Below are 110260 nucleotides of genomic sequence, written 5' to 3' on the forward strand. Positions count from 1 at the left end.
GCGCGAGCGAAGCCTGCCCCTCTCATCGTTTGCAAGCAAACGACTGCCGGGCGACGGATCGCTGTATTGCAGCTCTGACGGCGTGCGTGGTCGTGGCGCAGCCGTGACGAACTTGTCCCATAGTGCTGCCTTCCATTCCTGAGAAAGGATCGCACCATCAAACCGTGGGATCAAACACCTAGGGTCAGGGGCCGGCGCCGAGGGCCGGGCGGTCGCGGCCCGACGTGGGGCCCGACGTGGGGCCCGGCCGGCCCTAACGGTCCCGGCCACCCCATTGGCTGAGCTCCAGCGCGGCCATCAGCTCGGCGCTTTCGCCCATCTGTGCCGCGGTGCGGCCCAGGGCGTTGAGCAAATGGTCGCGGCTCTCGCCCGTCATCTCTCCGATCGGGCCGGAGAGGCTGATCGAGGCGATCCAGCGGGTGTCGTCGGCGCCCGACTGCCGGATCGGCACGGCAAGGCAACAGACGCCGCGGGCGCCCTCCTCGCTGTCGACCGCGAACTTGCGGGCGCGGATCCGGGCGATCTCTTCCATCAGGACGCCGACATCGGTGATCGTCTTGCCGGTGCGCCGCTCCAGCGGCGCGGCCTCGGCCAGGATCTCCCGCGCGGCCTCGGCCGGCAGCCCCGCCAGCAGCAGCTTGCCGAGCCCGGTGCAATGGACCGCGTCCCGGGTGCCGTTGGTCGAGCGGAAGCGCAACGAGCGCTTGGGCTCGGACACCAGCACATGCAGGACCGAACCGTTGTCCAGCACGCCGAGGTTGGCGGTCTGGTCGGTTTCCTCGACCAGGCGGTCGAGGAACGGGGTCGCGGCCTCGTGGATGTCGACGCCCCGACGATAGCTTTCGGCCAGCCCGACCACCCCGTGGCCGATCCGGTAGCGCGTGCCGCCATTGGTGGTGCGCACGAATTCGCGCCGCTCAAGCACCACCAGAAGCCGCAGCAGCGTGCTCTTGGGCAGGCCGGTCAGGGCGTGCAGCTCGGCCAGGCTCTCGCTGCCGGAAACCGACCCGGCCAGGCATACCAGGATCAGCAGACCCCGGTCCAAAGCACGGGAATGATACTGCGATCCGCCCTCTTCCGTCCCCATACCGTCCTCCTGTGTCAACGGCCTCCCGGCCCCTTGATGTGCAACGCCGTTTCATAATTGACAAGAGCGGCGCAATTCATTGTCGTAGAACGGCGTTCCACGTTCAAGAGATCGGAGCCCCGAATGCCAGACGCCGCCACCCCCGCCCATGACCTCGTGATCCGAGGCGCCCTCGTGATCGACGGCACCGGTGCGCCCCGCCGCGCCAGTGATGTCGGCGTCACCGCGGGGCGGATCTCGGCCCTTGCAGCCCCCGGCAGCCTTGCGGGACAGGAGGTGCTGTCCGGCGACGGGCTGATCCTCGCACCCGGCTTCATCGACGTGCACACCCATGACGACCTGGTGGCGATCGACCGGCCCGAGATGACGCCGAAGATCAGCCAGGGGGTGACCACGGTGATCGCGGGCAATTGCGGCATCTCGCTGGCGCCGCTGACCGCGACCGAGGTGCCCGCGCCGCTCAACCTGCTCGGGCCGGGCCCGCGCTTCTGCTACGACAGCGTCGCCGATTATGCCGAGGCGGTGGACGCGGCCCGGCCCGCCACCAATGTCTGCCTGCTGGTGGGCCACGGCTCCCTGCGGCTCGACGCCATGGCGGATCTTTCGCGCAAGGCCAGCGCGGCAGAGCTCGACCGGATGCGCAGGCGGCTCGACACCGCGCTGGCCGAAGGGGCGATCGGGCTCAGCACCGGGCTCTACTACAAGATCTCGGAAGCGGCGGATATCGACGAGATCGTGGCCCTCGCCGAACTCCTGCCGGCCCACGGCGGGGTCTACACCACCCACATGCGCGACGAACACGACCTGATCCTGGACAGCCTCGACGAGACCTTCACCACCGCCCGTCGCGCCAAGGTGCGGGTCATCGTCTCGCACCACAAATGCGCGGGGCCGCAGAACTGGGGCCGCAGCTCCGAAACGCTCGCGGTGATCGAGGCGGCCCGCAGCCGGCAGGAGGTCGGGCTCGACGTCTATCCCTATATCGCGGGCTCCACCGTGCTCGACCCGGTCTTTGTCGACGAACGCATCCGCATCACCGTCAGCTGGTCCACCCCGCACCCCGAGATGGCCGGCCGCGACCTGGCCGACATCGCCGCCGCGTGGGGCATCGGCCAGCGCGAGGCGGCCGAGCGGCTGCACCCGGCCGGCGGGATCTATTACAACATGTCCGAGGACGACGTCCGCCGGATCCTGGCCTATCCCCATTCCATGGTCGGCTCGGACGGGCTGCCGCAGGACGCCCATCCCCACCCCCGGCTCTGGGGCACGTTCCCGCGCGTCCTGGGGCGCTATTGCCGGGACCAGGGGCTCTTTGACCTGGAGACCGCCGTGCGCAAGATGACCGGCCTGGCCGCCGAGACCTTCGGCCTGCCCGACCGCGGCGTGATCCGCGAGGGCGCCGCGGCCGACCTGGTGCTGTTCAACCCCGAGACCGTCATCGACAAGGCCAGCTTCGACGCGCCGCTGCAACCGGCCGACGGCATCGTCTCGGTCGTGGTCAACGGGGTCGAGGCCTGGCGCAAGGGCGAGCCGACCGGCCGGCGCAGCGGCCGGTTACTCAGCCGCGCCCGGATGGCGGCCTGACCCAACCAACGGAGGCGCGCGACATGCAGCTTATCGACACCCACGTCCACCTGCTTCATCGGGGCAATCTGGGCTATTCCTGGACCGAGGGGATCCCCGCGCTCGCCGAGGGGGATTTCACCACCGCCGATTACTTTGCCCTCGCCGGCGACGCCGTCAGCGACGCCCTCTACATGGAGATGGCCGTGGACGGAGAGACCGGCTGGATGGACGAGGCGCGGCTGCTCTGCGCGATGATGCGGGACGGGACCGAGCGGCTGAGCGGGGTCGTCGCCTCCTGCCGGCCGGAGCGGGCGGAGGGCTTTGCCGCCTGGGTCGAGGACTGCACCGCCATGGGGGTCAACGGCTTTCGCCGGGTCCTGCATGAGGAGCCCGACGATCTGTCCACCACCGAGACCTACCGCGCCAATGTCCGCCGGATCGGCGCGGCCGGCCTGCCGTACGAGCTGTGCTACAACGACCGCCAGCTGGGGATCGCGCGGGACCTGGCGCTGGCCTGCCCGGACATGCCGCTGATCCTGAACCATTGCGGCGTGCCCCGGATCGCCGACGGCGCCTTCAACAGCTGGCGCAAGGACCTCGCGGCGCTGGCCGAGGTGCCCCACGTCCTGTGCAAGATGTCCGGCGTGACGGCCTATTGTGCCCCGGGCACCGATCATGCGGCGGCGATCGCCCCCTATATCGACACGGTGCTGGAGTGTTTCGGCCCCGCCCGGATGGTCTGGGGCAGCGACTGGCCCGTGGTCAACCTGGGCGCCGGCCTGCCGGACTGGATCGCGATCAGCCGGCAGATCCTCGGCCGGCTGTCGCCCGACGAGGCGCGCCTGATCGCCCGAGACACCGCGACCGAGGTCTACGGGCTGTCGCGCTAGGGCTGGCCCGCGCTGGGCGCAGGCGCCCGTTGACAGCGGGACGGACTTTCGCCGACCATAGGGTCTGGCGCCACAATCGCCCCGGTCCCGGGGCCTTGCCTGACCGGAGGCCGCGCGATGTCCTATGCCAAGGCCTCCGACCTGCTGCGGCTCGCCGACATGGCCGCCGCCCGGTTCGAGGGGATCTCGTTGCAGGACGTCACCCGCGAATTCGGCTGTGATCACCGCACCGCCCAACGGATGATGCGCAGCTTCGAGGCGGTCTTTCCCCTCGTCGACATTGCCGAGGATGCCGAGCGCCGCCGCCGCTGGCACCTGCCGCGCAGCGATGCGCGGTGGCTGCAGGCCCAAGGCATCCGCGACAGCGAGCTGGCCGCGCTGGAAATGGCCGCGAAACGGGCCGACAGGGACGGCGCCCCCGACGAGGCGCAGAGGCTGCGGGCGCTGAAGGACCGGCTGCTGGCCGCCATGGCCCCCAGCCACGCCCGCCGCACCGAGGCCGATGCCGAGGCGCTGCTCGAGGCGCAGGGTTTCGCCTCGCGCCCCGGGCCGCGGGTCGTGCCCGACCTCGGCCTGCTCGGCGTGCTGACAGAGGCGCTGCGGGCACCGTGGGAGGTGCGCCTGTCTTACCGAGGCGCCCGCGACGACCGCCCCAGAGAGCGCCTGCTCGAACCGCATGGCCTTCTGCTGGGCACCCGGCGCTACCTGGTGGCACGGCCGTCGCAGGGCGATGGCAGGATGCGCCGCTTCCGTCTGGACCGGATCGAGCGGGCCGCAATCGTCTCGCGCAGCTTCGCCCGCGACCCCGCTTTCGACCTCGCCGCCTTTGCCGCGCGGTCCTTCGGCTCGTTCCACGCAGAGGCCGAATTCGGGCCGGTGGAATGGCGGTTCACGCCCGCCGCAGCGACCACCGCGCGGCAGTTCCTGTTCCACCCCGGCCAGGAGATGATCGACGAACCGGACGGCGCGCTGACCGTGCGCTTCATGGCCTCGGGTCACATGGAGATGGCCTGGCACCTCTATCAATGGGGCGACCAGGTCGAGGTGATCTCTCCGCCGGAGCTGCGCGACGCCGTCGCCCGGCACCGGCGCGACGACTTTCCCGCCCTGCCTTGACGAGACAGGTGTCGGGGTAGACGTTGCCCCCTGTCCCAGACCTCGCGCTCCGTGCGGACAGGCCACAAGGCATGACACGTTTTGTCGCCCATATAGTGAATATTTGAGTCAACGGCCGCGCGGTCGCAGGACTCACTGTCAGGAGTAGCCAATGGGCTTTCGTTTCATCCACGCCTCGGATCTTCATATCGGCCGGAAGTTCGCGAACATCCCCGAGCCGCCCGACGGCAACATCCGCGGCCGCCTGATGGAGGCGCGGCACGGCGCCATCGACCGGCTGGCGGCGGCCGCGCGGGACGGCGGCGCCGCCCATATCCTGCTGGCCGGCGACACGTTCGACACCGCGACCCCCTCGCCCGGCGTGATCCGGCAGGCGCTCTCCGCGATGGGGGCCGCGTCAGAGGTGACCTGGTGGTTGCTGCCCGGCAATCACGACAACCTGCGCGACGCCGAGCCCCTGTGGGATGCGATCCACCGCGACGCGCCCGCCAACGTCATCGCCCTGACCGAGCCGCAGGTGCGCGAATTGGGGCCGGACGCGGTGCTGCTGCCCTGCCCCATTGCCTTCCGTTCGGGCGCCAGCGACCCGTCCGAGCCGATGGTCGCCATGCCCAGCGAACCGGGCGTGCTGCGCATCGGGCTCGCCCATGGCGGGGTCACCGATTTCACCGACAGCGGCGGCGCCATCGCCCCCGACCGGGACCGGAGCGCCCGGCTCGACTACCTCGCGCTGGGCGATTGGCACGGGCGGATGGCGGTGTCGGACCGGGTGCACTATTCCGGCAGCCCCGAGCAGGACCGGTTCAAGCACGGGCGCCGCGGCGTCTGCCTGGGCGTGAGCCTCGACGGTCCCGGCGCCCCGCCCCGGGTGGACGAGATCGAGACCGGCACCTTCCTGTGGACCGAGGTCGGCCTGCACCTGCATCCGCGGCAGGACGCCGCCGCGGCGCTCGACAAGGTGCTGCCCGCCGAGGGGCGGCGCGACGTGCTGCTGCGGGTCGCAGCCACCGGCTGGGCCGGGCTGCCCGACCATGCCGAGCTGCACGATGCGGCGCTTCGGCGGGGACCGGATTTTGCCCATTTCGAGCTGCTGACCCAGACGCTCGGCACCGAATACGAGACCGCTGACCTCGACCAGATCGACCGGGCCGGCGCGCTGCGGCTGGCCGCGGACGCGCTGGCGGACGAGGCCAGGTCCACCGCCCTGTCGCAGGCAGACCGTCAGGTGGCCGAGGACGCGCTCGCCCGACTCTATGCCTATGTGCGGGAGGGCGCGGCATGATGATCCGCTCGATCACATTGACCAACGTGCGCCGCTTTACCGACCCGGTGCGCGTGGACGGCATCGGCGACGGGCTGAACGTGCTGTGCGAGCCCAACGAATACGGCAAATCCACCCTGTTCGACGCGATCCAGGCGCTGTTCTTCAAGGCCCACGGGTCGCGGGACAAGGAGATCAACGGCCTGCGCCCCCACGCCGGCGGCGCCCCCGAGGTGACCGTCGAGGTAGAGACCGACGCCGGCCGCCACCGCGTCACCAAGCGCTGGCTGCAAAAGCCCGCGGCCACCGTGCACCGGGACGGCCGGCTGATCGCCCAGGCCGACGCGGCCGAGGCCTGGATTGCCGACCTGCTGGGCGGGGACGCGGGGGCGCCCTCGGGCCTGATCTGGGTGCGACAGGGCATGACCGACCTGACCGCGGGCACCGCGACGGAACAGAAGGCAGCCCTCGCGGCCCGGCGCGACCTGATGACCTCGGTCGGGGCGGAGGTCGATGCGATGACCGGGGGGCGGCGGATGGACACGGCGCTGGCCCGCTGCCGCGAGGAGCTGTCGGGCTATGCCACCAAGACCGGCCGGCCTTTCGCCAACGGCCCCTGGAAGGCCGCGCAGGACAAGGTCGCCGCCCTGGCCGAGCGCCGCGATGCGCTGGCCGCCACCGCCGAAGACCTGCACGAGGCGCTGGCCGCCCGCCACCGGGCCCGGCGCGAGCTGCGCGAGTGGGACGCGCCCGAGGCCGCGGAAGAGCGCGCGGCGCGGCTTCGCGCCGCTGCCGAGGCGCAGGCCGAGGCAGAGCGGCACGCGCAGCAGGTCGAGGCCGCCGCGCACCGGGTCGAGATGGCCCGCCTGACCGCCGACAGCGCCCGGGACCGGCTGTCCGGGTTCCGCGAAACCGGGGCCGAGCGGGCCGCCGCCGCGGGGCTCGTCGCCGAGGCCGAGGCCACGGCCGCCCGCACCGCCGCCACCGTCGAGAAACTGGGTGCGCTGCGCGACGCCGCCGACCGGACCCTGGCCCAGACGCAGGACGCGTTGAAGACGGCCGAGGCCCGGCAGGCCGCCGCCCGGCGCGCCGAGGCCGCCCGCGACGGCGCCGACCGGCGGCGCGAACTGGCGGACCGCATCGCGAAGGCCGAAACCGTCCGCCGCGAGATGGAGACCGCCGCGGCGGATGCGCGCTCCGGCCCCGACGCACGCACCCTGCGGCGGATCGAGGAGCTGGCCGCCGCCCGGGCCACGGCCATCGCCACCCGCGACGCCACCGCGACACGCGTGATCGCGCAGTATGCCCAGGGCCGCGCCGGCACCATCCGCGACGGCGACACCGCCCTGCCCGAGGGCCAGCCCGTGCCGGTCCCCCGTGCGCTGCGCCTGACCATCGACGGCGTCGGCACGCTCGACCTGCATCCGGGCGAGGCGGGGGACGACAGCTCTGTCGCTGCGGCGGCGGAGGCCATGCAAGCGGCGCTCGACGCCATCGGGGCCGAGGATCTGGGCGCGGCCCGCCGGCAGGGCGCCGCCCGCACCGAGGCCGAGCGCCGGCTTGGCGAGGCGAGGGCCGTGCTGCAGAGCCTTGCGCCGGAGGGTCTCGACCCGCTGCGCCAGGCGCTGGCCCGGATCCCCGAGCCCGACGACGCCGAAGCGGACGCGCCCGACCCGCAAGAGGCCGAGGCCACGCTCGGCGCGGCGCGGGACGCCCAGGACCGGGCCCATATCGCCCGCCAGACCGCCGCGGACCGCCTGTCGGACGCACGGACCGAGGCCGCGGGCGCCGACGCCAACCTGCGCTCGCTGCGCGACCGGCTGGCCCGGGCCGAGGCGGCGCAGGCCAAGCTCGGCGAGAGCACCGAGGCGGAGCTTGCCGCGGAGGCCCGGACCACGGACGAGGCACTGACCGCCGCGCTGGCCGCCCATGCCGAGGCCGCCCGCGCCGCCCCCGACCTCGCCACCACCGCCGCCGCCCTGACCCGGGCGCAATCCGTCGACCGCCAGGCCCGGGACGAGATCGCCCGCCTGAAACCGCTGCTGGCGCGCCTCGACGAGCGCATCTCGCGCTCTGCCGGGGACGCGGTCGAGGAACGGCTGGCCGAAACCGGACAGGCTCTGGCGGCGGCCCAGGCGGAGCTTGCGCGGATCGACCACGAGGTGGCCGTGCTCACCCGGCTGGAGAAGGCGCTGGAGACCGCGCGCAACGAGGCGCGGGAGCGCTATTTCGCCCCGATCGCGCGCGAGCTGAAGCCGCTCCTGCATCTGCTCTGGCCCGAGGCCGACCTGACCTGGGGCGAGGAATCGCTGCTGCCGGATGCGCTGGTGCGCGACGGCCAGGAAGAGCCGATCGACATCCTGTCGGGCGGCACGCAGGAGCAGGTCGCACTGCTGGTCCGGCTGGCCTTCGCCCGGATGCTGGCCGCAGCGGGCCGGATCGCGCCGGTGATCCTGGACGACGCGCTGGTCTTCACCGACGACGACCGAATCGAGCGGATGTTCGACGCGCTCCACCGCCAGGCGGGGGATCTGCAGATCATCGTGCTGACCTGCCGCCAGCGCGCCTTCCGCGGGCTGGGCGGCACCGCGCTCAGCCTCGCGCCCGCCGGTGCCGCGCCCGTGACGGAGTAACGCCACGCACAGGCACAGACGCAGGCAGAGACGCAGACGCAGACGCAGACAAGCGGCGCCCGGTGCCTCGCGAAACACGCCAAAAAGAAAGGGCGGCCCGACAGGATCGGGCCGCCCTTTGGTTTCGGATCGGCTGGGGTTTCGGATCGGCTGGGACCCTAGTGCGTGGTTGTCGCACTAGGGGCTTCGGGGCCGGCCTTGAGCGCCGCTTCGGCCGCGGCGGCCTCTTCGGCGGCTTCGTCCCATTCGATCGGCTCGGGCGTGCGCACCAGCGCCTGCTCCAGCACTTCGGAGACGTGGGAGACAGGGATGATCGTCAGCCCCTCCTTCACGTTGTCGGGGATCTCGGGCAGATCCTTTTCGTTCTCCTTGGGGATCAGCACCGTCTTGATGCCGCCCCGCAGCGCCGCGAGCAGTTTCTCCTTCAGCCCGCCGATGGCCAGCGCGTTGCCCCGCAGCGTGACCTCGCCGGTCATCGCGATGTCGCGGCGGACGGGGATCTGCGTCAGCACCGACACGATCGAGGTGACCATGGCCAGACCGGCCGAGGGCCCGTCCTTGGGCGTCGCGCCTTCGGGGACGTGCACGTGGATGTCCCACTTGTCGAACTTCGGCGGCTTGACCCCGATCTGCGGCGCGATGGAGCGCACGTAGGACGAGGCCGCGTCGATGCTCTCCTTCATCACGTCGCCCAGCTTGCCCGTGGTCTTCATCCGGCCCTTGCCCGGCAGGCGCAGCGCCTCGATGTTCAGAAGCTCGCCCCCGACCGAGGTATAGGCCAGACCGGTGACGACGCCGACCTGATCCTCCAGCTCGGCCAGACCGTAGCGATAGCGCGACACGCCGAGGAAGTCGTCGAGATTGGCGGCCGACACCTCGATGACCTCGGCCTCTTTCTTGACGATCTTGGTCACGGCCTTCCGTGCCACCTTGGCGATCTCGCGCTCGAGATTCCGCACGCCCGCCTCGCGGGTGTAGGTGCGGATCATCTCGGTCAGCGCGTCGTCGGCGATGCTGAACTCCTTCTCCTTCAGGCCATGGTTCTTCATGACCTTCGGCAGCAGGTGCTGACGCGCGATCTCGCGCTTTTCGTCCTCGGTGTAACCCGCGAGCGAAATGATCTCCATCCGGTCCAGAAGCGGGCCCGGCATGTTGTAGGAGTTCGCCGTGGTCAGGAACATCACGTTCGACAGGTCATACTCGACCTCGAGGTAATGGTCGACGAAGGTGCCGTTCTGTTCGGGATCGAGCACCTCGAGCATGGCCGAGGCCGGGTCGCCACGGAAATCCTGGCCCATCTTGTCGATCTCGTCGAGCAGGATGAGCGGGTTCGTGGTCTTGGCCTTCTTCAGCGCCTGGATGATCTTGCCGGGCATGGAGCCGATGTAGGTCCGGCGGTGACCGCGGATCTCGCTCTCGTCACGCACGCCGCCGAGGCTGATGCGGATGAACTCGCGCCCCGTGGCCTTGGCGACCGACTTGCCCAGCGAGGTCTTGCCCACGCCCGGAGGGCCGACGAGGCACATGATCGGCCCCTTCAGCTTTTTCGAGCGCTGCTGCACCGCCAGATACTCGACGATCCGCTCCTTGACCTTCTCGAGGCCATAGTGATCGGCCTCAAGGATCGCCTCGGCGCGGCCGAGATCCTTCTTGACGCGGCTGCGCGTGCCCCACGGGATCGACAGCATCCAGTCGAGGTAGTTGCGCACGACCGTGGCCTCGGCGGACATCGGGCTCATGTTCTTGAGCTTCTTGACCTCGGCATCGGCCTTTTCGCGGGCCTCTTTCGAGAGCTTGGTCGCCTCGATCTTGTCCTCGAGCTCGGCGATCTCGTTGGCACCTTCTTCGCCATCGCCCAGCTCGCGCTGGATCGCCTTCATCTGCTCGTTGAGGTAATATTCGCGCTGGGTCCGCTCCATCTGCGATTTCACGCGGGTCTTGATCTTCTTCTCGACCTGCATGACGGACATCTCGCCCTGCATCAGGCCGAACACCTTCTCCAGCCGCTCGGCGACGGGGAGGGTTTCGAGCAAGTCCTGCTTCTGCGCCACCTCGATGCCGAGGTGCCCGGCCACGAGGTCGGCCAGCTTGGCGGGCTCGGTCGCCTCGCTGACGGCGGCCAGCGCCTCTTCGGGGATATTCTTCTTGACCTTGGCGTAGCGCTCGAAATCGGTCGCGACCGAGCGCACGAGGGCCGAGACGACCTCTTCGTCGCCCATGGTCTCGGTCAGATACTCGGCGGAGGCCTCGAAGAAATTCTCGTTTTCGTGGAACTGGGTGATGCGCACACGGGCGCGGCCCTCGACCAGCACCTTGACCGTGCCGTCGGGCAGTTTCAGCAGCTGCAGCACGTTGGCGAGAACGCCGTTGCGGTAGATCCCCGAGACGTCCGGGTCATCGACGCCGGGGTCGATCTGCGAGGACAGCAGGATCTGCTTGTCGTCCTGCATCACTTCCTCGAGAGCCCTGACGGATTTTTCGCGCCCGACGAACAGCGGCACGATCATGTGGGGGAAAACCACGATGTCGCGCAGCGGCAGGACGGGATAGGAGGGGCTGAGAGGCTCTTGCATGCTCTTGTCCTTATCATTTCGGCAGATCGGCCGGACCCCAATATCTCGGCGGTCGTGGGCCAATCCCTGACTGGATGGTGAAAATGGGGGCCTGTCCCCTGTGTTTCAACCTTGACGGGGTTTTGCCGACATTGCCCGCCCCGCGAGGGGGGAGCAAGGACGAAGTCCGGCGAATTGCCGTGGCCGGGCCCGGGCCCGCGGGGTGTGCCCCCGAAAAGGGCGGTGCGTCGGGGCGGCCCGGCCGCCGGGCCCCGGGCGGGGGCCGAAGGCGCCCATGGCCCCCCCGGCGGCGGGCTTCGGGAAATGGCCCCACCCCTGCCCATGCTCAGCCACAAAGTCGCGCTAGAGCTGTCACCCGACCCTCGAACGGGGCGCCCCCGTCGGCCCACATTGCGGAACCCGGCGCGGGACGGCCACCGGCAAACGACAAACGACAAACGACAACAGCAATCGCGGAGCAGGCGAAGCGCTATGACACGGAATCCACTTCTCGAGCGACTGCTCGGACAGATGCGGCGGCTCAATGTCCTTGCCGTCTGTGCGATCCTCGCCGCCTCGCAGGTGACCGAGACCCTGCCGGCGCTGCTGGCCGCGGGTCTCGGGGCGCTGTGCTTCGGTGCCCTGGTCCTGATCGCGATCCCGGCCTGGCGGCAGGCGCTGGAGGTCGCGGGCATCGGGGCCGTGCTCGCCTCGGTCGCCCCGCTGCCAATCGACATGCTGCCCGGTATCTGGCTGGGCCTGTCGGCGCTGTCCTACGTCCTGCTCTATGGGTCCTGGCACAACCGTCCCGCCCTGCGCCTGAACCTGGAGACGCGGCGCCGGATCTCGGTCCCCGGCTCGCCTGCCGCGGTCTGGCGCCGGGTGGTGCCCGGGGCCTCGCACCCGGCGGACCACTGGTCCGGCAAGCTGATCGATTTCGACGCGGACAAGGACGACCTGGACACGCTCTACCTGCGGTTCCGCACCGCGGACGGGCTGTTCGAGGAGGCCAGCATCGCATTCCTGGAAAAGACCAAGCCCCTGCGCTGCCGCTACCTGATCGAGCGGGCGAATGCCGCCGGCACCGACGAGGCCGAGGTTACGCTGACGATCTCGCAGAACCCCGATGACGGCGGCTGCACCGTCGAGACGGTGATGATCCAGCCCGAGCTGCCGCCCGGGATCGCGCTGGCCAGGTGGTTCGACGAGGTCGATGCCCAGGCCGACGGCACGGGAGCCCTGATCCACGCCCGCCGCAAGCTTTCGCTGCCCATGCTGTCGCGGCGCGGGTCGGCGCGGCAGGGCGATGGCGCGGCGACCGGCGACGCCGAGCCCGAGATCCTGCCCGATCCAGAGCTTGCCCAGGGCTGAGCGGCAGGCCGGCCAAGACTAGACCCGCTCGATGTCGCCCTCGGCGCGGGCCGCGTGAAAGGCGCTCTCGAAGGCGGCGAAGCGGCCCTCGGCGATGGCCTCGCGCATCCCCGCCATCAGCGCCTGGTAGTAATGCAGGTTGTGCCAGGTCAGCAGCATCCCCGAGATCATCTCGCCCGCGCGGAACACGTGGTGCAGGTAGGCTCGCGAATACCCCCGGCAGGTCGGACAGGTGCACGCGGCATCCAGCGGACGGGGATCGTCGGCGTGCCGCGCGTTCTTGAGGTTGACCTGCCCGCGCCGCGTCCACGCCTGCCCCGTGCGGCCCGAGCGCGAGGGCAGCACGCAGTCCATCATGTCGACCCCGCGCTTGACGGCCCCGACGATGTCGTCGGGCTTGCCGACGCCCATCAGATAGCGCGGCCTGTCCACCGGCAGCGACGCGGGGGCGTGGTCGAGACAGGCGAACATCGCCTCCTGCCCCTCGCCCACCGCCAGCCCGCCGATAGCGTAGCCGTCAAAGCCGATCTCGGTCAGCGCCTTGCCGCTCTCGGCGCGCAGATCCGGCTCCAGCCCGCCCTGCTGGATGCCGAAGAGCGCGTGCCCCGGCCGGTCGCCGAAGGCCTCGCGCGAGCGGGCGGCCCAGCGCATGGACAGGCGCATGCTCTCTTCGATCCTCTCGCGCGGCGCGGGCAGCGCGGGGCATTCGTCGAAGGCCATCACGATGTCCGAGCCCAGAAGCCGCTGGATCTCCATCGAGCGTTCGGGGGTCAGCTCATGTTTCGATCCGTCGACATGGCTGCGGAAGGTCACGCCCCGCTCGGTCAGCTTGCGCAGGTCGGCGAGGCTCATCACCTGGAAGCCGCCCGAATCCGTCAGGATCGGTTTGTGCCAGTTCATGAAGCGGTGCAGCCCGCCCAGCCGGTCGATCCGTTCGGCCGTGGGGCGCAGCATCAGGTGATAGGTGTTGCCCAGCAGGATGTCGGCCCCGGTCGCGGCCACGCTCTCGGGCAGCATCGCCTTGACCGTAGCGGCGGTGCCCACGGGCATGAAGGCAGGGGTCCGGATCTCTCCCCGCGCGGTGGAGATCACGCCGGTGCGGGCAGAGCCGTCGGTGGCCTGAAGATCGAAGGTGATGCGTGTCATGGGCGCGGATTACGCCGCGCCCCTCCGGTGCGCAAGCCGGCGCGGCGCAACCTTGCCCGGTGCGCAAGCCTGCCCGGCGCAGGCCCGCCCGCTGCAACCTCCCCGGCTCATAGCTCGTCCGCGACAAGCAGTTCCGGCGCAGGTCTGCCCGGTGCAAGCCCGCCTGATGCAAGCAGGTCCGGTTCAAGCCGAGCCGGTGCGCGCGCCAGGCGCAAGCGGCTCCGGACCAGTCCCCATGGCGCCATCAGGCAGGCTGCACGCCCCCGATGTCCGGAGCACCAGGCCCGATGCAACGTCATTGCCCTGCAATCCCGACGCCCCGGCGCCGGCGCCCTCAAAGGTCACCAGGCGCAAGGGCCACCGCATGCAAGGGACACAGCAGGCAACGCCCTGCGCAGATGGGGCCGGCAGGTGGGCCGGCCGGATCAGTCCGCGCCGCGGGCGGCCAGCCAGGCCTCCATCATCGCAATCTCGGCCTCTTGCCCGGCGATGATGCCCTCGGCGAGCGCACGGGTCTCGGGATCGGTGCCATGCTCCAGCAAGACCCGGGCCATGTCCACCGCGCCCCGATGATGCGGGATCATGCCACGGATGAAATCCTCGTCCGGGTCGCCGCTGAAGGGGATCGCCATGCCGGCATGCATCTCGGCATTGATCCGCTGCCACGCGGCGATCACCGGATCCTCGGAGAGCGGCGCATCCATGGCCCCGTGGTCCATGGCGTCATGATCCATCTCGGCATGATCCATATCGGAACGGTCCATATCGGAGTGATCCATCCCGGAGTGATCCATCTCGGAACGGTCCATATCGGAGTGATCGCCGGCCCCGGACGCGGCGGCGGTGCCGGTCTCGGCGATGCCGTCCAGGGGCAGCAGGCAAAGCAACAGCACCCCCGCGAGCTCAGATCTTTTCATTCCTGTTTCTCCAATTGCAAGACGCGCGGCGGCCGCGCAGGACCACCCGCATCGAGCCTATCACGGGCTCCGGGTACGCGACCCGCCCTTTCCTCGGCGACACGGCCTTGTTACCTCTGCGCCACGCAGCCGAGAGGACCTCCATGCCCGACGACATCCCCGCCGACCTGATCCGCCTTGGCTGGGAGGAATGGCTCGGCCTGCCGGACCTCGGCCTGCCCACGCTCAAGGCCAAGGTGGATACCGGGGCGCGGACCTCCGCACTCCATGCCTTCGACATCGAGACCTTCGGCACCGCCCGCGCCCCCAAGGTCCGCTTCGCGATCCATCCCCTGCCCGGCCGCGACGACCTGTCGATCACCTGCTCGGCCCCGATCGTGGACCGCCGCGAGGTCACCTCGTCGAACGGCGAGACCGAGCTGCGCTTCGTCATCGAGACCACGATCGATGTCGGCGAGGGCGAGAGCTGGCCGATCGAGATCACCCTGACCGACCGCGGCGACATGCGCAGCCGGATGCTTCTGGGCCGGCAGGCGCTGCGCGAGGATTGCGTGGTGGCCCCCTCCGAACGCTTTCTGCGGCCCGAGCGCAGCTATGACGTCTATTCCGCGCGCAAGATCAAGGCGACCCAGCCCAACCGGATCCTGCGGATCGCCGTGCTCAGCCGCGAGCCCAACAGCTATTCCACCAAGCGCATCGTCCACGAAGGCGAGACCCGGGGCCATGTGGTCGAGGTCATCGACACCACGCGCTGCTACATGGCGATCAACGCGCTGGCGCCCGAGATCCACTACGACGGCAAGCGCTTGCCCCGCTACGACGCGGTGATCCCGCGGATCGGCGCCTCGATCACCCCCTACGGCACCGCCGTGATCCGCCAGTTCGAGACGCTGGGCACCTATTGCGTCAACGGCTCGGCCGGGATCACCGCCAGCCGGGACAAGCTGCACGCGCACCAGGTGCTGGCGCGGCACCGGATCGGGATGCCGACCACGGCTTTCGCGTCGTCGCCCAAGGACACCGACAACCTGATCGGGCTGGTGGGCACCGCACCGCTGATCGTCAAGCTGCTCGAATCGACACAAGGCAAGGGCGTGGTGATGGCCGAGACCAAGAAGGCCGCGCAATCGGTGATCGACGCCTTCCGCGGCCTGCGCGCCAATTTCCTGGTGCAGGATTTCGTCAAGGAGGCCGCGGGCGAGGACATCCGCTGTTTCGTCATCGCCGGCAAGGTCGTGGCCGCGATGCGCCGCACATCGGCGGGCGACGATTTCCGCTCCAACCTGCATCGGGGCGGCCAGGCGCAATCGGTCAAGATCACCCGCGAGGAACGCACCGCCGCCGTCAAATCGGCCCGCGCCTTCGGGCTGAACCTGGCGGGCGTCGATCTTCTGCGCTCCAACGACGGGCCGAAGATCCTCGAGGTCAACTCGAGCCCCGGCTTCGAGGGCATTGAAAAGGCGTCGAAAAAGAACCTCGCCGCGGCGCTGTACGAAGAGATCGAGCGCCAGGTCAAGCCCGCCCCGCTGAAACCCAAGAGCAAGACCGCCAAGGCCGGCTGAGCCCGGGCCGGGCAGGCCTTGCCGGCAGGCTTGACTGGTGCGCATCAATTCGATATTTCGCGAAATATGGAAATGAATGATGCCGTCGACACCTTCGCCGCCCTGGGCCAGCCCCTGCGGCTCTCGGTCCTGCGCCGCCTGGTGCAGGCCGGCCCCCCCGGCCTGACCGCCGGCCAGATCGCCGAGGACCACGGCACCTTGGCCAACACCCTGTCGTCGCACCTGCGGGTGCTGTCCGCGGCGCGCCTGGTGACCGCCACCCGCGAGGGGCGGCACATCCGCTACCGCGCCGACATGGAGGGGCTGCGCACCATCATGTCCTTCCTGCTGGAGGATTGCTGCGGCGGCAGACCCGCGCTCTGCCGGCCGGTCATCGCCGAGATCGCCGATCTTGCCTGTTGAGGACCCGATGCGCCGCCCTGCCCCCCGCAATGTCCTGGTGCTCTGCACCGGCAATTCCGCCCGCTCGATCCTGGGCGAGGTCCTGTTCCGCGATGCGACGGCCGGGCGTTTTCGCGGCTATTCCGCCGGGTCGCAGCCCAAGGAGGCGCCGCACCCCGACGCGCTCCGCCTGCTGGCCGAGAAGGGGCACGACACCACGGGCCTTGCGTCGAAAAGCTGGGATGTCTTCGCAGCCCCCGACGCGCCGCGGATGGATATCGTGATCACGGTCTGCGATTCGGCGGCAAGCGAGACCTGCCCCTACTGGCCGGGCGCCCCGGTTCGCGCCCATTGGGGCCTGCCGGACCCGGCCGGCGTGACCGACCCCGCCGCCCGCGCCCGCGCCTTCGCCGAGACCTACAGGGCGCTCGCCGCCCGGATCGACCGGCTGATGGCCCTGCCCGAGGATCCGGGCGCGGCCGAGCTGCAGGCCGCGCTGTCGGCGCCGGGGACCGACGATTGCCTTTGATCTTGCACGACGGCTGGTGGCCGAGGCGATGGGAACCGGGCTGCTGGTCTGCACGGTGGTGGGGTCCGGCATCATGGCCGAATCCCTGACCGGGGACACTGCGCTCGCCCTGTTGGGCAACACCCTGCCCACCGGGGCGATCCTGGTGGTGCTGATCACGATCCTCGGCCCGGTGTCGGGGGCGCAGTTCAATCCCGCGGTGACCCTGGCGCTGGCCCTGCGGCGTGCGCTGCCCTGGCGCGAGGTCGCGCCCTATGTCTGCGCCCAGATCGGCGGCGGCCTGCTGGGCAGCGAGCTGGCCCACGGCATGTTCGACCTGTCGCTGGTCCAGGTCAGCACACATGTCCGCACCGGATCCGGCCAGTGGCTGGCCGAGCTTGTCGCCACCTTCGGCCTGATGGCGGCGATCCTGGGCGGGCTGCGGTTCCGGTCCGACGCGGTGCCGTGGCTGGTCGGGCTCTACATCACAGCCGCCTACTGGTTCACCGCCTCCACCAGCTTCGCCAACCCCGCGGTCGCGATCGCCCGTGCCGCCACCGACACCTTCTCGGGCATCCGCCCGGTCGACGTGCCGCCCTTCATCCTGGCGCAGCTGGCGGGCGCCGCGCTGGCCTCGGCGGTCATCGGCTGGCTGCTCTACCCAGCAGAGCGCAGCCCCGACCCACTGCGCTGGCGGCTGAGACGTCGAAACCGGCGCCCGGCCCGGCCCATGCGTCGCATCGCACCTGGCTGAATGAATGGGCCGCGGCAGCGGCGCCGCGAGATTGCGGCCACGTCGGCCCGAATGCCCCCGCGCCCCTTTACGATCCGGCCGATAAACCTTATGCTTTCGATCAACCAAAGGCACCGGAGCCTCCATGACCGAACAGGCACCGCCCCTCGAGGGCACCCCGCTCATCAAACCCTCCACGACCGATCACCCGCTTTACGACAGCGTGGTCGAGGCATGCCGCAGCGTCTATGACCCGGAAATCCCGGTCAATATCTACGACCTCGGCCTTGTCTACACGATCGAGATCGACGCCGAGGGCGCCGTGCGCATCGACATGACGCTGACGGCGCCCGGCTGCCCGGTCGCCGGAGAGATGCCCGGCTGGGTCGCCGGCGCGGTAGAACCCCTGCCCGGGGTCAAGCAGGTCGATGTCGAACTGACCTGGGATCCGCCTTGGGGCATGGACATGATGTCCGACGAAGCGCGGCTCGAACTGGGCTTCATGTAGCGCCCGCCCCCTCCGGACCCTGCAGTGGCCCGCGCCGCGGACCGGATTGCGTCCTGGCGTTCCGTGGTCGCAAGCCCCACCGACCGGCCACGCCTCTGCGGGAAAACCTGCCCAATTCGTCGAAGCTTCGTGATTTATCCGCCGGTCGGGCGCTGATCTGTGACCTGCGTCACAGTCTTCAGCGCCTCTGACCAGCCATGGTGGGACACCCTGTCGCGTATTGGTGTGGATCCCGGCCGTTTTGTACTTTTCGCCACTTTCGTCCGGGAAAATCCGGCCCCTAGCCTCAAAAGCAATATATTTCCCTTGCAATTCAAAAAGCAATTCTTTTTACTTGCTTTATGATTTGCAAAGGATCCGACCCGCAATGACAGCCGCGGCCCACGCCGTCCTGACCGGAGACCTCATCGCCTCGCGCACGGCCGGCACCGCTGCGGTCGAGGCCGCGATGGGCGCCCTTCAGTCCTGCGCACGGGATCTGGGCGACGAACTCGGCGCCGATCTGCGCTTCACCCGGTTCCGGGGCGACGGCTGGCAGCTTCACCTGACCGATACGTCCCGCGTGCTCGATGTGATGCTGGCGCTGGTGGCCGGTCTTCGGGTGGCGGAGACCGGGCTGGGCACGCGAATCGCCGCCGGGCTCGGGCCGGTCGAGACGCTGGGCACCGCGGATCTCTCGGATGCCACAGGCGAGGCGTTCTTCGTCTCGGGTGACCTGCTGGAACGGATCGGCGTCCGGCGGCGGCTGGCCATCGGCGGGGCCGGGATCGGGCCCTGGCAGGTGGCGGTGGTGGATCTGCTGGATCACATCGCCTTCGGCTGGTCCGCCGCCCAGGCCGAGGCGGTGGCCCTCGCCGCCACGCCCGCCCGTCCCACCCAGGACGAGATCTCGGGCCGGCTCGGCATCACCCGGCAGGCGGTGCAGGCCCGGCTCGCCGCCGCCGGAGAGGCGCATCTGCAGACCGCCCTGCGCAGCTTTCGCGCACATGACTATACCGCGCCCGGCCGCGGCGCCGAAGGCTGAGCGCCCATGGCGGAAACCTTCGTCGCCCTGCTTTTCGCCCATGTGCTCGCGGATTTCGTGCTGCAGACCGATGCCATGGTGCGCCGCAAGGCGGAACCGCTGATCCTGCTGGCCCATGCGGCCGTGGTTCTGGTCACGGCGCTGGCGGTTCTGGGCACGCTGACCGCCTGGCCGGTCTATGCGCTGGCGGCGGCCCACCTGGCCATCGACACGGTCAAGCTGCAGGTCGGCGACCGGCTGGGGCCCTATCTGCTCGACCAGGCGGCCCATGTGGCGAGCCTGGCGGCGGTGGCGCTGGTGGCGCCCGCGCTCTGGGCGGCCAGCGTCTGGGCCGGCGCGGCGCCCGACGCACTCGCCGCCGCCCTGCCCGCGATCCTGCTGCACCTGGCGGGCTTCATCGTCGCCGTGCGCGCGGGCGGCTTCACCGTGGGCAAGCTGCTGGAGCCGATGACCGCGCACTGGACCCGCGCCCGGATCCTCGGCGGCGGCTTTCCCCAGGCCGGCCTGCTGATCGGCCAGCTGGAGCGCGGGCTGACCTTCGCGCTGGTGCTGGCGGGCCAGCCCACGGCCGTGGCCTTCCTGATCGCCGCCAAATCCGTCCTGCGGTTCAACGCCACACGGGAAGACCGCAGGATCGCTGAATACGTCATAATCGGCACGCTCGCCTCGGTGGGCTGGGCCTTGTTCGCCGCCTATGCGACGCTCTGGCTGAACGCGCAGCTGTAGGAGACGGACGTGACGGAACGCGAAAAGATGATCGCCGGAGAGCTTTATCGGGCGGGCGATCCGGAACTGGTCGAGATGCGCAAGCGGGCGCAGGCGCTGACGCGGGCCTATAATGCCACCACCTACGGCGAGGATGCCGTGCGCCGCCCGCTGCTGGAGGCGCTGCTGGGCGCGGGCGGCCACGCCGCCGTGATCCGCCCGCCGTTCCACGTGGATTACGGCAGCAACATCCACCTGGGGCGCGGCGTCTTTCTCAACTTCGGCTGCGTGATCCTGGATGTCTGCCCGGTGCGGATCGGCGACCGGAGCGAGATCGGCCCCTATGTCCAGATCATCGCCGCCGACCATCCGCGCGATCCGCAGATCCGCCGCTCGGGCCTGGAGCTGGGCCGGCCGGTGACCCTGGGCGCCCATGTCTGGGTCGGCGCGGGCGCGATCGTGCTGCCCGGGGTCAGCATCGGCGACGACGCCATCATCGGCGCCGGGGCGGTTGTCACCCGCGACGTGGCGGCGGGCGTCACCGTGGCGGGAAACCCCGCCCGGCCCATCGGCCCTTGAGACGGACCGCCCCCCGCCTTATGTTGGGCGGTGAAAAGAGAGGTGCCATGTTCTCCATTCCCGGCAAGCAAGCCGTCACATTGTCCCCCAGCGCCGTCAGCCAGATCCGCCGGCTGATGGACAGCAAGGGCCACAAGGGTCTCAAGCTCGGCGTCAAGAAGGGCGGCTGTGCCGGCATGGAATACACGATGGATTATGCCGACGAGATCGACCCGCTCGACGAGGTGGTCGAGCAGGACGGTGCGCGGGTGATGATCGCGCCGATGGCGCAGATGTTCCTGTTCGGGACCGAGATCGACTACGAGGTGTCGCTGCTGGAGGCGGGGTTCAAGTTCCGCAATCCCAACGTCGCCGACGCCTGCGGCTGCGGGGAATCGATCAAGTTCAAGGACGTCGAGGAGCTCGCCGCCGAACGCGAGGGCTGAGCCTTCCACCGACCGACCGTGGGCCCTGCCCGGAGCCTCCGGACCGACGGGTGCGTTCGGCCGGGAGCGGGGCGGCGCGAGAGGTACCGTGCGCCTGCGCCTCGTTGAGAGGGGCCTCCGGCGGGAGTTTTCCTGCCAAGATGAAGACTTGCCAAGACGTCGATGTGATCCGGCGCCCGGGTTACGGGGGTGACGGGGCGACGTGCTGCGCCGGATCGGGGCTTGGACAATGGGGCCGGCGCCTGGGCGGCAGGTTTGGGGGCGTCTCCGGCCACGCGCGTCCGGGTCGGGATTTCAAGCCCTTCCACGTCCGTCGCGGTCTTGCTAAGCGGGTGAGGCTGTTCAAGGAGAGATCGACATGCGCCGCAAACTGGCTGCCGGAAACTGGAAGATGAACGGGGCGCTCTCGGCGATGGCCGAGGTGCAGGCCATTTGCGACGCCCATCCCGCGCCCGGGGTCGACCTGTTGCTGTGTCCCCCGGCCACGCTGATCTGGCCCATGGCCTCGATGCGGGGCAGCCATCCGATGGCCGTCGGGGCACAGGATTGCCACATGGCGGCCAAGGGGGCCCATACCGGCGACATCGCCGCGCCGATGTTGCGCGAGGCCGGGGCGACCCATGCCATCGTCGGCCATTCGGAGCGCCGCGCGGACCATGGCGAGACCAGTGCCACGGTCCGGGCCAAGGCCGAGGCCGCCCATGCGGCCGGCATGACGGCGGTGGTCTGCATCGGCGAGACCCTGGAGGATCGCGAGGCAGGCCGGACGCTCGACGTGGTCGGCACCCAGATCGCGGCTTCGGCGCCGGACGGGGCGACGGCCGCGAACACCGTCGTGGCCTACGAGCCGGTCTGGGCGATCGGCACCGGCAAGGTGCCGACCCTGCGGCAGATCGGCGAGGTCCACGCCTTTCTGCGGGCCAAGCTGGTGGCGCGGCTGGATGACGAGGGCACCGGCATCCGGCTGCTGTACGGTGGCTCGGTCAAGGCCTCGAACGCGGCCGAGATCTTTGCGGTGGACGACGTGGACGGCGCCCTTGTCGGCGGCGCGAGCCTGACCTGCGCCGATTTCTCGCCCATCATCAGCGCGTTGGAGCAGGCCTGACGAGAGGCCCGGGCCCGGCCGGCGGGCTGTGTCCAGCGCGGCCCGAGATCCGGGCTCGCGCGGGCCCGCCGCCGGCTCCGCGCAGACAGAAGCGCGGCATCGAGGCGCTTGCCTCCGGCGCCAACGGGCGGCACAAGTGCCTCCATGCTGCGCCTGTCCCAATCCCCGAACGATCCCGATTTCGTACAGAATCCCTACCCGTTCTACGACCGGGCCCGCGCCGGCGGCGACCTGTTCCTGTGGCAGGACTACGGGCTGGTCTGCGCGGTCTCGCACCGGGCGGTCACAGCACTTCTCAAGGACCGGCGCCTGGGGCGCGAGGCCCCGCCCGAGAGCGCCCCCGCGATCCCCGACCGGCTGCGCCCTTTCTACGACATCGAGGCCCATTCGATGCTGGAGCTGGAGCCGCCCCGCCATACCCGCCTGCGGTCGCTGGTGCTGCGGGCCTTCACCTCGCGCCGCATCGCCGGGATGGAGCCGCGGATCGAGGCGCTGTGCCACGGGCTGATCGACCGCTTCCCGGGCGGCCCGTTCGACCTGCTGGACGCCTATGCGCGGGTGGTGCCGGTGGTGGTGATCGCCCGGCTGCTGGGCGTGCCGGAGGCGCGGGCGGACGACTTGCTGGGCTGGTCCAACGCCATGGTCGCCATGTACCAGGCCCGCCGCACCCGCGCCGTGGAGGATGCCGCCGTCGCGGCCTCCATCGCCTTTCGCGCCTTCGCCGAAGAGACCATCGCGGCGCGGCGCGGTGCCCCGGGCGAGGATCTGCTGTCGGATCTGATCGCCGCCGAGGAGGCCGGAGAGAAGCTCTCGACCGATGAGCTGGTGACCACGGTGATCCTGCTTCTGAACGCGGGGCACGAGGCCACGGTCCACAGTCTCGGCAACGCGGTGAAGCTGCTGCTGGAGCGGGACGATCGCCGCGCGGATGCGGAGGTCGTCGAGGAATGCCTGCGGCTCGATCCGCCGCTGCATATCTTTCAGCGCTGGGTCTACGAGGAGGTCGAGATGTTCGGCCATACCTTCCGGCGCGGCGACCAGGTCAACTGTCTGCTGGCCGCCGGCAATCGCGACCCCGAGGCCTACCCCGAGCCGAACAGGTTCCGCCCCGGGCGCGGCGGGCCGTTGCTGACCTCGTTCGGCGGGGGGATCCATTTCTGCGTCGGGGCCCCGCTTGCGCGGCTGGAGATGCGCGTCGCGCTGCAGGTGCTGTTCGAGCGGGCGCCGGGGCTGCGCCTTGCCTCGCCGCCGCGCTATGCCGATGTCTATCACTTCCACGGGCTGGAAAAGCTGATGGTCGTGACCGGGGACTGACCTGCCCGCCGACGCGGTCAGGTCACCGTCACGGACAGATCGCGCAGCCCCGCGATCGAGAGGATCAGGGCGTCGCCGCGCGCGACCGGCCCCACGCCGGCCGGCGTGCCCGACAGGATCACATCGCCGGGGGCCAGCTCGAAATAGGCGGAAAGACAGGCGATCATCTCGGGGATCTTCCAGATCATCTGGTCGAGGTCGCCCTCCTGAACCGTCGCTCCGTTGAGCGTGAGCGCAATGCGCCCCTTGTCCATGGGGCCGGTCTGCGCGGCGGGCAAGAGCGGCCCCACCGGGGCGGACCGCTCGAATGCCTTGCCGATCTCCCACGGGCGGCCCATCCGCTTGGCCTCGGCCTGAAGGTCGCGGCGTGTCATGTCGAGGCAGGGCGCATAGCCCCAGACATGGTCCAGCGCCTCGGCGACGGCGATATCCGCGCCGCCCCTGCCCAGCGCCACGAGCAATTCGGCCTCGTGATGCACGTCGGCGCTTTGCGGCGGGTAGGGAAACTCTCCGCTCGCATCCAGGTTGTCGGGGTTCTTCTGAAAGAAGAACGGGGGCTCGCGGTCCGGGTCGTGGCCCATCTCGACGGCATGGGCGGCGTAGTTCCGCCCGATGCAATAGACCCGGCGCACCGGGAATTGCCCGCCGCCCGCCACCGGGATCGTTGGCACGGGCGGGGCCGTGATGACATGCTCCGACATCTCTTTGTGTCCTTCCCTCGTGATCCGGGCCGGAGGAGCGTGGCCGCGCGATGCGGCCGGACGGGCTCCGTTCCGGTGTTCCGGTTTTTCCGGTGTTTCGGACGGAGGAGTGCCCGGGATCGGCCGCCCGCGCAAGATACGGCGCCCGCAAGATGCGCCGAACATGGGGTGGCCCCTTGCACCGGCCGGCGATAGGCCGATGATACGAGGCGCGGACGGGCGGCGCCGAAGCGGCCCGCCCGTCGCAAGACGTTACAGCCCTGTGAAGACCCAGCCCCCTGAAGACCCACTTCCCTGAAGACCCAGCCCCAAGTCGACAACCGAAGAGAGACACCATGGCCGCCACCCTAGCCGCGTTGATTGCCCCCCATGACGCCGCCCTGCCCGCGATCGGCGCCCCGGGGCGCGACTGGCTGACCTATGGCGGCCTGCGCGAGCTGGCCGGCCGTGTGACCGCATCGCTGCGGGCCGCCGGGATCGGCGCCACCGACCGCGTCGCCATCGTGCTGCCGAACGGCCCCGAGATGGCGACGGCCTTCGTGACCCTGGCCCAGGCGGCGGTCACCGCCCCCCTGAACCCGGCCTACCGGCTGGAGGAATATCGGTTCTATCTGGACGATCTGAAGGCAAAGGCCCTTGTCGTCATGGCCGACGAGAGCGGCCCGGCGGTCGAGGCCGCGACCGCCTGCGGCATGAAGATCCTGCGGCTGTCCGTCGATCCGGCCCTGCCCGCGGGCATCTTTGCCCTGCACCCCGAGGGGGAGGCCGCCCCCGCGCCCGACGGCACCCCCGAAGCGGGCGACACCGCACTGATCCTGCACACCTCGGGCACCACCTCGCGGCCCAAGATCGTGCCGCTGCTGCAATCGAACCTTGCTGCCTCGGCGCTCAACATCCGCGCGGCCCTCGCGCTGAGCCGGGACGACCGCTGCCTGAACGTGATGCCGCTCTTCCACATCCACGGGCTGATCGCCGCCGTTTCGGCCTCGCTGGCGGCGGGGGCGTCTGTCTGGTGCGCGCCGGGGTTCGACGCCTTGCGCTTTTTCGGCTGGATGAAAGAGGCGCGGCCGTCGTGGTACACCGCCGTCCCGACGATGCACCAGGCGATCCTGTCGCGCGCGCCCCGCAACGCCGATGTCATCGCCGACACGCCGCTGCGGTTCCTGCGGTCGTCCTCGGCCTCGCTGCCCGCGCAGGTGATGCGGGCGCTGTCCGAGACCTTCGCCGCCCCGGTGATCGAGGCCTACGGCATGACCGAGGCGACCCACCAGATGACCTCCAACCCGCTGCCCCCGCGGTCCCAGATCCCCGGATCGGTCGGCATCACGGCAGGCCCCATGGTGCGCACCGCGCATGAGGCCGAGGACCGGCTGATCGAGGGCACCGGCGAGGTCGTGATCTCGGGGGCCAACGTCACACCCGGCTACGAGGGCAACCCGGACGCCAACGCCAAGAGCTTCTTTCTGGCCGAGGGGCACCGCTGGTTCCGCACCGGCGACCAGGGGGCGATTGATGCCGAGGGATATCTCCACCTCACCGGCCGCCTGAAAGAGATCATCAACCGCGGCGGCGAGAAGATCAGCCCGCTGGAGGTGGACGGCGTCCTGATGGATCATCCGGCCATCGCCCAGGTCGTGACCTTCGCGATGCCGCATCCCAAGCTGGGCGAGGAGGTCGCCGCGGCCGTCGTCCTGGCCGAGGGGCAGAGCGCGACGGACCGCGAGATCCGCGATTTCGCCGCCACCCGGCTGGCCGATTTCAAGGTGCCGCGCAAGGTCGTGCTGCTCGACGAGATCCCGAAGGGCGCCACCGGCAAGATGCAGCGGATCGGCCTGGCCGAAAAGCTGGGCCTGGGGCCGGGCGCCTGAGACCGCGAAAGGACGTATGGACATGAAGATCTGCATCTTCGGGGCGGGCGCCATCGGCGGCTACATGGGCGCGAAACTGGCGCAGGCGGGCGCGGACGTCAGCCTCGTGGCGCGCGGGCCGCATCTGGCGGCCATGCAGGCCGACGGGCTGACCCTGATCGAAGAGGGCGCCGACCCGGTGACGGTGACGGTCCGCGCCAGCAGCGATCCGGCCGATCTGGGCCCGCAGGACTACGTCGTTGTGACGCTCAAGGCCCATTCCGTGCCGCCGGTGGTGCCGCTGATGGCGCCCCTCATCGGCCCCGACACCACCATCGTCAGCGGCGTCAACGGCGTGCCCTGGTGGTATTTCCACAAGATCGGTGGCCCGCTGGAGGGCACGCGCCTGGCCAGCGTCGATCCGGGCGACGCGCAATGGGACGGCTTCGGCCCCGACCGCGTGCTGGGCTGCGTGGTCTATCCCGCCGCCGAAGTGCCCACGCCCGGCACAATCCGCCATATCGAGGGCAACCGCTTTTCGCTGGGCGAACCGGACGGCAGCAAATCCGACCGGGCGCTGGCGCTGTCGAAACTGCTGACGTCCGCGGGCCTCAAGGCGCCGGTGCGGCCCAAGCTGCGCGACGAGATCTGGGTGAAGCTCTGCGGGAACCTGTCGTTCAACCCGATCTCGGCCCTGACCGGCGCGACGCTGGACGTGCTCTGCACCGATGCCGACAGCCGCCCCGTGGCCCGCGCCATGATGAGCGAGGCGCAGACCATCGCCGAGATGCTGGGCGTGAAGTTTCCCATCGACGTGGACCGCCGGCTGGACGGCGGCGCGGCGGTGGGGGCGCACCGGACCTCGATGCTGCAGGACCTCGATGCCGGGCGCCCGATGGAGATCGACGCCCTCGTCGGCTCGGTGCAGGAACTGGGCCGGCTGACCGACACGCCCACGCCGACGATCGACGTGGTGCTGGCGCTGGTGCGGCTGCGGGGGCGGGTCGCCGGTCTCTATCCCTGACCGCGCCATCCCTGACCGCGCCGTTGCGGTGGACTTTCGCCCCTCCAGGCAATAGAGCGTCGGCAACCGAAAGCAAGGCTTGAGAAACATGTCTGACACGAACACCCCCGACATCGTATACACCAAGGTCGATGAGGCGCCCGAGCTGGCATCGGCCTCGTTACTGCCGATCATCCGCACCTTCGCGGCGGCCGCCGGTGTCACGGTCGGCACCCGCGACATCTCGCTGGCCGGCCGCATCATCGCCGCCTTCCCCGAACAGCTGACCGAGGCGCAGCGCCAGACCGATGACCTCGCGGTTCTGGGCGAGCTGGTGAAGTCGCCCGAGGCCAATGTCATCAAGCTGCCCAACATCTCTGCCTCGGTGCCGCAGCTTGTGGCCGCGCTGAAAGAGCTGCAATCCCAGGGCTTCGACCTGCCGGACTACCCCGAGAACCCGCAGACCGACGCCGAAAAGGCCACGCGCGCCCGGTTCGACGCGATCAAGGGCTCGGCCGTGAACCCGGTCCTGCGCGAGGGCAATTCCGACCGCCGCGCCGCCGTCGCGGTCAAGAACTACGCCATGGCCAATCCCCATTCGATGGGCAAATGGTCCCCCGACAGCAAGACCCATGTCTCGACCATGTCCGCCGGCGATTTCCGCTCGAACGAGCAATCCTCGACCCTGACCGCAGCGCAGGCGGGCGATGCCCGGATCGAGCTTGTGGGCCGGGACGGCAGCGTCACGGTCCTCAAGGACAGCGTCAATTATCCCGCCGGCACCGTCGTCGACACGACCTTCATGTCGGCCAGGGCGCTGTCGGCCTTCCTGGCCGAACAGGTCGCCGCCACCAAGGAGGCGGGGATCCTGTTCTCGATCCACCTCAAGGCCACGATGATGAAGGTCTCCGACCCGATCCTGTTCGGCCATGCGGTCACGGCCTTCGTGGGCCCGGTGTTCGAGAAATACGGCGACAAGCTCAAGGCCGCGGGCGCCAACCCCAACGCGGGCCTCGCCGATCTGCACGCCCGCGTCGCCGGGATGCCCGAGAAGGACGAGATCGAGGCCGAGATCGCCGCCGTCATGGCCGAGCGTCCGCCGCTCTACATGGTGAATTCCGACAAGGGCATCACCAACCTGCACGTGCCCTCGGACGTGATCATCGACGCCTCGCTGCCCGCGCTGATCCGCGCGGGCGGCAAGGGCTGGGGCCCGGACGGCACCGAAGCCGACGCCAATTGCGTGATCCCCGACAGCTCCTACGCGTCGGTCTATGACGCCGCGATCGAGGATTGCAAAGCCAACGGCGCCATTGACCCCGCGACCGTCGGCACGGTCCAGAACGTCGGCCTGATGGCGCAGAAGGCCGAGGAATACGGCTCTCACCCCACCACGTTCGAGGTCCCCCATGCGGGCATGGTCCGGGTGGTTCTGGCCAACGGCGACATCCTCAGCGAACACGAGGTGGAGGCCGGAGACATCTGGCGCGCCGCCTCCAGCCGCAAGGCTCCGATCGAGGATTGGGTGCAGCTGGCCATCGACCGCCAGGCCGCCGAGAATTGCCAGGCGATCTTCTGGCTGGACGAGACCCGCGCCCATGACGCGCAGCTGATCGCCCATGTCAAACCCCTGCTGGAGGCGGCCGGCGTCACCGACAGGTTCCGCATCCTGCCCCCGCGCGAGGCCACCCATGTGTCGTTCGAGACGATCCGCAAGGGCGAGACCTCGATCGCGGTGACCGGCAACGTGCTGCGCGACTATCTCACCGACCTCTTCCCGATCCTGGAGCTGGGGACCTCGGCGAAGATGCTGTCCATCGTCAAGCTGATGAACGGCGGCGGCATGTTCGAGACCGGCGCGGGCGGCTCCGCCCCCAAGCACGTCCAGCAATTGATGGAGGAAAACCACCTGCGCTGGGATTCGCTCGGCGAGTTCTGTGCCCTGGGCGAGAGCCTCAAGTATCTGGCGACGGTGAAGAACAACGCCAAGGCGAAGGTCCTGGGCGAGGCGGTGGAGCTTGCCACCCAGCAGGTCCTCGACAACGACAGGTCGCCGAGCCGCCGGGTGGGCCAGCCCGACAACCGCGACAGCCATTTCTACTTCGCGCTCTACTGGGCGCAGGCGCTGGCCACCCAGACCGAGGACACCGAGCTTTCCGCGCATTTTGCGCCGCTGGCCAAGGCCCTGACCGAGAACGAGGCGGCCATCGTCGCCGACCTCGCCGCGGCACAGGGATCGCCGGCCGACACCGGGGGCTATTACCACCCCGAGCCGGCCAAGGTCTCGTCGGTCATGCGGCCGTCCGAGACGCTGAACAAGATCATCGGCTGACGCGCCGATCCCCCGCCCCGGGCGTGGCCCGCCGCTAAAGCGGCAGCGCCCGGGTCGACTTGATCTCTTCCATCGACAGCAGGGCGGTGACGTTGAACACCCGCACCTCCGATATCAGCGCCTGGTAGAAGGCGTCATAGGCCCGCGCGTTCTGCACCCGGACCTTCAGGATATAGTCGATGTCGCCGGCCAGCCGGTGCGCCTCCTGCACCTCGGGCCGCGCCTGCAGGGCCGCGAGAAAGCGGTTTTGCCAGTCGGCCTCGTGCTCCGACGTGCGGATCAGCACGAAGAACGTGGCCTCGAACCCCAGAGCCTCGGCATTCAGCGCGACGGTGGTGGGCCCGATCACGTCCGCCTCGCGCAATTTGCGGATCCGATTCCAGACCGGCGTCTTCGAAGAGCCGACGGCGCGGGCGATATCGTCCAGCGACTGGGCCGCGTCGCGCTGCAGTTCCGAAAGAATCTTCCTGTCCATGGCGTCGATGCGAACGGGCATTCCGGGGCAACCTCTCTCTGCGAACATCTGTCCTCTCTTCGGAGTAGATCAGAACATGCGTTCTTATTGAAGCGTTACAATGGCCAAAAACCGGAATGATGTTCTATGTATGAGGGCAGAAACACGGAGTTGGCCATGCAGCACTTTCCGATCTTCCTGAACCTCGCCGGCCGGCGCGTCGTCCTGTCGGGCGGTGGCGAGACCGCCGTGGCCAAGCTGCGCCTGCTGCTCAAGACCGAAGCCCGTCTGACGGTGTTCGCCACGGAACCCTGCGACCAGGTCCGCGCCTGGGCCGATGCGGGCCGGATCACCCTGGTCGGCCGCGCCTTCGGGCCGGGCGACGCGCTCTGCGCCGCGCTGGCCTATGCCGCCAACGACGACGCAGGCCAGGACGCGCGGGTCGCCCGGCTCGCCCGGGCCGACGGGGCGCTGGTCAACATCGTCGACAATCTGGGCGACAGCCAGTTCATCACCCCCGCCATCGTCGACCGCGATCCGGTGACCGTGGCCATCGGCACCGAGGGCGCGGCCCCGGTCCTGGCCCGCGCGATCAAGCGCGACCTCGAAGAGCGCCTGCCGGCCACGCTCGGGCCGCTGGCGCGGATCGGCAAGGCCTTCCGCGGCGCGGTCGAGGCCCTACCCTTCGGCAAGCCGCGCCGCGATTTCTGGCAGGAGTATTACTTCGCCACCGGTCCACGCACGATCGAGGCCGGCGAGGACGCCGTTCCCCCCGCGCTGGGGGCGCTGCTGGCGCGGCACCTGGACACCCCCGAGGCCCGCGGCGTGGTTGATTTCGTCGGCGCCGGTCCAGGTGATCCGGACCTGCTGACGCTGAAGGCCCGCAAGGCGCTCGACAAGGCCGATGTGGTGATCCACGACCGGCTGGTCACCCCCGAGATCCTGGAATTGGCACGCCGCGAGGCGGTGCTGGTCGACGCCGGCAAGGAGGGGTTCGGCCGCGCCATGGCGCAGGACGAGATCAACCGCCTGATCGTCGCCCATGCCCGCGAGGGCGCCCACGTGGTGCGCCTGAAATCCGGCGACCCGACGGTCTTCGGCAGGCTCGACGAAGAGATCGAGGCGGTCGAGGCGGCGGGGCTCGACTGGGCCATCGTGCCGGGCATCACGGCCGCCTCAGCGGCGGTGGCGGGCATCGGCCAGAGCCTGACGAAGCGGGCGCGGAATTCCTCGGTGCGGGTGATGACCGGCCACGACATGAAGGGCTTTGCAGACCATGACTGGCGTGCGCTGGCCCGCGCGGGCGAGGTGGCGGCGATCTACATGGGCAAACGCTCCGCCCGGTTCGTGCAGGGCCGGCTGCTGATGCACGGCGCCGATCCGCTGACCCCGGTGAGCGTGGTCGAGAACGCCTCGCGCCCCGAGCAGCGGGTGCTGGCCACGACGCTGGCGCAGCTGGAGCCGACGCTGACGCAAGCCGGCCTCGACGGGCCCGCGATCATCCTGTTCGGCCTCGCGCCGCGCCGCGCCGCGGCGCTGGCCCGGAGCCTCGATACCCCGGACGTCACCAGCGAGGAGATCGCCCTATGAGCCGCCGTTTCACACCGAAGGTCGTCACCGGCAATGCCCTGATCGAGGGCGACGCCGTCTGGCTGACCGCAGACGACCGCTGGAGCACCGACATCGCCGAGGCCGAACTGATCGAGGACGAGGCCGAGGCCGACCTGCGGCTGCTGTTCGCCCAGGGCCAGGCCGACCGGGTGGTGGGGGCCTACCTCGCCGAGGCCCGCCGGGGACGGGACGGACCCGAACCGGTGCACTTCCGCGAGGCGTTCCGCACCCGCGGCCCGTCCAACTATGCCCACGGCAAACAATCCGAGCTGAGCGCCAACGGCTGATCCGGGCGCAACCAGAATATTCGCGAATATTCTGGGTCCCGAAGGAGAGAGACGATGTACACCTATTCCGAGTTCGACGACCGCTTCGTCCGCGAGCGGGTCGCGCAATTCCGCGGTCAGGTCGCCCGGCGGCTGGACGGCTCGCTCACCGAGGACGAGTTCAAGCCCCTCCGCCTGATGAACGGGCTCTACCTGCAACTGCATGCCTACATGCTGCGGGTGGCGATCCCCTATGGCACGCTCAACCCCGACCAGATGCGCCAGCTCGCCTGGATCGCCGAGCGCTGGGACAAGGGCTACGGCCATTTCACCACGCGCCAGAACATCCAGTTCAACTGGCCGAAACTGGCGGATGTGCCCGACATCCTCGACGCGCTGGCGGATGTCGAGATGCATGCGATCCAGACCTCGGGCAACACGATCCGCAACGTCACGGCGGACCATTTCGCTGGCGCGGCGGCGGACGAGATCGCCGATCCGCGCCCGGTGGCGGAGCTTCTGCGGCAATGGTCCACCGACCACCCGGAATTCCAGTTCCTGCCCAGGAAGTTCAAGATCGCCATCACCGGATCGCCCAATGACCGGGCCGTCACCCGCGCCCATGACATCGGCCTGCGGATGGTGACGCGCGACGGCGAGGCGGGCTTTGAGGTGATCGTGGGCGGTGGCCTCGGCCGCACGCCGATGATCGGCAAGGTCATTCGGGAGTTCCTGCCCCGCGCCGACCTGCTGCCCTATGTCGAGGCCATCGTCAGCGTCTGGAACCTGCTGGGCCGCCGCGACAACAAGTACAAGGCGCGGATCAAGATCACCGTGCACGAGCATGGCATCGACGAGATCCGCCGCCTGGTCGAAGAGCGCTTCGCCGAGATCCGGCCGGGTTTCGCCGGCGTAGACCAGGCCGTGCTGGCCGAGCTGGAAGCGGCCTTCGCCCCGCCCGCCCTGCGCAGCGCCCCGCAGGCGGCATATGACGCCGCGTATCGCACCGACCCGCTGTTCCGCTCCTGGGCCGATACCAACCTTGCGCCGCACAAGTCGCCGGACCATGCGATCGTGACAATCTCGCTCAAGGCCCATGGCGCCACGCCCGGCGACGCCTCGGCCGACCAGATGCGCGTTCTGGCCGATCTGGCCGAGACCTATGGCCATTCCGAGCTGCGCATCAGCCACGAGCAGAACGTCATCCTGCCCCATGTCCACAGGGCCGACCTTCCGGCCGTCCACGCGGCGCTGAAGGCGGCGGGCCTCGCCACCGCCAACATCGGCCTGGCCAGCGACATCATCGCCTGCCCCGGCATGGATTACTGCGCGCTGGCCACCGCCCGCTCGATCCCCATCGCGCAAGAGATCGCGACCCGCATCGACGCGCTGAAGATCGAGCACGAGGTCGGCCACCTCAAGATCAAGATCTCGGGCTGCATCAACGCCTGCGGACACCATCACGTGGGTCATATCGGCATCCTCGGGCTGGACCGGGCGGGGGTGGAAAACTACCAGATCACGCTGGGCGGCGACCATACCGAGACCGCGGCCGTGGGCGAACGCGCCGGCCCCGGCTTTCCCGCGGAAGAGATCGTGCCGGCCATCGAGCGCATTATCTTCGCCTATCTGGACCTTCGCGACCGCGACGACGAGACCTTCCTCGACGCCTACCGCAGGCTTGGCCCCGCGCCGTTCAAAGCGGCGCTTTACCCCGCCGAGAAGGAACGGGCCGATGCCGCGTGATCTGAGCCTGGAGGACCGCGTCGCCGCCCTGAACGACCGCTACCGGCACCACGGCGCCACGGCGGTCCTTCAGCGGGCGCTGAAGGATCCCGAGGTCGGGCGGATCGCCATGGTCAGCTCTTTCGGGGCGGAATCGGTGGCGCTGCTGCACCTGGTGTCGGTGATCGACAAGAGCACCCCGGTGCTGTTCATCGACACCGAGATGCTGTTCCCCGAAACCCTGACCTACCAGTCGGAGCTTTCGGCCAGGCTGAACCTGCGCAACATGCGGATCGTGCGGGCGCGGCCGGACCGGACGCTGGCGCTCGACCCCGACGGCCGCCTGCACACCCGCGACACCGACGCCTGCTGTGCCCTGCGCAAGACCGAGCCGCTGCAACGTGCGCTCGCGGGCTATGACAGCTGGATCACCGGGCGCAAACGCTACCAGGGCACGACCCGGACGGCGCTGGAATTCTTCGAGGTCGAAGAGGCCACGGGCCGGATCAAGGTCAACCCGCTGGCCCATTGGACCAGCGGCGACGTGCAGGATTACATCGCCGAGAACCGCCTGCCGAAGCATCCGCTGGTGGCGAGGGGCTATCCGTCGATCGGCTGTGCGCCCTGCACATCACCCGTGGCCGACGGAGAAGACCCCCGCGCAGGCCGCTGGCGGGACAGCGAAAAAGAGGAATGCGGCATCCATTTCGTGGATGGCAAGATCGTCCGCGGCAAGTCGGCCGCGTGAAGAAAGGATAAGAGCATGAGCGTGATCGTGACAGACACCGGTTTTGGCGCGGACGATTGGCAGGGCGCCATGGTGGATTGGGCCGACGAGACCGCCGAGGCCGGCCCCGGCGCGGCCCTCGACGTGCCCTCCGACGCGGCGCCCGCGGCGCTGGCCCGGCGGGCGCAGGCGGCGGGCATGGTGCGAATCGCCTTCCCGTCCTTCGCCGACGGGCGCGGCTTTACCCTTGCCGCGGCCCTGCGGCGGGCGGGCTTCACTGGCCGCCTGCGGGCGAAGGGCCACGTGATCGCCGACCAATACGCCATGGCCCGGCGTGCCGGGTTCGACGAGGTCGAGATCGACGACGCCCTCGCCGCCCGCCAGCCCGAGGATCAATGGCTGCGCCGCGCCGATTGGCAGGCCAACGACTATCAGGCCCGGTTGCGCGGCCCGCGCTGAACCGCCGCCTTCACCCCGGCAGACAGACCGTTTAAGGAGGGGATGGCCCCGCGCCGTCCCATAGACCAGATGACCGAGCAAACCCCCGTGACCCAGACCGCCGCCGCCAAAGTGCCCACCCTGCCCGACGCCCAGACCGTGACCGAGGTGAAGCATTACACCGACAGCTTGTTCTCGTTCCGCGTGACCCGGCCCGCCTCGCTGCGGTTCCGGTCGGGCGAGTTCGTGATGATCGGGCTGATGGGCGACCCGGACCCGGTGACGGGCCGGCAGAAGCCGCTGCTGAGGGCCTATTCCATCGCCTCGCCAAGCTGGGACGACGAGCTGGAGTTCTACTCGATCAAGGTCCAGAACGGCCCGCTGACCTCGAAGCTTCAGCACATCCAGCCGGGCGACACGGTGATCCTGCGCCCCAAGCCCGTGGGCACGCTGGTGCATGACGCGCTGCTGCCGGGCAAGCGGCTCTATTTCTTCGCCACGGGGACCGGGTTCGCGCCCTTCGCCTCGCTGCTGCGCGACCCCGAGACCTATGAGAGCTACGACGAGGTCATCATCACCCACACCTGCCGCGAGGTCGCCGAGCTGACCTATGGCCGGGACCTGATCGAGAGCATCCGGTCGGACGAGCTGATGGGCGAGCTGCTGGGCGAGGAGAACCTGGCCAAGCTGCGCTATTATCCCACGACGACCCGCGAGCAGAGCCCCAAGATGGGCCGGATCACCTCGCTGATCGAGACCGGAGAGCTGTTCGCCGACCTCGGTGTACCGCCACTCAGCCCCGAGACGGATCGGGCCATGGTCTGCGGATCGCTGGGGTTCAACACGGATCTCAAGGTCCTTCTGGAAAAGGCCGGCCTGCGCGAGGGCGCCAATTCCGAACCGGCCGAATTCGTGGTCGAAAAGGCCTTCGTCGGCTGATCTCCGGGTGGCCCGGCGCCAGTGCCCGTCCAGCCAAGGGGCGGCTGCGATCGCAGGCCGATCGGCCTCGCCGTCGAGGTCGAATCGGCACTCGAGACCGATCGGCGGCGCGTGATCTTCGGGAAAGAACAAAGGCTCGGGCCGGGATCCGGTTTCTGACAGGGCCCATGGCCCCGGACAGCGGGGCCGGCGGGGCGTCAACGCCCACGTCGATGAGGGCGGGCGGCAAGTCCGCCGCAAGCTGCGCAGATAGTCGATGGTGGCAAGCCGCGCAGGGCCGCGCCGGTCACGGGTGCCGCTGCTGGCGGGCCCCGTGGTCTTGACGAACCGGGAGATGACCCGGGACATGGGTCCGCCGCCCTGGCCCATGCCGGCAACGTCCGAAAGGCCACGGAACATCGGCGCACCGACGAGGCGGCCTGGCGGCAGGCCAAGCTCGATCCCGACCCCGATGGGCGCGTCGGCGGGCCTCTCGGGCGGCTGACAGATCAGCCGTCAGGCGTCGGGCTCTGGCGGGTCGCAGCGGGCGATGGTGGTGCTGACACCGTTGGGAACGGGCCGTTCCGGCCTGGCCGAGGCGGCGTCTTCGCCTGGGTCCAAGAGCGTGCGTTGTACCACGCTCCCGGCACCGCGCCCAGACAGCAAGGGCCGACGTTACCAGGACCGGCACTCCGACACCCGTGTGCCCATGGCAGCTGTGCCCATGGCAGCCCCGCTTGCGCCCTCCGGCGGGGCCTGCATTTCGCGGTGGGCCGGGGGATATGCGACGGCTGGTCGCTCCGGGCACGTTGGCCGGAAAGACAACGGGCCGCCCCCTGTCTGGGGACGGCCCGTTTCGTCATGTGGCGTCGGCGGGGGTCAGAGACCCATGGCCTCGCGCAGCCGGACCACCAGGGCTTCGATCGCCTCTGGGGCGTCGCCGATGTTGGAGACGGCGCTGGACAAGGCCTGCTTCTGCACGCCGGAGAGGTCGGACGCCGCGATCACCTCGGTCACCTTGTCGGCGTCGAAGCCGTCAACGGTGAAGAGCTCCTGGAACTCCTCGACGCTCATGTCGACGGAAGCGGCAAGCGATTGCGCGGCCTCGGTCACCTCCGCCTCTGCCGCGGGGGCAGCGTCTTCGGTGGCGGCCATCGCCTCGTCGGCAACCTCCCCGGTCGCGGCTGCCGCGTCTTCGGTAGCGTCCTCGGTCGCGGCTGCCGCGTCTTCGGTGGCGTCCTCGGTCGCGGCCATCGCGTCTTCGGTGGCCTCTGCGGCTTCGGTTGCCGTCTCATCGGCGGCGCCCTCGACGGCGTCCGCAGCATCGGATGCCATCTCTTCGGCGCCCTCGACAGCGTCCTCAGCCGTGGCCGTCGCGTCGTCCGCTGCCTCGGCGGTGGCCTCGGCCGCATCGGACGCCATCTCTTCGGCGCCGTCCACAGCCTCTTCGGCCGTGGCAGCCGCGTCATCCGCTGCCTCGGCGGTGGCCTCGGCCGCATCGGAGGCCATCTCTTCGGCACCGTCCACAGCCTCTTCGGCCGTGGCAGCCGCGCCGTCCACAGCCTCTTCGGCCGTGGCAGCCGCGTCGTCCGCTGCCTCGGCGGTGGCCTCGGCCGCATCGGATGCCATCTCTTCGGCGCCGGTCACAACATCGTCGGTCACCTCGGCGACCGCTTCGCCCGCGTCGCCTGCGGCCTCGGCGGTGTCGTCCGCGACGTCGGAGGCGACATCGGAAACGGCGTCGGCCGTGTCGTCGGCCGTCTCGCCAACGGCCTCTGCGCCGTCGTCGGCGGCGGCCAACGCGGCGGCCCCGGCGGCGGCGGCAACGGCGGCGGCGTTCGAGATCTGGTCGCCGGCCTCTTCGGCCGCGTCCGCCGCGCCCTCTGCGGCTGCATCCGCCCCGTCGGCGGCCTCGGCCATCGCCTCATCGACGGCGGCCCCCGCCTCTGCGCCGGCGTTCTCGACGGCCTCGGCCGCATCCTCGACGGCATTCGACGCCGTGTCAGCGGTCTCTTCCGCGGCCTCTTCGGCGCCCTCGGCAGCTGCCTCGGCATCCCCGGCGGCATCGGACGCCGCCTCTTCGGCGGTCCCCGTCATGTCGGCTATTACTTCTGCCGGCGTGCGCTCCCGGGCGAAATACTCGTAGCCGAAAAAGCCCAGTACCGCGACGACGACGATAATAATGATCGCTCTCATTGCCTTGTCCTCCAGACTGACAGGGGGTCCGAGCAGACGGGCCCTCTACATTCATGGCAGATGCACCGCCTCGAAGAAAGGCGCAAGGTCTGGCGTGCAGGATGCCGCCGAAAGCCGAAAGCGCCCCGAAATCCGGCTTTTGAGGTTGAATCGACTGGTTCGCGCCCCTAACCTCTGTCATCCATAACGCGAATAACCGAAAGGTACGCACCATAGCCCGCAGACCGCACAATGCGCCCCCAACGCGCGACACCGGACCCCGCGTCAACGACCGTATCCGGGCCCCAGAAATCCGCCTCATCGGGGCGGAAGGCGAAAATGTCGGAGTCGTCACCCCGTCCCGCGCCATGCAGATGGCCGAAGAGGCCGGTCTCGATCTGGTCGAGATTTCGCCGAACGCCTCGCCGCCCGTGTGCAAGATCATGGACTTCGGCAAGTTCAAGTACGAACAGCAGAAGCGCGAGAGCGAAGCCCGCAAGAAGCAGAAGACCATCGAGGTGAAAGAGGTGAAGTTCCGCCCCAACACCGATGTGCACGACTACGACGTCAAGATGCGCAACGTCTTCAAATTCCTGGAGAATGGCGACAAGGTGAAGGTCACGCTGCGGTTCCGCGGACGCGAGATGGCGCACCAGAACCTTGGCCGTGAGCTGCTTGAGCGGGTGGCCGACGACGTGTCCGAGATCGGCAAGGTCGAGAACATGCCGAAGATGGAAGGCCGCCAGATGGTGATGATGATCGGGCCCTCCCGCTAGGCCCGGGAACGACGCCAACGCGACCGGAGCCGAGACCCGGCCCAGACACAAGCCCCGGCATCGCCCGGGGCTTTTTCGTGTCCGGTGCTTGTGGGGGAAGCGTCGGCGCCCTTCCCCACCAGCCCCAAATGCTTACGACAGCGCATGGCCGAGGCGCACCGGGCGCCCGCGCCCGCTCGACCGGGTCGATTCGCCCAAAGCCGGGCGCCGGCCTCAGGCCGCAGCCACGGCCCGCCGCGTGATGACGCCCACCAGGTGGGCGCGGTAGGCCGGGCTGCCATGGGCGTCGTCGATCATGCCCTCTGCCGGCGCGGACAGCCCGGCGATCGCGTCGGGGGACCAGGTCTCGCTCAGCGCCTCCTCGGCCTCGCGCCAGCGATAGACGCCGCCCTCGGAGGCGCCGGTCACCGCCACCCGCGCGGCACCGTCGGCAAACCGTGCGGCAAAGACCCCCACCAGCGCGAAACGCGAGGCGGGCTGCGCGAATTTCACATCGGCCGAAGCCTCGGGCACGGGGAAGCGGACCTCGGCGATGATCTCTCCCTCTTCCAGCGCGGTGGTGAACATGCCCTGAAAATAGTCTTCGGCGGCGATCTCGCGCCGGTCGGTGAGGATCGTCGCGCCGGTGGCGAGCACCGCGGGAGGATAGCAGGCGGAGGGGTCGTTGTTGGCCAGCGACCCACCCAGGGTGCCGCGGTTGCGGACCGCCGCGTCGCCGATCTGGCCGGCAAGCGCCGCGAGCCCGGCAAAGGCCTCCGCCGCCTCGGCCGCGACGGTCGCATGGGTGGTGCCGCCACCGATGCAGAGCCGCCCGTCATCGGCGCGGCAGACGCCCTTCATCTCGGGGATCCGCGTCAGGCTTACCAGCCGCGAGGGCATCGCCAGCCGCGCCTTGAGCGAGGGAATCAGCGTCTGCCCGCCCGCCAGCGCCTGCGCGTCCTCTTCAGCGAGGGCCGCGACCGCGTCGGCGATGTTGGTCGGGGTGGCAATCTCGAACTCGTACATTCCGGTCTCTCCGTGTGCGCTGGCGCTATTCAGCCGCCAGGGCGCTGACGTCCTGGCCGCTGGCCGCGAGAATCGCCTTGATGATGTTGTGATAGCCGGTGCAGCGGCAGATGTTGCCCTCGAGGTAGTGCCGGATCTCGGCCTCGGTCGGTTTCGGCGTATCCTTGAGCAGCGCCGCCGCCGCCATCACCATGCCCGGTGTGCAGAAGCCGCATTGCAACCCGTGGTGATCGCGGAACGCCTGCTGGATCGTCGAGAGGGCGCCATCCGCCCCGGCCATGCCCTCGATCGTGCGCACGTCGGCGCCGTCCGCCTCGAAGGCGAACATCGAGCAGGCCTTCACCACAGCGCCGTCCACATGCACCAGGCATGCGCCGCATTGCGAGGTGTCGCAGCCCACATGGGTGCCAGTCAGCCCGAGGCCGCCGCGCAGGAAGTCGACCAGAAGGGTCCGCCCCTCGACCTCGGCCGAGGTCGATTTGCCGTTCACCATCAACGAGATCTGAGCCATTGCCATCCTGTCCTGATCTTGATCCGGACACAGTAAATCATGGCGCGGGCGGGTTTAGAAGCAGGTTTCGCCCAGGGCTCTTCACGGAAGGTGGCCGTGAGGGTCAGTGGTCGCGCGGGCGGGGGCGCGTGGGGATCTCCTTCAGCAGGCCGCCCACGCCCATCGCGGCGATCTCGGCCGGGCCGACGGGCACGCCGCAGACGATCCGCTCCAGCACCCAATCGGCGCCGTTGAGCGCGGGCGAGCGGGCGCAGCCCGGCAGGCCGATGACGGGCCGACCGCCGAGGCGCCCGACAAACAGCAGGTTGCCCGGGTCCACCGGCATCCCGAAATGCAGCACCTCACCCCCCGCCGCCCGCAGCGCTTCGGGCGCGGTGTCGTGCAGGTCCGAGGTGGCAGAGCCGGTGAGGATCAGGATCAGCTCCTCCTGCCGGGCGGCCAGCGCGGCCGAAAGCGCACCGGTCTCGTGAGGGACGGTCTGCGCCGCGCCAAGCGCCACGCCGAGGCGCTGCAGCCGCAGCCGGGTGGCCTCGGCCCCCTTGCCGCTGCGCGGGGCGGCGTCGGTCACGGTCTCGACCAGCGCGGCTGTCGCCAAGACCGGCGGGGCCAGGCCCAGCGCCCCCCGCCCGGCCGCGCAGGCCGCGGCAAGCGCCGCCTCGGGCACGGCGTAGGAGATGATCTTGATGGTGGCGATCATGGTCCCGGGGGCGCAGCGCTGCCATTCCGGCAGGGTCGCCACGGTGATCATCGGGTCGACCGCGTTGATCCGGCCGATCGCGGCGGCGTCGATTCGCGCCAGCCCCGGCCCCTCGGCCAGCACGTTGACCCGGCCGGTCGCGGCCGGGGTCAGGCGCAGGCCCGGCGCCGCCTCCGCCAGCGCCACGGCCAGGCGGGCGGCGGCGGCGTCTTCGGCGACGTCGCCCGGGTCCAGCCGCGCCACGGTCACCTCCGCCACGCCGGCCGCCCGCAGCGCGGTCAGATCCTCGGCCGACAGCACCCGTCCCTTCTTCAGCCGCCGCTCCCCCGCCCGCAGCCCGTGGGCCAGGATCGCGCCATCGGCCTCGGCGAGGGGAACGGCGCCGAACTTCATGCGCCGCGCCGCAGGGTCTGGGTGATCTGCGCCATGATCGAGACCGCGATCTCGGCCGGCGACCGCGCCCCGATGTCAAGCCCGACGGGCGCGTGAATGCGGCCGATCTCGGCCTCGGTGAAGCCGGCCCCGGTCAGCCGGTCCACGCGTTTCGCATGGGTCCGGGTGGAGCCGAGGCAGCCGAGGTAGAAGACGTCCGAGCGCAGGGCGGCGGTGATCGCGGGATCGTCCAGCTTGGGGTCGTGGGTCAGGGTCACGACGGCCGTGCGCGGATCGAGGCCATGGGCCGCGAGCGCCGCGTCGGGCCAGTCGTCGAGGATCGTCTCTGAGGGAAACCGCGGGGCGGAGCCGAAGGCGGGGCGCGGGTCGACCAGCACCGGGTCATAGCCGCAGGCCCGCGCCATGGGCAGCAGCGCCTGGGCGATGTGCACCGCCCCCACCACCACCATCCGCAGGGGCGGGTTGTGGATCGCGACGAAGGTCTCGCCATCGGGCTCCACCCCCGAGCGGTCGAGGCGGAACCGGTCGGGATGCGCCTCGGGCCCCTCCAGCCGGGGTTCACCGGTCGTGAGCCCGGTGACATAGGCCACGGGGCGGCGCGTGGCCCGCGCTTCGGCAAGCTCCGCCAGGATCGCCTCGGGCAGGACCGGGCCCACCGGCTCCACCAGGACCCGGATGCGGCCGCCGCAGGCCAGGCCCACGGCAAAGGCCTCGTCGTCAGAGACGCCGTAGTCGAGCAGACGCGGTTTGCCGTCGGCCACGGCGTCCAGCGCCTCGACCACCACGGCGCCCTCGACGCAGCCGCCCGAAACCGAGCCCTCCATCGCGCCGTCGCCGTCGATGACCAGCTGGCTGCCGACGGGCCGGGGCGCCGAGCCCCAGGTCTCGACCACCGTGGCCAGCGCGACCTTGCGGCCAGCGCGCCACCAGTCGAGCGCGAGGCGGGGGATGTCGTCCATCATCTGTGCATGCCTCCTGCCCGCGCAGTCTAGGCGCCGCGGTTTTGGGCGCAAGGGTGCGGTGACGGTTCGCCGGGCCGGTTCGCGGGACCGGTCAGTCCGCAGCGAGCATCCACGAACCGTCGGGCCAGAACGCATGGAAGGCGAAGGCGAACAGAACGTCATGGGCCACATCCGCGCCGGTGGCATCGCGCACCCGGACATTGCCCACGTCGCGCCCCTCGCCGATGATCGCGCTGTCGAGCGCCGAGGCCTGGCCCGCGGACCAGCTGAGGGTCACACCAGCCTCGGAGATCCGGCCCTCCTCGGCGAGGCGCGTCAGCGGCCAGGCCCGATCCGCGACCCGGACGACGCGGGCGAGCGGCGCGATGCCGTGGGGCGGGTTTTCGCCGGAATAGAGGAACGGGCGGTCGGCGCTGTCATAGCGGACGTAAGGATTGGCGCCGTAGTCGCGGGGATAGGACGTGGGCTCGCGCATCACGAGGCCCTCGGGGTTGCGGGTGGCGAAGACCTCCCAGCTTTCCATCCAGGACGGCAGGGTGTCGAGCTTTGTCCCGTTGAGCTCTCCGACAATGGCGCGGCCGATGGCCTGCTGCCACCAGCTTTCGGTCTCGCGGTCGAACATGATCATGTCCGAATTGCGCAACTTGCCCGAGACGCCGAAGGTCAGGACCCCGGCCGCAGTGCGCCGGTCGAAGGTGATGCCGGAATTGCACAGGGGGCAGAAGGTCACCGCAACGGGCTGGCCGCCGACCGTGTCGTTGACGATCTCGTGCCAGGTCAGGTAGCGGATCGGATAGGCCCGCGGCACCTCGCCCGCGATTTCCAGCGTGATGACCGGCTCTCGGGGGGACAGGGCGGTCTCGTCCGCGACCGGATGGAAGTCGGGGGCGTTCAGGGCTGGGATGCCGTCGCGAGGCGGGCCGCCGGACCGGATCTCGGCCCAGCTTTCGACGCTGGTGGTGTCGAAATCGGTGTTGGGCCATTCGGCCCGCCAGAAGCCGGGGTCGGCCTGGGCCGCGCTTGCGGCCAGAAGAAGAGCGAGGGCGAAACGGAACATGGGCAGACCTCCGGAGCAATCTTTGCCCGAGCCTGCCCGCCGTCGGGCCGTCTGGCCAGTGCGCTTGTGCCCTGTCGCGCGGTTGTGACCGCTCTCGCGTGGGGCCGGCGCGATTGTTGCTTGTGCGTGCCTCGGCTTGCTTGTGCCTCGGCTTGCTTGTGCCTCGGGCCGCGGACCGCTTTGGCATGCACGGGCCGGCACAGCCTTGCCTGGCCCGCGCGGGCCGGCGCACCCTTGCCAAGTGCACCGGCCCGGGCGCCCTACTCCCGGATGGTCGCGCTGACGATGCGGTCGGGGGTGCCGGTGACCGCACCGTTGCCGCCGTCGCCGCGCTTGATCGCGTCGACGACCTCCATTCCCTCGGTGACTTGGCCCACGACCGTGTATTGCCCATCGAGATGGGGGGCCGCGCCGAACATGAGGAAGAACTGCGAATTGGCCGAATCCGGGTCCGTCGAGCGGGCCATGCCGACCACCCCGCGCTGAAACGGGATCGAGGAGAACTCGGCCGGAAGGTCGGGCCGGTCGGAGCCGCCGCCGCCCGCGCGCCGCATGTCGCCGCCGACCCGGCCGTATTCCACGTCGCCGGTCTGGGCCATGAAGCCGTCGATCACCCGGTGAAACACCACGTCGTCATAGGCGCCTTCCCGCGCGAGCGTCTCGAGACGCTCGGCGTGTTGCGGCGCCGCCTCCTCGTTGAGGTCGACGACGATCTCGCCCTCGGCCTCGCCCGCCACGGTCAGCACCATATAGGGGCCGGGTGCGCCGCCCGCGGGGGCGGCCACGTCGCCGGTGATCGCGGGTGGTGTCACCTCCGCCACGCGGTCGGGCAGGAACACGTAGACCGCAAAGAGCGCCCCGATCAGGATCAACGCGCCAAGGATCAGCCTATTCGGCATCGGCAGCCACCTTGACCGAGATCATCTGGTCCGGTGAGGCCGGCGGCTCGCCCCGGGTGATGGCATCCACATGCTCCATCCCCGAGATCACGCGGCCGTAGACGGTGTATTGCCCGTTGAGGAAGTGGTTGTCGGAAAAGTTGATGAAGAACTGCGAGTTGGCGGAATCCGGGTTCTGCGACCGGGCCGCCCCCAGCGTGCCGCGATCATGGGGGATGCGGCTGAACTCGGCCTTCAGGTCGGGCTTGTCGGAGCTGCCCGTCCCGGCGCGACGGGGGTTGAAGTCCTTCTCCATGTTGGCGTGCTCGACATCGCCGGTCTGGGCCATGAAGCCGTCGATCACCCGGTGAAAGGCCACGTTGTCATAGGCGCCTTCGCGGGCGAGTTCCTTCATGCGCGCGGCGTGGCCGGGGGCGATGTCGGACAGAAGCTCGATGGCGACGGTGCCGCCTGTCAGCTCGATCAGGATGGTGTTCTCGGGGTCTTTGATGTCGGCCATGGGGTTCCTCGTGATTTTGCGCGGACCCTATTCGTCCGGCGCGGGCTCGACAAGGTCGGGCGGTTGACCGGGACCGAGGAAAGCCCGACACAGGGCGCAAAGCATGACAGGAGTGAGCCGATGAGCTGGAAAAGCCTCGATGACATGGACCTTGCCGGCAAGCGGGTGCTGCTGCGGGTGGACATCAACGTGCCCATGGACGGCGACCGGGTGACCGACGCCACCCGGATCGAGCGGATCGTGCCCAGCGTGACCGATATCCTCGCCAAGGGCGGGATGCCGATCCTGCTTGCGCATTTCGGCCGGCCCAAGGGCAAGCCCGTCCCCGAGATGTCGCTGTCGCGGCTGGTGCCCGCGCTGGAATCCGCATTCGGCAAGCCGGTGACCTTCGTGGAACGCCCCTCGCGCGAGCAGATCGACGCCCTGCCCCTCGACACGATCATGCTGGTGGAGAACACCCGCTTCACGTCGATGGAAGAGGCCAACGATCCGCAGATGGCGCAGTTCCTGGCCACCCTGGGCGATGTCTATTGCAACGACGCCTTCTCGGCCGCCCACCGCGCCCACGCGTCGACCGAAGGGGTGGCGCATCTGCTGCCGTCCTGCGCCGGCCGGCTGATGGCGGCGGAGCTCTCGGCGCTGGAGACCGCGCTGGAGAAGCCCGACCGCCCGGTGGTGGCCGTGGTCGGCGGGGCGAAGGTGTCGACCAAGCTCGACCTGCTAGGCAATCTGGTCTCGAAAGTCGACGTGCTGGTGATCGGCGGCGGCATGGCAAACACCTTCATGGCCGCACAGGGGATCGACGTGGGCAAGTCGCTCTGCGAGCACGACCTCGCCGACACCGCCCGCGAGATCCTCGGGAAGGCGACCAAAGCGGGCTGCGAGATCGTGCTGCCCGTGGACGTGGTGGTGGCGCGGGAGTTCAAGGCCGGGGCCGAGAGCCAGGTCGTGGCGGCCGAGGATTGCCCGTCCGACGCGATGATCCTCGACGCGGGGCCGATCTCGGTCGAGCGGATCGAGGTGGTGTTCGAGGAATCGCGCACCTTGGTCTGGAACGGCCCGCTTGGCGCCTTCGAGATCCCGCCTTTTGACGCGGCCACCGTCGCCGCCGCCCGCAAGGCCGGCGCCCTGACCCGGGCGGGCAAGCTGGTGTCCGTCGCCGGGGGCGGCGACACGGTCTCGGCGCTCAACCACGCGGGCGTGGGCGAGGACTTCTCCTATGTCTCGACCGCCGGCGGCGCCTTTCTCGAATGGCTGGAGGGCAAGACCCTGCCCGGCGTCAAGGCCTTGGGCGGCTGATCTCGGCGGGAGGGCGAAAACCACTGTTAGCGCAACCGGTTGGCGTTACCGCAATTGCGGGGCGCCGGCCGCTCGCCTAGTCTCTGCGCGAACGAAGCGGAAAACGGAGACGGCGATGAACGAGCAACAGGCAGCACAGGTCCGGGCGGGACAGGGGTTTATCGCGGCGCTGGACCAGTCGGGCGGCTCGACACCCAAGGCGCTGCGCCTCTACGGGATCGAGGAGGATGCCTACGGCTCCGACGCCGAGATGTTCGACCTGATGCACGCGATGCGGTCCCGGATCGTGCAATCGCCCGCCTTCACCGGCGACAAGATCGTGGGCGCGATCCTGTTCGAGATGACGATGGACCGGGAGATCGGCGGCAAGCCTTCCGCCGCCTATATGTGGGAGGACCGCCACGTGGTCCCTTTCCTCAAGGTGGACAAGGGCCTGGAAGACGCGGCCAACGGCGTGAAGCTGATGAAACCGATGCCCGGCCTCGACGAGGTCTGCGCCCGCGCCGTGGGGCATGGCGTCTTCGGGACCAAGATGCGCTCTGTCATCGACGCGGCCGACGCGACCGGGATCAAGGCCATCGTCGACCAGCAGTTCGAGGTGGGCAACCAGATCCTCGGCCACGGGCTGATGCCGATCCTGGAGCCGGAGGTGACGATCACGATCGCCGACAAGGCCGAGGCCGAGGCGATGCTGCAGGACGCGATCCTGGAACGGCTCGAAAGCCAGGACGGCGAGGTCATGCTGAAGCTGTCCCTGCCCAGCGTCGACAATTTCTACAAGCCGCTGATCGGGCATCCCAAGGTGATGAAGGTCGTGGCCCTCTCGGGCGGCTATGCCCGCGACGAGGCCAACGCGATCCTGGCGCGGAACGCGGGCATGATCGCGTCGTTCAGCCGGGCGCTGACCGAAGGGCTGTCGGCGCAGCAATCGGATGCCGAGTTCAACGCGATGCTGGGCGCGGCCGTCGACAGCATCTACGCGGCCTCCATCGCAGGCTAGGCCGATGCTGCGCGGCGTCCTGACCCTGCCCCTGGTGGCGCTGCTGGGCGGCTGCGGCGGCATGGGCGGGGCGCCGTCCGCCAGCACCGCCGCGCCGATGTCCGATCCCTACGGGACGGGCGGCCCGCCCGCCATCGGCCGGATCACCGACGCGGGCGGGCCCGGCTGGACCACCTACGACTTCTCGGTCGGTGCGGTGGACCCCTCGGCCCATGTGAGTCCGCGCGACGGGGTCCCCACGTTGACCCTGGTGGGCTTCCCGCCCGGAGAGCCATTCGCCGAAAGCGGCCGGTTGCAGATCACCGCACCGCTGGCGGCAGTCGCGCCCGGCCCGGCCTCGGGCACGGCGCGGATCTCTGGCGGGGAGGTCCCGTTGGAGGGGCCCGCGACGGTCACCATCGACGCGGTCAGCCCGCCCGCGCCCGACGAACTGCTGGGCCGGATCAGCGGCAGCTACTCGGCGCGGCTCTGCCCCGCGGGCGGCGCGGACGCGGGGTGCGAGAGCCACGCCGGCACCTTCTCGACCCGCGCGGCGCTGCCCTGACCCTTGCAGCGCTGCCCTCATGGGGCCCGCCCTGGCCGGATGCCCCCGGGCTGAGTCCTTCGCGCAACGCCCCGCGGCCAAGCGACGCTGCCCGTGCGGGCGTCGGTTTATCCCGGCCCCGTCCCGTGGCACTGTAGGAAGGTTCGCCCTCATCAAGAAGGGCGGCGATGAGGCGCAGATGACCCCAAACACCCGCATGCCCCTCGGGGCGATCCTTTATTTCCTGGGCGCGATCCTGCTCAGCTTCTATTTCGTCTTCGCCGCGGTGCAGGGCGATTACGGCGTGTTCCGCCGGGCCATCGTCAACGCCGAAGCGAAGGTTCTGGAACAGGACCTCGGGGAGCTTCGGGCCGAAGTTGCCCGGATGGAGAACCTGACGCGCAGGCTGTCGGACGATTACCTCGATCTGGATCTTCTGGACGAACAGGCCCGCGACGTGCTGGGCATGATCCGCGCCGACGAGGTCGTGATCCGCTGAACGCCCCGCGATCGCGCCGCCCGCCACCCAGCGCGGGCGTCCATCGCCCGCCACCCGGCGCGGGCGTCCATCGCCCGCCATGCAGAACGGACAGGGCGGATTTGCGTCCCCGACCCCACAGAGGGGAATTTCCCGCTCGCCTTGCGCCCCCCGCTCCGGTATGAAATAGTTTAAAGCTAAACTATTTGGCACCTGTCCCGGGAGGAGGTCTCATGGCGACGAGAAAGTCGGCTGCAAAGCCGAACGTTTCGGCCGAAGAGCTGATGAAGCATTACCGAGAAATGTTGTTGATCCGCCGCTTCGAAGAGAAAGCGGGCCAGCTCTACGGCATGGGTCTGATCGGCGGCTTCTGCCACCTCTACATTGGCCAGGAGGCCGTCGTCGTCGGGCTTGAGGCGGCGGCGGAAGAAGGCGACAAGCGCGTCACCTCCTACCGCGACCACGGCCACATGCTGGCCTGCGGGATGGACCCCAAGGGCGTGATGGCCGAGCTGACCGGCCGCGAGGGCGGCTATTCCCAGGGCAAGGGCGGCTCCATGCACATGTTCAGCAAGGAAAAGCACTTCTACGGCGGCCACGGCATCGTCGCCGCCCAGGTGCCGATCGGCGCGGGGCTCGCCTTCGCCGACAAGTACCTCGGAAACGACCGCGTGACCTTAGCCTATTTCGGCGAAGGCGCGGCGAACCAGGGCCAGGTCTACGAGACCTACAACATGGCCGAGCTCTGGGACCTGCCGGTGGTCTTCGTGATCGAGAACAACCAATACGCCATGGGCACCAGCGTGAAGCGCTCGACCAAGTCGCCCTCGCTCTGGGAACGGGGCGGGGCCTACGGCATCCCCGGCGAAGAGGTCGACGGGATGGACGTGCTGGCCGTCAAGGCCGCCGGTGAGAAGGCCGTCTCGCACTGCCGCGCCGGCAAGGGGCCCTATATCCTCGAAATCAAGACATACCGCTATCGCGGGCACTCCATGTCCGATCCGGCAAAATACCGCACCCGCGACGAGGTGCAGAAGATGCGCGACGAGCGGGACCCGATCGAGCATATCCGCACCATGCTGCTGAACGGCAAGCATGCCTCCGAAGAGGATCTCAAGGCGATCGACAAGGAGATCAAGGACGTCGTCAACGACTCCGCCGAGTTCGCCAAGGAAAGCCCCGAGCCGTCGCTCGACGAGCTCTGGACCGACATCTATGCCAAGGAAGTGCCGCAAGGGGAGGCGATCTGATGACCCGCCCCGTGCATTTCGAGATCCATGGCAGCGACCCCGCCGCGCTTGTCACCTTCTACGGCGCCCTCTTCGGCTGGCAGTTCGAGCGCTACAACGACGATCCCTACTGGATGGCCGCCACCGGCGCGGGCACCGGCATCGACGGCGCGATCATGGGCCGCCGCGGCCCCGCGCCGGCCGAGGATGGCCCCGTCATGGGCGCCACCATCGTGATGGAGGTCGACGACATCGACGCGGCGCTGGACAAGGGCGTGAGCCTTGGCGCCCGGCCCGCCGCCGACAAGATGGCCGTGCCCGGCATGGGCTGGGCCGCCTATCAGAAAGATCCGGACGGCAACGTCTACGGCATGTTCCAACCGGACGAGGGAGCGAAATAATGGCAACCGAAATTCTCATGCCCGCCCTGTCGCCCACGATGGAAGAGGGCACGCTGGCCAAGTGGCTCGTCAAGGAGGGCGATACCGTCTCTTCCGGCGACATCCTCGCCGAGATCGAGACCGACAAGGCCACGATGGAATTCGAGGCCGTGGACGATGGCACCATCGGCAAGATCCTGGTGCCCGAGGGCACCGAAGGGGTGAAGGTCAACGTGGCCATCGCCGTGCTGCTGGAAGAGGGCGAAAGCGCCGACGACATCGAAGACGCAGCGCCCCCCTCCGGTGTCGAGACCCCCGACGAGGCCCCCGCGAAGGCGCCCGCCGAGGCCAAGGCGCCCGAGCCCGAGGCCCCCGCCCCTGCCCCCAAGGCCGACACCTCTCCGGACTGGCCCGAGGGCACGGAGATGAAGACGATGACCGTGCGCGAGGCGCTGAACTCGGCCATCGCCGAGGAGATGGAGCGCGACGAGAACGTCTTCATCATGGGCGAGGAGGTCGCCGAGTATCAGGGCGCCTACAAGATCACCCAAGGGCTGCTGGACCGGTTCGGCGCAAAGCGGGTGATCGACACGCCGATCACCGAGCACGGTTTCGCCGGCATCGGCGTCGGCGCGGCCTTCGGCGGGCTGAAACCGATCGTCGAGTTCATGACCTTCAACTTCTCGATGCAGGCCATGGACCAGATCATCAACTCTGCGGCCAAGACGCTTTACATGTCCGGCGGGCAGATGGGGGCGCCGATGGTGTTCCGCGGGCCCAACGGCGCCGCGGCCCGCGTGGGCGCGCAGCACAGCCAGGATTACGCCGCGTGGTTCTCGTCCGTGCCAGGGCTCAAGGTCGTCATGCCCCATGCGGCCGCCGACTATAAGGGCCTGTTCAAGACCGCGGTGCGAGACCCCAACCCCGTGATCTTCCTGGAAAACGAGATCCTCTATGGCCGCTCGTTCGAGGTGCCGGTGCTGGACGATTTCACCATCCCCTTCGGCAAGGCCAAGATCGCGCGGGCCGGGGCGGATGTGACCATCGTCAGCTGGGGCATCGGCATGACCTACGCGCTGGAGGCCGCCGAGAAGCTGGCCGAGGACGGCGTCGACGCCGAGGTCATCGACATGCGCACCCTGCGCCCGATGGACTACGCCACGGTGATCGAGAGCGTCAAGAAGACCAACCGCTGCGTCACGGTCGAGGAGGCCTGGCCGGTGGCCTCGGTCTCCAACCACCTGGGCGCCTACATCATGCAGAACGCGTTCGACTATCTCGACGCGCCGGTGATCAACGTCTGCGGCAAGGATGTGCCGATGCCCTACGCGGCGAACCTGGAAAAGCTGGCGCTGGTGACCACCGACGAGGTGATCGCGGCGGTCAAGGCCGTGACCTACCGGAGCTGACAATGGAGGTTCTGGGCCGGGACAGCGCGCGCGAAGCCTACCGGGTGGCGACCAGCCCCCCGGACCGGCTTGTGGGGCTGATCCCGGAGGCCGTGATCGCCGAGGGGATGTCCCTTACCGGCGGGCGCGGCCACCAGACCGCCTATGACTGGATCGCGCGGCACGCCCGCGACATAGAGAAGACGCTCAAGGCCCTCCGGAACGGCCAGCGCGCTGCGCCCCCGTTCGACCGGATGGAGCTCGTGGAGGAGTAGAGAGATGCCCACCGAAATCCTGATGCCCGCGCTGTCTCCGACGATGGAGGAAGGGACGCTGGCCAAGTGGCTCGTGAAGGAAGGCGACACGGTCTCGTCCGGCGACCTTCTGGCCGAGATCGAGACCGACAAGGCCACGATGGAATTCGAGGCCGTGGACGAAGGCACGATCGGCAAGATCCTGGTGCCCGAGGGGACCGAAGGGGTGAAGGTCAACGCCGCCATCGCCGTCCTGCTGGAAGAGGGCGAAAGCGCCGACGATATCGGCAGCACCGACAGCGCCCCCCGACCGGCCGACCAGGGCAGCGGCGGCGCCCCCGCCCCCGACAGCAAGGGCAGCGAGGCGCCCGCGGCAGGCTATGGCGACCGGGGACCGACCGACACGGCCGCCGCGGCCCCGCCGGCCCCCTCCGGTGCCGACGGCGGGCGGATCTTCGCCTCGCCGCTCGCGCGGCGGATTGCCAAGGACAAGGGGCTCGACCTCAGCCAGATCAAGGGCTCCGGGCCCAAGGGGCGGATCGTCAAGGCCGATGTCGAGAACGCCCAGCCGGGCGCCGCGAAACCCGCCACCGCCGCAGCCGAGGCTCCTAGGGCCGCGGCACCGGCCGGCGAGAAGCCCGCGATGCCGGCGGGCCTGTCCACCGACGCCGTCATCAAGATGTACGAGGGCCGCGACTTCGAAGAGGTGAAGCTCGACGGGATGCGCCGTACCATCGCCGCCCGCCTGACCGAGGCCAAGCAGACGATCCCGCATTTCTACCTGCGCCGCTCGATCCGGCTCGACGCACTGATGAAGTTCCGCAGCCAGTTGAACAAGCAGCTGGAGGCCAAGGGCGTGAAGCTGTCGGTCAACGACTTCATCATCAAGGCCTGTGCGCTGGCCCTGCAGGAGGTGCCCGACGCCAACGCCGTCTGGGCCGGCGACCGGATGCTGAAGCTCAAGCCGTCGGACGTGGCCGTGGCCGTGGCTATCGACGGCGGGCTGTTCACGCCCGTGCTGAAAGATGCGCATATGAAATCGCTCTCGGCGCTGTCGGCCGAGATGAAGGACCTGGCCACCCGCGCCCGGGACCGCAAGCTTGCGCCGCATGAATACCAGGGCGGCAGCTTTGCGATCTCGAACCTCGGGATGTTCGGGATCGAGAATTTCGACGCGGTGATCAACCCGCCGCACGGGTCGATCCTGGCGGTCGGCGCGGGCGTCAAGACGCCGGTCGTGGGCGAGGACGGAGAGCTGACCGTCGCGACGGTGATGTCGACGACCCTGTCGGTCGATCACCGGGTCATCGACGGCGCGCTCGGGGCGCAGTTCCTGGACGCGATCAAGCGCAACATGGAAAGCCCGATGATGATGCTGGCCTGACGGCCGGCCCCGCCCGCGGCAAAGCCAAGCGCGAACACCCGGCGCGGCCCTCCAGAAAGGGCCGCGCCGGGTGCCCCTCAGCCCATGATCAGAAGGCCAACGGCGATCAGCGTCGCGAGAAACAGCGTCTCGGACACAAGCATCGCCATGGCGGCGGGGCCGACCTCGACCACTTCCTTGAGCGACGTCTTCATCCCGACCGCCCCGATCGCCATCAACAGCAGCACGCGCGAGGTGTCCCCGGCCAGATCCGACACCGCAACCGGCACGATGCCCGTGGAGTTGAGCGCCGCAAGCACCACGAAGGCCACGACGAAGCCCGGCAGAAGCGGCGGCCGCCCCTGCCCTTCGACCGCCTGCCCGCGCACCACCGCCGCGATCACCAGCACCACGGGCGCCAGCATCGCGACCCGGATCAGCTTGACCAGGGTGGCGGTCTCGCCCGCGTCCTCCGAGATCGAGAAGCCCGCGCCGACGACCTGGGCCACATCGTGGATCGTCGCCCCGATGTAGATGCCCGAAGTGTGGTCGTCGAAATGCAGCGTGGCCGCGATGACCGGGTAGAGGATCATCGCCACGGTCGACAGCAGCGTGACCCCGACGACGGTGAAAGCCAGGCGCTGCTGGCTGCGCTCGTCCTGCGGCAGGATCGCCGCGATGGCCATGGCCGCCGAGGCGCCGCAGATCGCCACCGCCCCCGCCGAGAGCGTGGCGAAGCGGTAGCCGAAGCCGAATATCCGCGCGACGAGGAAGCCAAAGCCGATGGTGGCGATCACCGCCCCCACCACCAGCGAGAGCGTGGCCGGCCCCAGCGCCAGCACCATGTCGGTGGTGATCCGCAGCCCCAGCAGCGCGACCCCCAGCCGCAACAACCCCTTCGCGGCGAAGGCGATGCCCGGCCCGGGGCGGGCCTCCTCCGCCAGGAAATTCAGCGCGATCCCGAAGAGCAGCGCCAGAAGCATCGCCGGCGCCCCGTAATGCTCCGACACGAACTGCGCGGCGAGCCCGATGAGGGCCGCGACGGCGATCCCCGGCCAAAGCTGCTCGGCCCGGGTTCTCAGATTTGCCAAATCCGGTGTGGCCATGCGTCCTCCAATCGTCGATGGACGCAAATGGCCCCGGTCTTGGCCGGGATGCAAGGGGGCGGGGCCTGATCGGGCGTCCTGTCGAGCACGGCGGCCAGCGCAGCCGGGCCGACCGCAAGAGCCGGACGGTGGGCGATGCGCCAAACCCCGTCGGGCCCGCGTATCCGGTCGGCGCCCTTGCGGCCGGCCTGACCGGGGACGTCAGGCCCCAGTGGCGGTTTTCAGGATCTGGTCCATCGAGATCGACGGCTGGGCGCAGCCCGCCTCACCCACGATCCGGGCCGGAACGCCGGCCACGGTCTTGCAGGCGGGCACTTCGGACAGAACGACAGAGCCCGCGGCGATGCGGCTGCAATTGCCCACATGGATGTTGCCGAGGACCTTCGCGCCCGCGCCGATCAGCACGCCGTTGCCGATCTTTGGATGGCGGTCGTCGTCTTCCTTGCCGGTCCCGCCCAGCGTGACCGAGTGCAGCATCGAGACATTGTCGCCGACCACCGCCGTCTCGCCGATGACTATGGAATGGGCATGGTCGATCATGATGCCCCGGCCGATCACCGCATTGGGGTGGATGTCGACGCCAAAGATCTCGGACACCCGCATCTGGATGAAATAGGCCAGATCGACGCGGCCCTCCTGCCAGAGCCAATGGCCCAGCCGATAGGCCTGAACCGCCTGAAATCCCTTGAAATACAACAGCGGCTGCATGAAGCGATGGCAGGCCGGATCACGTTCGTAGACCGCAACGAGGTCGGCGCGGGCGGCGGCGGCCAGATCGGGCTGGGCGTCGAAGGCCTCGTCCGCGATCTCGCGCAGGATCTGCTCGGACATCTCGGCACTCGAGAGCTTCATCGCCAGACGATAGGCCAGCGCGGATTCGAAATCGGCGTGGTGCAGGATCGTCGCATGGATCAGGCCGCCCATCAGCGGCTCTGCCGCGACGGCCTTTTCCGCCTCTTCGGTGATGCGCTGCCAGACCGGGTCGAGCCGGGCGATATCGAGCTTGGGTTTTGCCATCACGAATGCTCCTTCGGCCTCTGGTTACTTCACATAGGCGTCCGGAGGGAAGAAAAAAGCTGAGGCTGCAATATTCGGGACTCGCCCCGGGGCCCGGCTCAGGGCACGTTCATCACCCGGCAGACCTCCAGAAACACCGCCAGCGCCGAGCGATATCGCCCGTCGCAGGTGTCGGGAAGATCCGCGCGGGCGAACCCCATGGCCGAGGCCAGGATGGTGCCGGTGCCGAATTCGTGATGGATCCGGCCGGACTGGCGCCGGAAGGCGTCGGCGATGCGGGCGCGGGCGACCAGCCGCCAGGCGGTGCTGCGCCGCTGGTCGGCCGGAACCGCCAGCAGCACGCGCACCGCCATGTCGAGATCGCTCGGCATCATCGGACGCACGGCTCAGACCTCGACCTGCCAGCTTCGCCCGGGACCCGGCCCGAACCGGTCCGAGATCTGCGCGATCTCGGCGGTGAAGCTCGTTCCCGTCCCGTCCGCGGCCCGCTGGGCTGCGGTATAGGTCAGCTCCGGGGCGCTGGTGATGATTTCGCGCCGCAGGGTGCCGCCCTCGCGGATCCGGACGCGGTAACGCTCCTGCGCCTCGCCCAGCGGCACCTCGAACCCCTCCCAGCCGTCACCGTCGATCCGGGTCCGGCGGATCCAGCCCATCGCCACATCGCCGGCGGTCGTCCGGGCCGAGAAATGGCACACCGGGTAGGGCCGCAGCCCGTTGCCGGCAAACGCATGCGTTGCTGCCCGAAAGCTGGGGTGATCCGGGGTGCGATCGGACGGGCCGAAGCGGAAGTGGCGCAGGGTGCCGCGGGTGTTCGCCGTCAGCGGGACTTGCGGCACGCGGCCGTTGATCACCACGAACCGCGACCCCGCGGGCCAGCTTGGCGGCATGACACCGTCGCTGCCCGCCTGTCCGCGCAGGCGCAGGCGCAGAGCGTATTGGCCGGGACCCACAAGCTCTGCCTCGGCGAACTGGAAGACCTCCCAGCCGTCCGGACTGCCGTCGCCGATGGCGGCAAGGTTCGCGCCGGCCAGCAGCGCCTCTTCGGTGACCGAGGCCAGCGCCCCCTGCACCATGCTCACCCGCAGCGCCGGGCCCCGGTCCCAGCGTCCGGCGGGGGCCGCCTCCAGCACGGTCTCGGTGATCCCGACCGAGGCCGGGGTGTCGCGGACCATGGCCAGCGCGTAATTGCTGTCGGTCGCCGACTGGTAAAGCGCGACCGGCCCCGGCCAGGGGTCGGAGACCGGCGCGAAGCGGGGCGCGTGGGGCAGCTCGTCCCCGCTGAGCAGCGGCAGGTCGAGGAACAACGCCTCCACCGGCACCGGCGCCCGCGCCGGGATCACCGTGAGCGGGTCGCTGCCGGTATCGCGCGGCGCGTAGGCAGACCTGTCGATGCGGGTGGCCTCCACCTGGCGCTGAAGCCCGGTTTCCACCCGGTCGATCCGGTAGATGCCAAGCCCCTCGCCATCGTCGAGCTGCACCACGTCGCCGGCGCCGATCTCGGGCCTCGAGGGCGGCAGGGCGAAGCTGGCGCTGTCGCGCGAGACACGGGCCTCCGCCAGCCAGCGTTCGACGATATCCTGCGCCTCGCCACGATAGAGCGACAGCGGCATCTCGTTGCGGGTGGCGCCCCGGCTGCCGTCATGGGGATGGACCACCTCGACCGAGCCGGCCTCGTAGCGCCCGCCGGCGGCGACAAAGCCCAGCCGGACGCGGCCCGCGATCTCGGCCTCGGCGGCGCGGGTGCGGCGGGCGTCCTCGTCCTGGTCGTCGGACAGGGCCAGCCCGTCGGGCGGGACCACACCGTCGAGCCGCGCCGTGCGGGTGCGGAAGATCACCTGCCCGTCCCGCTCGATCGCGTCGAAGCCGTAGGCCAGCATCAGGGGCTGGAGCGCGGAGCGGATCGTCGTCACGCTGTCAAGCGTATAGCCGCGCACGAGGCCGTAGAGCTCGGATGTGTCGACCGCGCGCAGGCCGGCCTCGGCGCAAAGCTCCTCGACCACATCATCGAGCGGCCGCGACGCGGTGCGCCCGGTGATCCAGTGGCCCTTGGTCCAGTTGTCGCCGTCCGACCAGATGTCGGCCCGCGCCGGAAAGGCCGGGAACGGCCGCGCGTCCCAGGACCAGACATGGGCCTTGTCCATGTCCAGCATCCGCTTGCCTGTGAGGACGGACACCGGGTTGTGCGCGGGATCCGACCAATGGGCGATGAAGGCCCGCAGGTATTGCATCTGCATGTATTCGTCGCGCCAGCCCCGCGAGTAATAGGGCAGGAAGCTTTCCGACGACTTGGGGTCGAGGAACTTGTTGGGCTGGTTGGTGCCCTTGTCGATCGCGGCACAGCCGAACTCGGTGAACCAGATCGGCTTCAGGCCCGGCTCCCAGGCGGTCGGGGCGGCGGCGCGCTGGCCGTTCACCCGGTTGTGGTGGTAGTTCGACCACCAGCCGCGGATATCCTTGTAGCGCCAGAGGAATTCCTCGCCGTAGAAATCCTCGATCGGGGTGCGAATCTGGGCGTCGCGATCCTCGTCGGAGGCATAATACCAGTCATAGCCCTCGCCGCCCTCGACCTGGCTGCGCAGGTAGTCGAGGTTGTAGATCGAGCCCCAGTGGGCATCGGCATGGTCGTCGCCATCGCGCCAGTCCGACAGCGGCATGTAGTTGTCGATGCCGATGAAATCGATGTCGTCATCGGCCCAGAGCGGGTCGAGGTGGAAATGCTTGTCGGCCGTCCCCACCGGCTGGTGGCCGTGATATTCGGACCAGTCGGCGGCATAGCCGATCCTGGTCGCGGCCCCGAGGATCTGGCGCACGTCGCGGGCCAGCTGCACCAACGCGGCAACGGCCGGATAGCTGCCGCCTGCCCCGCGGATCTGCGTCAGCCCGCGCATCTCGGAGCCGATGCAGAAGGCATCGACCCCGCCCGCCGCCGCGCAAAGATGCGCGTAATGCAGGATGAACCGGCGGTAGGACCATTCGTTCGGCCCGGAATAGTCGACGCCCGTCGCCGTCTGGCTGAAATCCCCGGGCTGCGCGGTGCCGAAGAAGGCGGCGACCTCGGCCTCGGCGGCCGCGGTGCCATCGGGGCTGCCCGCGACACCGGGGGCGAGCGCGGTGGTGATCCGTCCGCGCCACGGCAGGTTCGCCTGGCCGGTCTGGCCGGTCCAGGGGTCGGTCAGGGTGTTGCCCGAGAGCTGGTCCATGAGGATGAACGGGTAGAACACCACGTCCTGGCCGCGCGCGCCCATGTCCGCGATGATCTGGATCACCGACTGGTCCGTCGGGGTGCCGCCATAGACCGGGCTGCCGTTGAGGTAGGGCACCCGCAGCGCGCTGTCGCGGTCGAGCCCGGTGACCTGCCAGGGCATGTCGCCGTCGGCGTCCTTGTGCTCCACCTTGGGGCGCAGGGTGCAGTCGCCCGCCCGCAGATCGTCGCCGAACCAGGACACGATCAGCGAGACCGAGCCGCAATTGGGAAGCTCCGCCTCCAGCGCGTCCAGGCCCGAGACCGCGTCCGCCACCCCGCTGTCGGTGTTGACGTTGGCCAGCTTGGTGCGGCCGTAGCCCGCCGTGGTGCTGACCGGCGTCGTCGCCAGCGCGTATTCGCCCGATCCCGGCATCAGCGCCACGCCGCGGATGGCGCGGGCCATGTCGGGCGGGGTCACGCCGTCGGCGCCCAGGTCGCCGGGCTCGGCCGGGCGCGAGACCTCGAACGAGAACGACGGCACGCGGTTGCCGAACTGGCCCAGCGGCAGGTCCTCGAACACCACGTAGGCGATGCCGCGATAGGCCGGCGCGTTGCCCGCGCCCTCGACCGCCTCGATCTTGGGGTCGGGCAGCTGCGCCTCGCCGCCTTTGTAGACGCGCATGTTCAGCTGGTGCACGGGCACTTCCTGGCCGTCGGCCCAGACCCGGCCGATGCGGGTGATCTGGCCTTCGCAGACCGCCACGGCCAGGCTCACGGAATAGCTGTATTCGGTCACCTCGTGCTGGCTCGGGCGGCCCTTGCCGCCGCCGGAGGTTTCCGAGGATTCCAGAAATTGCGAGGCCCAGATGACCTGCCCTCCGACCCGCGCCTGGCCATAGGCCCGGCCCACGGGCGCGCCTTCCGAGGCGCCGGTCAGGCGCAGCCGGTCGACCCGGCCGGTCTCGACCGGGTCGCTGCCCTGTCCCAGCAGCCGCTCGTCGATGACCCGGCCCAGGGTCGCGCCCGCGGCCCGCCCGATCACCGCCGAGGACAGCCCCAGAACGGAGCCCCCGACAGCGCCACCCATGGCCATTCCGGCCGCTCCGAGAACGATCGTCGCCATGTCACAGGCTCCCTTCGATGGTCGGGGTCCGGAAGGCGAACCGCGCCACGATGCGGCGCTGCCAGGGACCCGAAAGTGTGGTTTCGACGACGCCGTGGCCGTCATAGGCATGGATGAAGCGCGGCTGCGCCCCGGTCTCGGACGCGAGCCCGAGGTGCTTGGCGACGCCGCCGTCGCGCATCCGGAAGAGCAGGACATCGCCCGGCTCGGGCGCGCCAGATGGCCGGGCGTCCAGGTGGCGCAGGGCCGCCTTCCAGAGGGCCTCGTCGCCCTGGGGCTCGGACCAGTCCGGGGTATAGGCAGGCACCCGCTCGGGCTCGCGCCCGTGCAGCTCGCGCCAGATGCCCCGGATCAGGCCCAGGCAATCGCACCCCGCCCCCCGGCACGAGGCCTGGTGGCGGTAGGGCGTGCCCAGCCAGCTGCGGGCGATGGCGACCGGATCGGAGGTCACGGCCGCTTGCCGCCGGTGTTGCTGTCGCTGCTGCGGGGCACGGATGTCAGCCAGTCCTCGCCCGGGATATGGGGAAAGCCGCGGAAATTGATCAGGTTGGCGAACTTCGCCTTGCAGGTGGCGGCGCGCTTGTCGCAACCGGCCTCGATGCGGATCGTGTCGCCCACCTCGACCGGCGCGCGCAGCGCCTCCCACAGATAGACCGCGCGCTCGCCCTCGGGGCGCATCTGGTCCTCGCGGATCACCCCGGTGAGGCCCTCGGCCGCGCCGGAGGTCACGATGAGCCGGCCGCGCTCGAACCAGCGCGGCGCGGCGCCCGACGGGTCGACGAAGCGGAACCGGCGATTGTCGGTCACCACCGTCACCGCCACCTCTGCGCTGAAGCCCGGCTGGTCGAGATCGACCTTGCACGACCTGTCGCCCAGCACCGCGTCGCAGACCGGCTGATAGCTGCGGCCCACGGCGAGGTTCAGCGCCTCGGTCAGGCCCCGCAGCTCGGCATGGAACGCCCCGCCGCCGCGGGTGATGTCGCCCAGCTGCCCGCGAAACCGCAAGCTGCGCTGGGTCACGTCGCGCCAGTTCACCAGCCAGGCCCGGACCTCGGCGCCGTCATAGCGTCCGGCCTCGATATCGGCCTCGGTCACGGCGCTGTCGGACAGGATCCCCAGCGCCTCGGAATTGTCCACCGACAGGCCGGTCGATTGCACCAGAGCCCGGGCGGTCATGCCCGTGTCGGCGCGAAAGGTGGTCCCGTCGAAGGCCAGATCCCGGTCGTGGTCGGTAAAGCCCAGCCGCGTGCCATCGCGCCGGGTGATCCGCCAGCAGCGACAGACGTTGGTCAGGCCGGTCCTGAGGTGTGCGTTCAGAGCTTCGGTCATACCCGCACCTCGATCACCGGCACGTTGGGCGCATCGCCCGCCCGGAACGAGGCCACCGAGGTCTCGACCCGGTCGGTGTCGAACCGCACGGGCACGTCGAACTCGAACCCCGCCGTCACCTCGGTGCCGACATCGGGCGGATGGGTGAAGCTCAGCAGCCCGGTGGTGGTGTCGAGCGTGTAATCCGTGCCCTCGAACACCGGCACGCCGCTGACGGCGACCTTGACGAAGCCCGCCACCGGCTTGCTGATCGGCCGGTCATAGACCGCCCCGCCGGAACCGTAGCGCTTGACCAGCTGGAAGACCTTGCGCACCTCGTCGCCGATCCCCAGAAGCTGATCGGTGTCGGCATATTCCGCCGAGGGCTTGCAGGACTTGTAATCCCCCCAATCCTTCCAGCGGAACCCGTGGAGCTGGCCCCGGCGCGCCTCGAAGAAGGCCACCAGGTCCTCTAGATCATCGAGCGAACGCAGGCCGATCCCGGCGTCGTAGCGCCGGCGCGAATGGGCCCAGGGAGAGTTCCGTTCTTCGGCCCCGTTGGCCAGGGTCACGATCTCGGTGCGCCGTTCGGGCCCGCCGAGAGAGCCGAATGACAGCGCGGCCGGAAAGCGGGTTTCGTGAAAGGACATGGGATAGCCTCCGGGGATTAACGGTTGCGCTGGCCGCGGGCGATGGCCCGGCCAAGCTGAGCGGCGATCTGGCCGCGGCTTTTCTCGAAACCCCGCGCGTCGGGGGTCGAGATGTGCATGGTCACGTTGACCGGCGCCCCGCCGCCGCCCGCGCGGACGCCAAGCTTGCCGTCGGGGCCGCGCGACAGGGGCATGATCGCCTCCGGTCCCGCCTCGCCCATCAGGCCGGTGCCGCCGCGCATCGGAAAGGTGGTCGGGCCCGAAACGACGCCGCCGGTGGCGAAGGGCATGACCCGGCCCTGAGCAAAGCTGCCGCCCTTCTCGAACGGCATCATGCCGGACACCAGCGCGTTGACCCCGTTCGACAGCAACCCGCCCATGTGATCCGCCACCGGCGAGATCGCCGCCGAATAGGCGGTGTCGGCCATCGAGCGGGCCAGCGACGAGAACGTGTCCGACAGGGTCTTGCCGTCGAAGACCAGCCCCTCGAAGGCCCGCCGCAGCCCGCTGGAAAAGCCGCGCTCCACGTTGCCCAGGTCGCGCACGACGCTGCCCAGCGTGCCCTGGGTGCGCGACAGCTGATCGGTGAAGGCCGCCGTCAGCGCGCCGGTGCGGCCGAGCGTGTCGCCCAGGGCATCGACCTCGGCGTCCAGCTCTTCGAAATCGCGTTCGTCAGTCATCTCTGCGTCCTTTCGGGTCGTCGGGATATGCCGCGGCCAGCTCTTCGAGCCGGGCCCGGGCCATCGGGGCCGCACCGGTCTGGTCGGCCCCGAGCATCAGCAGAAGCTCCGCCGGGGTCAGCGCCCAGAATTCCGCCGGGCGCAGGCCAAGGCCGCGGATCCCCGCGCGCATCAGCGCGGGCCAGTCGAACCGCGGGCTCATGAGGGCAGGCTGAAGGACCGGGCCAGCAGGGTGGCCGCGGCGCGGGCCGCTTCCACCGGACCGCCCTCGATGTCGGCGGTCAGCAGTTCGTCGGCCGTCACACGCCACCCCCCGCCGCGCAGGCCCGCGACGATCAGCGCCATCACCTCGCGCGAGGAGAAGGCCCCGCGCTCGAACCGCTCCACGAGGCCGACGAGCGTGTCGGCCTCCAGCTGCGCCTCAAGCTCGGCCAGCGCCCCGAGGGTGAGCTTCATCACCCGCGGAGTGCCGTCGACCGTGACCGAGACCTCGCCTGCGAAGGGATTGGCCATCAGATGTCCGCCGTGAAGACCAGCGTGCCGGCCGAGGCCAGCGACAGCTCGAACGTGGCCTCGCCATCATAGGTGCCCGCGTATTCGATCGAGGTCACCAGGAACGGCCCCTCGACCACGCCGAAATCGGGGATCACCACCTGGAAATCCGGGGTCTCGCCGGCGAAGAAGATCTGGCGCACGCGCTCGTCCGTGGCCGCGTCCTTGAACACGCCGGAGCCCGAGATGCCTGCGGACTTCACACCCGCGCCGGCCAGAAGCTCGCGCCAGCCGCCGGATTCGAGGCTGGTGACGTCGATGGATTCGGCGTTGAAGTTCAGGCGGCTGGCGCGCAGGCCCGCCGCGGTTTCAAATTGACCGTCGCCGGTCATGTCGATCTTGACCAAAAGGTCCTTGCCGTTCTGGGCCGCCATGAGATGCGCCTCCTGAAGAGTTGTGAATTCAGTCGTCTTCGACCCGCGCGTGAAACACGAGGTCGATCTGCCGGATGTCGTTGCGCCCGGTTTTCGCCGCCCTGGCCCGGTGAAAGGCCAGCGAGACAAGCCGCCCGCGGGCGAGCGTGAGGTCAGCGCCCGACAGGGTGTCGGACACCGCGCCCGCCGCCGCCTTTGCCCGGGCAAAGCCCTGGGCGGTCGAGATCACCGAAACGGTGAAGGCGTGCCGCGCCCCCCGCCCGGTCACGTCGGAGCGGTCGCGGACCGTCTCGGGGCCGAGCACCACATAGAGGTCGGGCGCCTCGCCGGGCGGAACCGCGTCGTAGATCGCGTCGCCCGCAAGGGCTGCGAGGGCGACGTCAACGGTCAGCGCGGTGTAGACCGCGCCCTGCAGGGCGACGGAAACGCCATAGGTCATCGCACGAACTCCTCTTCGGCATGGCAGACGAGGTATTGCGCCCAGCGGTCGCTCTCGCCCACGGCGAGAATCCGGTAGAGCCGCGCCCCCTCGCGCAGCCGCTGGCCCGCCTTGGGACGCGAGGCCGCGCCATGGGGGGCCGCGCGCGTGGTGATCTTCAGGCGCAGCCGCGACATGGCCGCGCCGGGCCCCTTGGTCTCGGCCCCGGTGCGGGCGTCGATCTCGGCCCAGAGCTGACCGAGGGGCACCCAGGTGACGGCAAAGCCCCCCGCGCCGTCCGGGCTGCGGTCGGGCGCTTCAAGCACCAGCTTGCGGTTCAGGATCGGACGGACCATCAGCGGCCTCCTCCGAACAGGCGCACGGTGCGGTAGCGCTCGATCAGCGCGTTGACGCTGTAGGGCAGCGCGCCGCCCGAAAGACCCGCCTCGTGGCGGTAATCGTAGTAATGCGCGGCCAGCATCATCACCGCCTGCGCGAGATCCGCCGGCAGGTCCGACCATTCCGGCCCGAACCCGGCGATAAAGCGCATCTGCACGAAGCCGCCCGCAGGGATCGACGGCAGGCAGCCGTGCGTGGCCCGGATCCGCGGCCGCTGCATGTCGGGCGCCAACTGGATGTCGGCCAGATCGGCGCCGGTCTCCTGCCCGCCGCGATCCACGATCGCGAAGTCCTCCATCGCGCTCACCGGGGCGACAGGCAGGGTCTGGGCGGTCTGGTCGCGCCAGAACGTCACGCTCCAGGAAAACGACCGCTCGATCAGGATCTTGCCGGTGCGCGCCTCGATCGCGGCCATCGCGGCGCGAAGATAGCTTTCGAGCACCGCATCCTGCAGGTCGTCCTCGCCAAAGCCGGTGCCAAGGCGCAAATGGTCTTTGAATTCCGCGACCGGAAGTGCGCTCTGAGGCACCGTGGTCTCTTCGATCAGCATCATGAAAACACTCCGATTTCCGGTCGTCCTATCCATCCGGACCGGACGCGCCTCCCCTTGCCGCTCGGACGGATGAGAGCAGCTAGACGACAAGGGTGCAGGCGGCGCGCCCGGCCTGACACGGCCCCCCTGACAGGGGCCATGTCCCGTGACCCGGCCGTTAGGCCGAGAATTGCAGAAGCTTGATCGCGGCGAAGTCGCTCACGCCGCCGCCCACGCGCTTGGTCGCGTAGAACAGCACGTGCGGCTTGGCCGAGAACGGGTCACGCAGAACGCGCAGGTCGGGGCGCTCGGCGATGGTGTAGCCCGCGCCGAAGTCGCCGAAGGCGATGGGCGTGGTGCCGGTGCCGATGTCGGGCATGTCCTCGGCGATCAGCGTCGGATAGCCCAGCAGGCGCGCCGGCTCGGAGGACGAGAACCCGTCGGACCACAGGAAGCGGCCATCGGCGTCCTTGAGCTTGCGCACGGCCGCGGCGGTGCGCGAGTTCAGCACGAAGGTGCCGTTGCCGCGGTATTCGGCCGACAGAGCATAGACCAGGTCGATCAGCGCGTCGCCGGGCGAGATGGCGTCGAAATCACCGTCGGTGCCGGTCTTCACGATGCCGATGTTGCCCCAGCTCCAGGCGTTGTTCGCGACGGTCGGGTAATCCATGATCCCGCGCGGCTTCTCGGCGCCGTCGCCGTTGATGCAGGCGTCGGCCTCGGCCCGGGCGAACTTGGCGGCGATACGCTCGGCCAGCCACATGTCGACGTCGAAGGCGCTGTCGTCGAGCAGGCGCTGCGAGGCCTTCGGCATCGCGTTCAGCTCGAACAGCGGGATCGAGATGCGGTCGATCTGCGGCGAGCCGGTCTCGCTGACGGCCGCGGATTCGCTGCCCCAGCCCGCGCCGGCCTCGGCGTGGTCGATCAGAACGTCGAACGAGGTCGCGTTGACCTGGACCACGTTGGCGACGGCCCGCAGCGAGGCAGTCGAGGACAGGACGCTCGCGATCGTGTCGGAGGTCTGCGGGTCGACCAGGTAGCCGCCGTCGGAATTGACGGCTGTGGACAGGCCCTTGCCCTCGAGCTGGAGGCCACGCAGGGCGTCGTCGTCGCCCGAACGCAGGTAGGCCTCGAACGCCTTCTGGTGCGGGGCTTCGGTTTCGGCGGACGACGACAGGGCGGGACGCCCGGCCATCAGGGATTTGCGGTCAAGCTTGGTCATACGGTCTTCCTGCTGTTGAAGCTTTTGATGAATGTCGTCGGAAAAGGTCTTGAAATCGCTCATGAAGCCCGTCACGGCGGACTTCAGCTCCTCTGCCGGAGACAGACCTTCCCCGGCCCGAGCCTTGGTCTCGGTCTTGCTCATACTCGTGGTCCTTTCGGTCCTTGGCTCAGTTGTCGCCGGCACAGGTCCTGGCCAGCAGGCCGCGGGCGTCACCAAACGCCGCCGCCAGATCGCGCATCAGGGCTGTCTCGGGGTCGTCCCCCTTGGCATCCACACGCGCCTCGGGAAGCATCGGGAAGGTCACAAGCGACACTTCCCAAAGCTCCAGCTCTGACAAGAGCCTGCGGCCCTTGTCGTTTTTCTGCGCCTTCACCGTGCGATAGCCGATGGAGAGGCCGTCGATGGCCCCGGCGGAAATCAGTGCCGCGGCCTCGCGGCCCTTGGCGATGTCGGTCAGCAGGCGGCCCTTGACCCACAGGCCCCGGCCGTCCTCGCGGACCTCGTCCCAGACGCCGATCGGCTGGGAGGGGTCGTGCTGCCACAGCATCTTGACCCTTGCGCCCTTCGCGCTCAGCGATTTCAGCGAGTTGCCGTAGGCCCCCGCGATCACCGTGTCGCCGCCCTGGTCGGCGAGGCCGAAGAGCGAGGCGTAGCCCTCGATCACGTGCCCGTCCTTGACGCTGACCTCACCGCCGATACGGCAGAACTTATGTTCCAAATCCATGGCTTGTCTCTCTTTCTTCATGCGCCGAACAGGGCGCGAAGCCCCTCGATCACGAGGATGGCGCCGGCGGCATAGACGAGCAGCCAGATCTGGCGCTCCAACCGTTCGATCATGGTGTCGATCTTGGTCAGCCGCAGGTCGACCTGGGCGAACCAGAAATCGGTGACAGGCGCGGGGCCACGACGGGTTTCCAGCTTGACGACTTCAGGTTTCATCACCGGTCTCCATCGCGGGCAGCCCCAGCAGCCGGCGCTTTTCGCCCGCCGTCAGGAACGTGGCCTCGCCGACCCGCCGCCATTGCGCATCGCGCTCCGCCGAGAGGGCGGCGATCTGGTCGAGATCGGGCGACAAGGTAATGGCATCATTGGTGAAATCCGACAGCCAGTCAGAGATCGCCCCGGTCACGCGGGTCGTCAGCGGCAGCACCGTCAGCCGGTAGAAGGCGCGGTTGGCCTCCTGGTAATTGGCGTAGGTCGCGTCTCCGGGGATGCCCAGCATCATCGGCGGGATGCCGAAGGCGGTGGCGATCTCGCGGGCGGCGGCTTCCTTGGTCTTCTGGAACTCCATGTCCGAGGGCGAGAAGCCCATCGGTTTCCAGTCCAGCCCGCCCTCCAGCAACATCGGCCGGCCCGCGTTGCGCGCCCCCTGGTGCTGGGTCTCCATCTCGGTCAACAGGCGGTCGTATTGATCCGCCGACAGCTGCGACTGGCCGTCAACCCCGCGGTAGACGATCGCGCCGGAGGGGCGGGCCGCGTTGTCCAGCAGGGCCTTCGACCAGCTCGACGCCGAATTGTGCACGTCGATCGCTGTGGCGGCGGCCTGCATCGGCGAAAAGCCGTAGTGGTCGTCCTGCGGGTGGAAGCTCTTGATATGGCAGACGGGCGACGGCCCTTCGCCCACGTGGAACCGGTGCTTGCGGCCCGACACGTTGTATTCATAGCCCACCGGCCAGCCATCGGCGCCGGGGATCAGCGACATCCGGTCCGAGCGCAGCACGTGCAGCTCCACCGGCAGCTCGCCGTCGCCCACGGCCTCGAGATAGCCGTTGCCGGTCAGCAGGATCTGGCCGAAGAGCGCCTCGAACAGCTCCGCCCGGCCCTGCGCGCCGTTCGGGCGCTGGATCAGCGACAGGATCGGGTGGCTGTCATAGCGGGCGGTGCGGTCCTGGCACACGACCGGGACGGCGGCGGCGGCTTCGGCGATCATCTTGACCGCGCGAAAGCCGACCGGGTTGCCCGAGAACCCGGTCTTTGTCAGCGACACCACGTCCCGCGGGCTCCAGGCCACGCGGCCGCTGGTGTGCATCGCAATGACCGGCCCGGTGGCCGAGGCCTTTGTCTCGGCGGGGGCCGGGCCTTGGGCCTCGGCCGTCCGTTTCAGGAAGTCGAACATTCACATCTCCTCGGGCCGCAGATTTTGTCGCGTCTCGGAGGGCAGTTTCCTATTTGGGAGTTAAGATGCCCCCGCAGCATCGCGCGGTGGGTGTTGCATGGGCTGCGGGCGGCCGGCGGGGCGTGTGCGGCGCGGGCCCGCCGCCAGAACCGAAAACGGCCCCGGAGTGTCTCCGGGGCCGTCCTCTTCACAGAAAGCGCATCTTGGGCGCGCGGTAAGTTCGCGCCGGGTCGATCATCAGATCGGTCAGCGCCCAGACCAACGCATCCACCCTGTCGGGGGAGCCCTGCCCCTGGTAGCCGGTCATCGACATCAGGCCCATCTGGTCCTCCAGCTTGCCCAGGTCGCCCACATGCGCCACCCGCCCCTGTTCATAGAGCGCGGCCACCGGCTCTGCCCGCGCCACCTTCCCGCGCGAGGCGGTGCGGCGGCTGAAGGGCGCCAGCGGGTCGATCTGGCGGATGACGTTCTCCACCAGGTCGCCGCCCTGGTTGACCTCGGCCACGATCCGGTCGGCGCCGTGCCGTTCGCAGGCGGCGACGGCGGCCCGCGCCCAATCGGCGGGCGAGCTTGCCTTGAGGCTCGCATCCTCAAGCACCCAGGCCCGCCAATCCTCCGGCCCGCCCCGGGTCACCGCGCCCACCACGACGATGCCGCATTCGTCCGACCCGGTGTTCGAGGTCACGGAAGGGTCGACCGCCACGACGATCCGGTCGAAGGCCTCGGGCGCCGTATCCCGGCAGCCCTCGAGCATCTCCAGCGGCCAGAGGGCCCCCTCCACCTCCGTCAGAAAGAGCCCGTCGAGCTCTTGCCGGCCGAGGCCGGAGCCCGCGTATTTCGCCCGCACCTCCGTCAGAAAGGACGCGGCGAGGTTGGCGGCGTTGGCCTCGGTCGGGGCGTGGGTCATGACCGTGCTGTCGCGCTCCAGCAGCTCCTTCAGGGTCGAACAGGACCGCGGGGTGGTGGTGACGCAGACCTTTGGGTCGTCCCCCAGGCGCAGGGCGAATTGCAGCATGTCCCAGGCCTTGTCCGCCTTCTTCCACTTGGCCAGCTCATCCACCCAGGCCGCGTCGAACTGCGGCCCGCGCAGCGCCTCGGGATCGAAGGCCGAGAACAGCCGCGCCTCCGCCCCGTTGGGCCAGCGCAGGAGGTTGCGGCCCGCGATCCAGTCGGGTCGGCGGTCGGGCGGGCAGCAGGCGAGGATGCCGCTGTCGCCCATCACCATGACTTCGCGCGCCTGATCAATGGTCTCTCCCACCAGTGCCACGCGCCGGGCGCGGCCCTTGTCCTCGGGCCGGGCTCCTTCGACCTGTGCGCGGACCCATTCGGAGCCCGCCCGGGTCTTGCCCGCGCCCCGGCCGCCCAGGATGACCCAGGACCGCCAGTCGCCCGGGGGCGGGAGTTGATGGTCCAACGCCCAGAACTCGAACAACCAAGGCAGGGCGCAGATCTCGGTCTCTGGCAGGCCCTCAAGCAGGGTCGCCAGCGTCGCGGGTGGCATGGATGCGAGCAAGTCTGCGGGCGATCTCTTCACGGGCGGCGTCGAGGTCGAGGGCACCTGCTGCGAGGGTGCCGGCGTGTTTTGCATGCCAATCAAGGTATTTCCTTTCAATATCGTCAGCCCGGCGCAAGGCGGTTTCCAGCTCTGCGGCCTTCAATGGCATTTCCTTAACGGCGCGCACGTCTCCGTCGATCGCGCGCTCCAGGAGATCTGTCAGGGTGTTTACAAGGCTGCTCAGGATCAGCCGGCTGCGCCGGATGAGGGCCTGAAACTCCCTTGTCTGGTCGAGAATATCCGTTTCAAAATCAGTCATGAATGCCCCAAGTCTCTGAAATAGATGGACCATCCGAAAAAAGCGGGCACAAAAAAATCGGCCTCGGGACGATGTCCCGGGCCGATTGCCCACTTTTCCTAGCGTAGGGAAGTGATACAGGTTCACGGGCGATCTGTCAAGCAAAAACGCAACCGAAGGTTGTTAACCTTCGTTACGCTCCCGCTGACAGGTCGTTTACCATTCGGATATTCTTGAGGAACTACTGGGTTTGCTGCTGCGCTTCGATCTCGCGCCAGCGGGCCACGTTGCGGTTGTGCTCGTCGAGGGTGACCGCAAAGGCGTGACCGCCGGTGCCATCGGCCACGAAGAACACGTAGTCGGTCGAATCGGGGTTGAGCGTGGCGCGGATACTTGCCCGGCCCGGATTGGCGATCGGGGTGGGCGGCAGACCGTCGATCACATAGGTGTTCCACGCCGTCTCGCGCCGCAGCTCGTCCTGCGTCAGCCCGCGGCCCAGGACCCGGCGGCCCTCGGTCACGCCGTAGATCACCGTCGGGTCGGTCTGCAGCCGCATCCCCTGCTCCAGCCGGTTGATGAACACGCTGGCCACCTGCCCTCGCTCTTCGGGCAGCGCGGTTTCCTTTTCGACAATCGAGGCCATGACAAGCGCCTCGTAAGGCGTCTCGTAGGGCAGTCCCTCGGCCCGCGCGGCCCATTCCTCGGCCAGCACGCTCTCTTGCCGGCTGCGCATCTCGCCCAGCACGTCCGCCACGGTATCTCCGGGCCGGAAGGCATAGCTGTCGGGCGCGAGATAGCCTTCCTCCGGGATCTCTTCCACGTCCTGCTCAAGCGTGTCGAGCCCGTTCAGCGCCTGCACGATCTGCCACGAGGTCACGCCCTCGGCCAGAGACACCCGGTAGCGGGTGTCGGGCTGCTGCTTGACCTCGACATAGGGGGCGGGCGGCTCCTCGCTGGTTGGATCGAAACGCACCAGCTCGACATAGGCGCCGGTTGCGGGGTCAAGCTCGCGCACCTCGACCCGCTGGGTGTTCACGCCGACACGGTAGACGATCTCGGTGCCGCAGGTGCTGGCGGCGCTGACCGTCACCAGGTCGAGGATCTCGGCCATCGAGGCGCCCTCGTCCACAAGGTAGCTGCCGGCCTTCAGGTCGTCGGCCTTGTCGGAATACTGCGCCCCCGCGCGGAACAGCGTGGGCGAGGTGACGGCGCCCTGGGTGCCCAGCGTCTCGCTCACTTCCCAAAGGTTGGTGCCCGGGTCGACCTGCAGGCAGATCGCCGCGGTCAGCGGTCCGGGCGCCGTGAACCGGCCCTGCCCCCACAGGATCACGCCCGCAGCAAGAAAGGTTGCCACGATCAGGAACGTCATGGCGTTGCTGGCGATGCTCCGCCACATGGGCTCAGACCTTTCCGAAGATCACGCTGGCATTGGTGCCGCCGAACCCGAAGGAATTGGACAGGGCGTGGTCGATCCTGCGCTCGCGCTTGGCGTTGGGGGCAAGGTCCACCGGGCTCTCCACCGCGGGGTTGTCCAGGTTGATGGTCGGCGGCGCGACCTGGTCGCGGATCGCGAGGATCGAGAAGATCGCCTCGATCGCGCCCGCGGCCCCCAGCAGGTGCCCGGTCATCGACTTGGTCGACGACATCGTCACCTTGTCCGCCGCATCCCCCATCAGCCGCTCGACCGCGCCAAGCTCGATCGTGTCGGCCATGGTCGAGGTGCCATGGGCATTGATGTAGTCGATGTCCGCCGGCACCAGCCCCGCATCCTCCAGCGCCATCCGCATGGACCGTTCGCCCCCCTCGCCATCCTCGGACGGCGCGGTGATGTGATAGGCGTCGCCCGAAAGGCCGTAGCCCTTGACCTCGGCATAGATCTTCGCGCCGCGGGCCTTGGCGTGCTCGTATTCCTCCAGCACGACCATGCCCGCGCCTTCGCCCATGACAAAGCCGTCGCGGTCGGCGTCATAGGGCCGGCTGGCGGCTTTCGGGTCGTCCGGCCGCTTGGTCGACAGCGCCTTGCAGGCGTTGAACCCAGCGATCCCGATCTCGCAGATCGTGGCCTCGGCCCCGCCCGCGACCATCACATCCGCCCGGCCCGCCTTGATCAGCTGTGCGGCGTCGCCGATGGCATGGGCGCCGGTGGAACAGGCGGTGACGACCGCATGGTTCGGCCCCTTGAAGCCGTAGCGGATGGCGATCTGCCCCGAGATCAGGTTGATCAGCGCCCCCGGCACGAAGAACGGCGAGACCCTGCGCGGCCCCTTTTCCTTCATCATCACGGCGGTGTTGGCGATGGAATTCAGCCCGCCGATACCCGATCCGGCCAGCACGCCGGTGCGCTCCAGGCTGCGGGCATCGGTCGGCGCCCAGCCGGAATCCGTCACCGCCTGCACGGCCGCGGCCATGGCGAAGACGATGAACTGATCGACCTTGCGCTGTTCCTTCGGCTCCATGTAGCGGTCGGCGTTGAACGTCCCGTCCGTCCCGTCGCCCAGCGGCACCTCGCAGGCGTAGGTCGTGGCGAAGCCCTCCGGATCGAAACGGGTGATGCGGCCGGCACCGGACTGGCCGGCGAGAATGCGGCGCCAGGTTTCCTCGACGCCATCGGCAAGCGGGGTCACGAGCCCCAGCCCTGTCACAACAACTCGCCGCATGATCCACCCCCATCCGTTGTGTGTGGTTTTCGCCGACCTGATAGCGCCTGTGCCCAAGCAGGGGCAAGAGCAACCGCGCCGAAGCCGCAAGCGGCGATTTACCTCCGCTTAACCCGAGCGCGCCATAGTGTGCAAACCCTCAGCGGTATCGGACGGTGACATGCTTCAAAGAATCGGGCTCTGTCATCTCGTCATCACCTTGTTGTGGGCAACCAGTGTTGGCGCAGATACATGCGAGCTGCGCGATCGGGTGCTGCGTCCCGCCGCAGCGCATAGCGCCGTGCTCAGCCTTGTGCAGAATGGGGAACCCCACAAGAACGGCGGCGCCCTCGCCTGGCTCCTGCGTGAACGCGCCGCCGCGATACAGCTGGATTTCGCCGAGGCTGTCTCGGGCACTGCCCTCGAACCGGATGAACAGCGGCTCAAAAGCTTCCTGCGATCGACCTTCGAGCTCGAGCGCGTCGACCTCAGCGAGTCGACGATCATGCGGCGGCAATACCTGGTCCGGACGGGCGGGGACGACGGCGCGAGCTACATCCGCGGCCTGATGGAAGGGTTCGATTGCACGACGGGGACCTACGAAGAGGATCACCCAGGCGGCGCGGGGTCCGATGCCGCCGCGGCCTCCGCGACGGCGGCCGTCGATTCCGTTCATGCGCTCGGCATCGCCCTGCTGGTGCTGGCACTGCTGTGGATAATGCAATGGCTGTCCGGCAGAGGTGAGGCGTTGCACCGGCGCTACCTTACCTCAATCCCCGCCTCGCTCCGTGTGAGGGAGACGGTCGTGCCCACCCAGATCAACAACATCAGCCGAATGGGCGCCCAGGTATCCGTGCCGCGCGATATCGAGCTGGTGGTCGACGGCACGGTCGAGCTCTTGACCGGCGACAGCACGATCCGCTCCCGCGTCGCCTGGTGCAATTCGCACAACGCCGGCCTCGCCTTTGCTCAAAGGGTGCCGGAAAACCTCTTCCGGACGCTGACGGGACATACCATGTCCCAGCGCCCGGTGCAGACCCACAGGCCGCGGCGCAACGTCCCGAGCCGCCAGAGCTGAGGGTCGCGCCTGCGGCGGACGACACGGACCAGATACATCCCGCAAAAATCACGGTGGCCCGAATAAGCCGCCGAATAGACCGGAGCCGGAAAAAAGAAGCGGCGCCCGAATTGGGCGCCGCTCCTCCAACCGGAAATAAACCGGGAATTCCGCGATCCTACTGAGCTTCGGAGATGAATTTCACCGCATCGCCGAAGGTCTGGATCGTCTCGGCGGCATCATCGGGAATCTCGATGCCGAATTCCTCTTCGAACGCCATGACAAGCTCGACGGTGTCCAGGGAATCCGCGCCGAGGTCGTCGATAAAGGAAGCGTTTTCGGTAACCTTGTCCTCTTCCACGCCCAGGTGCTCTACAACGATCTTGCGCACTCGGTCAGCGACGTCGCTCATGTCCAGTCCTCACATCTTCGGGCCTTGGCCCATCTTGGCATATCTGCCCGAAAGCGGGCATCGATTGTCGCCCATCTCCGGGCGCCGAATACCGGGGCGACCTGCGCTCCCCGGCTCGATTGCGCCGCCTATAGCAGAGATTCCCGCCTAGGCAAACGCTTTCAACTCCCTGCAGGACAGGGGTTTCAGACCATGGCCATCCCACCGTTCACGTGCAGGACGGTCCCGGTCACATAAGCAGCCTCGGGCGAGGAAAGATAGAGCACGGCCGCCGCGATCTCGTCCGGCGTGCCCATCCGGCCCATGGGAATCTGCGCCAGCGTGCCGGTTTTCTGATCGTCGGTCAGCTTGCCCGTCATCGCCGTCTCGATAAAGCCCGGCGCCACGCAGTTCACGGTGATACCGCGGGTCGCCACCTCATAGGCGATGGCCTTCGACATGCCGACCATACCGGCCTTGGCGGCGGCATAATTCGCCTGTCCCGGGTTGCCCACTGCTCCCACGATCGAGGAAATGTTGACGATCCGGCCCCAACGCGCCTTCATCATCCCCCGGACAGAGCCCTTGCAGAGCCGCATGGTCGAGGTGAGGTTCACGTCCAGCACGCTGGCCCAATCCTCCTCGGACATGCGCATGAAGAGCTGGTCGCGGGTGATCCCGGCGTTGTTGACCAGGATGTCGAGCGCCCCCATCGCCTCGGCGGCCCGCCTGGGCAGGGCGTCGACGGCGGCGTGGTCGCTCAGGTCGCAGGGCAGCACATGGGCCCGCTCGCCGAGCTCCTCGGCCAGCGCCTCGAGCGGCGCGACCCGGGTGCCCGACAGGCCGACCGTCGCGCCCGCGCTGTGCAGGGTGCGCGCGATGGCGCTGCCCAGCCCACCGGAGGCGCCCGTCACCAGCGCGGATTTTCCTGTCAGATCGAACATCGGCCACTCCTGTCGTATCGCATTTCCGCCTGCTATCCCAAGCCGGCGCCCGGGCGCAATGGCCGCGCCATGGCGCAGCGGGGCTCAGACCAGCAGGCTCTCGGCCGCCGATTTCACCTCGTCCGGCTGGCCCAGCGTGCGCGTGGCCAACCCCCGGTCGATCCGCCGCGCCATGCCCGACAGCGCCTTGCCGGCCCCGATCTCCCACAGGTCGGTCACGCCCTGGCCGGCCATCCAGGCCACGCTTTCGCGCCAGCGGACCGCCCCGGTGATCTGACGCACGAGAAGCTCGCGAATCATGGCCGGTTCGGACTGGGCCTCGGCCGTCACGTTCGCCACCACCGGCACGACCGGCACCTTGATATCGACCCCGCCCAGTGCCTCTGCCATGACCTCGGCGGCCGGCTGCATGAGGGCCGAGTGGAACGGCGCCGACACCGGCAGCATCACCGCCCGCTTGGCGCCGTGCGCCTTGGCGATCTCCAGCGCCCGTTCCACCGCCGCGATGTGGCCCGAGACGACAACCTGGCCCGGATCGTTGTCGTTGGCGGCCTGGCAGACCTCGCCCTGCGCCGCCTCTTCGGCCACCGCCGTGGCGGTCTCGAAATCCAGGCCGAGCAGCGCCGCCATGCCGCCCTGCCCCACGGGCACCGCGTCCTGCATCGCCCGGCCGCGGATGCGCAAAAGCCGGGCCGCATCGGCCAGGGACAACGCACCGGCGGCACAAAGTGCCGAATATTCGCCAAGCGAATGGCCCGCGACAAAGGCCGCGGCCTCGGGCTGCACGCCCTCGACCGCCAGCGCCGCCATCACCGCCATCGAGGTCGCCATCAGTGCGGGCTGGGCATTGACCGTCAACGTCAGCGCGTCCTGATCCCCCTCCCATATCAGGGTGGAGAGGTTCTCCCCCAGCGCCGCATCGACTTCATCGAACACGGCCTGCGCCGCGGGATAGGCCTCGGCCAGGGCCTTGCCCATCCCGATTGACTGGGCGCCCTGGCCCGGAAAGACGAATGCGCGCATGGTTCCCCCGACTGGTGATCTTTCTCACCGATTACCCCGCGGCGCGGTCGATCACAACATTCCCGGCGGGATCGCTCGCCCTACGCAGCGCCCCGGGGCGCCAGACGGGTGGTCAGATCCCCGCCGATCCGGTCGCGCAGGCGCTCCAGCTCGGCGACCGGGCCCACGGCCGCCGGGATCGTGCGGGCGCTGTTGCCATAGCGAAGCAGAAGCCGCGCAGCGCCCCGCCCGGAGGTAGCGCGGTCCAGGTGGACCCCGCCGATCTCGTGGAACCCGTAGCGCCCCGCAAGCCGCGGCCGTCCGCCACGGCTGCGCCGGACCTCGCGGATCTCGGACAGTTTCAGGTCCACCTGAAGCTCGCAGACGCTCCCGCGGGTGGTCAGCCAGAACAGGATGCAGGCAAAGCCGCCGATCAGCCCGGCTGCCCCGGCCCGCCCCGCCACCGGGTCGATCGCCAAGGCCTCGGCGGGCAACAGCCAGACCGCCGCCGCGAAAAGCGCGGCGCCCAGCCCGCCCAACCAGCTGACGGTCTGCGCGGCCAGCGCCACATGGGCCGTCCAGCCGTCGCAGCGCACGACGTAGCCCCAGTAGGTTTCGTCCAGATCCACCCGCGCGGACGGCCGCGCCCCGCGGCGCGGCCGCGCCGCGGGGGCGGCGGATCCGCCGAAGGAAAAGGTCTTTATCATGGGCCCGGATCCCGTTCTGCTGACGTGGTCAAAGAGGAATTAACCTTAACCTGCCCCGCGAACCGGGCAGAATGCGGGCAATTGCGGGGAAATGCCCGGGCGAGCTTGCCCCGCGCCGCCCGATCTGTATAAAGTGCCATCCTTCCGCGGACGATTTTGACCCGCGCAGCCTCTCGTGGACAGGGAGCGGAAGGTCCAGACCCTGTCCTATGAAATGCGCTTGAACAGAAACGGAGTGCACATGCCCTTCTACGAGCATGTCTTTATCGCGCGTCAGGATCTTTCCAACGCGCAGGCCGAGGGCCTTGTCGAACATTTCTCCCAGGTGCTGACCGACAACGACGGCAAGGTCGTCGACAGCGAATACTGGGGCGTCAAGACGATGGCCTACAAGATCAACAAGAACCGCAAGGGCCATTACGCTTTCCTGCGGACCGATGCGCCGGCCTCCGCCGTGCAGGAGATGGAGCGCCTGATGCGCCTCCACGACGACGTCATGCGGGTCATGACGATCAAGGTGGACGCCCACGAGGAAGGCCCCTCCGTGCAGATGCAAAAGCGTGACGAGCGGCCCGACCGCCGCCGCGACCGCAACTGAACCGGATCAGGAAAGGATACCAAGACATGGCCGCAAAACCATTTTTCCGCCGTCGCAAGTCCGATCCGTTCGAGGGCGACAACGCCCCCGCGATCGACTACAAGGACACCCGCACGCTGCAGCGCTACATCTCCGAGCGCGGCAAGATCGTGCCGTCCCGCATCACCGCAGTGGGTTCCAAGAACCAGCGCAAGCTCGCCAAGGCGATCAAGCGCGCCCGGTTCCTCGCCCTTCTGCCCTATGCCGTGAAGTAAGGAGCAACTCCCATGGACGTTATCCTTCTCGAACGTGTGGCCAAGCTCGGCCAGATGGGCGAAGTCGTCTCCGTCAAGGAGGGCTATGCCCGCAATTTCCTCCTGCCCCAGGGCAAGGCCCTGCGCGCCAACGAGTCCAACAAGGCGCGGTTCGAAGCCGAAAAAGCCCAGCTCGAGGCGCAGAATCTCGAAACCCGGGCCGAGGCGGTCAAGATGGCCGATACCCTCGACGGCCAGACCTTCGTCGTGATTCGCTCCGCCTCCGACGGCGGCGCGCTCTACGGCTCGGTCTCGACCCGTGACGCCGCCGATGCCGCAGGCGAGGCCGGCTTCACGATCGACCGCAAGCAGGTCGCGCTCACCGCGCCGATCAAGTACCTCGGCCTGCACGACGTGACCGTGAACCTCCACCCCGAGGTCACCGCCACGATCGCGCTCAACGTGGCCCGCTCGACAGAAGAGGCGGAGCTTCAGGCACAGGGCAAGTCGATCCAGGACCTCGCCGCCGAGGAAGAAGCCGCCGCGGAATTCGAAATCCAGGAGCTCTTCGACGACATCGGCTCCGCCGGTTTCGACGACGACGAGGACCCGCGCGGCCCCGCCACCGACGACTCGGCCGAGCCGATCACCGACGGCGAATCCTGACCGCGCAACGCGCAACGGACCACGAGGTCACGACACGGGCCGCCCTTCGCCGGGCGGCCCGTTTTCATGTGCAGCCTCGCCCGACGGCCCCTCATGCACGCCGCGCCATCCCCTTCATCTTGGCCGAAAAACTCCGGGGAGCGCGAGGGGCTGGCCCCTCGCTCCGCCCCGGCCACAGGTGCGTGCGCCGGACAAGGCGGCGCCAGCCCCGAACTCTTTGCTTTGCCGCGCGGCCCGAAGGCTGCAATCTGTCCCACATGGAGGTGGCGTAACGACGCCCCCGGACCCAGCCAAAAGGTGACGCCATGCCCCTGACCCTCTCCCGCCGCGGCTTTCTCGCCGGATCCGCCGGCTTCATCGCGCTCCATCCCTTCTCGGCCGCCGCCCAGGCCGGCCAGGCGCACCTGCGCCTGATGGAAACCACCGACATCCACGTCCATGTCTGGCCCTACGATTACTACGCCGACCGCCCGGTCGACACGCTCGGCCTCTCGCGGACCGCCTCGATCATCGACGCGGTCCGCGCCGAAAGCACCAATTCCCTGCTGCTCGACAACGGCGACTTCCTGCAGGGCAACCCGATGGGCGACTACATCGCCTACGAGCGCGGTATGGCCGAGGGCGACATCCACCCGGTGATCACCGCCCTCAACACCCTGGGCTTTGATGCCGGCACGCTGGGCAACCACGAATTCAACTACGGCCTCGACTTCCTGATGAAATCCCTGGCTGGCGCCGGCTTCCCCATGGTCTGCGCCAATGTCGCCAAATCCCTCGGCGCCACCCCGCGCGAGGACGACACCCTGCTGCCGCCCTACGTCATTCTCGACCGCGAGATCACCGACGGCGCGGGCGAGACCGCGCCGATCCGGATCGGGATCATCGGCTTCGTGCCGCCGCAGATCATGAACTGGGACCGCAAGCATCTCGAGGGCAACGTCCAGGCCCGCGACATCGTCGCCACCGCCGCGGCCTATGTGCCGCAAATGAAGGAAGAGGGCTGCGACATCATCATCGCGCTGTCGCATTCCGGCATCGGCGCGGCCGACGCCAGCGACGGCATGGAGAATGCGAGCGTGCCACTGGCCGCGGTCGAGGGCATCGACGCGATCTTTACCGGCCACTCGCATCTGGTCTTCCCCTCTTCCACCTATGCCGATTTCCCCGGGGTCGATGCCGAGGCCGGCACGATCATGGGCAAGCCCGGCGTGATGGGCGGGTTCTGGGGCAGCCACTTGGGCCTGATCGACCTGATGCTGGAGCGGGACGGCGCCGGCTGGCGCATCGCCTCGCACATGTCCGAGGCCCGGCCGATCTCGCGCCGCGAGGAGGACCGCTCGATCACCGCGCTGGTCGAGGATTACCAGCCCGTGCTCGACGCCACGCAAGAGGATCACGACGCCACGCTCGCCTATGTCCGCCGCGCCGTGGGCCAGACCGACGCGCCGCTGCATTCCTACTTCGCGCTGGTGGCCGACGATCCGTCGGTCCAGATCGTCTCGAACGCCCAGACCTGGTATATCGAGCAGATGATGGTCGGCACCGAGTACGAGGGCCTGCCGATCCTCTCGGCCGCCGCCCCCTTCAAGGCCGGCGGACGCGGCGGGCCGGAATATTACACGGACGTCCCCGTGGGCGCCGTGGCGATCAAGAACGTGGCCGACCTCTATCTCTATCCCAACACCGTCCGCGCGGTGTCGGTGACAGGCGCCCAGGTGCGCGAATGGCTCGAACGCTCGGCCGGCATGTTCAACCGGGTCGAGGAAGGGGCGGTCGACGCGCCGCTGCTGAACCCCGACTTCCCGTCCTACAATTTCGACGTGATCGACGGGGTGACATACCAGATCGACCTGACCCAGGCATCGCGCTACAACAACGACGGAGAGGTCGTGGCCCCGGAAGCCCACCGCATCACCGACCTGCGCCATGACGGCGCACCGATCGACGACGACGCGGAATTCATCGTGGCCACAAACAATTACCGGGCCTCGGGAGGCGGCCATTTCCCCGGCACCGGCGACACGATCATCTTCGAGGGGCCCGACACCAACCGCGACGTCATCGTGCGCTATATTGTCGATCAGGGCACAGTAAGCCCCCGCGCCGATGCCAATTGGTCGTTCCGATCCATGAACGGCACCACGGTCCTGTTCGAGACCGGCCCCGCCGGCGCCCAATATGCCAAGGACATCGAGGGCATGACGATAGAGCCTGCGGGCAACACCGACGCGGGCTTCGCGATTTTCCGGATCACGCTCTAGCGCCGTTCCCTCGGGGGGCGTCCACGCGGGCGGCCCCTTGTCGGCCGGCGAGCGTCGCGGCGACGCCAGAGCCCAGCCGGACCCGAACCAAACCGGCGCCACGCGGGCGAATCCGCCAGGATGACGACCGCCCGGACCCTTGCCTGCCTGCTCACAAAGGACCCATGCCATGCATCCCACCGAAAAGGTCGTCCGCCAGTTTCACGAATCCTGGGACATGCGCGATCCCGACCGCGGGGCGGAAGTGATCGCCGACGATTGCGCCTTCGAGGATATCGCCCGCGGCGAGAAGCTTCCGGGCAAGGACGCCTACAAGGCCGATTATCATCGCTGGCGCGAGGCCTTCCCGGACGGGCTGTGCAAGGTCGAGAATGTCATCGTCAGCCTCGACGGCGAATGGGCCACGGTCGAATTCCGCAATTCCGGCACCCATACCGGGGTTCTGAGATCCAGCCTCGGAGACTTCCCCCCGACCGGCAAGAAGGCCGAAGTCCGCTATTGTTCGGTGATGCGTGTCAGGGACGGCATGGTCGTCGAAGGCCGGGATTACTACGACAGCGCCACGATCGCGCGACAGTTGGGATTGGTCGACTGACCGACCGGGCCACCGCGCCTTTCCGCGCAAGTGGCGATGTCGGTCCGACAGCATAGCCAAGGTTGAACAGAAGGCCGCGCGGCCCGCTGCGAGGGCTTCCCGGGATCGCCCTCCGGATCAGGCTATCCCCAAGTCGGTGCGCCACGCAAAAAAAGGAGCCGTCCTCGCAGACGGCCCCATGTCATTCGAAACCTTTGTCGACGACGGCGCTCAGCGGGCGAAAGTCTCCATCCGCAGCTGCGCGTTGCAATACTGGCCGTCGAAAGTGCCGATCCATATATCCATCCGACCGTTGGACGGCCGGCTCAGGCTGATCCGGGGGTCTAGGTTGCCGTTGTCATCGTCGTCGAAATACCAGTTCGCCGAGCCGGTGTTGATCAACAGCGCCGCATCGCACTCGCTGACCACCGAGACGACCAGCCGGACGCTGCCCATGTTGGACAGGAAAAAGCTGAAGTCGGGCTGCGTGGTGAAATAGCTCTGACCATAGGACAGGCGGTCGGAGCCGAGGTTGTTGTAGATATGCGGACATCCGCCAAGGTTGTTCTGGCCGCCGGCAGTAACATTGAAGAAGCGCGGCGAGCGAAGCTGACCGCCTGTTGTCTGGTACTGTTCGACGCCGCCCGTCGAATATGTCGGGCATGCCATGGCAGCCCCCGCGCTCAGGCCAACCATGGCGGCGATGACTGCTAGGATCCGTTTCATTCTCTCACCTGTCGTTCTCAATAATGTGCGACGACGATAGCGGACAACCGCCGAGCAGCGTTAGCAAAAAATCGCGCTACGCCGGTCTGCGGTTCCTGTTTTTGCGTTCATGTGTCCAGAACTGGCCGGCCGTGCGCGTCTCCGCCGCCCGCGCGGAGCATCCTGCCCGCGCAGAGAACGCCCGCGCCCCGGTCCGAGCCCCTTGTCGTATCTGTTGAAGTTCGCGACCGTGTCGGTCGCGGTCACCACACGGGCTTTTGTCCGCTTGGGGCCTGATTTTCCGCAGGTGCCAGGCGCACCCATCACATCGATTGAAGATGCAGTTTCCGCGCTCGGGGAGACGCAAGAAAACTTGGAGAACCAAATCGAAGACACGCGTCGCTCCTATGCCGCGAAGCGCACCACTTTGAAAAAGTTGGAGCAACAAGTCGCAGATCACGATGAAAAGCTCTCTACTGCAGAGCTCGGCGTGTATGAGCCGCATTTCGATTTCGAATATTCTGACGAGTAAAAACAAGAGATCAAGCGCATCCGGGACTGTCAAAAGGCGATGGTGTCGGCCAAGACATCGACCCTCTGTCCGACTGACTGGCAAGTGGATGGAAGCCGCGCCAAGGGCCAAACCATGATTAACCGGCAGACTCGGCTAAGCCTGCGTGCTTTCAACAATGAATGCGAAGCGGCCATCGAAAACGCACGTTGGAACAACGGGAACGCAATGGAAATGCGTATCCACAACGCAGCCAAGCAAATCGACAAAGCCAATGACTCCATGAGCCTGCGTCTCAGCGAGCAATATGTCAGCCTCAAATTGGACGAATTGCATGCGACCCACGAATACCGCGAGCGCCTCAAGATCGAGAAGCATGAGCGCACAGAACTTGTGCGGACGGAACGTGAAGAGAAGAAGCTGTTGGCGGAAGCTGACGCCGCAGAGCGCGAAGAAGAACGGTATCAGAAGCTCTTGAGCAAGGCGCGGTCTGAGGCGGGTGTTGATGACGACCGCATCGCAGAGCTTGAAGCGGCCTTGGCAGAGGCGCACGCCACCAGCGAACGCGCTCGAGCAATGGCTGAGATGACCAAATCCGGCTACGTCTATGTCATCTCCAAGATCGGCTCTTTTGGCGAGGATGTCGTCAAGATCGGTTTGATCACGGCGGCTTGAGCCAGACGACCGCGCAAAGGAACTTGGTGACGCAAGCGTCCCGTTCGGCTTCGACACCCACGCTATGGTCTACTCGGACGAAGCCCCAGCCTTAGAAAGTGCCCTTCACAAAGAATTCTCGAACCGCCGCGTGAACGCATCCAACATGCGCAAAGAGTTCTTCCGCGTTGGCTTGGATGAGGTCGAAGAAGCCGTAAGAAGGCTTGCGCCTTCTGCAAGCTTTTTCTCAGACCGAGAGGCACAGGAGCGGCACGAAACACTCGCGCGCCGCAATGAGGCGTTGAAGGATGGGTCAAGACCATCTGACGAATTGCCAGAAGCCATTTAGCCCCGGGAAAGCCGCTGTTGGCTCAAGCGCAGAGAAAGTCGACTTGATCCGCCTAGCCGACATCCGACATCCCACACAACGAAACTGCCCCCGCAGGTTTCTGCGAGGGCATTGGCCAGTCGGTCTGGCGTGTCACTTGGGATCAGACGTGGTTTTTCAACACATCCGCTGGGAGGCTGGGACCCGGTCGCGCCCCCCTCGATCCTACCGACACTTGGCGCCGATCACTCGTCTTCGAGCTTCTCGACCGCGCTCTGCAACTCTTCCTTCGAGACCGTCGTTTCGGTGACATCGGCCTTTTCAAAGATCATGTCCACGACCTTGTCCTCGAACAGAGGCGCCTGGATCTGCTGACGCATCTGGGCGTTCTGCTGCACGAATTCGAAGAACTGACGCTCCTGCCCCGGGTATTGCCGGGCCTGGTTCATGACCGCCTGGGTCATCTCGGCGTCGGTCACCTGGACCTCGGCGCGCTGGCCGACCTCGGCCAGGAAAAGGCCCAGCTTCACCCGCCGCTCGGCGAGCGCCTTGTGCTCGTCCGTGGTCTCGATCTCGGGGTGGTCGTGGCCCTGCACGTCCGGGTTGTCCTCGTGCCACAGCTGGTGGGCGATCTGGCCCGCCTCGGCATCCACCAGGCTGGGGGGCAGTTCGAACGAGACCTTCTCGTCCAGAATGTCCAGCAGCTTGCGCTTGGCCACGGCCCGCGCGGCCCCCTGGTATTCCTGCACCAGTCGTTCGCGGATCTGGCCCTTGAGCGCCCCGAGATCCTCGGCCCCGTATTGCTTGGCAAGCTCGTCGTCGACCTCGGCCGCCACAGGGCCCTTGACCTCCTTGACGGTGATGTCGAACACCACGGCCTGTCCGGCCAGGGCCTCGGCCTGGTAATCCTCGGGGAAGGTGATGTCGATCGCCTTCTCCTCGCCCACCTTGACGCCCACAAGCTGCTCCTCGAAGCCCGGGATGAACGAGCCGGAGCCCAGCGTCAGCGGATAATCCTCGGCCGCGCCGCCCTCGAAGGGCTCGCCGTCCTTCTTGCCGACGAAGTCGATGACAACCTGGTCGCCATCCTCGGCCGCGCCGTCCTTGGCCTCGAACCGCTGGGCGGACTTGGCGAGGTTTTCAAGCGCCTCGTCCACCGAGGCCTCGTCGGGCTCGACCGTCATCCGCTCCAGCGTCAGCTCGGTGAAGTCGAACTCGGGGATATCGGGAAGGGCCTCGTAGGTCACGTCGACCACGACGTCGTCGCCCTCTTTCCACTCCTCGTTGGTCATCTTCATCTCGGGCTGCATCGCCGGGCGGTGGCCGGTCTCATCGAGATGGCTGGTCAGCGCACCGTCCACGCTTTCTTGCATGGCCTCGCCCATCAGGCGCGGGCCGAATTGCTTGCGCAGCAGCGCCATGGGCACCTTGCCCTTGCGAAAGCCCTTCATTTCCACTTCGGGCTGGGCTTCCTTGAGCTTCTCCAGCACCTTCGCATCAAGCTCACCCGCCGTGACGGTGATCTGGTAGCCGCGCTTGAGGCCTTCGTTCAGGGTTTCGGTGACGTTCATCGTGATCCTCGCATGGAAGAAGAATGGGGCCGCAGCCGGGGAACAGCCCCCGCGGATTTCGAGGTCTTCTAGAGGGGGCGCCAATGGGCTTCAACCCCCATCGTCGCCCTTGCATCCTTGCGCCGAAAGCTGCGATGCCGCGTCTCGGGGCGGCGCGTCGTGGTGCGGGTGAAGGGACTCGAACCCCCACGCCTCGCGGCGCCAGAACCTAAATCTGGTGCGTCTACCAGTTCCGCCACACCCGCACACACACCCGTTTCGCGCGCCCGCACGTCACGTTCAAGGGCAATTCGGCGCGGCAAGTTGCATAAAATGCATGACGTAAACACTCTCTTTATCTATCCTGTCCCCAATCAGAGGCAGACATACCAGAGCGGGAATACGCCATGGACAGCAGGGTCAAGCCCGACGCGGAGCGCGTCGGCGGGAACAATCGCATGGGCAGCGGGGGCCGGACGGCCGGCAGGACGGGGCTCTGCGCCGGCACGGACGTGCTGACGCTGGAGGGGTCGATGCCGGTCGACCATCTCGCCCCCGGCGACCGGATCATCACCCGCGACACCGGCATGGCCGTGCTGCGAGAGCTGCGCTGCCTGCGCACCCGATACATCCCGGTGACCTTCCGCGCGGGCTCTCTGGGCCATACCCGCCCCGATCGCGACACGACCCTGCCCGACGGCACGCTGGTCCATGTCCGCGACTGGCGGGCCCGTGCCCTCTTCGGCGCCCCGACGGCCACGGTGCCGGCCGCCCGGCTGGTGGATGGAGAGTTCGTGTCAAGCGGGGCCCCGATCACCGGGCGGCTCTACCAGTTGGTCTTCGACACCGCCCATATCCTCTATGCCGACGGCCTGGAGATCGCGGCCGGCATCGACCCGGACCAGCCCGGCTAGGCGCCGAAACCGAGGACGCGCCCCCAAGGGACGGTGGGCGGGGCGATGCGCGGCACGCGCGAGCGTCGTCCTCCGACCCTAAAGCCCCAGATCCCGGAACACCGCCGGCAAGATCTCCGGCAGGTCCTCGGCGATCAGCCCCGGGCCAAAGCGCCGCGCGGCCTCCACGTGCAGCCATGCGGCGGCCTCGGCGGCCACCTGCGGCGCCGAGGCCCCGGGGGCCAGCAGCCCTGCGATCATCCCCGACAGCACGTCGCCGGCTCCGGCCGTCCCGAGCCACGGCGCCGACCGGCCATAGGCCGCCACATGCACCGCCGCCCGACCTTCCGGGCTTGCGATCACCGTATCCACGCCTTTCAACAAGACGACCGCCCCGGCCCGTGCCGCCGCGGCCAGCGCCGCGTCCACCCGAGAGGTCTGCCGGTCACGCCGTGCCAGATCCGGAAAGAGCCGCGCGAATTCGCCGTCATGGGGCGTCAGCACACAGCCCGGATGCAACTGCGCGAAAAGCTCCTCCGGCGCCTCGGCAAAGCTCGTCAGCGCATCCGCATCCAGCACCGTTCCCCGCCGGGCCGCCAGCGCCACGCCCACCATCTCGCGGGTCCGCGCCCCCACCCCCGCGCCGGGCCCGAGCACCAGGCCCGAGATCCGCGGATCGGACAACAGCGCCTCCAGCGCCGCCGCATCGCGCAGGGGCCGCAGCATGACCGCGTCGAGCCGCGCCGCATTCTCCTGCAGCGCCGCCGGGGGGCAGCCGATCGTCACCAGCCCCGCCCCGATCCGCAGCGCCGTCCGCGCGGCCAGCCGCGCCGCCCCGCCCCGGCCGACACCGCCCGAGACCACGAGCACATGGCCCCGCCGGTACTTGTGATCCCCCGCCCCCGGCCGCAAAAGCTGCCCCGGCCACAGATCGCCCGACAGGTCCGCGGCGCAAGACCGCGCTCCGACCAGCCGAACGCGTCCCGACGCCGGAGGCTCCACCGGCGAGGGCGCCTCCGACGGCTCCAGCCCGATATCGACCACGCGCAGCCGCTGGCACAGGCCGGGCCCGGCCTCCAGGTAGTGCCCGCGCTTGGGCGCATGAAAAGTCACCGTCAGATCCGCCGACAGGATCCCGATGGCAGAGTGGGACCGGGCCTCCGCATCCTCCGGCGCATCATCGCCAGAGGGGGGCAGGTCCACCCGGCCCGTGTCGCAATTCAGCCCCGAGGGGCAATCGATCGCAAGCACGCGGCACCGTTCGCCGGGCTGCCCGGCCGCCCGGTCGCGGACGGCCCGCATGGCCGTGATCGCCTCCCAGGGCAGCGGGCGGGTCAGCCCGGTGCCGAACAGCGCATCGACCAGCAGGCCGGGCCGCGGCCCCGCCCCGGCCTCGTCCAGCCCAGCCACCGGGCCGGTCCAAAGCGCCCGCATCTTGGCCGCATCCCCGCCCAGCCGCGCGGGATCGCCCAGCGCCAGCACCTCGACAGCCCAGCCCCGATCCGCCAGCCGCCGCGCGACGACATAGCCGTCGCCGCCGTTGTTGCCCGGCCCGCACAGGACCACCGCCCGCCAGCGTCCGGCCACCAGATCCGGCCATTCCTCCAGCATCGCCGCGACCGCCCCGCGCCCGGCCCGCTCCATCAGCTGCAGGCCCGTGGCGGCCCCCGACCGCATCGCCTCGGCCTCGGCCGCCCGCATCTGCGCCACGCTCAGCAGTTCCGTCATCGCCCTCGCCTCCGTCGATTCATCTTCGCCTATTTTCGCGCCGTTTTGACCATTTTATTTGCGCACCCCGCCGAAACCCCCGGCGCGGCACAGCCTCTGCGGCGCACTCGATTGTGGGTCATTCCGAGTCATGGTCTCTCCCGATCCTGATGAAGAACAAAGGGAGAGCCGGGCCTATGAAGAAAATCGAGGCAATCATAAAGCCGTTCAAGCTCGACGAGGTCAAGGAAGCCCTTCAAGAGGTCGGCGTGCAGGGATTGTCCGTGGTCGAGGTCAAGGGCTTCGGTCGCCAGAAGGGCCATACCGAGCTCTATCGCGGCGCCGAATACGTCGTCGACTTCCTACCCAAGATCAAGATCGAAGTGGTCCTGACCGACGACCTCGCCGACGCGGCGATCGACGCCATCGTCACCGCCGCCAAGACCGACAAGATCGGCGACGGCAAGATCTTCGTCTCGGACATCTCCCAGGCGATCCGCATCCGGACCGGCGAGACCGGCGAAGACGCCCTCTGAACAACCACGTCAAAAGACTATCTGATAGAAGGGGAAACCACTCAGATGAGCAATGCTGATGTTCTCAAGCTGATCAAGGACGAAGAGGTCGAGTACGTCGACATTCGTTTCACCGACCCGCGCGGCAAGCTGCAGCACGTGACGGTCATGGCCGACCAGGTCGACGAGGAGTTCCTCGAGGAAGGCTTCATGTTCGACGGCTCCTCCATCGCCGGCTGGAAGTCGATCGAGGAATCCGACATGAAACTGATGCCCGACCCGGGCAGCGTCTATGTCGACCCGTTCTATGCCGAAAAGACCGTCTGCCTGCACTGCACCGTGGTCGAGCCCGACACCGGCGAGAGCTATGACCGCGACCCCCGAGGCACCGCAGAGCGGGCCGAGGCCTACCTCAAGGCCAGCGGCATCGGCGACACCTCGTACTGGGGCCCCGAGGCGGAGTTCTTCCTGTTCGACGACGTCCGCTATTCGGTCGGGATCAACAAGGTCTCCTACCAGGTCGACGCGATCGACGCGTCGTGGAACACCGACACCGAATACGAGGTCGGCAACACCGGCCACCGTCCCGGCGTCAAGGGCGGCTACTTCCCCGTGAACCCGGTCGACGACGCGCAGGACATCCGCTCCGAGATGCTGTCGACCATGAAGAAGATCGGCATGAAGGTGGACAAGCACCACCATGAGGTCGCCTCCTGCCAGCACGAGCTTGGCCTGATCTTCGGCTCGCTGACCCACCAGGCCGACGAGATCCAGAAGTACAAGTACGTGATCCACAACGTGGCCCAGGCCTACGGCAAGTCGGCGACCTTCATGCCCAAGCCGATCTCGGGCGACAACGGCACCGGCATGCACGTCAACATGTCGATCTTCAAGGACGGCAAGCCGCTGTTTGCCGGCGACAAATACGCCGACCTGTCGGACGAGGCGCTGTGGTTCATCGGCGGCATCCTCAAGCATGCCAAGTCGCTGAATGCCTTCACCAACCCCTCGACCAACTCCTACAAGCGTCTGATCCCGGGCTTTGAGGCCCCCGTTCTGCGCGCCTATTCCGCGCGCAACCGCTCCGGCTGCGTCCGGATCCCGTGGGCCGAGAACCCCAAGGCAAAGCGCGTCGAAGCGCGTTTCCCCGATCCGGCGGCGAACCCCTACCTCGCCTTCTCCGCCCTGCTGATGGCCGGGATCGACGGCATCAAGAACAAGATCGACCCCGGCGCCGCGTCGGACAAGGATCTCTACGACCTGCCCCCCGAAGAGCTGGCCGGGATCCCCACGGTCTGCGCCTCGCTGCGCGAAGCGCTCGACGAGCTGGCCGCCGATCACGAGTACCTGCTCGCCGGCGACGTCTTCACCAAGAACCAGATCGAGGGTTACATGGATCTGAAGTGGGAAGAGGTCTATGCCTACGAGCACACGCCGCACCCGATCGAGTTCAAGATGTACTACAGCTGCTGATCAGGTCTGCATTCCCGATCACGGATGGGCGCCCTGCGGGGCGCCCATTTTCGTTTCCGGCGTTTCGGGCCGGGGGCCGGGCGGCGATACGCCCGAATTCGGCCCGGGCTGCTCCGCAAAGCTGCCGCAAACCCTGCGCATCCTCGGCGGAATACGCCCCATGACCCGGACCGACAGATGCGCAGCTATCACCCGCTCGACGAACGCCATCCCCGCAACCGCCGTCCGCGCGTCGCCGCAACGGTTCCTCTGGCATCCGCCACGCGGGACAAACGCGCGTGGAAACACTCCGCCCGGGATCAGACCGCCCACATCGTCGATACCGCCGCCGAGGCCAGCGCCACCAAGGCGGCCGGGCGCGCGGCCGAACGGGCGGTCTGGCAGAAGGCCGGCCTCTGGGGTCGGATCGGGCCGCTCGGCACGATCAACGGCCTCCGCGCCTGGAGCGCCGGCCGAAAGGGGCGCGGGGTCTCCGGGCTCGGCCGTCTCGCGACCATCCTGGGCGCGATCCTCCTCTATCTGGCGCTCGGCCCTTCGTTCCTGAGCCTTGAGCTCGCGCCGAACTTCACCGGCGGCGGCGCACTCGATGCGTCGATGAACACGGTCGACTAGGGGCCCGCCTCAGGCCTTGGCGACCGTGGTATGGATCGCGAACAGCATGGCCCCGGTGCCCGGAAGGCGCAGGACCGTCTGACGCTCGGACCGCAGATAGCACGGGGCGCCTGAAATCTTCTCTTTCGCCTCGTCCTCGCGCAGCGGCAGGAACAGGTCGGGGCGGTTGTAGCCGTGCAAATTGGCACGCCATATCGGCCGCCCTGGCCGCACTGCATCAAAAAACCGCTGAACGCGCCGTCCGACATCCGCGTCATAGGGAGGCACCGGCCGGTGGATGCGGCTGAGCGGCCGGCCCAGTTTCTGGGCCAGGGTCCAGCCCGCCGGAAAACACAATGACGCTGCTACCAGCACATGCTCGTCGCCGCGTTTTTCAAGCAGGCACAGATCCTCCGCCAGCACGTCGTTCAGGCTCTCCAGAACCCGGGCGGGATCAAGAACCGCCACCTTGCCCGACGGCCCCTCCACACGGTCGCCCTTCACGCCAAAACCGTCGTGGTCGCACAGCGCCTGCCGGACAACCTCGAACAGGTCCTCAAGGTTGGGCCGAGTGCCGGGCAGCGCGTCGAGAACCAGCCGGCCCTTTTCCGACAGAAGCCGCGCCCTCTCGGCCAGCTGGGCGCCGTGGGCGGCATCGACGGTGATCCAGGACCCCTCGACCGGCTGCATCCTGGGCAGGGGGGCGGCGGCCGCGCGGCGCAGCGGCTCGGGGATGGCAGGCTGAAGGACCGGTTCGCTCATATCGCTCATGCTCCGAGACTGCCAAAGCCGCGGCCGATTGGACATCCCGAACCGCAAGGACCGCCCCTCGCCCGCACACCCGGGGGACCGGACTGACACAATTGTCACCATGCCGCGCGGCCGGCTCGGCGGGGCTTTCATCCGGCCCTGCCCCGCCCCCACATAAGACTGATCGCAGCGCCGAGGATATCCACAGATGCCCACCGACCGATTCACCTTTCCCGGCCATGACGGCGACGCCCTCGCAGCGCAGCTCGACCTGCCCGACGGGCCGCATCTGGCGACGGCGCTTTTTGCCCATTGTTTCACCTGCGGCAAGGACATCCCCGCGGCGCGACGGATCTCGGCGCGGCTGGCGGCCATGGGGATCGCGGTCCTGCGCTTCGACTTCACCGGGCTCGGCCATTCCGAAGGCGAGTTCGAGAACACGTCGTTCAGCTCCAACGTGGGCGACCTCAAGGCCGCCTGCGCCGCACTTGGCGAGCGGGGCATGGCGCCCAGCCTGCTGATCGGCCATTCCCTGGGCGGCGCCGCCGTTCTGCGCGCCGCGTCCGAGATGGCGGGCATCAAGGGAGTCGTGACGATCGGCGCCCCCTTCGATCCCTCGCATGTCACCCAGCATTTCGACGACGCGATCCCGAAGATCCTCAACGACGGGGTGGCCGAGGTCTCTCTCGCGGGCCGCCCCTTCCTGATCGGGCGCACCTTTGTCGAGGACATCGCCAAGGGAGCGCTCGCCCCCGCCATCGCCAACCTGAATGCCGCCCTGCTGGTCATGCACGCGCCGCTGGACGATACCGTCTCCATCGCCAATGCGGCCGAGATCTTCGGCGCTGCGAAACACCCCAAGAGCTTTGTGACCCTCGACGATGCCGATCACCTGATCAGCCGGTCCGAGGATGCCGAATACGCCGCGGGCATCACCGCCGCCTGGGCCACCCGCTACCTGGATCTCGCCAGCCCCGCCCCGCCGCCCGGCGTGCCCGAGGGCGTGCTGCGCGTGCGCGAGGCCGATCCCGCGGGCTTTCTCCAGGACATCCAGTCGGGGGCCCATCACCTGCTGGCGGATGAGCCCGAGTGCTATGGCGGCACCAACAAGGGGCTCAGCCCTTATGGCCTGATCAGCGCCGGCCTCGGGGCCTGCACCTCGATGACGATCCGGATGTATGCCCGCCGCAAGGGCTGGCCGCTGGAGACGGTGTCGGTCGATGTGCGGCACAACAAGGTCCACGCCCAGGATGCCGATCCGCCGGCCGACCGGGTCGACCATTTCGTGCGCGACATCCGCCTGACCGGCGCGTTGAGTGCGGATCAGCGCGAGCGCCTTCTGCAGATCGCCGACAAATGCCCGGTCCATCGCAGCCTGGAGCACGGCGCGACGATCGAGACCCGCCTGACCGAGTGACCGGCCCGCGCACGGACGCGAAAAAGGCGCGAGGTTTCCCCCGCGCCTTTCCTTCCATTCGCGTTGCGGCCGGGATCAGGTCCGGGCGTTGCCCAGAAGCTTCCAGAGCCCCGGGATCACCAGCGCCGCCAGCACCAGCTTCAACGCATCGCCCAGCAGGAAGTTGGTCATGCCCCATTGCAGCACGAAGTCCGCGCCGCGCTCTGCCAGGAACAGGTAGGCCATCCAGGGCAGGCCGAAGGCATAGATCACCGCGTTGCCGATCAGCAGAGCGCCGACCATGCCGGTGACGCTCCGGTCCCAGCCCCGGCGCGCAAGCACGCCCATCACGCCCGCCGCGACCGCGAACCCGACCAGGTAGCCGCCCGTGGCCCCCATCATGTAGGTCAGCCCGGCGCCCTCACCGGTGAAGACCTGAAAACCGAGCGCACCCAGCGCGAGATAGACGGCAATCGTCGCAAAGCCGAGGCCCGCACCATAGGTCGCCCCGATCGTCAGCACCGCGAAGGTCTGCATCGTGATCGGCACCGGCCACATGGGCACCCGGATATTCGCCGCAACCACCATCGCGGCCACGCCGAGGGCCACCAGAATCACCTGCTTGGCCACGCGGCCCATGCCCTCGCCGGGGCCGATGGCCTCGCTCAGGACCTTGTCTGTCATCGTCAGAGCCATGTCGCGCTCCCTTGTCATGAAACCTGTCTTCCGTTCTGACGCATGGTCCGGGATCAGACAAGGCCCGAGAGCGCTAGCGGCGGCGGTAACGGGTGCGGCTGAGATAGTCCTTGGCCGGGCCCTTGACGCGCCAGGCCGCCTCCCATGCGCTCGGCAGATCGAAGCGATAGGTGACATCGTAGCGGTCGGGCGGGCAATCGTGCCGGCTCTTGGCGCGTCCGGCCTGCACGAGGTCGAACCGGTGGAAGAAGCGGCCGTCGGCATAAAAGACGTCGATCGCCGGCCCGAAAGCCCGCCAGAGATAGCGCCGCGAGGCCGTGAGCCCGCCCCACTTCGCCTCGGTCCAGCGCCCCGATTCCTCGAGCGCGAGCCCCTCGGCGTCGCGGCGAAAGGTCGCCTCCCCCTCGAAGGCCAGCCGGGACCGGTCGCGGAAATCCTGCACCTGGCGCGACAGCGCCCACCGCCCCTCGAATTGCATCAAGCCGTCCATCCCGTCCCGTTACCCCGGCGCGGGTGATGGCGCAAACGGACAGCGATCCGGTTCCGGACGCATGTCCGGCCGTCTTGTGGCCCGCCCCGCCCAAGGCTAGGACATCGGCGACCCGACCAGAGAGGCCCAGCCATGATCCCCCGCTATTCCCGTCCCGAGATGACCGAGATCTGGGAGCCCGCGACGAAGTTCCGCATCTGGTTCGAGATCGAGGCCCATGCCTGCGACGCCATGGCCGAGCTTGGCGTGATCCCCAAGGAAAACGCGGCCGCCGTCTGGAAGGCGCAGGACGTCAGCTTCGATGTCGACCGCATCGACGCCATCGAGGCCGTGACCAAGCATGACGTCATCGCCTTCCTGACCCATCTCGCCGAGATCGTCGGCGCGAACGAAGCGCGTTTTGTCCATCAGGGCATGACCTCGTCGGATGTTCTGGACACCACGCTGAACATCCAGCTCTGCCGCGCCGCCGACATCCTGCTTGCGGACATGGACCGGTTGCTGGCCGCGCTGAAGGCTCGGGCGCTGGAGCACAAGGACACGGTGCGAATCGGCCGCTCCCATGGGATCCATGCGGAACCGACCACCATGGGCCTCACGTTCGCGCGGTTCTACGCCGAGATGGACCGCAACCGGAATCGCCTGGAAAAGGCCCGCTGGGAGGTCGCGACCGGCGCGATCTCGGGCGCGGTCGGCACCTTCGCCAATATCGACCCGGCCGTGGAAGAGCATGTCTGCGCCCAGCTCGGCCTGCGGCCGGAGCCGATCTCGACCCAGGTCATCCCCCGCGACCGGCACGCGATGTTCTTCGCCACGCTGGGTGTCGTCGCCTCCTCGATCGAGAACATCGCCACCGAGATCCGCCACATGCAGCGCACCGAGGTGCTGGAGGCCGAGGAGTTCTTCTCGGCCGGGCAAAAGGGCTCTTCGGCGATGCCGCACAAGCGCAACCCGGTGCTGACCGAGAACCTCACAGGTCTTGCGCGGCTCGTGCGGTCGGCGGTGGTGCCGGCGCTCGAGAACGTGGCCCTCTGGCACGAGCGCGACATCTCGCACAGTTCGGTGGAGCGCGGGATCGGCCCGGATGCCACCATCCATCTGGATTTCGCCCTGACCCGTCTGGCCGGCGTCGTCGAAAAGCTGGTGATCTACCCCGAGACCATGCTCGCCAACATGAACAAGTTCCGCGGGCTGGTGATGTCGCAGCGCGTGCTTCTGGCGCTGACCCAGGCCGGTGTCAGCCGCGAGGACTCCTACCGGCTGGTGCAGCGCAACGCGATGAAGGTCTGGGAAGAGGGCAAGGATTTCCGCACCGAGCTTCTGGCCGATGCCGAGGTTCGCGCCGCCCTGTCGGAGGACGAGATCAACGAGAAGTTCGATCTGGGCTACCACACCAAGCATGTGGATACGATCTTTGCGCGGGTCTTTGGTCAGCCGGCCTGAGGCGGGCTGAAGCGATGAAGGGCCGTCGGGCAGCTTGACGGCCCTTCCGATGTTTGCATCCGGTCCTCAGGTCGAGGCGGCGTGAAGCAGACGGGGCTGCATCTGGCGCACCGGACCGGCGGCCTGCGGCACCACATTCGGGGCAACCCGGCGATCGAGGCGCACGGCGGGGATCTTCATCACGGCGTATTTGTGACCGTCGTCGGCGTTGACATAGGGCCTGGACATCAGGCTCGCGTCGAAGCCGAGCGATTTCAGCGCCCGCAGCAGCCAGAGGTTGGACAGCGACATCAATTCGGTCGCGCCCTGCTCTTCGGCCACGTCGACCAGGCCACGACAGATCAGGTCGAGGCAGTCGATCCTGGCCTTCATACCCCTCATATCCGGTGAGATGACAAGCCGGGTGCATTCCCACATGCTTTTCGAGACGATCTGGCCGTTCAGCAAGTCGGCGGGAATTCCCGAGATCTGGCCAGCCTGGGCGTCGCGCAGCATGTATGTGGTCTCTCCCCACCGTGCCGTGGTGGGCAGCGCCCGAGCCCCGGCGAGGACCTGGCCCTCGTCACCGATCACGAGCGAGTAGCGTGCCTTCGGGTTGTCATACTGGTCCATCTCGACCTGGTCGTCGTGGGGAATCGCCCACCCCAGGCTGTCGACGAAGAAGCGCTTCCGCAGCGCGAGGTACTCATAGTAGGCGTTCCCGTATTCGTGGAGGTCGCGCAGTCCAAATGTAACGTAATGCATCGTGTTCCCTTCGACGCCCGAGGGCGCCGTCCCATCTCTTTTCAGTTTCTGCTTTCGGAACAATTGCCCCAGCAACGCGACAATTGTTGTGCTCAAACTCGCCTGAAACCCCTAATGAAGCGTTAACCGTTAAGACGTTGTGAAGGTTTTTCTGTGTCACTGAAGGGATGGGCGCGAAAAAAGTGATTCTCCGTGGCCCCGAAAGGGCACGGTCGGCAGGTCGGAACGGGGCGGAATGGCCGCGGCGGCGGCGGTGGTCAGATCAGGCCGTAATCGGCGGCGAGCGCCGCCGCATGGGCGCCGGTCTGGGCGCCGAGTTTTTTCTTGGCGTTCTTCAGGCGCTGCTTCACCGCCCCTTCAGAAACGCCGAGCTCATGGGCGATCTGCTTGAGGCGGAGGCCGTCCTTGACCATGCGGAGCGCCTCGATCTCGGCGTTGGTGATGTTGCGCGGCGGTGCCTTCTCATGGTGACGTCGGGTCACGTAGGCGGTCAGCAGGCGGATCTCCGGCTCGGTGAACTCCCGGTCGGCACGCGCGAAGCTGCCGAAAGAGCGCTGACCCTCTGGATTGTTGTCGAAGACGCTGACCGCGAGGCCGAACCGCAGGCCGAAGGTTCGGGCCTGGGCGAGGACGCGATTGTGATCCTCCAGGTCGATATCCGACCAGCGCACCGCGCCGACGTTGGCATAGATCCAGCGGATCACGGGATCGCTCAACATGAACCTTTGCGTGGTATAATGTTCCACCCAGTCCGGCGGCAGATTGTTGATTTCTTCCATGGGGAAAGCAAAGCCGAGACGGAGCGCCAGGTAATGGCCCACCGGAGCGACGACCTTAACGTCATCAATGCCGATCTGTTTGCTCACATCCATCTCTTTTGGCAAGTTTCAGACTGTTTTTACTTTTCTGCCACTGGGACGCGGAAGTATGATTGGCTGGGGGCGCTGCCGTAAGATATGGCAATATTGCCATCTCTGGCAACACCATAGGAGTTTCTGACTTGCCCAGTGAGTTGTCTATCATGATCGAGCAGGATCTTGCGCGTCTCGAGTCCGTCAGCCCGTCGGGTTTTGCACTGGCGTTCCATATTCGCTTCACCACGCCTGCCTTTCTGTTCCAGACCTACGACCGGGCCTGGCTGGATATCTACTCCCAGGAAGGCCTGGTCATGAGCGATCCGATCGTGGGATTCGGCTTCTCTCATGACGGCACCGGCTGGGTCCGATGGTCGGATCTTGCGGACAGCGATCCGGCCGGAGTCCTTGCCCGCAGTGCCGAGTACGGTTTGCGCTTTGGCGTGGCCGTTGTCATCGACGATGGCGGCAGTCGGTCCGTGGCCGGACATGCCCGACACGATCGGGAATATACTGACGACGAAATTGGGCAAATTGTTGAAATTGTCACGCGGTTGCACAGAAATACGCAAAGCGACCAGGATCTGTCCAGTGACGCGCTCGCCGAACTGAAGCGGATGTCCGTGATTCTGACCCATCCGGACCGCAAATCCGATTGACGTTGGGTCACCCTGCGCTACCCTCTTCGCATTCATATGGAGGAAATGACCATGAAGACCGCACTGACCGTCCTCATTCTCACGCTCCTGCCCGGCCTGGCGGCCGCGCAATGCTTCGGCGATCATTCGCAACAGGCGATGAGCTGCGCCGACGGCATGCAATACGACGCCGAGGCCGGAACCTGCACGCCAATCGTCACCGGCTGAAGGGAAACGCCCTGCATCTAACGGTTTCTTCACGCCTTTCCGTCTAACTGCACCGGCAGCTTGGTCGAAGGTGGCGATGCCGATGCAGTTGGTTGAAGGGACAGGGGCGACTCCTCCGTCCGCGTCAGACATACGGCGGCGCAAGGCCGCCATAATCGTTCAGATCGCGTTGTCCAAAGGGCAACGTCTGCCTCTCGAACGACTCCCCGAATCATCCCAGATCGCGCTGACCCGCGAGATTTCGCGCCTGCGCATGGTTGATCGCGAAACACTGGAGCAGGTGGCCGAGGAATTCTCGGGCCTCCTGTCCCAGGTCGCGTTGTCCGCGCCCCCGAACATGGATGCGGTGCTGGAAATGCTGGACGGCCACATCAGCCCGACCGCCGCCGCCGTCCTGCGCGAGGAGAATGCCCGCCTCTCGGGCGCCGACCCCTGGCCCCGCGTTCTCGTGCTCTCGGCCGAGGAACTGCGCCCGATCATGGAGACGGAAAGCACCGAGGTCTGCGCAGTGGTGCTATCGAAGCTTCCCGTGTCCAAGGCCGCCAAACTCCTGGGCCTGTTGCCGGGCGAGCGGGCGCGGCGGATCACCTACGCGGTCTCCCGGACCCAGTCGGTGACGCCGGCGGCTGTGCACCGGATCGGGTCGGCGCTGGCCGAAACCTATGGCCGGGCCGCTCCGACCGCTTTTCCCGAAAAGGCCGGGCGGCGCCTGGGCGAGATCCTCAATTCCAGCCAGGCCGCGACCCGGGACGAGGTCCTCGAATCGCTCGAGCAGGAGGATCCGCAATTTGCCGAGGAGGTCCGCAAGGCGATCTTCACCTTCGCCGACCTGCCCAACCGGATCCACAAGGAAGACGTGGCCAAGATCATCCGGGTGGTGGACGGGGTCGATCTGACTGCGGCGCTTTCCTCGGCCATGGCCGCCGGCGGGGATGAGCAGCTCGCCGCCGATTATGTCCTGGACCACATCTCCCAGCGGATGGCGTCCCAGCTCCGCGACGAGATCGAAGAGCGCGGCCGGGTCAAGAACTCCGTGGCCGAGGCCGCCAAGAGCCGCATGATCGCCGCCATCCGGGAGGCCGCGGACAGCGGGGAATTCTCACTCCTGTCCGACGACGACGAGGAGGACTGACACCGCGGCCCACGGCGGGTGCGCGGGGGTCGGCAATCCTTGCCGGTGCCGTGGACATGGGCCAGGCCGGTCCGCCAGGAACGCCGCAGGCGGAGCGGCGGCACAGGCACCGCAGGCAAGGCCCCGGCGTCCGGGCGGTTCGCGGGGGCTCAAGCACCAGGCCGGGCGCGATGCCGGAATCGCGCCTCGACACCCGTTGGACATGGCACGACGCCCTTCTCAAGGGCCCGCTTCTCGGCACCGGCACACCACCCAGCGAAGACGGTGCGATCCGCCTTGGACGACGTGCGAGGCCCCGCCGGTTGGGCCCTGCTCGGCGCTCCTTTCGATCAAGAAGCGCCAACCGGCCAGTGCCGGCCCGCGTCTTGCGACTGAACGGCGCCAACCGGGCAGATGGAACGGCCGCGACCGCAGCAGGTGCGCCAGCGCTCCCGAGGCCATCGGCAGCTCCCCGGCTCCGCATGACAACGCGAAACGGCGCTCGGCACCGGACAGAGGCGCTCACGATTCCGACCGTTTGCCCCCGTCGGCGGATCGTACGGGCCAGCCGAAACCCCAACAGGCCTGCACACCTTCGGACCCGGGAACGCGGGCCGGGACCGGCGCCCTCCGCTCTCTGGTCAAGTCGCGGGGGCTTGGCTATGCCGGTGCCATGATGCCGCCCCGCCCTTCCCTGCCGAAACGCCTGCTGGACAGACTGCGCTACATGGCCTTCCGCGCCTTGCTGGCGGGGCTCTCCGTGCTGCCGTTTTCCCCGCGTGTGCGGGCGTTTGGCTGGCTCACGGTGCATGTGATCGCGCCGCTGGCCGGGTATCGCCGGCGGGTCCGGCGCAATCTCTCCATGGTCTGGCCGGACATGGGCGGGGCCGAACGGCAGGCGCTCACCAGCCGGACGCTCGACAATTTCGGCCGAACGGTGATGGAGAACTTCTGCCACGCGGATCTTGGCCGTCACCTTCAGGGCACCGCGCTCGAGGGCGACGGCCTCGCCACGCTCGAGAAGGCAAGGCGCGACAAGCGCCCGGTGCTCTTCGTCTCGGCGCATTTCGGCAATCACGAGGTGCCCCGCCATCTGCTCGCCGCACAGGGCGACCGGATCGGCGGCATCTACCGGCCGTTCACGAATCCGCATTTCGACGACCATTACCGGCGGACGCTGGCCTCGGTCGGGGGCACGGTCTTTGTCCAGGGGCGCGAGGGCACGGTCGGCTTCGCCCGGTATCTGCAGGGCGGCGGCTGGGGGATCCTGTTCTACGACCTGCACCAGCCCCGCGGCGATGTCCTTGATTTCATGGGCCTGCCCGCCCGCACCGCGACCTCCGCGGCGAAGCTCGCGCTGAAATACGACGCCGCGCTGGTGCCCTGGTTCGGGATCCGCCAGCCCGACGGGCTCCGCTTCCGCGCGATCATCGAGGCGCCGATCCCGCCGGACGACCCGGTGACCATGACCCGCGTCCTGCACGCGCGGCTGGAGGCGCGAATCGCTGATCATCCCGAGCAATGGATGTGGGTGCACCGCCGCTGGAAGAGCCATGAAAAGGCGTTGCGGACGGGCGTGCCGTTGCTGCGCGACTAGTCCAGCGCGGCGGCGGCCAGGATCGCGCCGTGGCCCTCGCGCTGGACGATCACCGCCAGCGGCTGGTCGCCGCGCGGCACGGTCAGCGAGAAGGTCCCCTGCCCGTCCCATTCGCCGACGACCTCCCAGGAGGTGACCACGTTGGCATAGACCAGCGTCCGCCCGGCATTCTCGCCCCGGTCGATCTCGACCGTACGCTCGGGCAGGTAGCGGACCAGCTGCACGATGCAATCGGCCCAGTCGCCTTCACCCTCGGCGGTGATCTCGACCTCGTCGCCGGTTGCCCGCAGACCCAGCGACACGCTGCGGGCCACCTCGGAATGGGCGCGGAGCAGATCGGCCACCTGCATCGGCCGGGTGCCCACGACCGGATCGACGCCACCGATGATCATCTGGGGGGTATAGACCATGCGCTCGCCCGCCGCGCGGGCATAGGCCTTCTGCCGCTCGGTGAAGGCGGGGCTCGCAAAGATGTCGGCCCAGCCGATGTAATCCCAGTAATCCACGTGCAGGGCCAGGGCGATCACGTCGTCGCGCTGCGCCAGGTCGCGCAGCATCGCATCCGCCGGCGGGCACGAGGAGCAGCCCTGCGACGTGAACAATTCCACGACCACCTTCGGCGTGTCGGCCAGCGCAGCACCGGCCCCCAGAGCAAGGCTCAGAACGGCCGCAGAAAGCGCATGTCGCATGACATCCTCGTTTGTTGCTTGCCAATCGATCTATCTCACTGCCGCGACGCCCGCCAATCAAGGATGCGGGAGAAGATGTGACAGCGGCGCAATTATCACGCATTGTGCCACGGACGGCGCGGCCAATCGCCGCTTTGTGCACAAAGGTATACAATTGCCCCTTGCGCCCCCATCACGGCTTTGGCAAAGGGGCTGCAACGGTTCCGAAACAGGTCAGTCGGAGGTTCTCCATGCCCATTACAGTCGGTCACGACAGCGCCAAGACGCGCAAGATGCTCACCGCGGGTGGCGCGTCCATCGCCTATTATTCCATCCCCGCCGCACAGGATGCGGGCCTTGGGGATTTCTCCCGCCTGCCCGCCGCGCTCAAGGTGGTGCTCGAGAACATGCTGCGGTTCGAGGATGACAAGACCGTCACGCTCGACGACATCCGCGCCTTTGCCGCCTGGGCCGCCAACGGCGGCAAGACCAACCGCGAGATCGCCTACCGCCCCGCCCGTGTGCTGATGCAGGATTTCACCGGTGTTCCGGCCGTGGTCGACCTTGCCGCCATGCGCGACGGCATCGTGGCGCTCGGCGGTGACGCGCAGCAGATCAACCCGCTCAACCCCGTCGACCTGGTCATCGACCACTCGGTGATGATCGACGAGTTCGGCAACCCGCGCGCCTTCCAGATGAACGTCGACCGCGAGTACGAGCGCAACATCGAGCGCTACACCTTCCTCAAGTGGGGCCAGAGCGCGTTCAACAACTTCCGCGTCGTGCCCCCCGGCACCGGCATCTGCCACCAGGTGAATCTGGAATACCTCGCCCAGACCGTCTGGACCGACACCGACCAGCACGGCGAGGAGGTGGCCTATCCCGACACGCTGGTGGGCACCGATTCGCACACCACCATGGTTAACGGCCTGGCCGTCCTTGGCTGGGGTGTCGGCGGGATCGAGGCCGAGGCCGCGATGCTGGGACAGCCCGTCTCAATGCTGATCCCCGAGGTCGTGGGCTTCAAGCTGACCGGCCGGATGGTCGAGGGCACGACCGCCACCGACCTCGTTTTGAAGGTCGTCGAGATGCTGCGCAAACATGGCGTCGTCGGCAAGTTCGTCGAGTTCTACGGCGACGGCCTCGACCATCTGCCGCTCGCGGACCGCGCCACCATCGGCAACATGGCGCCCGAATACGGTGCCACCTGCGGCTTCTTCCCGATCGATGGCGAAACCCTGAAATACCTGGAACTGACGGGCCGCGACAAGGACCGCATCGCCCTGGTCGAGGCCTATGCCAAAGAGAACGGCATGTGGCGCGGGCCGGATTACGACCCGGTCTATACCGCCACGCTGGAGCTGGACATGGGCACCGTCGTGCCCGCCATTTCCGGCCCCAAGCGCCCGCAGGACCACACGCCGCTGGATCTTGCCGCCGCGCGTTTCATGGACGTGGTCAGCGAATACCGCGGCGAGGACGACAGCAGCGCCGCCCGGGAGATGACCGCCGAAGGCCCCGCCGTGGACGCGCTGCCGGCCGATCCGCGCAAGTCGGGCAAGGTCGAGGGCGCAGATTACGAGATCCGCGACGGGTCGGTCGTGATCGCCTCGATCACCTCCTGCACCAACACGTCGAACCCCTACGTGATGATCGGCGCGGGCCTGGTGGCGCGCAAGGCGCGGGCCCTCGGCCTGACGCGCAAGCCCTGGGTCAAGACCTCGCTGGCGCCCGGCTCTCAGGTCGTGTCCGCCTATCTCGAGGCCGCCGAGCTGCAGGAGGATCTGGACGCGATCGGCTTCAACCTGGTGGGCTACGGCTGCACCACCTGCATCGGCAATTCCGGCCCGATCGCGCCGGAGCTGTCCAAGACGATCGCCGACAACGACCTGATGGTGACCTCGGTGCTGTCGGGCAACCGCAACTTCGAGGGGCGCATCCATGCCGATGTGCGCGCGAACTACCTCGCCTCGCCGCCGCTGGTGGTGATCTATGCCCTGGCCGGCGACATGAACATCAATGTCGCCACCGACCCCATCGCCCAGACCCCGGACGGCACCGACGTCTATCTGCACGACCTCTGGCCCACCCAGAAAGAGGTCGCCGACCTGGTGGAACAGACCGTCACCCGCGCCGCCTTCACCGAGAAATACGCCGACGTCTTCAAGGGCGACGACAAATGGCAGGAGGTGGAGACCACGGACAGCGAGACCTACGACTGGCCGCCGTCCTCCACCTATGTCCAGAACCCGCCCTACTTTCAGGGCATGGGCAAGGACCCGGGCACGATCTCCAACATCGACGGCGCCCGCGTGCTCGCGATCCTGGGCGATATGGTCACCACCGACCACATCTCGCCCGCAGGGGCCTTCAAGGACAGCACACCGGCGGGCAAGTATCTCATCGACCGCCAGGTGCCGGTGCGCGAGTTCAACTCCTACGGCTCCCGCCGCGGCAACCACGAGGTGATGATGCGCGGCACCTTCGCCAACATCCGCATCCGCAACGAGATGCTGGAGGGGGTCGAGGGCGGCTATACGCTCGGGCCCGACGGCAACCAGACCTCGATCTTCGAGGCGGCGATGGCCTTCCAGGCCGAGGGAACCCCGCTGGTGATCTTCGGCGGCGAGCAATACGGCGCGGGCTCGTCCCGTGACTGGGCCGCGAAGGGCACCAACCTGCTGGGGGTGAAGGCTGTGATCGCCGAGAGCTTCGAGCGGATCCACCGCTCCAACCTGGTGGGGATGGGCGTGATCCCGTTCGAGTTCATGGGGGAGGACACCCGCAAGACGCTGGGCCTGAAGGGCGACGAGACCGTGTCGATCTCGGGGCTGGACGACGTGACCCCGCAGGCCGAAGTGCCCGCGACGATCACCTACGCGGACGGCACGAGCAAGACGATCACGCTGAAATGCCGGATCGATACCGCCATCGAGGTGGAATACATCGAGCACGGCGGCGTTCTGCACTACGTGCTGCGCAACCTCGCCAAGGCGGCCTGACCGCGATGGCGGAGGCCTTTGACGGCCCCGCCGCCCCCGGTCGAGAGCTGCGCCTCCGGCGGGAGTTTTTCGGCCAAGATGAATGAGAAAGGCGCCCCTCCGGTGATGGTGGGGCGCCTTTTGCGTTGTTCCTCGTGTTGCCTTTACTCCGGGTCGGGCAGCGCCGGCAGGGTCCGCAGGAAGAGGATAATCGCGTCGATATCGTCCTCGGTTGCGTTGGCGTAATAGGGATAGGGCATCGGCGGCATCATCGGGACGTCGCCGCGCATGCCCGTGGTGATCATCGTCTTGAGCTCCGCGTCGGAGTAGTCGGTGATCCCGTCCTCGGGGTGGCTGGTCAGGTTCGGCGCGACAGAGACGCCCCAAGGCCCGTGGAATTCGTAGCCGCCCGCGCCCAGGTGGGTGTCCATCATCGGGCCTATCTCGCCGAAGGTCGTGTGGCATTCCAGGCAATGGGCCACGGGGCCCGCGAGGTAGCCGCCATACTCGACCGTCACGCCCTGCGGCGGGGCCGAGACCGTGGTGATCGGCGGGCCGTAGGCCGGCGGCAGCGGGATGTTGTAGACGCTGGCGCCCGGGTCATTCTCGACCGCGGGGACCGTGCGCAGGTACATCACGATGCTCATCACGTCGTCGTCGGACAGGCCGCGATAGAGGCCGATCGGCATCGGCGGGCCGATCACAGTGCCGTCGGGGCGGATGCCTTCGCGGATCGCTCGGACCAATTCGGCGTCGGACCAGGTGCCGACCCTGCCGGCCGGGGTGATGTTCGCCGCAACGGCGGTGAAGATCGGCAGGTCCTCGACCAGGCGGCCCGCGAGGTTGCGGTCCATGTCGGCCCCCTGCGGCCCGAGCGGGGTGTGGCAATTCCCACAGCCGGCCAGCCCCTCGACGAGGTATTCGCCGCGGTCAAGGTTCGGTTCTGCAATGGCAAGATTTGCGGCGAGACCCGCCGAAAGTGCTATGATAATTGCCTTCATTGCTCTTCACCCTCTGTTCACGAAAGAGTGTGCCAGCAATCTGCGTTTTCGAGAAGGATTATTTCGCCTATGATCCGCCGCCCTGGGCGGCGGCGTCCAGCGCCCTTTGCAGTTCCGGGGCGAAGCGCCGTTCGTAGTCGCTGCCGATCAGCGGGCCTGCGAAGCGGTAGAGCACCGTGCCGTCACCATCGACGATGAAGGTCTCCGGCGGGGCGGTCACCCCCCAGTCGATGGCACTGCGGCCGCGGGGATCGAAGGGAACGGCGAAGAACGGCGAATCGCTCTCGGCGAGGTAGGCGAGCGCGTTGTCTTCCTGGTCGCGGAAATTCACGCCGACGATCCGGATGCCCCGCGCCTCGAGGTCGAGCAGCATGGGATGTTCGGCGCGGCAGGGCGGGCACCAGCTGGCCCAGAAATTGACCAGCGTCACCTCGCCCGAGGCCAGCGCCGCGGGATCGAGCGCGGGATAGCCCGCGAGCGCCTCGGTGGTGATCGGGGGGGCGGGCCGGCCGATGCGGGTCGAGGGCAGATCGTCGGGGTTGTCGCGGAACATGCCGCCGAGGAACAGCCCGGCGATCGCGGCGAAGATCGCCGGCGGCAGGATCACGAGGGGAGAGATCTTAGCCATCGCGGTGCTCCACGTCTTGCAATTGGCGGCGCACCTTGCGGGCGCGCGCGACGCTGATCCAGACGATGCCGATCAGCAGGGCGATCGAGACGCCGTAGGCCGCCAGAACCTCGGTCGCATATTTTCCCAGATCGGGCATCAGGCGCGGGCCTCGGGGGCGGCGCGGCGCGAGCGGGCCAGCAGGGCGCGGGTGCGGCGGACCCGGATCTCGGTCTGGGTGCGCAGCAGCACCAGCGCCAGGAACAGCAGCACGAAGCCGGCTAGGGACAGCAGCAGCGGGTAATAGAACACGTCGGCCACGTTTTCCTCTGCATCGAGCGACAGCGACGCGCCCTGGTGCAGGCCCTGGTTCCAGAACAGGACCGCATAGCGCGAGAGAACGGCAAAGACCGAGCCGACGATGCAGAGGACCGCCGTCAGGTCGGCGGCGGTATCCGGGTCGTCGATCGCCTGCCAGAGGGCCACATAGCCGAGGTAGAACAGGAACAGGATCAGGAACGAGGTCAGCCGCGGGTCCCAGGCCCACCAGGTGCCCCACATGGGCTGGCCCCAGATCGCCCCGGTGAAGAGCGCCAACAGCGTCATGACGATGCCCACCGGCGCCGCCGCACGGGCGGCCAGCGCCGAGACATGGTGGCGCCGGACAAGCCAGATCAGCGAGGCCACCAGCATCATCACCCAGGTGTTGATCGCCATCATCGCCGAGGGGACGTGCAGGTAGATGATCTTGACCGTCGAGCCCTGCCGGTAGTCGTCCGGCGTGAAGAAGAACCCCCAGATCAGCGCCCCGACGATGGCCACGCCTGCGGCCGCGAACAGCCACGGGATCACCGGGGTCGTGGTCGCGATGAACTTCTTGGGGTTGGCGTATTCCCAGATCGACATGGGGGTTATCTAGCCCTCGTGGTGGCGCGGCTCAATGGCTTCACCGCAGATTGACGCGCAATGCCGCAGCCGCCGCGAAGGGCAGCAGGGCAATGGTGCCGAAGGTGATCCCCGCCATGAACAGCAGCGGTGTCGTCGCGCCCGTGCCCTCGGCCCCGCGGCGCACGGCCTCGGCGCCGAAGATCAGCGTCGGCACATAGAGCGGCAGCACCAGAAGCGACATCAGCAGCCCTCCGCGTCGAAGGCCGACGGTCAGCGCCGCGCCGAAGGTGCCGATCATCGACAGCGCTGGCGTCCCCAGCGCCAGCGACGCAAGCAGCCAGACATAGGCCTCGGGCGCGAGTGTCAGCAGGAACCCCAGCACCGGCGCGGCCAGCGTCAGCGGCAGGCCGGTGGTGACCCAATGGGCCAGCGCCTTCATCAGCGCGACCGCCTCCAGCGGCAGCGGCGAGGTCGCCAGCAATGGCAGCGAGCCGTCCTCCCAGTCGAGCGCGAAGATCCGATCCAGCGACAGCAGCGCCGCCAGCAGCGCCGCGACCCACAGGATGCCGGGGGCAATCCGCGTCAGGACGGCCGCCTCGGGTCCGACGCCAAAGGGGACCAGCACCACCACGATCAGGAAAAAGGCCAGGCCCAGGCCAAAGCCGCCCCCGGCCCGCACAGCGAGCGTCATGTCCCGCAGCAGCAGCGCGATCACAGAAAGGCCTCGTCCGCACCGCCGCCGGCATCCCATGCGGCGGCATAGGGCGTAAGGTCCAGTTCCGGCGCCTCAAGGCCCAGGTCGATATGGGTCGCGATCACCGCGCAGCCGCCGCCCGCCAGGTGGGTGTCGCGCAGGAAGGTCGCGAACATCCTCACCGAAAACCGGTCGAGCGACACTGTCGGCTCGTCCAGGAACAGCACCGGGCGGCCCACGACGCCCAGCCGCGCAAGCCCCGTCCGCCGCTTTTGGCCCGCCGAGAGCGTGCCCGCGAGGCGGTCGCGCAGCTCTGTCAGCTCGAACGCCTCGAACACCGCGTCAGTGAGTTTTCCGCCATGGACTTCGGCCCAGAAGGCCAGGTTCTCGGCCACGGTCAGCTGCGCCTTGATCCCGTCCGCATGGCTGGCATAGGCGCCGGCGCCCTCCGCCATCTCGATGCGGCCCGAGAGGGGCGGCTGAAGCCCCGCGAGCGTGCGCAGCAGCGTCGTCTTGCCGATCCCGTTCGGCCCCCGCAGGACCAGCGCCTCGCCGGCCGCGAGGGTGAAGGACACACCCGACAGGACCGGCATGCCCCCGCGGGCAACAGAGAGGTTTTCGACGCTCAACATGCAGCGGATCTATCCCAGGGCGCGGGGCAGCGAAAGTCAAACCGGGCGCAACGCCACCGCCACCCGCCGGCCCTCGGAGAGCAGCACGTTGTAGCTGCGCGCGGCGGCGGGCGAGGACATGGGCTCGGCCCCGATGCCGGCCTGTTCGAGAGCCTCGCGGAGGGGTCCGGGCAGGTGTGCGATCTCGGCCCCGGTGCCGACCAGGATCACGTCCACCGACCCGGCCAGCGCCAGCAGGGTCTCGGCGTCCTCGACCCCGCCCCAGGATTGCACGCCATGCGGCGACACGACCACCGCGCCCGACACGACCTCTCCGCCGATGCGGAAGAACCCCGGGCCATAGCCGTCGATCGGCCTGGAGTCGTTGTAGACGATTTCGTTCAGGCGCATGGTCGTGTTCCTCAGGTCCAGATGGGCAGGCCCGACAAGGCGGAGCCGGCAATGACGATGTAGCCCGCCATACGGTAGAGCCGCGGGCGCTCGGGGTCAAAGAGGCGCCCGCCGATGGCATTGCCAAGGGCATTGGGCAATGTCAGCAGGACGCCGGTCAGGATGGCGGGGCTGGCCAGGTTGCCCGAGCCCCAGAAGACGACGATCAGCGCCATGTCGGTCAGCAGCAGGTAAAGCAGCGTGTTGGCACGGATGACGGCGGCCGGCAGGGGGCTGGCCATGTAGAACAGGATCACGGGCGGCCCCGCGATGCCGGCCACCCCGCCCAGAAGGCCCGACAGGATGCCGGTTCCGATGATTTTCGGCGGCGTCAGCTGTCCCCTGTAACGCACGCCCGCCACCAGCAGCGCCAGCAACACCAACGAGACGATCGAGACCGTGAACCGGAAGACATCGGGGCTCGCGAGTGTCAGAAGCGCCACCCCCGCGGGCAAGCCGATCACAAGGCCGATCCCCAGACGCCGCAGGTCGGGGATGCGGGCCGCCCGCCAGGCGCCGGGCACGCCGGGCAGCGGACCGGCGAGATCCATCAGCAGAAGGGTCGTGATCGCCGCGAAGGGCTCCAGCACCTGCCCCGCCACCGGCAGGTAGACCATGGCCGTGCCGAACCCGGTAAAGCCGCGCACCAGCCCGGCCAGCAGCGCGGCCGGCGCAAGCCACCAGAGCAGCTCGACCGCCATGTCAGATGTGCGGCGGCGGTAAGACTCGGTGGTCCAGAATATTCGCGAATATTCTGACGCGCCCTGTCACGACGGGTCCGAGCCGAATTGCGTGCCGGCCTTGGGGTCGGGCTTGGACCAATCCCGCTTGACGCCCAGTTGCAGCAGGATCGTGGAGGCCACGAAGATCGACGAATAGGTCCCCACGATCACGCCCCAGATCATCGCGAAGACGAAGCCCCGGATCACGTCCCCGCCCAGCACGAACAGCGCGATCAGCGCGACCAGCGTTGTGAACGAGGTCATGAACGTTCGGCTGAGGGTCTCGTTGATCGACAGGTTCAGCACATCCTGCAGATCGCGGTTCTTGAACCGCCGCAGGTTCTCGCGCACCCGGTCGAACACGACAACCGTGTCGTTGAGCGAGTAGCCCACGATCGTCAGCAGCGCCGCGATGATCGCCAGATCGAACCGGATCCCGATCTCGGAGAAGATGCCCAGCGTCAGCACCACATCATGCACAAGGGCCACCACGGCGCCCAGGGCGAACTGCCATTCGAACCGCAGCCAGATGTAGATCAGCACAGCGCCGATCGCCAGCACGACGGCCAGGATCGCGGTGGTGATCAATTCGCCCGAGACCGTCGGGCCCACCGATTCGACCGCTGTGAAGCGGATGTCGGGCACGATCTCCTGCAGCACCGCCTCGACCTCGGCGATGGTGTCGGCCGAGACCGATTCCTGGCCTTCCTGCGCCTGGATCGAGATCGACACCACGTTCTTGTCGGCGCCGAAGCTCGGGTCGAACACCTCGGTGATCGACACGTCCCCCAGCCCCAGCTGATCGAGCGCCGTGCGGTAGCCGCCCACGTCGATCGGCTGCGCGCTCTCGGCGCGGATCGTCGTGCCGCCGGCAAAGTCGATCCCGTAGTTCAGCCCCCGCACGCCGAACGAGATCAGCGCCAGCACGATCATGAAACCGGAAATGCCCAGCCACAGCTTCGAGCGCGAGAAGAAATCCCAGTTGGTCTCTTGCGGAACAAGTCTCAGGCGCATGGGTCAGACCTCGATGGTTTTCGGGCGGCGGCGGTCGAACCACGTGGCGATCAGCACGCGCGTCACGAAGATCGCGGTGAAGACCGACGTGATGATCCCGAGCCCCAGCGTGATGGCAAAGCCCCGCACCGGCCCCGACCCCATGGCGAACAGGATCACGGCCGTGATGAAGGTGGTGATGTTGGCGTCGATGATCGCCGAGAGCGCCTTCTCGTAGCCCAGAGAGATCGCCCGGCTCGGCCCTTTGGCGGTCTTGAGCTCTTCGCGGATCCGCTCGAACACCAGCACGTTGGCGTCCACCGCCATGCCGATGGTCAGCACGATCCCCGCGATTCCCGGCAGGGTCAGCGTCGCGCCGATCAGGCTCAGCAGGCCGAAGATCAGGCCCACGTTGACCAGCAGGGCGATATTGGCGAAGAGGCCGAAGAGGCCGTAGCTCAGGGCCATGAACACCATGACGGCCGCGAAGGCCACGATGCAGGCGATGGTGCCCGCGTCGATGCTGTCCTGCCCCAGCTCCGGGCCGATGGTCCGTTCCTCGAGGAACGTGAGCTCGGCGGGCAGCGCCCCGGCCCGCAACAACACGGCAAGGTCGGTCGATTCCTCGACCGTGAAATCGCCCATGATGATGCCGGACCCGCCCCGGATCGCCTCGTTGATCCGCGGCGCGCTGATCACCTCGTCATCGAGCACGATGGCGAAGGGCGCCCCCACGTTGGCCGCCGTGTAGTCACCAAACCGGCGCGCGCCGGTCGGATTGAACCGGAAGCTGACTGCGGGCCGGTTGTTCTGATCGAACGACGGCTGGGCATCCACCAGATCCTCGCCCGAGACCACAGGCGCGGTCTCGACGATGGCATAGCTGTCGGCGCCCTGGCTCGGGAAGGGCAGCAACTCTTCGCCGGCGCCCACCTGGGTGTTGGGGTCCGACACCGTGCCCACCACGGGGCGGAACGACAGCTGAGCGGTGGTGCCGATGATCGCCTTCAACTCGGCGGCGGAGCCGACGCCGGGGACCTGGATCAGGATCCGGTCGTCGCCCTGGCGCTGGATCGCGGGTTCGCGGGTGCCCACCTCGTCGATCCGGCGGCGGATGATCTCCAGCGACTGGCGCACGGTGCGTTCGTCCGTCGCGGCCCGCTCGGCGTCGCTGAGGCCGATGATGATGTCCGCGCCCTCGGCCCGCGCCTCGATGTCCATCGCGCCCACACCGGTGAGGCTGACCACCGGGCGGGCGAGCCCGCGCACCAGCTCCAGCGCACGGTCGGCGCCGGTCGGGTCCGAGATCCGCACCCGCAGCTCGTCCGGGGCGGAGGCTTCGCGGGTGACAAAGCCGACCACGTCGCGCTCGGCCGCCAGGGTGTCGCGCACCTCGGGCCACATGCTTTCCATCCGCGTCTCGTAGACGTCGGACACTTTGACCTCGGCCAGCAGATGGGCCCCGCCGCGCAGGTCGAGGCCGAGGTTCACCAGCCCGTCGGGCAGGAACGACGGCCACTGGCCGGCCTGCGCCGCGAGCGCCTCGTTCGAAAGTCCGGTGGCGATGACGGATTCGGCGTCGTTCGACACTTCCACGCGGGAATAGAAGGCGTTCGGCAAGGCCAGCAGAAGCCCCGCAGCCACGACCACCCAGATCAATACCCGCCGCCAAAGAGGGATGTTCAGCATCGCTCGTCCTTCACTTCTCGCCCGCAGCGCACGCCACGCGATCTACCACGGCGATCCGCAGCTGCAAGGGCAAGGGCGCCGCCAGCCCTCGCGACATGTCGTCCGGGTCCAGCCCGCCGAGCCCGCCGGAAATGGCCAGCCGGCCACCGCGGATCGGCTCCATCACCCGGGGGGTGGCGATCACCGCGCCGTCGACCGCCACCGCCAAGGCGCGGCCCACCCGCTCGGTCGTGATCCGTTCCG

General features: G+C 68.5%; 115 protein-coding genes, 1 tRNA gene and 1 pseudogene (1 of these 117 cut by a window edge). 56 read left to right on the plus strand and 61 right to left on the minus strand.

From position 1 onward, the window contains the following. Nucleotides 1-253: 253 nt before the first annotated feature. Entirely contained in the window at nt 254-1087 is an 834-nt protein-coding gene (locus ROA7023_RS11735; protein ID WP_085879233.1) for an IclR family transcriptional regulator, read from the minus strand. Between the two features lie 123 nt (nt 1088-1210). Here ROA7023_RS11735 and ROA7023_RS11740 point away from each other — a divergent pair, with 123 nt between their 5' ends. From ROA7023_RS11740 to ROA7023_RS11760, 5 genes are all read left to right on the plus strand, one after another. Then, a complete protein-coding gene (locus ROA7023_RS11740; RefSeq protein WP_085879234.1) occupies nt 1211-2671 on the plus strand; it encodes an N-acyl-D-amino-acid deacylase family protein in 1461 nt (486 codons plus the stop codon). Nucleotides 2672-2694: 23 nt separating this feature from the next. After that, entirely contained in the window at nt 2695-3543 is an 849-nt protein-coding gene (locus tag ROA7023_RS11745; RefSeq protein ID WP_085879235.1) for an amidohydrolase family protein, read from the plus strand. Nucleotides 3544-3660: 117 nt separating this feature from the next. Beyond that, entirely contained in the window at nt 3661-4659 is a 999-nt protein-coding gene (locus tag ROA7023_RS11750) for a helix-turn-helix transcriptional regulator (RefSeq protein ID WP_085879236.1), read from the plus strand. A gap of 151 nt (nt 4660-4810) precedes the next feature. After that, nucleotides 4811-5941 (plus strand): metallophosphoesterase family protein, encoded by a 1131-nt coding sequence (locus ROA7023_RS11755; RefSeq protein ID WP_085879237.1) that lies wholly within the window; start codon nt 4811-4813, stop codon nt 5939-5941. After that, nucleotides 5938-8553 (plus strand): AAA family ATPase, encoded by a 2616-nt coding sequence (locus tag ROA7023_RS11760; RefSeq protein ID WP_085879238.1) that lies wholly within the window; start codon nt 5938-5940, stop codon nt 8551-8553. Before ROA7023_RS11755 ends, ROA7023_RS11760 begins: the two co-directional genes overlap by 4 nt. A gap of 158 nt (nt 8554-8711) precedes the next feature. Here the strand turns inward: ROA7023_RS11760 and lon are convergent, their stop codons facing one another. Continuing rightward, nucleotides 8712-11126 (minus strand): endopeptidase La, encoded by a 2415-nt coding sequence (lon, locus tag ROA7023_RS11765; protein WP_085879239.1) that lies wholly within the window; start codon nt 11124-11126, stop codon nt 8712-8714. Between the two features lie 471 nt (nt 11127-11597). Here lon and ROA7023_RS11770 point away from each other — a divergent pair, with 471 nt between their 5' ends. Continuing rightward, on the plus strand, nt 11598-12476 hold the full coding sequence (locus ROA7023_RS11770) for a hypothetical protein (protein WP_143535537.1): 879 nt from the start codon (nt 11598-11600) through the stop codon (nt 12474-12476). Between the two features lie 18 nt (nt 12477-12494). Here ROA7023_RS11770 and tgt read toward each other — a convergent pair whose 3' ends face one another. Continuing rightward, nucleotides 12495-13622, minus strand: a complete 1128-nt coding sequence (gene tgt, locus ROA7023_RS11775; protein WP_085879241.1) for a tRNA guanosine(34) transglycosylase Tgt — start codon at nt 13620-13622, stop codon at nt 12495-12497. Between the two features lie 425 nt (nt 13623-14047). After that, the gene (gene copM, locus ROA7023_RS25060; protein ID WP_085879242.1) at nt 14048-14539 is read right to left on the minus strand and encodes a CopM family metallochaperone; all 492 of its coding nucleotides are present in this window, start codon (nt 14537-14539) and stop codon (nt 14048-14050) included. Nucleotides 14540-14682: 143 nt separating this feature from the next. On the opposite strand from copM, the gene rimK reads away from it, so the two are divergent. The 11 genes from rimK (at nt 14683) to ROA7023_RS11835 (ending at nt 23383) form a co-directional block, all read left to right on the plus strand. Further along, entirely contained in the window at nt 14683-16101 is a 1419-nt protein-coding gene (rimK, locus tag ROA7023_RS11785; RefSeq protein WP_085879243.1) for a 30S ribosomal protein S6--L-glutamate ligase, read from the plus strand. 72 nt (nt 16102-16173) lie between these two features. Then, entirely contained in the window at nt 16174-16503 is a 330-nt protein-coding gene (locus ROA7023_RS11790) for an ArsR/SmtB family transcription factor (RefSeq protein WP_306372488.1), read from the plus strand. Between the two features lie 7 nt (nt 16504-16510). After that, on the plus strand, nt 16511-17011 hold the full coding sequence (locus ROA7023_RS11795) for an arsenate reductase ArsC (protein WP_085879245.1): 501 nt from the start codon (nt 16511-16513) through the stop codon (nt 17009-17011). After that, a complete protein-coding gene (locus ROA7023_RS11800; RefSeq protein WP_085879246.1) occupies nt 17001-17744 on the plus strand; it encodes an aquaporin in 744 nt (247 codons plus the stop codon). The genes ROA7023_RS11795 and ROA7023_RS11800 overlap by 11 nt, the downstream gene beginning before the upstream one ends. Nucleotides 17745-17868: 124 nt before the next feature. Then, nucleotides 17869-18231, plus strand: coding sequence for an SUF system Fe-S cluster assembly protein (locus ROA7023_RS11805; protein WP_085879247.1), 363 nt, complete (start codon nt 17869-17871; stop codon nt 18229-18231). A 367-nt stretch (nt 18232-18598) separates the two neighbouring features. Further along, on the plus strand, nt 18599-19255 hold the full coding sequence (locus ROA7023_RS11810) for a hypothetical protein (protein ID WP_085879248.1): 657 nt from the start codon (nt 18599-18601) through the stop codon (nt 19253-19255). Between the two features lie 6 nt (nt 19256-19261). Further along, nucleotides 19262-19981, plus strand: a complete 720-nt coding sequence (locus ROA7023_RS11815; protein WP_085879249.1) for a DUF3307 domain-containing protein — start codon at nt 19262-19264, stop codon at nt 19979-19981. Nucleotides 19982-19990: 9 nt separating this feature from the next. Beyond that, complete coding sequence (locus tag ROA7023_RS11820) at nt 19991-20539, plus strand: sugar O-acetyltransferase (protein WP_306372489.1); 549 nt, start codon at nt 19991-19993, stop codon at nt 20537-20539. A gap of 47 nt (nt 20540-20586) precedes the next feature. Further along, nucleotides 20587-20964, plus strand: a complete 378-nt coding sequence (locus tag ROA7023_RS11825) for a HesB/IscA family protein (protein ID WP_085879250.1) — start codon at nt 20587-20589, stop codon at nt 20962-20964. A gap of 358 nt (nt 20965-21322) precedes the next feature. Continuing rightward, complete coding sequence (tpiA, locus tag ROA7023_RS11830) at nt 21323-22069, plus strand: triose-phosphate isomerase (RefSeq protein WP_085879251.1); 747 nt, start codon at nt 21323-21325, stop codon at nt 22067-22069. 144 nt (nt 22070-22213) lie between these two features. Beyond that, the gene (locus ROA7023_RS11835) at nt 22214-23383 is read left to right on the plus strand and encodes a cytochrome P450 (protein ID WP_085879252.1); all 1170 of its coding nucleotides are present in this window, start codon (nt 22214-22216) and stop codon (nt 23381-23383) included. Between the two features lie 17 nt (nt 23384-23400). Here ROA7023_RS11835 and ROA7023_RS11840 read toward each other — a convergent pair whose 3' ends face one another. Next, nucleotides 23401-24084, minus strand: a complete 684-nt coding sequence (locus ROA7023_RS11840; protein ID WP_085879253.1) for a fumarylacetoacetate hydrolase family protein — start codon at nt 24082-24084, stop codon at nt 23401-23403. 335 nt (nt 24085-24419) lie between these two features. Here ROA7023_RS11840 and ROA7023_RS11845 point away from each other — a divergent pair, with 335 nt between their 5' ends. From ROA7023_RS11845 to ROA7023_RS11855, 3 genes are all read left to right on the plus strand, one after another. Beyond that, the gene (locus ROA7023_RS11845; RefSeq protein ID WP_085879254.1) at nt 24420-25952 is read left to right on the plus strand and encodes an acyl--CoA ligase; all 1533 of its coding nucleotides are present in this window, start codon (nt 24420-24422) and stop codon (nt 25950-25952) included. Between the two features lie 22 nt (nt 25953-25974). Further along, nucleotides 25975-26955, plus strand: coding sequence for a 2-dehydropantoate 2-reductase (locus ROA7023_RS11850; RefSeq protein ID WP_085879367.1), 981 nt, complete (start codon nt 25975-25977; stop codon nt 26953-26955). Between the two features lie 88 nt (nt 26956-27043). Beyond that, nucleotides 27044-29266, plus strand: a complete 2223-nt coding sequence (locus ROA7023_RS11855; protein WP_085879255.1) for an NADP-dependent isocitrate dehydrogenase — start codon at nt 27044-27046, stop codon at nt 29264-29266. 34 nt (nt 29267-29300) lie between these two features. Here the strand turns inward: ROA7023_RS11855 and ROA7023_RS11860 are convergent, their stop codons facing one another. Then, a complete protein-coding gene (locus tag ROA7023_RS11860) occupies nt 29301-29762 on the minus strand; it encodes an Lrp/AsnC family transcriptional regulator (RefSeq protein WP_085879256.1) in 462 nt (153 codons plus the stop codon). A 135-nt stretch (nt 29763-29897) separates the two neighbouring features. Here ROA7023_RS11860 and cysG point away from each other — a divergent pair, with 135 nt between their 5' ends. The 6 genes from cysG to ROA7023_RS11890 all read left to right on the plus strand — a co-directional run bounded on the left by cysG (nt 29898) and on the right by ROA7023_RS11890 (nt 35426). Then, entirely contained in the window at nt 29898-31310 is a 1413-nt protein-coding gene (gene cysG / locus ROA7023_RS11865) for a siroheme synthase CysG (protein ID WP_085879368.1), read from the plus strand. After that, a complete protein-coding gene (locus tag ROA7023_RS11870; RefSeq protein ID WP_085879257.1) occupies nt 31307-31618 on the plus strand; it encodes a DUF2849 domain-containing protein in 312 nt (103 codons plus the stop codon). Before cysG ends, ROA7023_RS11870 begins: the two co-directional genes overlap by 4 nt. A gap of 54 nt (nt 31619-31672) precedes the next feature. Then, on the plus strand, nt 31673-33343 hold the full coding sequence (locus tag ROA7023_RS11875; protein WP_085879258.1) for a nitrite/sulfite reductase: 1671 nt from the start codon (nt 31673-31675) through the stop codon (nt 33341-33343). Further along, nucleotides 33333-34070 carry a phosphoadenylyl-sulfate reductase gene (locus ROA7023_RS11880; RefSeq protein WP_085879259.1) on the plus strand — a complete coding sequence of 246 codons (738 nt, stop codon included), beginning with the start codon at nt 33333-33335 and terminating at the stop codon, nt 34068-34070. The genes ROA7023_RS11875 and ROA7023_RS11880 overlap by 11 nt, the downstream gene beginning before the upstream one ends. A 15-nt stretch (nt 34071-34085) precedes the next feature. Continuing rightward, nucleotides 34086-34508 (plus strand): DUF934 domain-containing protein, encoded by a 423-nt coding sequence (locus tag ROA7023_RS11885; RefSeq protein WP_085879260.1) that lies wholly within the window; start codon nt 34086-34088, stop codon nt 34506-34508. Between the two features lie 69 nt (nt 34509-34577). Further along, nucleotides 34578-35426, plus strand: a complete 849-nt coding sequence (locus ROA7023_RS11890; protein WP_085879261.1) for a ferredoxin--NADP reductase — start codon at nt 34578-34580, stop codon at nt 35424-35426. A gap of 858 nt (nt 35427-36284) precedes the next feature. Here the strand turns inward: ROA7023_RS11890 and ROA7023_RS11895 are convergent. Then, nucleotides 36285-37601 carry a hypothetical protein gene (locus ROA7023_RS11895; RefSeq protein WP_085879262.1) on the minus strand — a complete coding sequence of 439 codons (1317 nt, stop codon included), beginning with the start codon at nt 37599-37601 and terminating at the stop codon, nt 36285-36287. A gap of 212 nt (nt 37602-37813) precedes the next feature. Here ROA7023_RS11895 and infC point away from each other — a divergent pair, with 212 nt between their 5' ends. Beyond that, a complete protein-coding gene (gene infC, locus ROA7023_RS11900; RefSeq protein ID WP_085879263.1) occupies nt 37814-38356 on the plus strand; it encodes a translation initiation factor IF-3 in 543 nt (180 codons plus the stop codon). Nucleotides 38357-38569: 213 nt separating this feature from the next. Here the strand turns inward: infC and ROA7023_RS11905 are convergent, their stop codons facing one another. From ROA7023_RS11905 to ROA7023_RS11935, 7 genes are all read right to left on the minus strand, one after another. Continuing rightward, on the minus strand, nt 38570-39361 hold the full coding sequence (locus tag ROA7023_RS11905; RefSeq protein WP_085879264.1) for an FAD binding domain-containing protein: 792 nt from the start codon (nt 39359-39361) through the stop codon (nt 38570-38572). 25 nt (nt 39362-39386) lie between these two features. Next, nucleotides 39387-39872: a (2Fe-2S)-binding protein gene (locus tag ROA7023_RS11910; protein WP_085879265.1), complete on the minus strand. Its 486-nt coding sequence runs from the start codon at nt 39870-39872 to the stop codon at nt 39387-39389. Between the two features lie 103 nt (nt 39873-39975). Beyond that, nucleotides 39976-40962 (minus strand): molybdopterin-binding protein, encoded by a 987-nt coding sequence (locus ROA7023_RS11915; protein ID WP_085879266.1) that lies wholly within the window; start codon nt 40960-40962, stop codon nt 39976-39978. Continuing rightward, nucleotides 40959-41921: an XdhC family protein gene (locus ROA7023_RS11920; protein ID WP_085879369.1), complete on the minus strand. Its 963-nt coding sequence runs from the start codon at nt 41919-41921 to the stop codon at nt 40959-40961. The genes ROA7023_RS11915 and ROA7023_RS11920 overlap by 4 nt, the downstream gene beginning before the upstream one ends. Nucleotides 41922-42015: 94 nt before the next feature. Then, complete coding sequence (locus tag ROA7023_RS11925; protein WP_085879267.1) at nt 42016-42981, minus strand: DUF3179 domain-containing protein; 966 nt, start codon at nt 42979-42981, stop codon at nt 42016-42018. A 260-nt stretch (nt 42982-43241) separates the two neighbouring features. Next, complete coding sequence (locus ROA7023_RS11930; RefSeq protein ID WP_234992195.1) at nt 43242-43730, minus strand: peptidylprolyl isomerase; 489 nt, start codon at nt 43728-43730, stop codon at nt 43242-43244. A 139-nt stretch (nt 43731-43869) separates the two neighbouring features. Further along, a complete protein-coding gene (locus ROA7023_RS11935; protein WP_085879269.1) occupies nt 43870-44379 on the minus strand; it encodes a peptidylprolyl isomerase in 510 nt (169 codons plus the stop codon). A 120-nt stretch (nt 44380-44499) separates the two neighbouring features. Here ROA7023_RS11935 and ROA7023_RS11940 point away from each other — a divergent pair, with 120 nt between their 5' ends. From ROA7023_RS11940 to ROA7023_RS11980, 9 genes are all read left to right on the plus strand, one after another. Continuing rightward, nucleotides 44500-45678, plus strand: coding sequence for a phosphoglycerate kinase (locus tag ROA7023_RS11940; protein WP_085879270.1), 1179 nt, complete (start codon nt 44500-44502; stop codon nt 45676-45678). A gap of 115 nt (nt 45679-45793) precedes the next feature. After that, the gene (locus ROA7023_RS11945; RefSeq protein WP_085879271.1) at nt 45794-46678 is read left to right on the plus strand and encodes a fructose bisphosphate aldolase; all 885 of its coding nucleotides are present in this window, start codon (nt 45794-45796) and stop codon (nt 46676-46678) included. Nucleotides 46679-46682: 4 nt separating this feature from the next. Further along, nucleotides 46683-47222 (plus strand): hypothetical protein, encoded by a 540-nt coding sequence (locus ROA7023_RS11950; protein ID WP_085879272.1) that lies wholly within the window; start codon nt 46683-46685, stop codon nt 47220-47222. Nucleotides 47223-47400: 178 nt separating this feature from the next. Then, nucleotides 47401-47700 (plus strand): FtsB family cell division protein, encoded by a 300-nt coding sequence (locus ROA7023_RS11955; protein WP_085879273.1) that lies wholly within the window; start codon nt 47401-47403, stop codon nt 47698-47700. Nucleotides 47701-47912: 212 nt separating this feature from the next. Further along, complete coding sequence (gene pdhA / locus ROA7023_RS11960; RefSeq protein ID WP_085879274.1) at nt 47913-48929, plus strand: pyruvate dehydrogenase (acetyl-transferring) E1 component subunit alpha; 1017 nt, start codon at nt 47913-47915, stop codon at nt 48927-48929. Further along, nucleotides 48929-49309, plus strand: coding sequence for a VOC family protein (locus ROA7023_RS11965; protein ID WP_085879275.1), 381 nt, complete (start codon nt 48929-48931; stop codon nt 49307-49309). Before pdhA ends, ROA7023_RS11965 begins: the two co-directional genes overlap by 1 nt. Further along, nucleotides 49309-50697, plus strand: coding sequence for a pyruvate dehydrogenase complex E1 component subunit beta (locus ROA7023_RS11970; RefSeq protein WP_085879276.1), 1389 nt, complete (start codon nt 49309-49311; stop codon nt 50695-50697). Before ROA7023_RS11965 ends, ROA7023_RS11970 begins: the two co-directional genes overlap by 1 nt. Nucleotides 50698-50699: 2 nt before the next feature. Beyond that, nucleotides 50700-50951: a hypothetical protein gene (locus ROA7023_RS11975; RefSeq protein WP_085879277.1), complete on the plus strand. Its 252-nt coding sequence runs from the start codon at nt 50700-50702 to the stop codon at nt 50949-50951. A 4-nt stretch (nt 50952-50955) separates the two neighbouring features. Next, nucleotides 50956-52314, plus strand: a complete 1359-nt coding sequence (locus ROA7023_RS11980; protein WP_085879278.1) for a pyruvate dehydrogenase complex dihydrolipoamide acetyltransferase — start codon at nt 50956-50958, stop codon at nt 52312-52314. 77 nt (nt 52315-52391) lie between these two features. Here the strand turns inward: ROA7023_RS11980 and ROA7023_RS11985 are convergent, their stop codons facing one another. From ROA7023_RS11985 to fabF, 22 genes are all read right to left on the minus strand, one after another. Then, a complete protein-coding gene (locus tag ROA7023_RS11985; RefSeq protein ID WP_085879279.1) occupies nt 52392-53399 on the minus strand; it encodes a YeiH family protein in 1008 nt (335 codons plus the stop codon). A gap of 201 nt (nt 53400-53600) precedes the next feature. Continuing rightward, entirely contained in the window at nt 53601-54416 is an 816-nt protein-coding gene (cysE, locus tag ROA7023_RS11990; RefSeq protein WP_085879280.1) for a serine O-acetyltransferase, read from the minus strand. Between the two features lie 98 nt (nt 54417-54514). Next, entirely contained in the window at nt 54515-54790 is a 276-nt protein-coding gene (locus ROA7023_RS11995) for a DUF7742 family protein (RefSeq protein WP_085879281.1), read from the minus strand. Between the two features lie 12 nt (nt 54791-54802). Beyond that, nucleotides 54803-58723, minus strand: coding sequence for a baseplate multidomain protein megatron (locus ROA7023_RS12000; protein ID WP_085879282.1), 3921 nt, complete (start codon nt 58721-58723; stop codon nt 54803-54805). A gap of 1 nt (nt 58724) precedes the next feature. Beyond that, nucleotides 58725-59174: an NlpC/P60 family protein gene (locus ROA7023_RS12005; protein WP_085879283.1), complete on the minus strand. Its 450-nt coding sequence runs from the start codon at nt 59172-59174 to the stop codon at nt 58725-58727. Then, a complete protein-coding gene (locus tag ROA7023_RS12010; protein ID WP_085879284.1) occupies nt 59171-60052 on the minus strand; it encodes a phage/gene transfer agent baseplate hub protein in 882 nt (293 codons plus the stop codon). Before ROA7023_RS12010 ends, ROA7023_RS12005 begins: the two co-directional genes overlap by 4 nt. Continuing rightward, a complete protein-coding gene (locus tag ROA7023_RS12015) occupies nt 60049-60681 on the minus strand; it encodes a DUF2460 domain-containing protein (protein ID WP_085879285.1) in 633 nt (210 codons plus the stop codon). Before ROA7023_RS12015 ends, ROA7023_RS12010 begins: the two co-directional genes overlap by 4 nt. Before the next feature lie 17 nt (nt 60682-60698). Next, nucleotides 60699-61361, minus strand: a complete 663-nt coding sequence (locus ROA7023_RS12020) for an RcGTA-type gene transfer agent tail tape measure protein (protein ID WP_085879286.1) — start codon at nt 61359-61361, stop codon at nt 60699-60701. Next, a complete protein-coding gene (locus ROA7023_RS12025; protein ID WP_085879287.1) occupies nt 61354-61563 on the minus strand; it encodes a rcc01693 family protein in 210 nt (69 codons plus the stop codon). The genes ROA7023_RS12020 and ROA7023_RS12025 overlap by 8 nt, the downstream gene beginning before the upstream one ends. Beyond that, the gene (locus ROA7023_RS12030; RefSeq protein ID WP_085879288.1) at nt 61560-61874 is read right to left on the minus strand and encodes a gene transfer agent family protein; all 315 of its coding nucleotides are present in this window, start codon (nt 61872-61874) and stop codon (nt 61560-61562) included. The genes ROA7023_RS12025 and ROA7023_RS12030 overlap by 4 nt, the downstream gene beginning before the upstream one ends. Continuing rightward, complete coding sequence (locus ROA7023_RS12035; RefSeq protein WP_085879289.1) at nt 61874-62287, minus strand: phage major tail protein, TP901-1 family; 414 nt, start codon at nt 62285-62287, stop codon at nt 61874-61876. Before ROA7023_RS12035 ends, ROA7023_RS12030 begins: the two co-directional genes overlap by 1 nt. Nucleotides 62288-62315: 28 nt before the next feature. Further along, the gene (locus tag ROA7023_RS12040) at nt 62316-62726 is read right to left on the minus strand and encodes a DUF3168 domain-containing protein (protein WP_085879290.1); all 411 of its coding nucleotides are present in this window, start codon (nt 62724-62726) and stop codon (nt 62316-62318) included. Beyond that, complete coding sequence (locus tag ROA7023_RS12045) at nt 62723-63061, minus strand: head-tail adaptor protein (RefSeq protein ID WP_085879291.1); 339 nt, start codon at nt 63059-63061, stop codon at nt 62723-62725. The genes ROA7023_RS12040 and ROA7023_RS12045 overlap by 4 nt, the downstream gene beginning before the upstream one ends. Continuing rightward, entirely contained in the window at nt 63061-63657 is a 597-nt protein-coding gene (locus tag ROA7023_RS12050) for a head-tail connector protein (protein WP_085879292.1), read from the minus strand. The genes ROA7023_RS12045 and ROA7023_RS12050 overlap by 1 nt, the downstream gene beginning before the upstream one ends. 157 nt (nt 63658-63814) lie before the next feature. Continuing rightward, nucleotides 63815-65044 carry a phage major capsid protein gene (locus ROA7023_RS12055; RefSeq protein WP_268807995.1) on the minus strand — a complete coding sequence of 410 codons (1230 nt, stop codon included), beginning with the start codon at nt 65042-65044 and terminating at the stop codon, nt 63815-63817. Further along, the gene (locus tag ROA7023_RS12060) at nt 65028-65585 is read right to left on the minus strand and encodes an HK97 family phage prohead protease (RefSeq protein WP_085879294.1); all 558 of its coding nucleotides are present in this window, start codon (nt 65583-65585) and stop codon (nt 65028-65030) included. The genes ROA7023_RS12055 and ROA7023_RS12060 overlap by 17 nt, the downstream gene beginning before the upstream one ends. A gap of 17 nt (nt 65586-65602) precedes the next feature. Further along, nucleotides 65603-65800: a hypothetical protein gene (locus tag ROA7023_RS12065; protein WP_085879295.1), complete on the minus strand. Its 198-nt coding sequence runs from the start codon at nt 65798-65800 to the stop codon at nt 65603-65605. Continuing rightward, a complete protein-coding gene (locus ROA7023_RS12070) occupies nt 65790-66977 on the minus strand; it encodes a phage portal protein (protein ID WP_085879296.1) in 1188 nt (395 codons plus the stop codon). Before ROA7023_RS12070 ends, ROA7023_RS12065 begins: the two co-directional genes overlap by 11 nt. Before the next feature lie 187 nt (nt 66978-67164). Then, on the minus strand, nt 67165-68478 hold the full coding sequence (locus tag ROA7023_RS12075; protein ID WP_085879297.1) for a DNA-packaging protein: 1314 nt from the start codon (nt 68476-68478) through the stop codon (nt 67165-67167). Continuing rightward, complete coding sequence (locus ROA7023_RS12080) at nt 68447-68791, minus strand: hypothetical protein (protein WP_085879298.1); 345 nt, start codon at nt 68789-68791, stop codon at nt 68447-68449. Before ROA7023_RS12080 ends, ROA7023_RS12075 begins: the two co-directional genes overlap by 32 nt. 220 nt (nt 68792-69011) lie before the next feature. Further along, nucleotides 69012-70166 (minus strand): endolytic transglycosylase MltG, encoded by a 1155-nt coding sequence (gene mltG / locus ROA7023_RS12085; RefSeq protein ID WP_085879299.1) that lies wholly within the window; start codon nt 70164-70166, stop codon nt 69012-69014. Between the two features lie 4 nt (nt 70167-70170). After that, a complete protein-coding gene (gene fabF, locus ROA7023_RS12090) occupies nt 70171-71427 on the minus strand; it encodes a beta-ketoacyl-ACP synthase II (RefSeq protein ID WP_085879300.1) in 1257 nt (418 codons plus the stop codon). Between the two features lie 160 nt (nt 71428-71587). On the opposite strand from fabF, the gene ROA7023_RS12095 reads away from it, so the two are divergent. Continuing rightward, the gene (locus ROA7023_RS12095; RefSeq protein ID WP_085879301.1) at nt 71588-72484 is read left to right on the plus strand and encodes a PilZ domain-containing protein; all 897 of its coding nucleotides are present in this window, start codon (nt 71588-71590) and stop codon (nt 72482-72484) included. Between the two features lie 157 nt (nt 72485-72641). On the opposite strand, the gene ROA7023_RS12100 is transcribed toward ROA7023_RS12095, so the two are convergent. The 4 genes from ROA7023_RS12100 to ROA7023_RS12115 all read right to left on the minus strand — a co-directional run bounded on the left by ROA7023_RS12100 (nt 72642) and on the right by ROA7023_RS12115 (nt 75507). Then, nucleotides 72642-72875, minus strand: a complete 234-nt coding sequence (locus ROA7023_RS12100; RefSeq protein ID WP_085879302.1) for an acyl carrier protein — start codon at nt 72873-72875, stop codon at nt 72642-72644. Nucleotides 72876-73060: 185 nt separating this feature from the next. After that, a complete protein-coding gene (gene fabG, locus ROA7023_RS12105) occupies nt 73061-73798 on the minus strand; it encodes a 3-oxoacyl-[acyl-carrier-protein] reductase (RefSeq protein ID WP_085879303.1) in 738 nt (245 codons plus the stop codon). Between the two features lie 84 nt (nt 73799-73882). Further along, a complete protein-coding gene (gene fabD, locus ROA7023_RS12110) occupies nt 73883-74821 on the minus strand; it encodes an ACP S-malonyltransferase (RefSeq protein ID WP_085879304.1) in 939 nt (312 codons plus the stop codon). Nucleotides 74822-74901: 80 nt separating this feature from the next. Next, entirely contained in the window at nt 74902-75507 is a 606-nt protein-coding gene (locus ROA7023_RS12115) for a hypothetical protein (protein WP_085879305.1), read from the minus strand. 241 nt (nt 75508-75748) lie between these two features. Here ROA7023_RS12115 and rpsF point away from each other — a divergent pair, with 241 nt between their 5' ends. The 5 genes from rpsF (at nt 75749) to ROA7023_RS12140 (ending at nt 79860) form a co-directional block, all read left to right on the plus strand. Beyond that, nucleotides 75749-76105, plus strand: coding sequence for a 30S ribosomal protein S6 (gene rpsF / locus ROA7023_RS12120; RefSeq protein ID WP_085879306.1), 357 nt, complete (start codon nt 75749-75751; stop codon nt 76103-76105). Between the two features lie 26 nt (nt 76106-76131). After that, complete coding sequence (gene rpsR, locus ROA7023_RS12125) at nt 76132-76359, plus strand: 30S ribosomal protein S18 (protein WP_085879307.1); 228 nt, start codon at nt 76132-76134, stop codon at nt 76357-76359. A 12-nt stretch (nt 76360-76371) separates the two neighbouring features. Further along, nucleotides 76372-77004: a 50S ribosomal protein L9 gene (gene rplI / locus ROA7023_RS12130; RefSeq protein ID WP_085879308.1), complete on the plus strand. Its 633-nt coding sequence runs from the start codon at nt 76372-76374 to the stop codon at nt 77002-77004. Nucleotides 77005-77309: 305 nt separating this feature from the next. Further along, nucleotides 77310-79265, plus strand: a complete 1956-nt coding sequence (locus ROA7023_RS12135) for a bifunctional 2',3'-cyclic-nucleotide 2'-phosphodiesterase/3'-nucleotidase (protein ID WP_085879309.1) — start codon at nt 77310-77312, stop codon at nt 79263-79265. Nucleotides 79266-79434: 169 nt separating this feature from the next. After that, on the plus strand, nt 79435-79860 hold the full coding sequence (locus ROA7023_RS12140) for an ester cyclase (RefSeq protein WP_085879310.1): 426 nt from the start codon (nt 79435-79437) through the stop codon (nt 79858-79860). Between the two features lie 210 nt (nt 79861-80070). Here the strand turns inward: ROA7023_RS12140 and ROA7023_RS12145 are convergent, their stop codons facing one another. Beyond that, complete coding sequence (locus tag ROA7023_RS12145; RefSeq protein ID WP_200812499.1) at nt 80071-80565, minus strand: hypothetical protein; 495 nt, start codon at nt 80563-80565, stop codon at nt 80071-80073. 214 nt (nt 80566-80779) lie between these two features. On the opposite strand from ROA7023_RS12145, the gene ROA7023_RS25070 reads away from it, so the two are divergent. The 3 genes and pseudogenes from ROA7023_RS25070 to ROA7023_RS25080 form a co-directional block, all read left to right on the plus strand. Continuing rightward, nucleotides 80780-81076 carry a hypothetical protein gene (locus ROA7023_RS25070; protein ID WP_234992176.1) on the plus strand — a complete coding sequence of 99 codons (297 nt, stop codon included), beginning with the start codon at nt 80780-80782 and terminating at the stop codon, nt 81074-81076. Nucleotides 81077-81115: 39 nt separating this feature from the next. Further along, a complete protein-coding gene (locus ROA7023_RS25075) occupies nt 81116-81730 on the plus strand; it encodes an SNIPE associated domain-containing protein (protein WP_503128315.1) in 615 nt (204 codons plus the stop codon). A gap of 61 nt (nt 81731-81791) precedes the next feature. Further along, nucleotides 81792-82058: pseudogene (locus tag ROA7023_RS25080) on the plus strand (GIY-YIG nuclease family protein); the annotation flags it as partial. Between the two features lie 224 nt (nt 82059-82282). On the opposite strand, the gene tig reads toward ROA7023_RS25080, so the two are convergent. After that, entirely contained in the window at nt 82283-83608 is a 1326-nt protein-coding gene (gene tig / locus ROA7023_RS12155; protein ID WP_085879311.1) for a trigger factor, read from the minus strand. Nucleotides 83609-83768: 160 nt separating this feature from the next. After that, nucleotides 83769-83853 (minus strand) — tRNA-Leu (locus ROA7023_RS12160). A 141-nt stretch (nt 83854-83994) separates the two neighbouring features. Between ROA7023_RS12160 and ROA7023_RS12165 the strand changes: the two genes are divergently transcribed. Further along, a complete protein-coding gene (locus ROA7023_RS12165) occupies nt 83995-84501 on the plus strand; it encodes a Hint domain-containing protein (protein ID WP_234992180.1) in 507 nt (168 codons plus the stop codon). A 78-nt stretch (nt 84502-84579) separates the two neighbouring features. Here ROA7023_RS12165 and ROA7023_RS12170 read toward each other — a convergent pair whose 3' ends face one another. Continuing rightward, on the minus strand, nt 84580-86208 hold the full coding sequence (locus ROA7023_RS12170) for an NAD(P)H-hydrate dehydratase (RefSeq protein ID WP_085879312.1): 1629 nt from the start codon (nt 86206-86208) through the stop codon (nt 84580-84582). Nucleotides 86209-86384: 176 nt separating this feature from the next. On the opposite strand from ROA7023_RS12170, the gene ROA7023_RS12175 reads away from it, so the two are divergent. From ROA7023_RS12175 to ROA7023_RS12185, 3 genes are all read left to right on the plus strand, one after another. After that, nucleotides 86385-86723, plus strand: coding sequence for a P-II family nitrogen regulator (locus tag ROA7023_RS12175; RefSeq protein ID WP_085879313.1), 339 nt, complete (start codon nt 86385-86387; stop codon nt 86721-86723). A gap of 45 nt (nt 86724-86768) precedes the next feature. Continuing rightward, entirely contained in the window at nt 86769-88175 is a 1407-nt protein-coding gene (gene glnA / locus ROA7023_RS12180) for a type I glutamate--ammonia ligase (RefSeq protein ID WP_085879314.1), read from the plus strand. Between the two features lie 177 nt (nt 88176-88352). Then, nucleotides 88353-88787, plus strand: coding sequence for a hypothetical protein (locus ROA7023_RS12185; protein WP_085879315.1), 435 nt, complete (start codon nt 88353-88355; stop codon nt 88785-88787). Nucleotides 88788-88796: 9 nt separating this feature from the next. Here the strand turns inward: ROA7023_RS12185 and ROA7023_RS12190 are convergent, their stop codons facing one another. Next, nucleotides 88797-89528, minus strand: coding sequence for a heme-dependent oxidative N-demethylase family protein (locus ROA7023_RS12190; protein WP_085879316.1), 732 nt, complete (start codon nt 89526-89528; stop codon nt 88797-88799). A 196-nt stretch (nt 89529-89724) separates the two neighbouring features. On the opposite strand from ROA7023_RS12190, the gene ROA7023_RS12195 reads away from it, so the two are divergent. Further along, nucleotides 89725-90933: a bifunctional alpha/beta hydrolase/OsmC family protein gene (locus tag ROA7023_RS12195; RefSeq protein ID WP_085879317.1), complete on the plus strand. Its 1209-nt coding sequence runs from the start codon at nt 89725-89727 to the stop codon at nt 90931-90933. Nucleotides 90934-91008: 75 nt separating this feature from the next. Here ROA7023_RS12195 and ROA7023_RS12200 read toward each other — a convergent pair whose 3' ends face one another. Both ROA7023_RS12200 and ROA7023_RS12205 read right to left on the minus strand, forming a co-directional pair. Then, nucleotides 91009-91608 carry a biotin transporter BioY gene (locus ROA7023_RS12200; protein ID WP_085879372.1) on the minus strand — a complete coding sequence of 200 codons (600 nt, stop codon included), beginning with the start codon at nt 91606-91608 and terminating at the stop codon, nt 91009-91011. 73 nt (nt 91609-91681) lie between these two features. Next, complete coding sequence (locus ROA7023_RS12205; protein ID WP_085879318.1) at nt 91682-92098, minus strand: DUF6314 family protein; 417 nt, start codon at nt 92096-92098, stop codon at nt 91682-91684. A 132-nt stretch (nt 92099-92230) separates the two neighbouring features. On the opposite strand from ROA7023_RS12205, the gene purB reads away from it, so the two are divergent. Further along, the gene (gene purB / locus ROA7023_RS12210; RefSeq protein WP_085879319.1) at nt 92231-93541 is read left to right on the plus strand and encodes an adenylosuccinate lyase; all 1311 of its coding nucleotides are present in this window, start codon (nt 92231-92233) and stop codon (nt 93539-93541) included. Between the two features lie 66 nt (nt 93542-93607). On the opposite strand, the gene ROA7023_RS12215 is transcribed toward purB, so the two are convergent. Then, nucleotides 93608-94285 carry an acyl-homoserine-lactone synthase gene (locus ROA7023_RS12215; protein ID WP_085879320.1) on the minus strand — a complete coding sequence of 226 codons (678 nt, stop codon included), beginning with the start codon at nt 94283-94285 and terminating at the stop codon, nt 93608-93610. A gap of 257 nt (nt 94286-94542) precedes the next feature. After that, nucleotides 94543-95151, minus strand: coding sequence for a LuxR family transcriptional regulator (locus ROA7023_RS12220; protein ID WP_234992182.1), 609 nt, complete (start codon nt 95149-95151; stop codon nt 94543-94545). Nucleotides 95152-95306: 155 nt separating this feature from the next. Here ROA7023_RS12220 and ROA7023_RS12225 point away from each other — a divergent pair, with 155 nt between their 5' ends. The 4 genes from ROA7023_RS12225 to ROA7023_RS12235 all read left to right on the plus strand — a co-directional run bounded on the left by ROA7023_RS12225 (nt 95307) and on the right by ROA7023_RS12235 (nt 98713). Continuing rightward, complete coding sequence (locus ROA7023_RS12225) at nt 95307-95798, plus strand: autoinducer binding domain-containing protein (RefSeq protein ID WP_085879321.1); 492 nt, start codon at nt 95307-95309, stop codon at nt 95796-95798. Between the two features lie 51 nt (nt 95799-95849). Next, on the plus strand, nt 95850-96005 hold the full coding sequence (locus ROA7023_RS24765) for a hypothetical protein (protein WP_200812500.1): 156 nt from the start codon (nt 95850-95852) through the stop codon (nt 96003-96005). A gap of 82 nt (nt 96006-96087) precedes the next feature. Beyond that, the gene (locus ROA7023_RS12230; RefSeq protein ID WP_234992184.1) at nt 96088-97137 is read left to right on the plus strand and encodes a FliG C-terminal domain-containing protein; all 1050 of its coding nucleotides are present in this window, start codon (nt 96088-96090) and stop codon (nt 97135-97137) included. Nucleotides 97138-97792: 655 nt separating this feature from the next. Continuing rightward, a complete protein-coding gene (locus tag ROA7023_RS12235) occupies nt 97793-98713 on the plus strand; it encodes a lysophospholipid acyltransferase family protein (RefSeq protein WP_159458494.1) in 921 nt (306 codons plus the stop codon). Here ROA7023_RS12235 and ROA7023_RS12240 read toward each other — a convergent pair. Continuing rightward, nucleotides 98710-99402 (minus strand): DUF1223 domain-containing protein, encoded by a 693-nt coding sequence (locus ROA7023_RS12240; RefSeq protein WP_085879323.1) that lies wholly within the window; start codon nt 99400-99402, stop codon nt 98710-98712. The genes ROA7023_RS12235 and ROA7023_RS12240 overlap by 4 nt on opposite strands. Nucleotides 99403-99632: 230 nt before the next feature. Here ROA7023_RS12240 and acnA point away from each other — a divergent pair, with 230 nt between their 5' ends. After that, nucleotides 99633-102383 (plus strand): aconitate hydratase AcnA, encoded by a 2751-nt coding sequence (gene acnA, locus ROA7023_RS12245; RefSeq protein WP_085879324.1) that lies wholly within the window; start codon nt 99633-99635, stop codon nt 102381-102383. A gap of 143 nt (nt 102384-102526) precedes the next feature. Here acnA and ROA7023_RS12250 read toward each other — a convergent pair whose 3' ends face one another. The 11 genes from ROA7023_RS12250 to ROA7023_RS12300 all read right to left on the minus strand — a co-directional run. After that, complete coding sequence (locus tag ROA7023_RS12250) at nt 102527-103363, minus strand: c-type cytochrome (RefSeq protein WP_085879325.1); 837 nt, start codon at nt 103361-103363, stop codon at nt 102527-102529. A 67-nt stretch (nt 103364-103430) separates the two neighbouring features. Then, nucleotides 103431-103991, minus strand: a complete 561-nt coding sequence (locus ROA7023_RS12255) for a DsbE family thiol:disulfide interchange protein (protein WP_085879326.1) — start codon at nt 103989-103991, stop codon at nt 103431-103433. Next, the gene (ccmD, locus tag ROA7023_RS12260) at nt 103984-104130 is read right to left on the minus strand and encodes a heme exporter protein CcmD (protein ID WP_085879327.1); all 147 of its coding nucleotides are present in this window, start codon (nt 104128-104130) and stop codon (nt 103984-103986) included. The genes ROA7023_RS12255 and ccmD overlap by 8 nt, the downstream gene beginning before the upstream one ends. Next, entirely contained in the window at nt 104130-104876 is a 747-nt protein-coding gene (locus tag ROA7023_RS12265; RefSeq protein WP_085879328.1) for a heme ABC transporter permease, read from the minus strand. Before ROA7023_RS12265 ends, ccmD begins: the two co-directional genes overlap by 1 nt. A 40-nt stretch (nt 104877-104916) precedes the next feature. Beyond that, complete coding sequence (gene ccmB / locus ROA7023_RS12270; protein ID WP_085879329.1) at nt 104917-105573, minus strand: heme exporter protein CcmB; 657 nt, start codon at nt 105571-105573, stop codon at nt 104917-104919. Continuing rightward, on the minus strand, nt 105570-106184 hold the full coding sequence (ccmA, locus tag ROA7023_RS12275; protein WP_085879330.1) for a heme ABC exporter ATP-binding protein CcmA: 615 nt from the start codon (nt 106182-106184) through the stop codon (nt 105570-105572). The genes ccmB and ccmA overlap by 4 nt, the downstream gene beginning before the upstream one ends. A gap of 36 nt (nt 106185-106220) precedes the next feature. Next, nucleotides 106221-106574 carry an Mth938-like domain-containing protein gene (locus ROA7023_RS12280; RefSeq protein ID WP_085879331.1) on the minus strand — a complete coding sequence of 118 codons (354 nt, stop codon included), beginning with the start codon at nt 106572-106574 and terminating at the stop codon, nt 106221-106223. An 11-nt stretch (nt 106575-106585) separates the two neighbouring features. Then, on the minus strand, nt 106586-107314 hold the full coding sequence (locus ROA7023_RS12285; RefSeq protein WP_085879332.1) for a sulfite exporter TauE/SafE family protein: 729 nt from the start codon (nt 107312-107314) through the stop codon (nt 106586-106588). A gap of 66 nt (nt 107315-107380) precedes the next feature. Continuing rightward, entirely contained in the window at nt 107381-108349 is a 969-nt protein-coding gene (gene secF, locus ROA7023_RS12290; RefSeq protein WP_085879333.1) for a protein translocase subunit SecF, read from the minus strand. A gap of 3 nt (nt 108350-108352) precedes the next feature. Continuing rightward, the gene (gene secD, locus ROA7023_RS12295; RefSeq protein WP_085879334.1) at nt 108353-110017 is read right to left on the minus strand and encodes a protein translocase subunit SecD; all 1665 of its coding nucleotides are present in this window, start codon (nt 110015-110017) and stop codon (nt 108353-108355) included. Between the two features lie 10 nt (nt 110018-110027). Beyond that, nucleotides 110028-110260 carry the 3' end of a SecDF P1 head subdomain-containing protein gene (locus ROA7023_RS12300; protein ID WP_085879335.1) on the minus strand. Its footprint extends 376 nt past the window's final position, so only the last 233 of its 609 coding nucleotides appear in the window; its start codon lies beyond the right edge, outside the window — the gene reads right to left on this strand; it ends in the stop codon at nt 110028-110030.

Origin of the sequence: Roseisalinus antarcticus (genome assembly GCF_900172355.1) — a bacterium.
Lineage (GTDB): Bacteria > Pseudomonadota > Alphaproteobacteria > Rhodobacterales > Rhodobacteraceae > Oceanicola > Oceanicola antarcticus_A.

Bases quoted from the DNA above. Each gene is read 5' to 3' on its own strand.
- glnA (WP_085879314.1), top strand. From the start codon at position 86,769: ATGAGCAATGCTGATGTTCTCAAGCTGATCAAGGACGAAGAGGTCGAG.
- ROA7023_RS11825 (WP_085879250.1), top strand. From the start codon at position 20,587: ATGTTCTCCATTCCCGGCAAGCAAGCCGTCACATTGTCCCCCAGCGCC.
- ROA7023_RS12225 (WP_085879321.1), top strand. From the start codon at position 95,307: ATGATCGAGCAGGATCTTGCGCGTCTCGAGTCCGTCAGCCCGTCGGGT.
- ROA7023_RS11850 (WP_085879367.1), top strand. From the start codon at position 25,975: ATGAAGATCTGCATCTTCGGGGCGGGCGCCATCGGCGGCTACATGGGC.
- ROA7023_RS11755 (WP_085879237.1), top strand. From the start codon at position 4,811: ATGGGCTTTCGTTTCATCCACGCCTCGGATCTTCATATCGGCCGGAAG.
- ROA7023_RS12170 (WP_085879312.1), bottom strand. From the start codon at position 86,208: ATGACGGAACTGCTGAGCGTGGCGCAGATGCGGGCGGCCGAGGCCGAG.
- ROA7023_RS11920 (WP_085879369.1), bottom strand. From the start codon at position 41,921: ATGGACGACATCCCCCGCCTCGCGCTCGACTGGTGGCGCGCTGGCCGC.
- cysG (WP_085879368.1), top strand. From the start codon at position 29,898: ATGCAGCACTTTCCGATCTTCCTGAACCTCGCCGGCCGGCGCGTCGTC.
- ROA7023_RS12185 (WP_085879315.1), top strand. From the start codon at position 88,353: ATGCGCAGCTATCACCCGCTCGACGAACGCCATCCCCGCAACCGCCGT.
- ROA7023_RS12045 (WP_085879291.1), bottom strand. From the start codon at position 63,061: ATGGTCCGTCCGATCCTGAACCGCAAGCTGGTGCTTGAAGCGCCCGAC.
- fabG (WP_085879303.1), bottom strand. From the start codon at position 73,798: ATGTTCGATCTGACAGGAAAATCCGCGCTGGTGACGGGCGCCTCCGGT.
- ROA7023_RS12140 (WP_085879310.1), top strand. From the start codon at position 79,435: ATGCATCCCACCGAAAAGGTCGTCCGCCAGTTTCACGAATCCTGGGAC.
- ROA7023_RS12025 (WP_085879287.1), bottom strand. From the start codon at position 61,563: ATGAGCCCGCGGTTCGACTGGCCCGCGCTGATGCGCGCGGGGATCCGC.
- ROA7023_RS12250 (WP_085879325.1), bottom strand. From the start codon at position 103,363: ATGAAGGCAATTATCATAGCACTTTCGGCGGGTCTCGCCGCAAATCTT.
- ROA7023_RS11745 (WP_085879235.1), top strand. From the start codon at position 2,695: ATGCAGCTTATCGACACCCACGTCCACCTGCTTCATCGGGGCAATCTG.
- ROA7023_RS11910 (WP_085879265.1), bottom strand. From the start codon at position 39,872: ATGGCTCAGATCTCGTTGATGGTGAACGGCAAATCGACCTCGGCCGAG.
- tig (WP_085879311.1), bottom strand. From the start codon at position 83,608: ATGAACGTCACCGAAACCCTGAACGAAGGCCTCAAGCGCGGCTACCAG.
- ROA7023_RS11735 (WP_085879233.1), bottom strand. From the start codon at position 1,087: ATGGGGACGGAAGAGGGCGGATCGCAGTATCATTCCCGTGCTTTGGAC.
- ROA7023_RS11985 (WP_085879279.1), bottom strand. From the start codon at position 53,399: ATGGCCACACCGGATTTGGCAAATCTGAGAACCCGGGCCGAGCAGCTT.
- ROA7023_RS12165 (WP_234992180.1), top strand. From the start codon at position 83,995: ATGGACAGCAGGGTCAAGCCCGACGCGGAGCGCGTCGGCGGGAACAAT.
- secD (WP_085879334.1), bottom strand. From the start codon at position 110,017: ATGCTGAACATCCCTCTTTGGCGGCGGGTATTGATCTGGGTGGTCGTG.
- acnA (WP_085879324.1), top strand. From the start codon at position 99,633: ATGCCCATTACAGTCGGTCACGACAGCGCCAAGACGCGCAAGATGCTC.
- ROA7023_RS11915 (WP_085879266.1), bottom strand. From the start codon at position 40,962: ATGAAGTTCGGCGCCGTTCCCCTCGCCGAGGCCGATGGCGCGATCCTG.
- ROA7023_RS11930 (WP_234992195.1), bottom strand. From the start codon at position 43,730: ATGGTGCTGACCGTGGCGGGCGAGGCCGAGGGCGAGATCGTCGTCGAC.
- fabF (WP_085879300.1), bottom strand. From the start codon at position 71,427: ATGCGGCGAGTTGTTGTGACAGGGCTGGGGCTCGTGACCCCGCTTGCC.
- ROA7023_RS12065 (WP_085879295.1), bottom strand. From the start codon at position 65,800: ATGAAACCTGAAGTCGTCAAGCTGGAAACCCGTCGTGGCCCCGCGCCT.
- ROA7023_RS12075 (WP_085879297.1), bottom strand. From the start codon at position 68,478: ATGCCACCCGCGACGCTGGCGACCCTGCTTGAGGGCCTGCCAGAGACC.
- mltG (WP_085879299.1), bottom strand. From the start codon at position 70,166: ATGTGGCGGAGCATCGCCAGCAACGCCATGACGTTCCTGATCGTGGCA.
- ROA7023_RS11945 (WP_085879271.1), top strand. From the start codon at position 45,794: ATGAACGAGCAACAGGCAGCACAGGTCCGGGCGGGACAGGGGTTTATC.
- ROA7023_RS11810 (WP_085879248.1), top strand. From the start codon at position 18,599: ATGACAGCCGCGGCCCACGCCGTCCTGACCGGAGACCTCATCGCCTCG.
- ROA7023_RS11955 (WP_085879273.1), top strand. From the start codon at position 47,401: ATGACCCCAAACACCCGCATGCCCCTCGGGGCGATCCTTTATTTCCTG.
- ROA7023_RS12240 (WP_085879323.1), bottom strand. From the start codon at position 99,402: ATGCGACATGCGCTTTCTGCGGCCGTTCTGAGCCTTGCTCTGGGGGCC.
- ROA7023_RS12175 (WP_085879313.1), top strand. From the start codon at position 86,385: ATGAAGAAAATCGAGGCAATCATAAAGCCGTTCAAGCTCGACGAGGTC.
- ROA7023_RS12190 (WP_085879316.1), bottom strand. From the start codon at position 89,528: ATGAGCGAACCGGTCCTTCAGCCTGCCATCCCCGAGCCGCTGCGCCGC.
- ROA7023_RS12195 (WP_085879317.1), top strand. From the start codon at position 89,725: ATGCCCACCGACCGATTCACCTTTCCCGGCCATGACGGCGACGCCCTC.
- ROA7023_RS11845 (WP_085879254.1), top strand. From the start codon at position 24,420: ATGGCCGCCACCCTAGCCGCGTTGATTGCCCCCCATGACGCCGCCCTG.
- ROA7023_RS25075 (WP_503128315.1), top strand. From the start codon at position 81,116: ATGGTGTCGGCCAAGACATCGACCCTCTGTCCGACTGACTGGCAAGTG.
- ROA7023_RS12030 (WP_085879288.1), bottom strand. From the start codon at position 61,874: ATGGCCAATCCCTTCGCAGGCGAGGTCTCGGTCACGGTCGACGGCACT.
- ROA7023_RS11890 (WP_085879261.1), top strand. From the start codon at position 34,578: ATGACCGAGCAAACCCCCGTGACCCAGACCGCCGCCGCCAAAGTGCCC.
- ROA7023_RS11885 (WP_085879260.1), top strand. From the start codon at position 34,086: ATGAGCGTGATCGTGACAGACACCGGTTTTGGCGCGGACGATTGGCAG.
- ROA7023_RS11995 (WP_085879281.1), bottom strand. From the start codon at position 54,790: ATGATGCCGAGCGATCTCGACATGGCGGTGCGCGTGCTGCTGGCGGTT.
- ROA7023_RS11970 (WP_085879276.1), top strand. From the start codon at position 49,309: ATGGCAACCGAAATTCTCATGCCCGCCCTGTCGCCCACGATGGAAGAG.
- ROA7023_RS12070 (WP_085879296.1), bottom strand. From the start codon at position 66,977: ATGTTCGACTTCCTGAAACGGACGGCCGAGGCCCAAGGCCCGGCCCCC.
- ROA7023_RS11975 (WP_085879277.1), top strand. From the start codon at position 50,700: ATGGAGGTTCTGGGCCGGGACAGCGCGCGCGAAGCCTACCGGGTGGCG.
- ROA7023_RS12035 (WP_085879289.1), bottom strand. From the start codon at position 62,287: ATGGCGGCCCAGAACGGCAAGGACCTTTTGGTCAAGATCGACATGACC.
- ROA7023_RS12060 (WP_085879294.1), bottom strand. From the start codon at position 65,585: ATGGATTTGGAACATAAGTTCTGCCGTATCGGCGGTGAGGTCAGCGTC.
- ROA7023_RS12200 (WP_085879372.1), bottom strand. From the start codon at position 91,608: ATGGCTCTGACGATGACAGACAAGGTCCTGAGCGAGGCCATCGGCCCC.
- ROA7023_RS24765 (WP_200812500.1), top strand. From the start codon at position 95,850: ATGAAGACCGCACTGACCGTCCTCATTCTCACGCTCCTGCCCGGCCTG.
- ROA7023_RS12255 (WP_085879326.1), bottom strand. From the start codon at position 103,991: ATGGCTAAGATCTCTCCCCTCGTGATCCTGCCGCCGGCGATCTTCGCC.
- ROA7023_RS11950 (WP_085879272.1), top strand. From the start codon at position 46,683: ATGCTGCGCGGCGTCCTGACCCTGCCCCTGGTGGCGCTGCTGGGCGGC.
- ROA7023_RS12095 (WP_085879301.1), top strand. From the start codon at position 71,588: ATGCTTCAAAGAATCGGGCTCTGTCATCTCGTCATCACCTTGTTGTGG.
- ROA7023_RS11815 (WP_085879249.1), top strand. From the start codon at position 19,262: ATGGCGGAAACCTTCGTCGCCCTGCTTTTCGCCCATGTGCTCGCGGAT.
- ROA7023_RS12135 (WP_085879309.1), top strand. From the start codon at position 77,310: ATGCCCCTGACCCTCTCCCGCCGCGGCTTTCTCGCCGGATCCGCCGGC.
- ROA7023_RS12050 (WP_085879292.1), bottom strand. From the start codon at position 63,657: ATGATGCTGATCGAAGAGACCACGGTGCCTCAGAGCGCACTTCCGGTC.
- ROA7023_RS11790 (WP_306372488.1), top strand. From the start codon at position 16,174: ATGAATGATGCCGTCGACACCTTCGCCGCCCTGGGCCAGCCCCTGCGG.
- ROA7023_RS11880 (WP_085879259.1), top strand. From the start codon at position 33,333: ATGCCGCGTGATCTGAGCCTGGAGGACCGCGTCGCCGCCCTGAACGAC.
- ROA7023_RS12265 (WP_085879328.1), bottom strand. From the start codon at position 104,876: ATGTCGATCTGGGAATACGCCAACCCCAAGAAGTTCATCGCGACCACG.
- ROA7023_RS12100 (WP_085879302.1), bottom strand. From the start codon at position 72,875: ATGAGCGACGTCGCTGACCGAGTGCGCAAGATCGTTGTAGAGCACCTG.
- pdhA (WP_085879274.1), top strand. From the start codon at position 47,913: ATGGCGACGAGAAAGTCGGCTGCAAAGCCGAACGTTTCGGCCGAAGAG.
- ROA7023_RS11760 (WP_085879238.1), top strand. From the start codon at position 5,938: ATGATGATCCGCTCGATCACATTGACCAACGTGCGCCGCTTTACCGAC.
- ROA7023_RS11860 (WP_085879256.1), bottom strand. From the start codon at position 29,762: ATGCCCGTTCGCATCGACGCCATGGACAGGAAGATTCTTTCGGAACTG.
- tpiA (WP_085879251.1), top strand. From the start codon at position 21,323: ATGCGCCGCAAACTGGCTGCCGGAAACTGGAAGATGAACGGGGCGCTC.
- fabD (WP_085879304.1), bottom strand. From the start codon at position 74,821: ATGCGCGCATTCGTCTTTCCGGGCCAGGGCGCCCAGTCAATCGGGATG.
- rpsR (WP_085879307.1), top strand. From the start codon at position 76,132: ATGGCCGCAAAACCATTTTTCCGCCGTCGCAAGTCCGATCCGTTCGAG.
- ROA7023_RS11840 (WP_085879253.1), bottom strand. From the start codon at position 24,084: ATGTCGGAGCATGTCATCACGGCCCCGCCCGTGCCAACGATCCCGGTG.
- ROA7023_RS11740 (WP_085879234.1), top strand. From the start codon at position 1,211: ATGCCAGACGCCGCCACCCCCGCCCATGACCTCGTGATCCGAGGCGCC.
- ROA7023_RS12080 (WP_085879298.1), bottom strand. From the start codon at position 68,791: ATGACTGATTTTGAAACGGATATTCTCGACCAGACAAGGGAGTTTCAG.
- secF (WP_085879333.1), bottom strand. From the start codon at position 108,349: ATGCGCCTGAGACTTGTTCCGCAAGAGACCAACTGGGATTTCTTCTCG.
- cysE (WP_085879280.1), bottom strand. From the start codon at position 54,416: ATGGCAAAACCCAAGCTCGATATCGCCCGGCTCGACCCGGTCTGGCAG.
- ROA7023_RS11935 (WP_085879269.1), bottom strand. From the start codon at position 44,379: ATGGCCGACATCAAAGACCCCGAGAACACCATCCTGATCGAGCTGACA.
- ROA7023_RS12000 (WP_085879282.1), bottom strand. From the start codon at position 58,723: ATGGCGACGATCGTTCTCGGAGCGGCCGGAATGGCCATGGGTGGCGCT.
- ROA7023_RS12015 (WP_085879285.1), bottom strand. From the start codon at position 60,681: ATGTCCTTTCACGAAACCCGCTTTCCGGCCGCGCTGTCATTCGGCTCT.
- ROA7023_RS11925 (WP_085879267.1), bottom strand. From the start codon at position 42,981: ATGTTCCGTTTCGCCCTCGCTCTTCTTCTGGCCGCAAGCGCGGCCCAG.
- ROA7023_RS12040 (WP_085879290.1), bottom strand. From the start codon at position 62,726: ATGACCTATGGCGTTTCCGTCGCCCTGCAGGGCGCGGTCTACACCGCG.
- ROA7023_RS12020 (WP_085879286.1), bottom strand. From the start codon at position 61,361: ATGACTGACGAACGCGATTTCGAAGAGCTGGACGCCGAGGTCGATGCC.
- ROA7023_RS12235 (WP_159458494.1), top strand. From the start codon at position 97,793: ATGCCGCCCCGCCCTTCCCTGCCGAAACGCCTGCTGGACAGACTGCGC.
- ROA7023_RS11770 (WP_143535537.1), top strand. From the start codon at position 11,598: ATGACACGGAATCCACTTCTCGAGCGACTGCTCGGACAGATGCGGCGG.
- ROA7023_RS11895 (WP_085879262.1), bottom strand. From the start codon at position 37,601: ATGAGAGCGATCATTATTATCGTCGTCGTCGCGGTACTGGGCTTTTTC.
- ROA7023_RS11965 (WP_085879275.1), top strand. From the start codon at position 48,929: ATGACCCGCCCCGTGCATTTCGAGATCCATGGCAGCGACCCCGCCGCG.
- ROA7023_RS11835 (WP_085879252.1), top strand. From the start codon at position 22,214: ATGCTGCGCCTGTCCCAATCCCCGAACGATCCCGATTTCGTACAGAAT.
- lon (WP_085879239.1), bottom strand. From the start codon at position 11,126: ATGCAAGAGCCTCTCAGCCCCTCCTATCCCGTCCTGCCGCTGCGCGAC.
- copM (WP_085879242.1), bottom strand. From the start codon at position 14,539: ATGAAAAGATCTGAGCTCGCGGGGGTGCTGTTGCTTTGCCTGCTGCCC.
- tgt (WP_085879241.1), bottom strand. From the start codon at position 13,622: ATGACACGCATCACCTTCGATCTTCAGGCCACCGACGGCTCTGCCCGC.
- ROA7023_RS11750 (WP_085879236.1), top strand. From the start codon at position 3,661: ATGTCCTATGCCAAGGCCTCCGACCTGCTGCGGCTCGCCGACATGGCC.
- ROA7023_RS11855 (WP_085879255.1), top strand. From the start codon at position 27,044: ATGTCTGACACGAACACCCCCGACATCGTATACACCAAGGTCGATGAG.
- purB (WP_085879319.1), top strand. From the start codon at position 92,231: ATGATCCCCCGCTATTCCCGTCCCGAGATGACCGAGATCTGGGAGCCC.
- ROA7023_RS12280 (WP_085879331.1), bottom strand. From the start codon at position 106,574: ATGCGCCTGAACGAAATCGTCTACAACGACTCCAGGCCGATCGACGGC.
- ROA7023_RS11980 (WP_085879278.1), top strand. From the start codon at position 50,956: ATGCCCACCGAAATCCTGATGCCCGCGCTGTCTCCGACGATGGAGGAA.
- ROA7023_RS11795 (WP_085879245.1), top strand. From the start codon at position 16,511: ATGCGCCGCCCTGCCCCCCGCAATGTCCTGGTGCTCTGCACCGGCAAT.
- ROA7023_RS12145 (WP_200812499.1), bottom strand. From the start codon at position 80,565: ATGAAACGGATCCTAGCAGTCATCGCCGCCATGGTTGGCCTGAGCGCG.
- ROA7023_RS12115 (WP_085879305.1), bottom strand. From the start codon at position 75,507: ATGATAAAGACCTTTTCCTTCGGCGGATCCGCCGCCCCCGCGGCGCGG.
- ROA7023_RS12215 (WP_085879320.1), bottom strand. From the start codon at position 94,285: ATGCATTACGTTACATTTGGACTGCGCGACCTCCACGAATACGGGAAC.
- ccmD (WP_085879327.1), bottom strand. From the start codon at position 104,130: ATGCCCGATCTGGGAAAATATGCGACCGAGGTTCTGGCGGCCTACGGC.
- ROA7023_RS11905 (WP_085879264.1), bottom strand. From the start codon at position 39,361: ATGTACGAGTTCGAGATTGCCACCCCGACCAACATCGCCGACGCGGTC.
- rimK (WP_085879243.1), top strand. From the start codon at position 14,683: ATGCCCGACGACATCCCCGCCGACCTGATCCGCCTTGGCTGGGAGGAA.
- ROA7023_RS12285 (WP_085879332.1), bottom strand. From the start codon at position 107,314: ATGGCGGTCGAGCTGCTCTGGTGGCTTGCGCCGGCCGCGCTGCTGGCC.
- ROA7023_RS11940 (WP_085879270.1), top strand. From the start codon at position 44,500: ATGAGCTGGAAAAGCCTCGATGACATGGACCTTGCCGGCAAGCGGGTG.
- ROA7023_RS12205 (WP_085879318.1), bottom strand. From the start codon at position 92,098: ATGGACGGCTTGATGCAATTCGAGGGGCGGTGGGCGCTGTCGCGCCAG.
- rpsF (WP_085879306.1), top strand. From the start codon at position 75,749: ATGCCCTTCTACGAGCATGTCTTTATCGCGCGTCAGGATCTTTCCAAC.
- ROA7023_RS12230 (WP_234992184.1), top strand. From the start codon at position 96,088: ATGCAGTTGGTTGAAGGGACAGGGGCGACTCCTCCGTCCGCGTCAGAC.
- ccmA (WP_085879330.1), bottom strand. From the start codon at position 106,184: ATGTTGAGCGTCGAAAACCTCTCTGTTGCCCGCGGGGGCATGCCGGTC.
- rplI (WP_085879308.1), top strand. From the start codon at position 76,372: ATGGACGTTATCCTTCTCGAACGTGTGGCCAAGCTCGGCCAGATGGGC.
- ROA7023_RS11805 (WP_085879247.1), top strand. From the start codon at position 17,869: ATGACCGAACAGGCACCGCCCCTCGAGGGCACCCCGCTCATCAAACCC.
- ROA7023_RS11875 (WP_085879258.1), top strand. From the start codon at position 31,673: ATGTACACCTATTCCGAGTTCGACGACCGCTTCGTCCGCGAGCGGGTC.
- ROA7023_RS12010 (WP_085879284.1), bottom strand. From the start codon at position 60,052: ATGACCGAAGCTCTGAACGCACACCTCAGGACCGGCCTGACCAACGTC.
- ROA7023_RS11870 (WP_085879257.1), top strand. From the start codon at position 31,307: ATGAGCCGCCGTTTCACACCGAAGGTCGTCACCGGCAATGCCCTGATC.